This window comes from Slackia equolifaciens, assembly GCF_003725995.1.
Lineage (GTDB): Bacteria > Actinomycetota > Coriobacteriia > Coriobacteriales > Eggerthellaceae > Slackia > Slackia equolifaciens.
Genome location: NZ_QIBX01000006.1, coordinates 1 through 115,343, shown reverse-complemented (window position 1 = coordinate 115,343; position 115,343 = coordinate 1). Strand labels below are relative to the sequence as shown.

The following is a 115,343-nucleotide window of genomic DNA, read 5'->3' as shown; positions in this document are numbered from 1 at the left end:
CGCAAAAACGGAGACCTCATCCACCTTCGTCATCCTTCGCCGCCTATCGCGCTGAAGACGACTACGATAGGCGGCAACTGACGTGCAATCGCTCAGCTCCAACCCGATACCATACTGCGGCCACACGATATCGGCCCACCGCTCGCCCTCTCTCGTGGGAACCAGTTTGTTCAGAATCGCCCCCTCGAACCCCATGCCGCCAATGCGCGTAGGACCCGCGAGCAAAAGAACCATCGCCGTTTGAACAGGCGAAATAGATCCATCCTGAATGTATGACAGCACCTTGCGCGCCGATTTCACGCCATGCATTCCCGGCACCGACCGTGCGAGACGATACGCCTTTCGCACGGTGGTCAGGGGCTTTCGACATGCGAATTCCTCGCCCCACAGCGGACGGGACGCCTTTCCGCCTCTCGAAGAAACAGCCACCCCGCCATCTTTGGGCGTGCGGACCGCATAAAACCCGCAAAACTCATACGCTCGCAGCGCCAAATCGACCTCAGACGCCTGTGTGCCCATTTGCACGAGGCACAACTCGGGCAACGCGACGTAAAGGCGCTCGGATACCTTATACGCCGCAGGCTCCGGCAATTCGACGGAAACCCCGTGTTTGACCACGCCGCACTGGAACCTCTGATGCGTTCGCTCCCTGACCGCCACATGCACCGGCAGCGCAAGCATTCCGCTCAAACCCTCATCCTCGAGCGCCTCGAACACGTGCAACGCCGAAAAATCTCCGATAGACCCCGACTTAGGCAGCCTTGACGTATCGATTCCTCGCTCTCCGCACCCGCGATAGAACTCGAACGCCGACGAATGGCTGAGACAAACAGGCATGGCTCCTCCCCCGACGTACCGGCATGACAACCGGGCCGCCACGGCAAGAGCGAGCCGCCCGCGCCGTTTCATTGTGGGGCAACCGTCAAGGCGCCCGTTCGCCCACAGCCACCGCAAACAAACAGTTGGCGGTGGCTGGGAAACAACAGAAAACAAAGGCGCCTTATTTCGCAGGAATGCGTATCGCGAGGATACCCGCGAGGATGCCCGCGCCGTTGCCGCCCGCGCGACGTGCCTTAGCCCCAGAATTTCGCCGCCGGAACCCTCGCTTCACCGTTGCCACTCGCGCGAGGTGCCTTATTACGCAGGGATGCGCAAGGTGAATGTCGTCACGCCCGATTCGCTCGATGCCGAAAGGTCGCCACCGTGTGCGCGTGCGATTTCGCGGGCTATAGCGAGCCCCAGACCCGCTCCGCCCGCTTGCGTGCTGCGCGATGTATCCTCGCGATAGAACTTCTCAAAGATCGACTGCAGGTGGGCGGGGCTTATCTCGCGACCTTGATTCACCACATCGATCGTCAGCCATCGAGCCGACGTCGTGGCGGCGCAGAACGGCTCCGCAAACGCCGCGCCCGCAGGCGCACCCTGCGCAGTCGCATTCGTCGGCGATTCTTGCCCGGGCATTCCCAGATGCAACGAGCCCGCGCCCGACCGCGCACCGTCATCGATGCGCGCACGCACCTGCACCGTCGATCCCTCGTCGGCATAGCTCACCGCATTCTTGAGCAGGTTGTTCAGCACGCGTGACACCTTGCCTGGATCGGCGAAGGCGGCGAGCGGCGTTGCGGCATCCACCTCGATGGATATGCCGCGCGATTCCGCTATGGGAAAGAACTCGTCTGTCACCTGGCGACAGAGCATGCCGACATCGAACCGCTCGCGCTCGATGGGAATGGACTGCAGGTTGTAGCGCGTGATTTCGAAGAACTCCTCGAGCATGTCCTCGAGCCGCTGCGCGCGATCCAGCGCGATGCCCGCATAGCGCGCCCGTTGCTCGATGGGCATGTCGGGCGATTCCTGAAGCATGGTCAGATATCCCACCACCGACGTGAGCGGAGTGCGAATATCGTGGGCGAGATAGGCCACCAGCTCGTTTTTGCGTTGCTCAGCCGCACGGGCGGCCAGCTCGTTCGACTCGTTTTCACGGGCGATGGCCTCCAGGGCGCGCGAAGTGGGCTCCAGCTCACGCGGAAGGTCGGGCCGCGTATCGCGCTTGAGCAGCACGCCCTCCATGGCCCCGAACAGCGTGTCGAACGCATCAAGGGAGCGTCGTAGAAGCGCCCACATGATTATCACCACGCCCACAAGGAACGCCCCTACGGCAAGGGGAATCTTGAACGATTTCACCAGGTCGTACACGCTCATATCGCGATACTCGTAGTGTCCGTCAAGATAATAGGTGTCATAGTATCCGCCGAAGCCGTCGATGGGGGTTGTCGACTCCGTCATACCGTAGTAGGCCAAAGCCTCATTGCAAAGACGGTCGAATGCTGCGGAGTCGCTCTGCATGAGGAAACCGACGGCGTCCTCGATCGCACGGTGCGCCTCGTCGGACACATCGTAGAACACGTACAGCGTATCATCCGACGGCGTGCGGATTTCCGATCCGTTGTTCACCGGGTGGCTTTCGCGAACCTTATCGGCTATCGCGAGCGCCTCCTTCGAGGCATTCTCGCGCGGGCTGCCCTCTCCGTCGCTTGAGCCATACAGATCGGTCACATAGCCGACGATCGTGTCTTTCCTCGTAGCCTGAGCTGCCAGCTGGAACGCGCTCCAATCCGCCGTTCCGGCGTTTTCGGCGTCGACGTATTGGATGGGAGCGAACCGCGTCACCACCTCATCGGCGATGCGCGGAACCATGATCGCGTTGAAAGCGAACGCGAACAGGCAGAACGCCGCGGTCCATACGCCCAACAGAACAAACATGCGCCCCAGGAGCTTGCGACGCAGCAGCCGCTCCTGCTCTGTTCGGTACGAGGATCGAAATGCCGAAGGGGCGGGAGGTGCGCCGTATCCGCGATTCGCATCGAATCCGTCGTTTTCATGCTTCACGGCGAATGCGTTGCCGTTTTGACCGTTGTCGAACGCGTTCGTCGTACTGTTCATGCCAGTCCTTTCTCGCCGAGCCGTTCACTTTGCATTGTGACTTTGCGCCATGTTCCGACGGCGCCGTTTTCTCTATCGCGCGGTCCCCCTCATCGCGCCCCATAGCGCAACTCCGCCGAGGACATGCCCAAGCGAGTGCCGATGCCAGCTACCTGCGCTCGTTGGCCGCCTTCGCTATGCGATAGCCCATGCCCCACACCGTTTCCACGTAAAGGGTGGACGCATCGATTTCCGCGAGCTTTTTGCGCAGATGGCGAATATGGACCATCACGGTGTTCATGCCGGCAGGGTCGGCGGGCTCGCCCCATGCCAACTCGTAAAGATCGCCGGTTGATACGGGGGCTCCGCCCGCCTTAAGCAGCGCCTCAAGCAGGGAAAATTCCTTCGGCGTGAGCGAGAGCGGCACGTCAAGCAGCCACGCCTCGTGCGAATCGGGGTGCAGCTCGATGCCGCGCATGCTCAATCGCCCGTCGCTTTGCGGGGCCTGCTCCGCCCGATTGAAACGACGCAGACAGGCACGCACGCGCATCACCAGCTCGCGCGGCTTGAACGGCTTGGTCACGTAATCGTCTGCGCCCAGGGCGAACCCTAAGACCTTATCCACCTCTTCATCTTTAGCGGAGAGAAAAATGAGCGGGATATCGGAGAACTCTCGAATGCGTTTTCCCAGCTCAAAGCCATCCATACCAGGCATCATGATGTCCAGTATGGCGCAATCGGCCTCGCCTGCGCGCACCAGGGCGAGCGCGTCCTGTGCGCAATAGGTCGCCCGCGCGCAAAACCCCTCGCGCTCGAGAAGCCGAGCCACCAGATCGGCGATCTCATGCTCGTCGTCGCACACCACTACACAGCGCCGTTGTAACGCCTGAGGGGGCTGCATTCCCGCATCGTATGTCCTCTTGGACTCATCCATGGCGCCATCCTACCATGCCATCAAGAGGAGCCGCCCTTTCTTAAGGAAGACTTAATACGACCCGCCGCGCCCGAAAGACCCGCCGCGCCCGAGCTTCTTCGCATTTCCATTGGCGGCCCGCGCTCAGCAAGGCCGTTCGCCCGGCGGCCCTTCAGCAAATCTTAAGGAGCGTCCCCGTCTTGTCACGGTTTCTTGCAAGACTTTTAACCGGAAGCCCAGGTAGCCTAAGGGGCGTTCGACGTTGCCCAAGCGATAGGCCGACGCAAGGTTCGACGCGGTCCGGCCTCATTGAACCGGAGAAAAGCCGGTGCAACGGTCAGAAGATGCCATCGCAATGATGCGTAACAGCAGGACGATACGCGAAGGAGGGCTCATCTTCAACCGACAAGGCGGAGCGCGACGACGAACACATCTTTCGCGACAAGAAAGCAACGAGAGAGGGCAAGGAACCATCATGCGCTTCGAGGACTATCGGCGAGACCCGTCAATCTATCAGGCACGTCGCAAAACTCGTCGGCTCTTTGGCCAGCGCAGACGCGGCATGGATTCCATCGTTGCGCTAGGCATTGCCGTGGCTCTCGTCGCCGTAACATCATGCATAGCGTTTACCGCCATGCGCGCCGAAGCATACAATGCGGCAGACACCCCGACCGCAGGTGGTGCCTCGGGGGCGTTTTCGGGGCCTCTTTCTGCAGCACCCATAGCCCAAGATGGCACGAGCACACCAAAAAGCGAATGGCGTCAAGGAGAAGTTCCCACGCTGTTCCAAACCGACCCCGACTGGGCGCACGACTCCTATGCCGGATCCGACATCGCCACGTCGGGATGCGGACCCACCTGCCTGAGCATGGTTTATACGGCGATTACGGGTAAAACCGACATGGGTCCCGTGGAAATGGCTGCGTTTTCCGAGGCGAACGGCTACGTTCAAGACGGCATGACGGCCTGGGCGCTCATGAGCGACGGAGCGAGCGAACTGGGGCTCTCGGTCGAAGAGCTTCCTGCCAGCGAAAGCGTTCTTTCGGAATCGCTCGAAGAAGGACGACCCGTTATCGCGTCTATGATGCCAGGCGAATTCACCACTGTGGGCCATTTCATCGTCATCGTGGGCAAAGACTCGTCGGGCAAGCTCGTGGTGCGCGACCCCAACAGCGTCGAGCGCAGCATGCAGACATGGGACGCCCAGCTTGTGCTCGGCCAATGCGCGAACCTGTGGGCCTACTCGCGAGGATGAGCGCGATCGCACCTGGTACAATTCCCGTCAGGGAGGGAATTGTATGCAAGGTATCAACCGCGTTGGAGGAGCCAACGGCGTGAAAGCAATTGTGGGCTCGGGGTTTTACTGGGCCTGGTTCGATGCGCTGTTCATGAGCGCGTTGTTCGCGACGGGAGGGACGGACGGGCTCATGCCCGAATACGGCGCCATCGCCGCGTTTGCGCTCAGCCTGCCGGTGTTCGGATTGGTGCTGTGGCGCGGCGACGTGGTGGGAAAGCTCTTCGAGGGCCGACGCATGACCGTTGCCGTCGCCGTTGCGGGAACCATCGGGTCGCTGTTCTATACCGTAGCGGGCATGGCGAACAACTGGGGCGCATTCGCAGGGGGAGCCCTGCTATGCGGCCTGTTCATGGGCATGTACAACATGGCATGGGGCATGGTGTACTGCAAAGACGGCGCCAAAAGCGCAACCCCTTTGATAGCGGGCGCGTTCGCCATAGCACCTCTGCTTGATGCGCCCTTGCTTTTCATGATTCCCGAGGCACGCGCCGTGTTCTTTGCGCTGTTCCCCTTGGCATCGAGCGCCCTGTTCGTGGCCATGGGCCATTCCTTGACGCGCAAAACGAAACGCCGCGACGCCACCGCCAATGCGCAGACTTCTGAAGCCGCCTTCAGACCCCTTACCGACACCATGGATGTGGAATCGAGGCTCGATGAATCACTGGCGAAATCGCTTGGTCGCCCGCAAACAGAACCGGCCGCTTCTCCCCACGGAATGCAAGCCTTTCTTACGAACCACCTGGGCGTGTCAGCCATGCTCATAGGCGCAGTGGTGCTGGTGATGAGCGGGTTCGGATACTTGCAACACCTCCTCTCGTTTTCCACCCAGGCAGACGGAATCGGCGTTCAAGTGGCTCGCGGGGCGGCGGCCATTGTAATGTTTTGCCTTCTTGTCGCACGGCCCGAACGCTCGAGCGCCGTGTTTCGCGTCGGCTTTTTAATCATGGTGGCGGGCATCATGATGCTGCCATTCTTCTTTGGAACGGATACGTTCTTGGTGTCTGGCGCGGTGATCATTGCGGGTTATACCGCTTTCGACATGTTCATTTGGGTGGCGTTTTCGCATATTGCGCACACGCGTTCAAAATCTCCGGTAAAAACGGTGGCGTTTATTCGATTCGTCGCAAACGCCGCCACGGCTCTGGGTCTTGTATGCGGCGTTCTGCTCGTGGGGCAAGAAGAGGGTGCCAACCCGCTGGCTTTTTTTCAAGAAACCACCGTAGTTGGCTATCTTGTCGTAATTGCCATAGTCATGCTGCTTTCGAGCGAAGAGTCGGCAGAGCTTCTTCGCAGCGCCCGCCCTTCCCCGGCACAAAGCACCGGCATGGTGGGGGCAATGGGCGAAACGTCGGCAGAACGCATGGAGGCATGGCTAGACGGAATCGGCCTTACCGCCCGCGAAAAAGACGTAGCAGACCTACTCCTACAGGGACGCACCCAGCCTTGGATCGCCGAAGCCCTGGGTATCTCCGAAAACACCGTAGGCACCCATGTGCGCCACATTTATCAAAAAGCGGAGGTTCACGACCGCCAGCAGCTTCTTGACCTGGCCTTATCATCCATATCACCCGAATCACGTGAGCCTCAGAGCACCATCACGGGAGCTACCTGATTTAGTGAAATAGCGTTATTCATGCGTTGCGTGCATACGTGCAAAAAACCATCCTCCTAGATATGCGCTCAGTGCGCGTTCCTCGGAAAAGGGACCGAGGAAAAGACAAGAGGAGGGATACCTTATGGCTATGGAACTCGATCGTAGGAACTTCCTGAAGGGCGCTCTGGCGACCGGCGCCGTTGTGGCGGGAGGCGCTGCGCTCGCAGGCTGCAGCCCCAGCGGTTCTTCCGACAGCGGATCGACCGACACCACCACTGCGACTTCCGGCTCCACCGAGGGCACCGAGGTCAAGCATGCGTGGGAGGTTGCGCCCGAGCCCATCACCGACGTCGCCGAGACCAAGGAATACAACATCGTGATTGTCGGCGCCGGCCTGGCAGGCATCTCCACCGCCGAGGCCGCTGCACGTAACGGGGCAAAAGTTGCCGTTATCGAGCGCATGGGCGAAATCTCCATCCGCGGCGTCGACGTGGGCAACATCGGCAGCAACTTCCACAAGTCCAACGGGTTCGACATCGATTGGCACATTCCCGCACGCCAGCTCCACTTTGACTCCCGCCAAAAGACCAATTACGAGCTCATCTCCGTATGGGCGAGCCGCTCCGGTGAGGTCTTCGACTACCTGGAGAAGCTGGGCGAACCGCAAGGCATCTCTATGGTGCACGCACTTTCCGGTACGTCCAAGTACGACATGTGGAGCGAGCTCGACAGCCAGTGGCGCGTCTATCCCGACGCCGTTTCCTTTGTGCGCGGCGGTGAGACCTATGATGTGCGCGACGACGGCAAGTCGGTCAACTGGACGCTTGGCGAGATGCTGTACAACTCCGCCACCGAGAACGGCGCCGAATTCGTGTTCAACACCCATGCCGAACAGCTCGTGGGCGATGCGGAAGGCGGCGTAACGGGCGTCATCGTAACCGCTGAAGACGGATCCCATGTGCAGTACAACGGCGCCAAGGGCGTAGTGCTCGCCACCGGCGATATCGGCGGTAACCAGGAGATGATTGATGCTTTCGCGCCCATCGCCAACCGTGCCGATGCCAACACCTACACCCCCATGGGCGGCAACACCGGCGACGGAATCCTGATGGGCTGCTGGATTGGTGCCGGCCTGCAGAAGAGCACGGCCGCTCCGATGATTCACCAGTTCACCGCTGATTCTCTCGCGCTGAACCTGACTTCGTTCATCATGTGCTGGCTCGCCGTTGACAGCGAAGGCAAGCGCTATGGCGCCGAGATGCCTTTTGAGCCCATGCTGACCAATGCCCGCATGAACACCATCGGCAACGTGGCGTGGTCCATCTTTGACTCCGATTACGAGAAGTACGTCAAGCAGCAGCAACCCTCTCGTTACGAACGCTTCCTGGACGGCGTCGAGGATGTTATGGCCGAGTGGGAAGAGGCAGGCACGCTCATCAAGGCGGATACGTTGGACGAGCTCGCAGAAGCCATCGGCGTTCCCGCCGAGGCATTCAAGGCAACAGTCGAGCGTTACAACTCCATGGCCGAAGCCGGCGAGGACGTTGACTTCGCTGTTCCTGCTGAGTTCCTGGCACCCGTTCAGACCGCTCCGTTCTACGCCACCAAGAACGTCTGCAGCTTGCTGACTATCCCCTTCGGACTTCACTGCAACGCCGAGTCCCAGGTCATGACCGAGGACGATAAGGTTATCCCCGGACTGTATGCCGTTGGCAACGTTCAGGGCGACTTCTTCGGCGACGACTATCCGGTGCACTTCCCCGGCGTCAGCCACGGCCGCTGCGTGACTTTCGGCGAGCTGGTGGGCGAAGCCCTTGCCAAGGATACCGTCATCAGCGAGCTTGAGTTCGAATAACCAAAGCGCCTCGTTCGACCGGGTGCTACCTCCCTCCCAACGAATCCCGGCCGAATACCGCAGGAGCCGCCCCACGGGGCGGCTCCTTTTTGTTACATGGAGTAGTTCTTCCAGCTCCATTTCTCGCTACCGCACGCACCCCAAACCCCTACTTACGAGAGGAAGGACGCAATATCGGCATTCCTCCACAAACCCTTAGGTCTAAGGCGAAGAACGTCCGGCCCCTTCGTGATGGAATCTGCACTAGACGTCCAGCCAAGACTTGAACCTGACGCAGCGAAGACCACTTCTCCCTGCAGATTATCTCGAAAGGCTTCGCAGCATCGACCTGGGCTCTCGCCGAATACCCATTGCATCGGCTTCAAAATAGGTGAGGCAGAAAGCTCCGTTTCCGCCTCCTATCGAAATTCAGTTTACTTTGGCCAACCTCTTCGTTGCATGGCTTTGCGCAGGCACGGAAAAAAGGGAGGGGCAAGGGGATACACGCATGGGTACAGAGCTAAGCCTGCATGCACGAACTACGCACCAGAACTAGGCACCTGCTTCGTGCGATAAGCTTCCAATTTCGGACAATCTCGCACCACTCGACCGGAAAACAAGCTGTATTCAGCATCAGAAAAAAATGCGGCCGACCCCGCAAAACGGGATCGGCCACCACAATTAGCGAAAACCCAAGGGAGGGAAAGGCTTTCGCTTTCGTATGCAACAAAGCTGCCACCGCCTGGAGGGGCTGAACGATAGCAGTACCTTACTGCCTCAACTAAATCGCAAATGCGTCTAGATATCCAAACTGGGAATTTCCTCTTCGGCATTACCGCCAGCAGCGTTAATACCGGCAATGCGCCCAAAGGTCACGCAGCGGCCATGGCCAATTCCAGGAACGTACGTGGGGTAATCACCGGCGCCGAAAAATTCGCCTGCGGCAGAACCGCAAACATATAGACCTTCGATAGGATGGTCTTCGGCGTCAAGCACCTGAGCTTCGGTGTTGGTGCGCAGACCGCCGCACATGGTAAGCATGCTTGCAACAAGTTTACCAGCGTAGAACGGGGGGTCCTGGACTTTGCCCATGACCTCAGGACGCTTGCCGAAATCAAGATCCTTGCCCAAGTCGCACAGCTCGTTGTAACGATCGACCGTAGCGACCAGATTCTCCGCGGGAACGCCCATCTTTTCAGCAAGCTCTTCAAGCGAATCGGCAGTCACGGTAAGGCCGTCCGCGATTTCGCCTTCCAGTACCTTCTTCTGAGCTTCAAGATTGTACTCGCCACCCACGGGCTGGGTCAGCTGACCCCACTGCAAACCGCCGCCCAGACCGGCATCAATCTGCTCTTTAACCTGCTCGAGACCGTGAGAATCATAAATAGTCCATGCGTCTTTGTGGGTCTGCAGCGCCTTGGTCACGCTCTTAGACTGAGTGTTGACATCCTCGTTCTTGAAACGCTTGCCCTCCCAGTTGACATGCAGGAAGCCGTAGCTCGCCGCACCGAAATCGAGGTGCATAACGGCCGCATAAGGCTCGGATTTTTGCATAGCGCCGCCGATCCAAATGGCCTGTTTGTGCATGTCACCTGTATCGCAATCAGGCGGATTGTAGTAACGACCGTCCATAGCGTACACGGTCATGGGCGCATAGTACTGGAACATCTCGTTGTCGGCCGCGAAGTCGCCCGACGCGATAATGACAGACTTTGCATTAATCTGAACGTAATTACCGTCGGGATCGGTCACGATAGCGCCAGTAACGGGACCACCGTCTTCTCGAATCAATTGCTCGCTCTTGGTGCTCCAGCGAATCTCTCCGCCGTTTTCCGCAATCAGCTCATACAGCGCAGGAACCAGAACCGCATTGCCGTACACGTCGCCTACGCCAGACCCCTGGTAGAAAGTGAAGTTTACCGTCTCCTCATACTTATCTGCGAGGTAGAAAATGTGAGTAACGGGATACTCGGTGTAATCCGGCCCTTTGTAATATCCGTCCCACAAAAGAGCTTCGAGGTTCTTATCGCCGGTCACCAGGTCATACAGCCAGTCAAAGCAGGCGCCGCTCTTGCGTGCAAACTCCCACAGCAGAGGCTCTTTAACGCGGCCCTGTGCCCAATTAATCCAGCGACGCACTACGTGGTTGTAATCGGGCTCTTCAACCAGACCTTGTTCAGCGAGCTTTTGCTGGACCTTTGTGTGAAAGCCAGCGACATGCACACCACGCGCCACAACACATTCAGGATTCTTGTCGATGGTGATTACCTTGGCGCCCTTCTCCAACGCTGAGAGCGAGGCACAGCAACCAGCCAAGCCGGCGCCGATGACCAGAACGTCACATTCTTCAATGCTCGTAATCTGGTCAGAAGCAATGGGCTCTGGTGCTATTTCCCAGCTATGCATACCAGCGACATCGGGACCCGCAGAAGCTCCGCTCTCTGCAACAGGCATTCCGCCCTGAGAGCTGTCACCTGCAACGCTGGCCGCTGAATCGTCAACGGCCTTAGGCGCACAGCCTACGAGCCCGGCAGCAGTGGCGCCCGCAAGCGCAACACCTCCCACGCCGAGGAACGAACGACGGGAAATCCCCTTGTTGTTCTCCATGGTTACCCTCCTCATTGATGGCACAGAACCGAACGTCCCATTTTGTTGGGGTGATCGGATTCCACGCAGCCACTCGCTGCGCTCTTTGAACCCTACAGGTCGTTGCGAATGTTTTCTATCCCGTTGAGAGGGTTAAACACGCTGATGACGCATCTTTCCCCCCACCAGGGGGATGCCCTCGAAGCATTCACTTCACATCCATTCTTTCCTCGGATATATAATGAAAAGAGGGGAAGGCGGCAAAAAGCTCACGTATGTACCACTGCAATTGCCGCCTTGAGGAGGGACACGATGCATCGCACGCAAAGCGCTTGGCGCACGTCTGACGTGCTTGGCTTTTCGGCTCATTGGACATGGATCTGGTGCGTGTTTTGGAGCTCGCTTTTCTATCAGGAGGGTGAGCGGGCAAGTATCGCCAAGGCCGCAAAGCTGCTTTCCATAACAGAAGTGCCCTCTCTCGAACCTTTATGGCTCTTCTCGCTTTTAGCAAACGTCGTCACCATCGCGCTTCTTTTGCTCGTTGTCCGCACGCGAAATCCCCTCGCAAACATTCAATTTCTCGCTCAAATTGCAGGCGCCCTTTCGACACTGGGGACGCTTGCGCTGTCTCATATGTCCGCATTAGCCCCTGACGAACTTTTCGTAACCCTATACGTGCTGGGAGCAATCGCCACAGGCGTAGGCAGCGGCATCATCGTTGTCCTATGGAGCGAATCTATCTCATCGATGGGACCGCGTCGAATAATTCAATGCAGCGTCATGGCTTCAATCATCGGAGCAGGTGCCTACTTTATTATTCTCCAATTGCCCGTTCCAATCGCCCAGACCGTCGTTGCCATTCTTCCCTGTCTGAGCGTAGTATTCCTCATGCACTTTAGCCGCGATTTGCCCACACTCCCCGCCCACAACCGAAACATTCACGTGAAAACACTCCCCCCGTGGGGCATGATAGCCGTGGCAGCGTTTTTTGGTTTCTCGTTCGGCATCATGAAAGGAGCGATGGCGCCCATCGAGAATGATTGGATTGTTATTCGAGATTTATTAAATATTGCAGCAATTGTGGCTGGATCCATTGCGATTTATCTAACCATAAGCGTATATAAAATGGATTTTGACCACCTGACCTACCAGGTGGCACTTCCCCTGATGGCTGCAGGCTTCTTATTTCTATCGTTGCATGAACCCCTCAACGTCATAGGCACAGCGGTTCATCAATTGGGATATCAATACTTCTACATTGTCCTTTGGGCGTTGTGGCCAGTTTTGTCAGCCCGGAGCGCTACGCCTTCGGGATGGATGGCGTGCTGGGGCATGCTCGCCATCCAAGTGGGCCAGCTCTTTGGGTCAGTTATAGCTGTAGAAGCGGCAGCATTTTTTCAAGAAGAATCGAATATGGCGATGATGTCTGCACTACTCATATTTTGTATTCTCCTTGTTGCCCTTTTTGTATTGGGTCGTGGGTCTGCGGTTACGGGATGGGGGTCGATACGGCCTATAGACGAAAACGAGGAATCGCCCGTGGAGTCCGCCGTCATGAGAATCGCACAGCGCTGCCACCTTTCACCACGCGAAACAGAAGTGCTTTCGCTCTTGGCAAAGGGGCGCAATCGAGCCTATATACGCGAAGAGCTCACCATCGGAGACGAAACGGTAAAAAGCCATATCAAGAACATCTACCGCAAACTTGACGTTCATTCGCAACAACAGCTCATCGATCTTATTGAGGAAGAGGAAGGCTTGCAGACCACTGCGATGGAAATACCCAAAACGCTTGGCCACCACCCCGAACAAGCGGTGTAGCTTCGTCTAACGCACACGCTCTTTATCTATGAGCGCCATTACGTCAGCGCGGGAGTGCACGTCAAGCTTTTGATAGATGCTCTTGACGTGGAACTTCACGGTGTTTTCCGACACCACAAGCTCTTTAGCAATAGCGGAGACGGTGTGACCACGCCCTAGATACAGAAAAATCTCGCGTTCGCGAGGCGTCAGGTGCGCCCGTTCGCCTATGGCATCGCAGCATTCACGCATCACATCAAGCGCCGAGCGTCCACTCCCCTCGGTTTCCGCAGCCTCAACGTCCGACGCTTCATTTTCCCTTGCGGCTACAGCCATCGCGCCCCGGGCGTCCGACCGATTCGCCGCATCGCCCGCATGCTCGGCCGACTTGCCTTTGAAGCTTCGATCCTTGAACAAAAACATCGACACCATAGCCACCGCGTAGATGGACACTAGTGCCACAGCAGTTACCGTCACATCGCCCGGAGCAAGCGTCTTGCGCCCCACAAATCCAACGACGGCACCCACCATCTGCGCAATCACGATGCAGCCAGATCCGAGCGAAAACAACAGAGCGCTCGGCAGACGCAGCTCTCGAGCATTGTCGGCCAACATGCACCACAAAATAATACCCGCCACAAGGTAGCCCAACTGTGCACATGCGTTGGCCAGCCCACCGCCGTTTGTCCAGATAACAGGCAACAGTAAAAAACCCATAGCCGAAAGCGGCAATGCCACCTTGTATACCGAGGCCAAAGCGATGGGACGTTTCACCACTAGCGCCGGCACCAAAAGCGCGGCCATCACAACAAACTGCGTGATAAGCGACGTACCCTGGAACACATCCAACGGAATGGGGTGCCACAACGCCACCTGCAGCATGAATCCACTCATAAACGCCAGCACGCATGTGCCCAACACCGGACGCCACAACCGCGCGCTCGCCTCACGCACGGCGTCGCGAGTGATGCATTCCGTAGTTGCCGGGCGCATATCGATACAGGGTTTAGCAAGCGCCATCGAGGTGAAAAACACCACGCAGCATAAAGGCACGTATGTCGCAGAAGGGAGCAACGTGATAATGAAATATACCGGTAAGCTTGTGAGATTGGAGAACACCACATATAAATACGCCGCACGTATTCCTAGCATGCTCACAAAGCGCGCCCACACCAGACCGCCCACCGCTGCAGCAGCACCCAGCAATGCCCCCGACAAGCCCAGCCAGGGAAGCGTCGTGACCGCAGGAACATCAAGCACAAATTGCAGCAGCATCCCCATGACCAAAAAACCCGCCAGCCCCAATACGGAAGCCACAGCGATGAATCCCACCGGCCCTAAGCCGGGATGGCGCACCGACACCAATGCCGCGCCCACAAACGCCGCAAGACGCCCCGCCAGAGTCACAATGATAAACAGCGATATCGCCTGAGCACCCAGATCGCCGCCTGACGACAGCACCGTAGACGATTCAAACGCCATATAGCCGAATGCAAGATAAAGGGCGTAGCCGCCCAGAAAGCAGAAGTCGATCGGCCTGAGGCCTTCGACGTATTGCCTGATGCGATTCATTTCCCTCCCCTTTAAAACCCCTGACCAGCATAACACACACCCTTCTCAAAGACCCCTACCCGCTACGGGTAGGAATGTCGACGGCAAAAACCACCCGGCTCAAGGTGGCGCAAATATGAGCGCCGCAGAGTATGGTTTGCCTCGTTGGGGCGCCTCGCACATGCAGAGCGAAGCAGAGATTACCCCAGCACGCGGGATACGCCCGCACCGCCCCGCGCAATACGGGGAACCACAAGAGAGGAGAGGGAAATGACCAAACAAGACCTCAGCCGCCGCGCATTCTTGGGCCTTGGAGCCGCCGCAGCCGCCGTAGCCGGCGCCGGCTTGGCGGGATGCGCTCCCGCCGGTAAAGCCGATTCCGCAGAAGGAGCCACCAGCGGCAGTGGTGCCACAACGACCGGTGGAGATCCGCTGACCTTCCAGCCCTCCTTCATGACCGCCCCCGAGGTTCCCGCCGAGGTGGCCGAAGAGAAGGACTGCGATGTTGTAATCGTGGGCTACGGCCTAGCTGGCTCCGCCGCCGCCAAGGCAGCTGCCGAAGAGGGCGCCAAGGTCATCGTTATTGAGAAGCAGGACGAGAGCAACTTCACCGTAGTTTCCATGGCCGGCGACTTCGGCGTTGTGGGTTCCCAGATTCAGAAAGACTTGGGCATCGAATGGGCTCCGAAAGAGGACATCATCAACGAGCTCATGAAAGACATGGCTTATCGTCCCGATCCTGAGTTCTTGGGATACTGGTATGACCACTCAGGCGAGGACTTCGACTGGTTCATCGAGGGCGCCGATTATGAAGTGCTGCCCACCACCGCGGCCAATCAGAAGACCGACAAGCCCAACTACATCCGCCCCAAATGCTTCCCGCCACTTGAGGGCTACGACTGGCACGAGGAATACTACCCCTACTTCCACGGCACCATCACCACGAATCCCAACATGCAATGGGCATGTCAGGCCGCTCAGCAGGCTGCGATCGACACCGGTAACGTAGAAATCATGTTTGCTACCTGGGGCGAACAGCTCATCAAGGGCGACGATGGCGCCATCAGCGGCATCTATGTGCATGACATGGATGGCAAATACACCAAAATCAACTGCAAATCCGTGGTTGTGACCACCGGCGACTACGGAAACAACATGGAGATGCGTCAGTACTACATCCCCTGGGCTAATGAGTTCACCAGCTTCTACGGTACGATGGATGCTGCTGGAAACATCGGCAACACCGGCGATGGCCACCTGATGTGCATGTGGGCAGGCGCCAAGATGGAGCTTGGCCCGCACGCCCCTATGACGCACCACATGGGCGGTGCGCTGGGCGTCGACTCCTACCTGCAGCTGAACCTGCGCGGTGAGCGCTTCATGAACGAAGACGTGCCTGGCCAGAATATTGCTGATCAGTTGACTCGCCAGCCCGTCTCCGACAACGAAGAGGATCGCGCAGCTGGCGTGAAGTCGTGGCAGATCTTCGATTCCAAGTGGCCTGAGCAGATTAAGGACATGCCCGATGGCCATGGCTATGTGAATCACTACATCCCTGCCGACGAAGTTGACAAATATCCCACTGTGCTCGCTGGCTTTGGTTTGGGCTACACCACCGACGAGATGGTGGAGCAGGCCGTCACCGTCAAGGCCGACACCATTGACGATCTGATTGCCCAGATGGGTCTTCCCGCCGAGGCAGCAAAGGCGTCCATCGAACGCTACAACGAGCTGTGCCACAAGGGCGTAGACGAGGACTTCGGCAAAATGCCCAAGCGCATGTTCCCCGTGGAGAACCCGCCGTTCTATGCGTGCCAGTTCGCTAGCGCCGGCATGCTGGTTTTGGTGGGCGGCATCGACTGCGATATCAACATGCACGCGCTCGACAACAACGACAAGGTGATTCCCGGCCTCTACGTTGCCGGCAACACCATGGGCCGCAGGTTCTTGGTTGAATACCCCGTTGTGGTGGCGGGCATCAGCCTGGGCACCGCTATGAGCTTCGGCCGCTTGGCCGGCACGAACGCCGCCAAGGGCATCTAAGGGATTCCGGGGCGCACCGAGCGTTTTGTTCGGTGTGCCCCGGGCCGCCGGACCTGCGCGCGATGCTCGGCATGCTGCCCACCCGACGCGCAGATACTCCTTATCGAAGCCCCCTCTCAAGCCCGCTCGGTTCCCTCCCCCGAGCGGGCTTTTTGCATGCATCGAAAAACAAGCGCAAAAAGGGCGCGCCCGCCTTGAGCACGCCCTAGAGAATGTGCTATGCAGCGCGCCGAATGCGCAATTCGGCGGACGTTTCTAAAACACCGGAATGACTCCGACAATCGTGAGCGGTATGCTCGCTGCGCCCAGCAACGCGATGACGGCGCAGGCCACCTTCTCGCCCTTGGTGAGGCCCGCAGCGCCGCCCTCTTTGCGCGCCTTCAGGTAGAAATAGAACCCGGGGATGTAGCCCAAGCACGAAAGCAGCATCCACGTCCAGCCGGAAAGCAGCACGCTCGCCACCTGGAACGTCAGCGCGGCGGCCCCAAAGATGATGCTTTTGGCGCTCCCGTTTTTGATGCCCAGCTTGATCTGGTATGCGGCCGCAAGCGACCAGCTGGTGATGATGGTCACGGTGCACATGCTAATGGCAAACGTGTAGGCGTCGGCGGCGAAGTGGGCAACCACCAGCACAACCTGGGCGCATGCGCTCACAATGATCAACGCCATGCGCGGGGCGCCCTTCTTGTTCATCTTGTTCCAACTGGCCGGCAGCAAGTGGTCGCGCGACATGCCAGAGGACGTTTCGGCGGGAAGCATGGTGAACGACAGCCAGCACCCAAGCACCGCGACAATGATGGAAACGTTCAAAAATGTCCCGCCCCAGCCGGGCGCCATGTATTCGAACACGGTGGTGGTGGCGGGGCTCGGCGCCGCGATCAGCGCCTCGTAGGGCATTACGCCGTAGGGCAAAATGGACGCCCCAATGTAGAGCACCAGCAGCACCACCAAGCCGATGATGGTCGCGCGGCCCACGTCGCTTTTCTTGTTGGCGCGCGCGCTCATCACGCTCGCCCCCTCGATGCCTATGAACATCCACATCATGATGAGGATGCAGTTGATGACCTGCTGCGGGACATCGCCCAGGCTCACGCCGTTTTGCGCGATGACGGCCGCATTGCGCTCGAGCGTGCCCCAAAAGTCGGCAGTGAACACGCCGGCGTTGAAGCAGATGGCGGCGAACGCGATGAAGATGAAAATCGCCGCGATCTTAACCACCATGACGACGGAGTTCAGCAGCGCGGCGCTTTCAACGCCGTTGATGACCAGAAACGTGATGGCCCACAAAAACACCGAGACCGCCGCTATAGCGACCATATTGGGGCTGCCCGCCACGCCCGTGCTGAACACGCCGGGGATGGCGCCCGCCAGCACCTGGGCGATCATCGTGGCGAACCCCACGTTGCCAAGCCAGGCCGAAAGCCAATAGCCCCAGCCCGAGAGGAAGCCCGCAAAGGGGCCAAAGCCCTCCGAGGCGAACTCGTACAGCCCTTCGACATCGGGGCGCTTTGCGCCCAAATCGGCCAAAGAGAGAGCCAGGAATAAAAAGCCCAAGCCCACAACCACCCAGGCGATGAGCGCAGGTCCCGGTGCGGCAACGTTGGCAAGCTGTCCGGTGGTGGCAAATACGCCAGAGCCAATGCAGGAGCTCACTACAAACCCGATGAGCGCAAAAAGGCCCAAGCCATTCTTGTTTTCAGACATGATCCCCTCCTCGGGGTTAAACGCTTTGGAAGCTTCGAAAAAGGGCGGCCCGCCCGTATGCGAGGCCGCCCCCTGAGGTGCGTATGCGGTTGCAAAAGGCCGGAGGTCTGAGCGCTTTTACAACCGCCGCCGCAAGGCAACGAGAGCGCTTCGTTAAACCAGCAGTTCGCGCCAGGCCGGCATGCTCATGCAGCGCGGGCCGCCGCGGCCGCGAGAAAGCTCTGCACTGGGAATGACAACCAGGTCAAGGCCCTCTTTGTACAGATAGTCGTTGGTAACGTTGTTGCGCGCATACACCACGATCTTGCCGGGCTCAATGCACAGCGTGTTGGAACCGTCGTTCCACTGCTCGCGCTCGGCGGCAATACGGTCGCCCGCTCCGCACTGCAAGAGTTTCACCGAATGACCCATGTACTTCGCCAGGATACTTTCCAAATCGGAATCCATCTCCTTGATGCGAATGTCGCCCTTGCCATCGGGGGTGATCTCAAAGACGGTCAGCGGACCCAAGATGCCAGGGTGAATGGTGAACTTGTCGTAATCGACCTGCGTGAACACGGTGTCCAGATGCATGAACGCACGGCTTTTGGGAATATCGAACGCCAGAACGGTGTCGATGGTGGACGTCTCGTCGTTGAAGAGACTCTTCGCAATGGCATCGATGGCATCGGGCTGCGTGCGCTGCGAGATTCCAATGGCTAGCACGTGGTCGTTGATATTGAGGATATCGCCGCCCTCGATACGGAACGAAGAATCGCGGGTGTAGTAGCGCGGCGTGCCGGCAAAATCGGGGTGATACTTGAAAATATAGTCGCCGTAGATGGTTTCGCGGCGGCGCGTGACGCTATACATGCGATTCACCGAAACGCCGTTGCCGATCATGGCAAATGGGTCACGCGTGAAATACAGGTTAGGCATGGGGTCCACGATCATCTCGGTGGGACCGGATACCAGATCAACCAGCATATTGGAGCGGTCAATCTCAAATTCGGAAAGCGCCATGCCCTCCATAGTCTTATCGACCAGCGCCTGCGCATCGGCATAGTGCGAATCGAGGTACTCTTTGCACAGGCCGCGCCAGTACGGCGTATGGATGTCGGCTTCATCCAACCATTGGTCGATGAACTGCTCGCGCACCTGGCGATTGTCGCGAATCACATCGGCCATCAAGCGCTCGAGATAAAGAACCTCCACGCCGTTGTCGCGAAGCTTTTGCGCGAAGGCATCGTGCTCCTGCTGCGCCACTTCCAAATACGGAATATCATCGAACAGCAGACGCTCAAGAGAATCAGGGGTAAGGTTGAGCAGCTCGCGCCCAGGGCGGTGCAAAATCACCTTGCGCAGTTTGCCAATCTCGCTTTTGACTTGTACTCCGGCCATCGTTTCGCCCTCCTTCATTGGGGTTGCTAGGATCCTGTGCCGAACGTGTTTCCGATGCATCACGCATCGTCTTGCTGCCACGCACTTTGATCCCCAGCATCAAAACAACCAAGTCAAAAGCAGGTCTTACATTTGAAGGAAATTGCGGCTATCGTTGCGCCAAGAGGGTATAGGACCTGCATAAACCGCAGGTCAAAAAGATATTGTATAAAATCTTTACCAAAAAATGCAGAGTGGGGAGCCGCGCAAGCCCTACCCTTTCCAAAACTGCTGCACCAGCTCTTTGCGATTGGCGCAGCCTGTTTTCTTGAGGATATTGCTCATGTGCACCTTCACCGTGCTCAATGAGATGCCCAGCTGACTTGCAATGTTCTGGTTGTCTTTGCCGTGCACCACCAGGCCCACAATCTCGCTCTCGCGAGCGGTGAGGCCGAAGCGCTGCGCGAAGGCCGGCAGCCCCCGCTGAAATGCGCGCTCGGCCGATTCGTCATCCTCCGCAACGTCCATCCCACTGTTATAACGCAGACGCAGATACACGACCGACGAGCGAATTGCCGCAACCGCGAACATGACGAGCATCATGTTCTCGCAGAAATTGCGATCGGGATGGGTCCAGAGCACACCGGGAACGTCGGACGCGCCGAGCAGCATGAAGTAGGCATCCTCGGCGATGCTGAGCGTGGTAAGCACCAGCGCCGCAAGCCACATATAGCGAAACTTCCACAGGCGCGAGCGCAAAGGCCCATCTCCCTGCTGCACGAATTTGGCCAAGAGCACAACCAGAAGCGCGTAAAAGAACAGCGCCCGCTGGAGGTAGAACGCGAAACTGTCAAACGGCGTGTCGGCAAAAGCCACAAGCACAACCGCGCTCGCCACCACCCAGGCCACAGGCAGCCCAAGACGCATGAGCGGGCTTTTGGCGTTCAAGAAATAACAGATTGCCTGCACCATCATCAAAAACGTGCCAAACCCGGTGATCAGGCTTAAGGGGTTGCCCATGTCGGAGCTGTACTCCTGGCCCATACCAAAGTTGAAATCATTGAGGAACACCAACGTAATATCAAAGAAGTAGAACAAAAATGCCGCGCCCACATACAAAAACGCCCGGTTGCGCGACACCAGATATGTAGACACGCACGACGAAGCAGCGGTCAAGATAATCAGCATCACAGCCAGAGTGTAATAAAACAGCAGCGTTCCCATTGCTCACCTTTCGGCAGTACGAAAAACGCCGAGACCCGCTTGCTGTGGGTCTCGGCGCACGGTTAACGCAAGACGGACTATTCTATTTTAGCCCTACGTCCTCGGCATCGGCGTCGATGGCTTCCTCGAAGTACTCGCGCACCGGCTCGGGGCCGACGTGTTTGAGGTCGTCTTCGCCCACGTGCCAGCACTGCGTGGCGGGCAGCCCCGGAATATTCTCGGCCACGAACACGGGATTCTTGCCGACCTTGCGCTGGCGCGTGTAGTCATCCAGCGCCTTGAACGCCCATTTGCCCAGCAGGAAGATGGCAACCAGGTTCACCATCGCCATGAAAGCCATGGTAATGTCGGCGAAGTTCCAGGCAAGCGTGAAGTTGTTCAGGCAGCCCACCATGATGGCGGCGAGGCAGGTGAAACGGAACACGGTGAGCACGGTCTTGCTCTTGGTGATGAAGCGAATGTTTCCCTCGGCGTAGAAGTAGTTGCCGATCAGGCTAGAGAACGCGAAGCAGAAGATGGCAAACGTCACCACGTGGATACCCAGCTCGCCCACCGAGGAGTTGATGGCCATCTGCACCAGCGGCATGCCGTTGAGGTCGCCAAACGTGCCGCCCTGCTTCACGAAGAAAATAAGCACGATGAACGCGGAGCACGTGCACACGAGCATGGTGTCCAGATACACCGAAAGCGTCTGCACCAGGCCCTGCTTGCACGGGTGCGACACGCTCGCGGTTGCGGCGGCGTTAGGGGCGGAACCCATACCGGCCTCGTTGGAGAACAGACCGCGCTTGAGACCCAGCACCACTACCGAGCCAGCAAAGCCGCCGAAGATGGACTGGAAATCGAACGCGCTCTGGAAGATGTAGCCGAACGCCTCGGGCAGCAGGTTGATATTGGCGATGGTAATGCCAATGCCCAGCGCCAGATACGCCACGGCCATGATGGGCACCAGAATGGACGAGATGATGCTGATGCGCTTCGATCCGCCGAAAATAACGAACGCGGTCATCACCATGAGCACGATGCCCAACGCCACGGCGGTGCCGTTGGTGGCGTAATCGGGAATGTAGTATTCCAGCGCGCTCGCCATGTTGTACGCCTGCAAGCCGTTGAAACCGTAGGCATAGCAGATGATCAGCAACACGGCGAACACGATGCCCAGCCAGCGCTGACCCAGCGCCTGCTGGATGTAGTAAGCGGGGCCGCCGCGGAATTCGCCCTCTTTGCCGCGCACCTTCCAAATCTGCGCGAGCGTAGATTCCACGAAAGCCGAAGCCGCGCCCAAAAGGGCCATGAGCCACATCCAAAAGATGGCGCCCGGGCCGCCCGTTGCCACCGCTGTCGCGATGCCGGCAATGTTGCCCGTACCCACGCGCGATGCGGTGGACACCATCATCGCCTGGAACGACGAAATGGATTTCTCGCCCTCAACGTGGCGCTTCTCAGTCAGCTGGGTGAACATATCCTTGATGTAGCGAATCTGCACGAAACGCGTGCGCACCGTGAAATACACGGCACAGAACACCAGCAGGATTACCAGGATATAGGTGTAGAGAAAGTCGTCGAACTGCGTGGTGACATCGATCAGCCAGGCATTCATCTCTGCGCTCATCCAGGCCCCCTTTCCCGTGACATGCGCCGCAACGAGCCTGAACGGGCAGATCCTTTTGAATGAGGAAGAACGGCGCGATTGAAATACGATGCGCCGATTCTACCAGATGGAAACCGCTTTCTCCATAATGACCCGACGTCGAAGGCCGCGCAAAAAGCAAAGAGGCGCCCCGAGGGCACCTCTTGTTTACCTTTAGATTAACTGCCGGGCGCAATCAACGAAACGCGCTATTCCTCCTCTTGCTCCTCGACGGTCACCCAGAACTCCACCTGCCCAATGCGGCGGGCGTCCATCGAACGCACGATGAAGCGCACGGTGGTGGCGCCGTTGACGTACTCGGTCTTATCGCCCGCCTCGGGAATTCGATCGAACTCGTCGAGCAGCAGACCGCCCAACGTGTCGTACTCGGGGAAATCGTCGTCGTTCAGGCCCAGTTCATCAGCAAAATCGTCAATGGGGCACGCGCCGCTCGACAGATAATGCCCCTCGGCAACCTTCACCAAATCGTCGTTGCCGGCGCCATGGGAGTACTCGTCGTCGTAATCGCCCACGATCTCCTCGAACACGTCGCCCATAGTCACCAGGCCGCTCGTGCCGCCGTGCTCGTCCACCACGATAGCGATCTTGGTGTGCTCTTTTTTAAGCAGGCCCAAAAGCTTGGAAACCGTCAGGCCCTCAGGCACGGCGAACATGCGGCGAATGCGCAAGCAGTCCATGCCGGCATCGGCGGGCAGGTTGTACAGGTCCTTGATATGGACGAAGCCGATGATATCGTCCTTATCCTTGCGGCACACCGGGTAGCGCGTGAACTTGTGCTCGTCCACGATGCGCAGGTTCTCCTCCAACGAGTCCTCCATGCTCAGGCACACCATGTCAGGACGCGGGGTCATAATAGACTCGACATCCTTGTCGGCGATGTCGAAGATGTTATCCACGAATTCGTTCTGCTCGGAATCAATCAGACCGCTCTCGGTAGACTCATCGATGAGCAGGCGAATCTCTTCCTCGGTGTACACCTCGTGCTCGTTGGCAGGGTCATGGCCCAAGAGCTTCACCACACCATTGGTGATGGAGTTGAACAGCCACATGATGGGGTAGGTGATGCGGTAGAACCACATGAGCGGCGTGGCGGTGCGCAGAGCATACCTTTCGGTCGAGAAAATGGCCAACGACTTAGGAATGAGTTCGCCCACAACAACATGCAGCGTGGTCATGATAAAGTAGCCGATCGCAACACAGATGGCGGTTACAGCGGCAGCAGGCAGATGCAACGCCTCAAAGATTGGATGGAACAGCGCCGAAATGGCGGGCTCGCCCAACCAACCCAACGCCAGCGACGCCAGCGTGATGCCCAGCTGGCAGGCCGAAAGGTACGCGTTGATGTTGTCGGCAATGACCTTGGCGTTTTTGGCGCCGGGCTTTCCCTCCTCTACGGCCATATCGATCTGCGACCTGCGAACGCGCACCAGCGAGAACTCCGCTACCACGAAAAACGCATTCATCAGAAGGAACACTACGACAAGAATCAAGCTTATGCCAATGGGCATGGGTGAGACGTACTCCTTTCGGTCGACTATACTGGGGTCTCAAACCCGACCGCGCGGTTTTCCGTCCTGCCTTGCGGCTTAATCGCGCGAAGCATCCCGCTTCACGGCAACAGTGCCGACGGCGGCCCCAGGTTGGAATCCGGATGCGGACTACGCCGGCGCATCCTCGGAGGCCACGCTTTGCGCGCGCGGTCAATATAATCTGCCATGATACAGGAACAAGCCTTGTGCATATGCGGCAAACGCCCTTTTGGAGCAATCTGTTGACAAATGTTATCAATAGGCCCGACACGTGCAGCGGCTCCACATCGCCGTGGCAGCGCGGCGGACGCAGCGGACGACAGGACTACGTTAGTACGGCTCGTCCAGCGGGGCGTGAGCCTGCACGTCAAGCGAGAGGTCGGCGAACTTGCCCTGAGCAAAGCGGTCCCGTGCCACTTCGGCAATCATGGCCGCTTGATCGCCGCAGGCCGAAAGCGGCGGCATGGTCAAACGCACGCCGATCTTCTTGCACATGCGCTCGTAAGCCGCACGCAGCTCGGGATTGGCCGCCACGCCACCGCCCAGACAGAACTCTTTGGCACCCGTTTCGAGCAACGCAGTCTTAGCCTTGGCAACCTGCACATCCACCACGGCAGCCGTGAAGCTGGCAGCGATGTCGGGCATGTTGGGCTCGCGCCCTGCCTGCTGCTCTTTTTGAATGTAGGTAGTCACGGCGGTCTTAAGCCCCGAAAGGCTGAATCGCAAATCGCCCGAGTGCATGAGCGCGCGCGGAAAATCGATAGCCTTGGGATTGCCCTGCGCCGCAAGCTTGCTGATGATGGGGCCACCGGGATAGCCCAGGCCCAACGCCTTGGCCACCTTGTCGAATGCCTCGCCCACCGCGTCGTCGATGGTGGAGCCCAGGGTTTCATAGTCGCCCCAGTCGCGCACGTGTACAAGCATGGTATGGCCGCCACTCACAAGCGACACCACCATGGGAGGCTTGATGTCGGAGCGCGCAATGCGATTGGCATAGAGATGCCCCTCGAGGTGATTCACGGCGATAAGCGGCTTATCCGCGCCCCAAGCCGCGCCTTTGGCAAAGGCAACGCCCACCACGAGCGCCCCGACCAAACCGGGGGCATAGGTGACGGCGATGGCGTCCAGGTCGCGCCAGTGAAGTTGAGGCGCCCCAAGGCTGCGCGAGGCCGCATCCAGGCATTCGTCGCACACGCCGCAGATGGCCTCGATATGCTTGCGGCTCGCGATTTCGGGCACCACGCCGCCGAAACGCGCATGGAAATCAATCTGCGACGCCACTACGTCTGAAAGAATCGTGCCGTTGCCATCGATGATAGAAGCTGCCGTCTCGTCACACGAGCTTTCGATAGCGAGGATGAGCGGGCGGGCGAAAGCGGGGGATTCCGGAGCCGAAGGCATAGTGTGTAGTGCATCCTTCAGTGGTGCCGTCAGGGTTTCAAGCGCGCCGTCAACGTCACCGCCGAACGCGTTGCCCTCCCCCATGGTTACCGCAAGGTCCCCCGCCGCAACCTCGTCTACACGCAGCGTCATGCCTGCCACGTCGTGCTGGGCGACCGGCAAGGGACCCGTCATGATAACGGCGTCTTCGCGGTCGGAATAATAATGCGGGCGCACGCCAATGCGCGCAAGCCCCAGATTCTCGTAGAACGCCTGCGCACCCTCGTTGGAAAGACGCACTTCGAGCGTCATCTCGGTAGCGCCCAAATCGCGCGCGTCGGAGGCAACAAGCCCGATGAGCTCGCGAGCGATACCGCGACGGCGATACGTCGGATCGGTGGCAATCTTCAGAATCTGCACCTGGCCGTCGACGACCCATCCGCCGCAATAGCCCACAAGCTTCTTGCCGTCGTACGCCGCCCACCAGGTGCGATCCTTGCGGGGCAGCTCGTCAGCCACAAGCGTTGCGGCCCAGGCGTCGCTTCCCATGGTCTCGCTCTCCAGGCGTGCAACATCGCGCACGTGGGCAACATCGAGCGGGCGATAGGCAAGAGCAGCAGCCGCGCCCGAAGCCTCATCCTGCACACCGGTGTGCAGGTTTTTCGGTTCCGTCTTGGCAAGGCGAATACGCTCGTTTTCCTCAGCGTCGGACAGACGCGTATACACCGGAAGCAGCGTAGCGGGATTGCCATCGCCCATACGCGGAGCAAGCATCAAGCCGCGACCGGAAACCGACCACAACGCTTCAGGAGCAAGCTCACCCAGCTCCGTAAAGATATCGGCATATTTTGTCAGAGCATCACCCAGAATGATGAGCTGCCGCGTCATCGTGCCCGCATCCGCCTCACAATCCAGCGAGGCAAGCGCATCCTCCAGCCACTCTCCTGCCGCCACGGCTTTCACCACCGTGTCGTTAGTGAGTCGACGCACACCGGATTCATCCAGGTCAAACAAGGCCGGATACACTTCCTTGCGCATGGCATCGGCAGCCACCAATACGCGCCCGCGCACCCCATCGGCCCACGCGTTCCATGCAACGGCATCCAGCGTAGACGCACCGAAAAGTGGCAGTTCGAGCGCGGACGCCGCACCTTTGGCGGTCGCCATGCAAATGCGCACGCCGGTGAAGCTGCCGGGGCCGCGTCCGCACACGATAGCGGCGATGTCGCCCTTGGAAATACCCGCAGCCTCAAGCGCCGCATCCACCTCGGACAGAAGCACAGTGTTGCTCGCACGATGGGCAGCAACTTCATGCGTGTTCACAATGTCGACCGATGCCGACTTCAACGCGTCGACATTGCGAGAAGCCACCGCCTCGCTGTCGCGCAGCTTCCCTACGCCAATGGCAACGACCTCGTTAGCCGTATCGAATGCCAGAATATATTCACGTGCGTGTTCACCCATGAACATGCCCTTTCCTGCCCTTTGCGCTCATAACCTTTCAGATTGTACGGATTTCTCCGCGCAAAGCGCACGCATTCGGCCGAAAACCAGAATCCCGGCACGAGAATGGCCGGTTGTCCCCTTCCGGCTGCCAGAGCAACAAAGCTCATGGTTTGCGATATCTACGCTCACGGAATCATGTTTTACCCGGTGAGGGCTTGCCTTTTTAGCCAAGCGGCGTCGCATACACCTCGCGCAGGACGGGGCCGGTGGACTCGTCGAACTCCACCACGTGCCAGCACTCGGCGAGTTCCGCATCAGGGAAGCGCTCCAGCACGGCATTCTCCCAGGCGACAGGGAATACCGCCGACGGAACCTCTGAATCGAATGACACACGGTCTTCAATGGGAAGGTCGCTCAGAAATGCGGCACGATTATCCATAGCGTGCCGGACCTCGTCATTCAAAGATGCAACGCGCTTGTATGCTACGTGATCGAAATGTGCATCTTGCGGCACGGAGGCTTCCATGGTCGGTTGCGCGTCACCAGGCATCTCTCGTGACAACACGTCTGCCGCAAAAGCTTTCGCCTCAGCGAGTTCGACCGCCTCCGTCCCTTCTTTACTCGACAGCCAATCACGCACACGCAACGCATCCTCGCCAAACGCTTTTACGCACTTCAGGAAATAGTCCGCCTCGTCCATCGCAAGCCACGCGTGCGAACGCGCAAAACCGTCGTCTAACAAAAAGCCGCGATTTTGCTGAAACACTTGCCCCGTATTCTTGTTGTCGAGCGAACAATAATGCACACCCATGCGCAAGCCCCGCTCTTCGGAGAAACGCAGCAAATCCAGGCATGCCGCCTCGCTGTCCGCGATGGGCAGGCCGCCCGCATACCAGTAGTTGTAAAGCACCTTGTACGGTTTGCGACGCAGCTCGAACCCGCGGCGTTTGAATTCCTGCTCGTTATGTAGCGGGAAGCACAGCTCCAGCAAATTAATGCCGCGAATGCCCAGTTCGTCGAGGCGTAAGAGCAAATCGCGCATTTCCTGCTCCTCGCCCGGCATGACGGGCATCTCCACCATCACATCGGGAATGACGCGCACGGCAGCGGCCATGCGCTTGAACAGTTCCTCCTGGTCGCCATCAGTGTCCTGCGGTTTCACACTGAAGCGCAGCTCATCGAGGCCCGCTGCGGCAAGATCGTTCAAAAACACATCATCGAGCAAGTCGCCGCTCGTGTATATGCGCACATGAACCCCGGGATACAACTCTTTCGCGCAGCGCAAGAACTCGAGCACCTCGGGCTTGTGCAAACATGGCTCGCCGCCCGTAATCGCCAGACAGTCGAACTGCGCACCCTGAGCATGCGCCTGGCGCAGCTCCTCGGCAATATCGCGCGTATGGGTGCGGAAGAACTCGTAATCCTCCTGATTGGGGTTGAAGCAGAAATAGCAATGCTTGGTGCATTTGAGCGACACGAAAAACGTTGCCGTGCGCTCGCCCTTGCGGCACGCCAGACATGCCGGCGAAATCCAACCGCGCCACAAGCTCGCATCGCCGTTCTCACAGTGAAGGGGCTGGCGCACCTCGTCATGCGATTCATCAGCGCCTTGCCCGAAGGCGTTCACCTCGCACACAAGCTCAAGACGATGCGCGCGGGGACACGACTCAGCCGCCTCAAACGGCAGCCCAAACTGCGCCACCGACTCTTCGAAATCGGCACGCACCACATCATATGTCCCGCAGTATTCCGCCCTGTTCACGCTCTCCCCCATTGCTGTCGCACGCCTAACGCGCCTCGTAACGTTTTGGCCTATTCGTTCGCCACATCCACGCGTTCAGCGAATTTGTAGCCAACGCGCCACACGGTAAGCAGATATTTCGGCTGCGAGGGATTATCCTCTATCTTCTCGCGAATCTTGCGCATGAACACCGTGATACTGTTTTCGTCCACACTGCTATCGCGCCCCCAAATGTGCTCGTAAATCTGGTTACGCGTGAATACCTGACCGGGACTCGACGCCAACAGCGCCAGGATTTCGAACTCCTTCGCGGTCAAATCAACCGGTTCGCCACGCAGGCGCACTTCGTAGCGATTGAAGAATATCTCCAGTTCACCGGTCTTGTTGCTGCCTTCGCGGCTCACTGCCTTGGCAAACGCCAGGTCCGACTTGTGGCGGCGCAGGTGCGCCTCGATGCGCAGCAGCAGTTCATCGGGGCTGAACGGCTTGACCACGTAGTCGTCACCGCCGGCCTTGAAACCGATGCTCTTATCCACGATGTCGCCCTTGGCAGAGAGGAAGATGATGGGAATGCGGCGCCCCTGCCCGCGAATCTTCGTGCACACATCGAAGCCGTTCATGCCGGGCATCATCACATCCAGAAGCAGCAGGTCAGGATGCTCACTCGCAAGCATCTTCAGGCCGCTCTCGCCGTCATAGGCGGCGCAGTATCTATATCCGGCGTCCTCGATGATGCGGCGCATGAGCACGTGAACGCCCTTGTCGTCGTCAATCAGCATGACTTTGTACGGTTCCGCCATGCGAATCACCTCTCTTCTTCGCGAGACGCCTCTGCCCCAGTTGCCTCGCATGCGTCGCACGTCGGCTCAGGCGCAGAAGCTTCACCAAATTGCGTAGTCGCCAGGTCACTGGAGGCGCCCGTAACGTTTGTCGGATCCTCCGGCAGACGCACGGTAAACGTGCTACCTTGCCCCGGCTTGCTTTGGACGGCAATCGACCCGCCGTGCATCTCGGCGTACTCCTTGGCGAGCGCAAGGCCCAACCCTGTGCCATTGTATTTGCGTGATACGGAGGAATCCACCTGCACGAACTTCTCGAATATGCGCTGCTGGTCCTTCTCGGCGATGCCGATACCCGTGTCAATCACCTTGAGTACAACCTCGTGGGCAGCGGCATCGCGCTCCACCGCCAGATGCACGCTGCCGCCTTCCGGCGTGAACTTCATCGCGTTGCCGCAAAGATTCTCAAGCACGTGGCGAATCTTTTCGAAATCCCCTTGGATAAGTGGCACATCGGGATTGATGTCGCAGGTGAACTTCACGCCGTTGCGACGCGCGAGCGGCCCCACCACCGACTGGACCAGGCCCACCACGTCGCCCATATCCACGGTCTCAAGCGCAAGTTGCGTCTTGCCGGCATCCAGGCGGCTAATCTCCAGAATGTCGTTGATCATCGCGAGCAGCACGCGACCGTTCGCCTCAATCTCGCGGCTCGCCTCCGCTTCCTTCTCATCGACCGGATTGCCCTCGCGGTTGAGCAGCTCGGCGTACGCCAGAATCGAGGTAAGCGGCGTGCGCAGCTCGTGGCTCATCATGGCAAGGAAGTTCGATTTGTATTCGTTGTCGTTGCGCAGAAGCTCGTTCGCCTCTTCCAGCTGCACGCGCTGGCGCTCAAGAACCTCATTCGCGTGAGCAAGCTGCGCGGTGCGGTCGTCCACCTGGGCCTCAAGGCCTTCGTAGAGATCGGACAGCTCATGAGCCATGTCGTTGAATTCAGCCGCGAGCGTGTTCATCTCGGCAGATGACTCGGCACCGTCGAGCCGCACGTCCAAATCGCCCGTCTGGATGCGAGACACGCCTTGGCGAATCTTACCAAGGGGCTTCGTGACCAAGTGCGAGAGCGTCAAATACACGATGAGCAGGCACGCAACCAGCACCACGATGAAAAAGACCACGTTCTGCAGCACGCTATCTTGCTCGGCGGAAACATAGAGATCCATAGGGATGACGATGCTGATGGCGCCGCCGATATCGTCGATGGCCCATCCTTCTTTGGGGTGGCCGGTGATGTCAATCTCGCCCTTGGGTTCGCCGTGGCATTCCAGGCACGTGCGCTCGATTTTCATGGGAGCAAGATAACGAAACACCTGTTGACCGTCATATTCGGTCACGGCGCAATACTCGGTGAGCGATGGATCAGCGTGGAACGCATCGAGCGCAGCAGCTTCAAAATCGTCGGGCGTATCTTCGATGTTGCGCGGATCGAAATTGACGAAACGCGTCACATAACCCGATTCATTGGTGAAAAGCTGCGCGATAGAGCGACCCGCAATGGCACAATGAAGCCCCTGATAAGAACCTGTTTCAGAGAATGACGATGCCTCGAACCTATCCTGGTTTGCGCTCATGAAATCCCACACGGCGGTCATCTGCTGAGAAAGAACCAGGCCTTTCTCACGCAACTCGTTAAGGGTCTGCTGACGTTGGGAATACGAGGTCCACAACGAACTCGCCACTAAAGACACCACAAACAGCGCCACGATAAGCACGCCAAACTTAGTCTTGAGTTTGATTTTGCCCGCGTCCATAATTCCCCCGGCTTTAATCCCCACGCCCTGCGCTTACATCTGAGACGTTTCACGCTCGCTCAACTCAGCTTGCCCTTGCCAATCGTACCGATAAGCCACACTATCACAAGGCGGCAAAATCAAAGACGTGCCCGCACGACATTCGCGCGAGCACGTCAACCTTCACTACTGCAAGGAACCCGAAATCTCGACCAACGCCGCAGCATCAGCGGCACACAGTTCGCGAGCAAGCACGGCAAAACGCGGATAGAATTCGCCAAATTTTGGCGACTCCGTATTCAGCAAACGCTCCACGAACTGAGGCAGCCATACATTCAGATGCTGCGCGAGAAACATCGTCTGTTGGGAAAGCAGCAGACGCAGCTTTGCAGAATCGCCCGCATCGTATGCCGCTTGCGAATCCTTGGCGAGTGCCTCCATGAATCCAAGCTCGGTAGCGAGGTGGTCGTCTGCCTCATGGGGATACCCCGTGGCCTGGTAGCCGGCCTTGCGGTATGCGTCGCGCACCTCAAGTGTGCTCGGTTGGAACAGCAAATCCTCGCCCGCCACATACACCGATTCCCACGGCGGGGCAGGCAGCTTGCCGGGACCGATGAACAGCCTCGTATAGTCGGATTTCAACGCTTCGAGAGCATCGGGCGCCGATGCCGTGGATACCAAGACACGCTGCTCTTGCGCTGCGCGAGACCCTTCGCCTGCAAGAATCACACACTCCTCAGTTGCCTGATCAGATGCGACAGTTGCCAGCAACGCCTCGTCGGGCTCGGCAGCAAAAGCACGCCACAGATAGGTATATACAAAGCTTCGGTTTGCCAACGCAGCGGCAATTGCGTCGTCGTGTTTCATGGTGGACCTTTCAAAGACAGGCCGCGGCGAAGGGAGGGGATTCGCCGCGGCCGTCATACAACAGTATGGAGAGTTTACCTTACAGGAGAACCTCCACGAAGTCGTCCTCGAGAGCAGCGGGACGTGCATCGATAAGCGTGCACGGACTCGTCGTAGACGAATCCGGAAGGATAGCGATGTCCTTCAAAGCGTCGGGATGAGCGGCGGCAAGTTCATCGATAGGCCCAAACTCGAGTGCTCGCATCGGGCATGCCGCCACGCACGCAGGCTGTTCGCCATTGGCGCGAAGCTCGATGCAGGCATCACACTTGCGCACGACCTTCTCTTCCTCGAAGTACACCGGCACGCTATAGGGACACGCAGTCACGCACGCCTGGCAACCGTCGCACTTGGAGGTGTCGTACTGAACGGTGCCGCCATCTTCATCATCGATGTAGAGAGCACCGGTCGGGCAGTTTGCCACGCATGCCGGCATCTCGCAATGGTTGCACGTGCCGGCGTAATGATAGGATTTGACGCTTGGGTACGATCCCTCTTCAAAACTCAGAACATGCCTGAACAGATATCCAATTTCCAAATCGTTTTTATCCTTGCAAGCAACCTGGCAAGTCCGGCATCCGATGCATGCCGCCTGGTTGAAATAAAAACCCATTTTATCGGCCATGGTTTCCTTACCCCCAACTACAGCTCAATGATTCGACGAGGTTTGTCGCAATCCGGCACCAATTCGGTATCAATTTTTTCGACCTTGACAATCAACGTGTTGAATCCCGACGTACCTTGACCAGCGACATCGTTTCCGAACAATATGTTGTCCGATCCGCCATAGTCGATGCCATTTTCCTCATCGTAGTCCGACCAAGAACCATGCGTTAACCCGATGCATTCTGGAATAATACGATTCGTCACAACGGCAGTCCTTAGCGTCTTGCCGTATTTGCTCGTGAGCATAACGGTATCGCCGGATTCAATGCCCAAATCATTCGCATCGACAGTGTTAATCATCACCGGAGAAACAAAGGCCTCTTGAAGTTGAGCGATGTTTCCGAAAGTCGTATGGGAACGTCCCATATAATGCATCGTAACAACTTGGAACGGATAATCTCCCTTGGTACCCTTCTCGAAATCCGAATATGTATCCTCGTGCCCGTTAAGTGGCTGGATGAATGTCGGAATAGGCTTAATGTCAGAATTCTCATAGCCCATGCCATTGACCTTATCCGCCAAAGCCTTACTGTAGGCCTCGAGTTTTCCGCTCTCAGAATAAGGCCTCGGATTTGCCTCGGGGTCTTTTACGAAATCTTCAAAAGCGATGAACCCGTAGTTGTCGCCCTTGGAACGCTCTATCTGGTACACACCCGTTTCTTCCAACTGCGAAATAGGGATACGGCCTTCTTGCGGCTGTCCTTCAACACCCCAGCGATCAATGTCTTCCTGCGTAATCGTCAAAAGGAGCTCGTAATCACTGTCGGCATTTTGCGAACCATCATCGGTAAAGGGGTTAGCCATACCGGAGCTCGATACGCCAGTCTCCTTTGCGACAATAGTTCCCGCAGCCATATTAAACAGCTGCTGCTTTCGATCGTACGGATACAATTCTTCGGCGGAAATTCCAAGTTTTTCGCCAATTCCTTTAACGATGTCCTGATCGTCTTTGCTTTCATACAGTGAATCGACAATCTTCTGATACATGATGACCATCTCGCGATTGCCAGTCACCATGCCGCCTTCGCGCTCCCATTCCGTATTAACCGGAAGAACGATATCGGAGTATTTCGCATCGTTGGTAAAGAAGGTCGTAGCGGTTACTACAAAATCAACCTTGCGATGAGCTTCAACGCCTTGAAGGATTGCCTGCCTGCTTTGCAAGCGATTGCCGCCGCCGTGGAAAATCATATGAATATCCGCCGTGCGCACCTCACAGGGCTTCCATTCAATACCATCGTTGCTTTGACCGGTGTAGTTATACGGCTCGCCAAGGATCATTGACCAAGCTTGGGTGTCATTCACGTAATCATTTTCCGGATTGGGTATTTCCTCCAAGCCAGAACCGCCTGGCTTCACCAGCGAGGGGCCGTGATTGCCAAACGTCTGAGAGTCTACGCAGGTAGTCATGTGACCGGATTTGCCCATATGGCCCGTCATAGCGCCAATTATCATAAAAAGCTGCGGAAGATTGTCTGAGTTGTTGGTACGAGCGGGAGCCCATGAGGTTAACAAAGCAACCTTATTATCTTTGCCAATTTCTTTGGCAAGAGCCATGATTCGATCCGCGGAAGCGCCGCAATGTCTCGACGCCCATTCGGCATCTTTTGGCTGTCCGTCATAGGTACCGAGGACGTAGTCCATGAAATTATCTTTTTCGTCTACGCCTTCTGGCATGTGGTCGGCATCGAAACCAAGCACGGCCTTATCGAGAAAATCCCAATCAATCAAGGAGCCATTGTCGTCCTGCACGATAAGAGAGTGCGCCAAACCAAGCAAGAAAGCAGTATCGGAACCCGGATAGAGCGGAATCCAATCAGCATCGAGCAGCGAATACGTTTCATTGTAGACAGGGTCAATACCTACAAAGGTAGCTCCCGCATCATGCGCCGTTTTCAGAATGTTAATCGGCATTCCGAAAGCACTCCATGCCGGATTTACGCCCAACATGACGATCTTCTCGCAATTCTCGAAATCAAATCGATCATTACACGTCTCAAAACCACCTGCAGCAGAAAAGCCGCAATTTTGAGGAGAGAGCGAATAATTTCCGAAAGAGCACGTACCCCATCCATTAATGTATCCGCCAAAGAGTCCGAATAGACGACGATACTCAGTATTCATCGTCCAAGAGTCAAGATAGAATGCCCTGTTACCGTACTGGTCCTTAATTTTGTTCATCTCGTCGGCGACATACTGGAAAGCTTCATCCCAGCTAATCCGTTCCCAATCATCTTTTCCTCGAAGATCACCCTGGGGATTATCAGGACTCCAATTTTTTCTCTTCATGGGATATTTCAGACGATCATCCGCAAAGACCTGCTTGCGTTGAGAGCGCCCGCGCAAACAGCCGCGTTGCTGAGGATATTCTGGACTATCCTCGTGGGTGTCATCTGTTTTTTGACGAATAACAACTCCATCCTGAACAAGCGCTTTGTTCACGCAACGACCACCGCAATTATGCCAGCATGATGCGGTTTTCCATTCGCCGCTCACAAGATCGCGCTGCTCAGAACCTGCCGTCTCCTCGGCGGTCTCTTCGACGCTGTTCGGGGCGCAGCCGGCGATGCCTGCCACCGACAGAGCAGCCGCTGCAGCAGCGCTTGCCTTGACGAACCCTCTACGACTGATGCCGGAAGACTGAATTCGCTCGAGATAGCTCATATTTCCCCCTTCTGTATTCAGTTCCCCCTTGACGCCTGAGTGCGTCGCGACTTTCTCGTCGCCTCTGAACACAGTGTAAAAACCGCATGTATTAATACCAATACAGCGTATCTTGAGAGTTTCTTACTCGATTCTTTCTGAATTCTTAATTGTTTAGGCACTCGTTAAATACGGCAAAATCGTTAGTGCGAAGTGCTCTACAGCATCACTTCCACATAGTCGGGGTCGAGAGCAGAATTCTTAGCATCGATAATAGTGCAGGGATGAGTTTGCGTAGGCTCAGGCAAAATAGCTATTGTGCGTACGGCATCAGGGTGTTTCTCTTCGAGTTCAGCAATAGGACCGAATTCGAGCGCACGCATGGGGCATGCCGCCACGCAAGCAGGCTGCTCGCCGTTCGCCCGCAACTCGATACATGCATCGCACTTAATCGCCTGACCCAGCTCTTCATCATACGTCGGCACGCCATAAGGGCACGCCTGAACGCAATACTGGCACCCAATGCATTTTGAATAATCATGCTGCACGGTTCCATCCGCATCGTCTATGTACATAGACCCGTTAGGACACGCCGCCACACATGCGGGCGATTCGCAATGGTTACACGTTGAAGAATGATGGTATGCGCGAGCATTGGGATATTTCCCCACCTCAAAGTGCCGCACATGCCTGAACAGCAGACCAACACGAAGATCGTTCTTGTCTTTGCACGCGATCTGACATGTTTTGCAGCCAATGCATGCCGTCTGATTGAAGTAATAACCCATCTTTGCCATGCGTCCCCCTTTTGCCGCGGCAATTATAACGCGCCCTAGAAGACAGCACACAAAGAAGAAAGAGTGGCATCCCGAACCGCGCCATCAACCCCCAAAGCCAGCATGAACCGCACCATCGACGTTGCCTACACGCAATAATTCCGGCAAGAGAAATTGTACGAGAATCACCCCTGCATAAGCCACAGATCCGTTGCCTGACGCAGCGCTTGAGAACGCGAAATGCCGAGCGCGCGAGCTTTGGCATCCAACGCGATTATCTTGCTTTTAGGTTCTTTGTGGGAAACCGTTTCAGTCTCTTCTTCGTAAAGCGAAGGCCTACCGATTCTTGTGATTTTACCTTTAGGCCACTCACCTCGATCAGCAGCATCCGCCGCGGCCTCAAGCTCTTCAATTTCCTTTTCAGATAGGCCAAACCTCTCCATCAGTTCAGCCTTCGAAACCACAGACATTTCCTCCCCCTCTCGCTGAGGCCGAACTCCCTTTGCGCACGCGTGCTTAACGGAGTATTCGCGTGGTACACAATCAGACCGCATTCCCTGGCACGCGCTGACATCTCTATGGGTCGACTGGAAGCGTCAAACCCAATTGCTTTAATGTAGTACCCATCCCCCAAATCGGAATCGATACGAATGAAATCAATCGCATTTCGCCATGCGTGCCTAATTTGCCCTTCCGATAGACCATGACGCAATGCCCTGGGCAAAATTATCAAATCAGCGGTTAAAGGATTGCCTTCCCAGATGGCCATTTAAACCACCTGCCAGCAATTACTTTCGTATACGAAAAGTATACTCATCGTATTTAAAATAAGCAAATAGAAGTTTCTACCCCTTTTGACCACTCTTCGAAAGAAGCCGGGACCCAGGGACAGTCTCGCTGGAACCCGGCGTTGGGTTTCGATACAAGCAATCGCCTGTTTCATATGCCAGCCCCTTTCTCTCAACGAGAAAATCCTGGCATACAAACCTTGCCGCTCTTTGTTCTCGGCGTACCTTAAAACCTTGCTAAAATCTTGCCGATTCGCACTCTGCTTCTCGTCAAAATCTTCCCGGTTTTCGATTCGCCTTTGAACAGAATTTCGGAACCTGCTCCCGTTGCTCCTTGTCTTTTCGTGCACCATAACAAAGGAGCCGCACGAGGCGGCTCCCTGATGGTTGGAACTACGTTGTTGCTCAGCGGCCCTCACTTTGCCTGCCCGGCAACCCTTACTTCCCCAGACGCTTCTCCAGAGCATCGTTGATGGTCTTGAGCGCCTTGATGCGCGCATAATACTTGTTGCTGGACTCCAGGATGGTCCACGGCGCATATTCGGTCGAGGTCAAGCGGAACATGTCATTAATCGCGGAGGCGTACTGCGGCGCCTTATCGCGATTGCGCCAATCCTCCGACGTAATCTTCCACTGCTTCTCGGGCGTGTTCTCGCGCTCGATGAAGCGACGCAGCTGCTCGTCGCGGTCAACCGCCACCCAGAACTTGATCAGCAGCGCGCCCCACGCATTGAGCTCCTGCTCGAACTCGTTGATCTCATCGTACGCGCGACCCCACTCCTCGGGGCTGGCGAACCCTTCCACGCGCTCCACCAGCACGCGGCCGTACCAGCTGCGGTCGTAAATGCCCACATGGCCGGCACGCGGCAGACGCGTCCAGTAGCGCCACAGATGCGGATGCATCAGCTCGGGCTTGGTAGGTGCCGGGCTGGGGAAGATCGTGTACGCACGCGCATCGATCGCCTGCGCCACGCGCTTGATGCTGCCGCCCTTGCCGGCCGCGTCGTCGCCCTCGTACACCAGCATCAGCGGCACGCGCGCAAGATACATCTCGAGCTCAAGCTCGCCCAGACGTTTCTGTTCGCGCTTCAGCTCCTCTCGATACTCCTCTCGCGTAAGCGCCAGCGAGTAGTCGATATCCTCCAGTCGCGGCGGATGCTTAACCATGGTGAAGCGAGAATGGCGCGGTGCGAGCGCCGCGGCCTCCTCCGCCTGGCGCTTGGCCTCTTCCATCACGCGCGCGGTTTCCTCCTCGGAACGGTTGCGCGGATCGGTCGCGGCAAGCAGGCCGGCGCTGTTCTGCTGAGCCTTGAGCGCCGCCGCGGCAGCCGCAGGATCGGCGCCCTTTTCCAGTGCGCGCTCCATCGCATTAACGATGGTCTGGGCGATCACCAGGTTGGCGGTACGCTTGTCCTCGCCGTTGACGATGGTCCAGCGCGCGAAATCGTAGTCGGTCATGCGCAAAAGCTCGTCGTAGCGCTCATACGTCTCGTCGTAGTCCTTCAGATGCTTAAGATCGCGGTCGGTCACACGCCATGCGGTCGACGGATTGGAGCGCAGCTCGCGCAGGCGCTTCTTCTGCGCCTCCTTGGACACATGCACGAAGAACTTCACGATCACATAGCCATCGGCTGCAAGCTGGCGCTCGAACTCGCCGGCGGCGGCGCGATAGGTTTGCGTGAGGTCCTCTTTGTCGGTGTAGAGCAAACGACGGGCGGCCGCGGTGTACCAGCCGCGCTCGTAGATGGTCATCTCGCCGCGCATGCCCAGCGAATCCCAAAATTCCTGCATGAACGGCTGGAACCCGGTCACGCCGGTGCCCATGTCGCGGAAGCGCTTGGCCTCTTCCTCGTCGAAGTTGGAGAGCACATGCACATGCGTGGCACGGGCATCCAGGTTGTGGAGCAGATCGCCGATGCGGCTGCCTTTGCCGGCACCCTTCCAGCCCTCGAACAGAACCACGAGGCCCAGACCTTCAGAGCGAGCCTTTTGCTGCAGAACAACGAGCTTGGACAGCAGGGCGTCGTAAGCGGGCTTGTATTCCTCCTTGGGAGTTTTAACGGAAAGATCAACCTGTTCGAGCATGGAACTACCTGCTTTCTCTCGCGCGACGCTCCCCTCGATTGCCAACGGGAACGCGCGTCTCCCTCGGCGTGCGCCGCTTCCGTGATGCCGCCCAGCGCATTCAGCCGTGTGCCCGCCACGCGTGCGCCCATTCGAACGCACGTCAAATCGCGATTGAGCGTACCTTTCTATTTTACGCGAATTTTACGAACGCGTTCCCCTCGAATGACCCTTCACCTGGAATATGAAAGACGGCACGAGGCGGGCGAACGCATCGCGCAAAACCGTGTACGCGACCGCCGCCGTTCCGGCTCGCGTAACGTCGCGTTGCCACGCGCCCAATGCTTCAGGAAATACGGCCACTAACCGCTATAATGAAGATGTGGGCAAATTATGAGGAACGCGCCCATTTTCGACCACGCATCAAAGCGGCCGCGTCCGCTGCGCTCGGCACCTGGGCGTGCGGCTAGGCGGCTGCGTGCAGAACAGGAGGGATTTTTATGGCGGACACCATCGCTACCCCTAATGAAGGCGGCGAGACGAGCGGCCGCAAAGCTGCTGCAGATGTATCCGGTAAGCCGGAAAAGAAGGTCAAGAGCAAGGCCAAGACCCGCCCCGCTCACAAGCCGTACATGCAAAACCGAGAGCTTTCGTGGCTCGAGTTTAACAAGCGCGTGCTTGACCAGTCCACCGATCCCGCCGTACCCCTGCTTGAGCGCATGAAGTTCATCGCCATCTGGCGCTCCAATCTCGAAGAGTTCTTCATGGTGCGCGTGGGCAGCCTGCTCGACCTGGAGCTCGCCAAAGAGGTCGTTTACGACAGCAAAACAGGCATGACCCCGGCAGAGCAGCTCGATGCCGTGTATGCGCGCGTGCGCGAGCTGACCCCTAAGGCGTCGGAGGATTTCCGCATGGTGCGCCATCAGCTCGAAGCGGCCGGCATTCACCAGCTCTACCCCGACGAGCTCACCCCCGCCCAGCTTGAAGAGCTGGACGACTACATGGAGATGAACGTGTTGCCGCTCGTCTCCCCGCAGATCATCAACTCGCTGCACCCGTTCCCCCATCTGGAAAACGGCGCGCTCTATATAGCCGTGCGCTTGGACGACCAGGCCGAGCCCGAAAAGGCAAAAGCCCGCGCCAAGGCCGCCGAGAACGTGATCATGGGCATCATCCCCATGCCGCGCGACTGCAACCGCATCATTCCGCTGAAAGATCCCAACGGCGGCTACGCCTTCATCCTGCTCGAGCATGCGCTTGAGATGGCGGCCGATCATATCTTTGAGATGTACCCGGTAAAGCATGCCAACGTTATCCAGGTGACGCGCAATGCCGACCTCGACATGCACGAGGAATCCGACGAATACGATGAGGATTTCCGCAGCCACATGCAGCGCATCCTGAAGAAGCGCGGACGCCTTGCCCCCGTGCGCCTGGAAAGCGAGCGTCCGCTGTCCGATACCACCGAGCGCTTCCTGTGCAAGCGACTCGGGCTCAAGCGCAACCAGGTGTACTCCGTGGGAATGCCGCTTGACATGGGATATTCCTGGGGCCTGGCGGGGCTGGTTGGCTCCGAGCGCGCCGCAGCGCTCACCGATGAGCCGGCAAGCCCTCAGTGGCCCGATTGCCTGGTGCGTGGCGTGAGCGTCATCGACCAGGTGCAGCACAAGGATGTCATGCTCTCCTATCCCTACGAGTCCATGGATCCGTTCGTGCACCTGCTGCAAGAAGCCGCCGTTGACCCCGACGTCATCTCCATCAAGATCACGCTGTACCGCCTGGCAAGCCAGTCGCGCCTTGCCGAGGCGCTTATCACCGCCGCCGAAAACGGCAAGGAGGTCACAGCGCTGTTCGAGCTTCGCGCCCGCTTCGACGAGAGCAACAACATCGAGTGGTCGCAGCGCTTCGAGCAGGCTGGCTGCAACATCATCTACGGCTTCCGCGACTTCAAGGTGCACTCCAAGATCTGCGCCATCACGCGTCGCGGCAAAGACGGCCTGCAGTTCATCACGCAGCTGGGCACCGGCAACTACAACGAGAAGACGGCGAAGCTCTACACCGACCTGTCGATGATCACCTGCGATCCCAAGATCGGCATGGATGCCTCCAAGTTCTTCCGCAACATGCAGCTTGAAACCATCGCCGACGATTACAAGCGTCTGTGGGTGGCCCCGCTCATGATCAAGCAGAACATCTGCGCCGCCATCGACGAAGAGATCGCCAAGGCCCAAGCCGGAAAGCCCTGCGGCATCATGATGAAGACTAACTCGGTGACCGACAAAGACGTCATCGAGAAGCTTGCCGAGGCCAGCCGCGCCGGCGTGAAGGCAACGCTGCTCGTGCGCGGCATCTCGTGCCTGGTGCCCGGCGTGCCCGGCCATACTGAGAACATCCGCGTGGTGAGCGTGGTGGGCCGCGAGCTTGAGCATTCTCGCATCTACATGTTCGGCGCCGAAGACGACCCCGAGCGCAAGATTTACCTGTCGAGCGCCGACCTGATGACCCGCAACCTGGATAAGCGCGTGGAGATTGCCTGGCCGGTGAACGACCCCGACCTGCGCGCCAAGGTCGTGAAGTACTACAACACCATGCTCTCCGACACCGCGAAGCTGCGCGAGCTCAAGCCTAACGGCGCTTACACCGAGCTGTACCACTTCGTGCCACGCCGCCCCGACGGAAGCTTCGCCGCCAAGCCGTTCGACGCACAGGACCACCTGATCAAGGAGGCGTATATCGCCGCCGAGCGCGCCCCGCAGGCTCCCAGCCGCGATTTCATCATGCATGCCGTGAGCACGCAGATCGAAGCGCTTGACGAAGAGGCGCGCGAAGACGAGGCAGCGCTCGATTACGAACGCGTGCCCGCGCGTCGCGCAAGCGCCATCGATTCGGAGATGGAGTCCGAAAACGCCGGCTACCAGGGCAAAAACGATGACGAAGCCGCGAACACCGCCGATTACGACGGAGGTATGAGCGATCTGGACGAACCGGCAGATTCTGCCGCCGAGAAGAAGGAAGCGCCCGCCGCAGAGAGCAAGCCTGCGGTTTCCGCTCCCGAGGTCGCGCCCGTCAAGGCAGAGACGCCGGCAGCCCCCGCGGCTCCCGAGGCGCCTTCTGAGCCTGCGCCCGAGGCGAAGTCCGAGCCCAAGCCCACGGTAAGCCAACGCATCGAGGCCGCCGAAGCCGCCAAAGCCGAGGCCGCTGCTCCTGCCGAGCAGGCTCCTGCACCCGCAGCCGAACCCGCGCCCGCACCCGCCGAAGAGCCCAAGAAGAAGGGCTTCTTCGCCAGGCTGTTCGGCAAGTAGGCAATTAAGCGCCGCAACGTTTCGGCATATAAAAGTATCATAAGAAAAACGAGCGGATTATTTCAATCCGCTCGTTTTGTCTTGCGAGATGAACGATTCGAATGCGCCCGATTAATGCCTAGGCTCCCATCTGGGCAGTTTCTACAACCGTGAAACCATTCCAGGCATACAGGTTCTTGACGCCCTCATCGCCAAGAATCTTCTTGATGGTACAGATATGCAGATTATGGTCACCCACCTCAACTGTCTGGGTCAGGTCCACCACGAAAAGCGCCCTGCTGTCGGCAGGCACCTGAATATCGCTGCCTTCGAGATCCATCATCTCAATGCCGAACTGCTCCACCTTGTCGGTGTCGGCACCGGTGGAGGCGCCGCATGCCATGACGGCCTCCTTCAGACTTTCTCCGGGAACGGCAATGACGGCCTCCCCTGTTTCACGCACGCGCTCGCCGGTGTGCGACTGCTTGCCAGCGGCAAAGCCAATCATAGGCGGATCGAAAGATAGATACGAAACGAAGCACAACGGGGCAAGGTTGGTGCTGCCGTCCTCCCTCTTGGTGCACACCAACGTGAGCAAATTGGGAGAGGTCAGTGCAGTTGCTTCGAAGATATTGAGCTCTTTCATGGAGTCCTCCTTATGTCTGCGTTTCCCGCTGTTTTCATATGCGGTATAATAATCGTACCTGATATTATTAAATAATCTAGTACGCAATAAATATGTACTAGATACGTCAAACCGTACCAAGGGGCAAACGTTGAACAAATGCCGAGTCTCTTTGTCACATGACCTCGAAGGAGCATTGTATGGAGCCGAACATGAGCTACGAAGAGTTTGAAGAGCGGGTGAGTAGCGTCATTCTGACCGAGCAAGGCAATTGCCCGGTCATTTCAACCATCAAAATTCTCCAGGGCAAATGGAAACTGCAGGTTATCTACGAGCTGTGCATCAAATCGTCCCTGCGATTCAACGAACTCAAGCGGATGATGCCCGCCATCACCAACACCATGCTCTCTGGCACCTTACGAGAGCTCGAGGAAAACGGGCTGATAGACCGCGTGCAATACAACGAGATGCCCCTGCGCGTAGAATACTCGCTCACCGAGAAAGGGCGCGACTTGATGCCTGTGTTCTACGCGCTGGCACAATGGGGACTCAAGTATATCCCCTAACTCGCAACTAACACAATCTGGCTACCACCGTAGCCATCTCGACCATCGCGCTTCGGACTTGCATCGCCGGCACCCGAATTGCTGGCAATGTGTATCATTGTCCAAAGTCGTTGTCGTTTGCGACATCCGTGCCCTGCGCCATCGAATCAGACACACACAAGAAAGCCGCCCAAGGGGTAGAGGACGGCTTTCTGTGGTTTGGCTGCTTGCAGGAGGGGACACAGCCATATTGCTAGCTTCGACGTTATTGCAGCGAATCGATAGCCTCGTGGAGGATGCCCTCCGCCTTGTTCAAGAGCTCCATCTGGTACTCATAGTTATGAGCAGCCTCGCGACCTCCCAGACGAACTTCTTCGCTGGAGGTACCGCCCTGGAACAGATAGTACACGTTGGCCTGGTTGTACGCCTCCTTGGCCGCATCTAGTGTGGCTTCATCCACGCCGCCATTTGCTACGGCGTCAGAGAGCAGACCATACAGCGTATCGAGGTCGGTTTTGGTCTGGGTTGCCAGCTCGCTCACCTCGGACATCTTACCTTCGGCGAACTCCACCATCTCCTCAGTGTTCTCAATGCCTTGGCTCTCATGACATGCCATGCACTTCTCCAGCGCAACAGGGTTCTCAAGCGGCGACTGAGTCATGTTATGCCAGGTATACTCGCTGCCTTCCTCGGTGGTAGTTTCAGGCATGTGGCAGTCAGTACAGGTGAGGCCAGCCTTTTGATGCTTGCTGTCCTGGAACATCTCCAACGCGGTGCAAGCATCGGTAAGATAGAGCACCGTGTCGATGTTGGGATCAAGAGCGGGAACACCAACCATGCCAGCTCCAATATCGGTGCCCGTAATTTCGTTCTCGGAGAAGTACTCCTGCATGGCCTTCAGCATACTGTCGGGGTCGTAGCCATACTTATACTGATCGATACCCTCGTTGGCCTCTTCCATATAGGTCTGGCCGGGGAACATAGCATGGCATTGGCCGCATACCATATCCTCCTCAGGGAACAGCTCGGACGCGCTCGCCGACGTAACGGCACCGTACAGGTTTCCGCCTTCGACCTCGCCCTCACCAGGGTCGCCCACATGGCAGTTGGAGCAGTTGGACCACTCCATGTCCTCATACTCGGACGTGTTGTCGTAAAGAATGTCGTAGCCCACTTCATTGAAGTGTTTCTCGAACATTACGCGCGAATGGCACGACGCGCACGCCGCGGGGGCATCCTCCAGGCCGAATGCTGCGGTGGATGCTGCGTAGAAAGCGTCATAGGTCTTAGACATCTTTGCCTGTGCGAACGACTCGCCCTCTGCTGGATACATCGTAGTCCATTCCGCATTGGTCTTGTACACGCTTTCCTCTTCGGCAGCAGAGCTATCTGGCGCTGAAGGCGTTGTGGGTGCGCAACCGAAGCATCCCACAATAGCAGCGGTAGCCACCGCCACAACCGCAAGCGTGACGCCTGTCGCGCGCATCTTCCGTTCACTTGTTTTCGTCATGGGTCCCATCCCCCTTTCGATGGTCACGTGATATACCCCTCGCTTCAGCAGTGTAGGGCGTGCGCGAACCCATCGAAAGCGATGCTGCGAAATCGCAGCCTTAGTTTTGAACAGGGAAAACAGCTTCTTCTCCCGCTCTCCACTTTCACGTCTACTTTTCCCGTTCATCGGCGCGCATGCAATAGCCTCGCTGGCGCACTGTGAGGATATAGCACGGGTTGCCGGGGTCGTCCTCTATCTTTGACCTGACACGCCGCACGTAGGCCGAAATGCTGATAGAGGTGCCCACGTATTCCTCGCCCCAAATTTCTCGCACGAGATCGTCTTTACCGAACGTTTCATTCGGATGGCTGGCGAGAACCACTACGATGCGAGATTCCTTGGGCGTCAGATCAACCTTCTCGCCGCGAAGCAACACCTCTCCCGAGCGCAGATTCACGCGTAAATCGCCCGTGGAAAACACTTCGGGCGGACGCGATTTGAGCTCCTGCACAGCGGCGGTGATGATGCGCGATTTGGTATGCGATTCCTGGATGAGCTGATTGTTCTCGGCCATAGTTGGCCTCGCCACCCAACTGCGCAGAGCAAGGGCCAAAAGAATGCCCATAACGCCCATGAGCGCACAGAAAAACGCGGCGGTGCGTGCAAGGTCGTTTTTGGCTTGGGCGAATATCTCGTCCATGGGCATGACGATGCTCACCGCGCCCGCCACGTCGCCCTCAGACATGCCTTCCTTGAAATACCCCGCCACGTCTTTCTCGCCCGCCGGCTCACCATGGCATGAAAGGCAGCTGGAATCTATGGTGAGCTTAGTCACATACCTGAACACTGCGTTATCGCCCTCGCGCACCAACCCGTAATATTCTGCCGCGCTTGACCGCTCGAATTCGTCAAGCGCCTGCCGTTCGAAAGAGTCGGGCTCGTCTTCAGCATTGCGAGGGTTGATTCTTACGTATCGAATGCTGTATTCGGAATTGTTGGAGAAGCGCTCGGCGATGTCTTTCGCGGCCACCACGCAATACACGCCGCCCGAAAGAGGGTCACCGCTCATGCGTGTGAGAATAGGCTGCACCGAATCTATGTAGTCCCATGCGGCATCTATCTCGGTATTGAGCGTGCGGGCTTCGGCGAGGGCACGGCGCACGTTTTCCTCCCCCTTCACGTTGTACGACCACGCCAGAAAAAGGCACAGCGCAACCACGGCAATCACGGCGGCAAGCAGGTAGAACTTGACGAATCTCCCCCACACTCCGTTTTGGAAATACTTCATTCCCACCTCCTGCACATGATGCGCTCAAGCTTTTCGCCGCACGCTTAGCCTTTCCGCAACTTCCGAACCCCCGTGTTCTCGCTATCGCGCACCTCTTCATGATAGAAGTAGTTGATAACCGCCGGACTTCCAGGCTTGCTGCGGCCGTCGGGAAGATAGCCATCTAGCCAGGGCAGACCCTGCTCTTCGGCGAAGGCATGCAGCTGTGCCTCAAGATTGCGCCACCAGTCGCGATTGCCGCGTACGTAGATTTCATTATAGAGAGAAGCAAGCTGCGGGTATTTGTCGCGAATGTATGAAAGGATGTCGCGCTTGAACCCGCCACGCAGATTGAGATTTTCGAGCCACACGAAATCGCAACGGTCGCACGCCTGCTCGATGATTTCCTGAACATTGGTGATGCCGGGGAAAATTGGCGCTACGAAGCATACAGTTCTGATGCCCGCATCGTAGGCCTCCTTCATGGCCGCAAGGCGACGCTCGATGTTTACTGCCTGGTCCATGTCGTTTTTGAACGATTCGTCCAACGTGTTGATGGACCAGGAAATGGTAACGTCGCTCATGCTCGTCAGAAGGTCCAAGTCGCGTACCACGAGGTCGGATTTGGTGCAGATGGTGATTTTCGCATCGCTGTAACGCAGCTGCTCGAGCAGGTCGCGTGTTACGGCATAGCGCTCCTCCAACGGGTTATAGCCGTCAGTCACCGAGCCAATCACAATGCGCTGGCCTGCATATTTACGAGGATTCTTGATGCGCGGCCACCGCTTCACATCCACGAATGTGCCCCAGTCTTCGTCATGCCCCGTAAAGCGCTTCATAAAAGACGCGTAGCAATAGCGACATGCGTGCGGGCAGCCCACATAGGGGTTGGCCGAATACCCGCCCACGGGCAGGCTTGATCTGGTCAGAATGCTTTTGGCCTCCACCTCGCGCACGGCGATGTTCTCTATACCCATTGGCTTTCCTTTCGCTTTGGAATGGCTCGGCGGCATCGCGCTGACCACTGCTTTTAGGCGCTGCTACCGAACGATAGAGGCAGCTCTTGAATCATAGCCTCAGAACCCATGATTTTCTCAAGCTCCTCCTTCATGAATATCGGGGTGTTTGCGCACCTGACCTGATGGGCCACCTCGTTCACCCATGCAGGGTGGGCGGTGATTTTGCCACGGCGCCCGCCCGTTTCCGAACCCACAACCACCCATTCGAACCCGTTCGTGTCGAACGCGCCTAAAGATTCGTGCAGCGGCTCGAACGTGATGAAATAATGCTTGCACGCGGCCCGCCGTTTGAGCGATGCCAGCCTGCCAAGCTCGGATGCGCGCGTCACGGTTACGCCCACCCATACGTTGTCAAGGCTGCTGCTAAACGTAAGCCTATCAGGGCTTTTCGTGAGAAATAGATAGGTGTTTTCCGGGTTTTGCGCAATGCGGTCCAACGTCATGCGAACCCATTCGGACTTCCAATCAGCCAAATCGCTCATGCCTGTGAGCAAATATATGCCGGGGTTCCTGCGATCGAGCAGACGCAGCTTTCGCTCGAAAAACACCGGCTTGGAAAAATCTTCGGTCATATGGAAGCGGCGGCAATTGCGCCTTGCGTAGCAATATGGGCAGTTGTTCGTGCACCCTATAACTAGGTTGATGTTACGAATGAGCGTCTTGATGCAAACCGCCACGTACGCCTCCTCCGCCACGATGCGCTACGCATTTGGCAAGATCTTATCTCAGCAATGCGGCAAAACACAAGTACGCAGCTTTTCCGTATGAGGTATGAAAAAAGTATCTTTCGCAAGAGGTCATGAGCGACGCGGTGAATGCGCCGTCGTCGCACGATTCGACGTAGAAGAACATTTTGCTGTAAAGTCATAGAAGCACAGAAGGAAATCTTTATAAAACATCGTGTCGAAAAACTCAGTCGAGGCAATATAAATCTTCGCCACTGATCAGGTCATAGTGTTCGCTCTTGAAATCAAACCCAGCCGAACAAACAAATCCGATACGCGCATCGCCCCCCGATGCAAGGTGCCTCACCTGCTGTTCTTCCATCTGACATTCGGTCAGGCCCATAGGCGATTGATAGTATTTCGCCTCATAGAATGCATACGCCCCATTTTGCCGCAAGACGCAATCGAACTGCCCATTCTCATGGCTTTCGGGATCGTCGTACCAATAGGTACCCAAATCTTCGATGCCAGACATTTTACCGGCTTTTGCTAGCCGGGAAAAATACTGCATCACAATACCCTCGAACCTCAATGAAATGAATTGAGTTAACGACGGTGCCACAACATTCTCGTAAAATGCGTCTTCGCCAATGCGAGCTATTGCTCCCTCGTTGGCAAACAGATAGCAGAAATAAAATCGCATAAGGTTGTCTTTGATTGAGTAGAACGTCTTCTTTTTGTCATTCTTACGATTAATAGGACTCGTTTTTTCAATCGTTTCCATATCAAGCAGGTTATTGAGCTGCTTACCCAAAAGCCCAGCGTTATCGCCCCCGAGCGCGGAAGCAATATCGGAATAGCGTTTTTTCCCGTTGCCCAAAATTTGCAGAATACGAATGTCGAAACTCTTTCGAATTTCAGCAAGCATGATGTTTTCCACGTGGGAGCGCAACAGACTGTTCTGGGGAAGCAGTAGCCGCTTGACGCTCGACTCCAAAGACTCCCCAGGCGCCAACATGGACAACACATAAGGTGATCCCCCAAAAACCGCATAACGAGCTATTTTGTCATGCACGGAATCATGAGGATAGAAACGTCGCGCATCGTAATAATCCATCTCATGCAGATACACGATTCCCGTAAACCGTCCGAAAAGCGGGTTGTCCCGGTCAAGCAGCTCACGCATCACCGTGACATAGGAGCCGCATAGTACGATTTTCACATTTGTCGACAGCCGATCGATGACCGCTTGCATATAGGAATCCAGCTCGCCCTTCCGCAACGAATCTTTAAAATATTGATATTCATCGAGAATAAGAAGGATGCGTTTGTTCTGCGCTTCTAGGAAATCGAAAAAGTCAAATAGCGTTTGAACCGTGAAAGGCGGTAGGTCTAAAGCCTGAGAAGTGCTACGACACAGCAGCGAAAGATTGCCTTCAAACGTACTGCGAGCGCAAAGATGGCTGACTACCACCCCGTCGAAACTTTTTGCCGCTTCCGCAATAAGGGTCGATTTGCCCACGCGGCGTTTTCCATATACAAGCACTGCCGTGCGATTGTTGCTGGAAAATTGGTTGCAAAGTTCGTTAAGCTCTTTTTCTCGTCCCACAAACATAGAAGCCTCACCTTTTTACTGAATTATTTTTCAGTGAATTATAATTCAGTAAAAAGTGCAAGTCCATAAGGGCGAGGAAGCATATCCCATCCCTTGATTCATTTCGTCGAAGAGCCCTATGCCGACGAGAGAGTGGAATTCCAGCCAAAATCGTTCTGTATTCGCCAAAGTTTACTGAATTATTTTTCAGTGAATTATGATTCAGTAAATTTGGCCACGACAGGAGAGCCACTCCCCAGAGCAGGCATGTTTGCGCCGGTTTTCGGCCTTGCGATGGAGCGCGCGGTACATGCCCAGGCACTGCGTGAGCGCCTCGCCCTTGGAAACACCCGCCAGACGCACCTTGTGAGCGAACCGCAGCACCTCACCCATCTCAGGGCCCGGCTCGACCCCGGCGGCAATCAGGTCATCGCCTTTCACATACGGGCGGGCCATAAGCTCTTCGAAACATCGCAGATGCCCGGCGAGTCTATCTGCCACCGTTGAGAACGGTTCGCCGCCCGTGCTGCCCTCCCAGTCAGACTGCGCAAGAAGGCACAAATCGGCCGGACAGCAGCTCTCGTCGAATAGCTTGGTGAACGACTTCTGCTTTGCATTGGCGTTGAGAAGCGAACCGGGACGCATGTGCAGCTTGACCATATTCAGCACATACTGCTTGAGGCGCCTCTCATGGAACACACGGTCCATAAACGTCGCAGCCACTTCAACACCCTCGTTCTCGTGGCCGTACGACACGATTCGACCCGTCTCCAGCCTGAACGTAGTTTTAGGCTTGCCCATGTCATGGCAAAGCGCGGCGAGCATCAAGCCCAGTGGCCAGATTGCTTGTTCGCGTAGCGCGGCGGCGCAGTCGAGCACCATCATGGTGTGCTCGAACACGTCACCTTCGGGATGGAAGCATGGATTTTGCTCCACGCCGACAAGCGAATCGACTTCATCGAACCAGCCTTCGAGTTGACCCATCTCGCGCAGCGCCCGAAAATACACGGAAGGATGCGTTGCCTTGAGCAGCGCCTTTTTGGTTTCTTCCGCGATGCGTTCGTGAGGAAGATGCTCGAGCTGCATAGTGCGACACAGCTCGACGGTGGAAGCATCGATGCGCATGTCGAAACGCGCGGCGAACTGCGCCGCCCGCAACACGCGCAGAGGGTCTTCGCCGAATGTGCCCCCATCAACATGTTTAATCACGCCGGCGCGCAGATCGGCGAGCCCGCCGTAAGGGTCGGAAACATCACCCGTCAGCACATCCTCATACAGCGCATTCATGGTGAAATCGCGGCGGCGGGCAGCCTCTTTGATGCCCAGCGCAGGATTGACCTGCACTTCGAAGTCGCGATGCCCCTTGCCCACGCACACCTCGGTACGCGGAAGCGCCACATCGATATCGTTGCCGAACAGTTTGTAGATGCCGAAAGACTCGCCAACCCGCATCACGGTTCCGAATTCGCTCAGAATGCGCTCGAGCTCCTCCCGGCAAACCCCATGGACTTCGATGTCGAGGTCTTTGGTCTTGCGCCCCAAAATCGCATCGCGCACGCAGCCGCCCACGAAATACGCGCGCCCGCCCCGTGCCGCAACCGCCCGAGCGAACTCTCTCGCACACGTAATCTCGGGAGAGTCCAAGCGCTCGTATTTTCCTTCGACCGCAGTCGCCATACTCAAACCTCCGACCTATGCATGCATTCGCATTCCCCTTCGCATCATACGCAAATGCGCCTAGAACGCAAAAGGACGCGCCGCGGCGAAAAGCCACGGCGCTTGGCGGATGCGGTTCGCTGGCTTTAGGCAATCGTCCTACTTCGAAGCGGCCTCCCAAGGGTAGCCGCCTTCGGTTCCGCTACCAAAACCAAGATCGCCAAGGAAGTTGGCGATGACCGTGAGCGGCCAACCGGGATCGCCCCAAAGCCACACGCCTATGCCATAAATTGCGATAACAACAATGACGGGCAGCAAATCTTCAAGATCCATGGTCGCCTCCCTTCGGCGTTGCTTATCTGTTGGCTTTATTTTCTCATGAACTGGGAAAACAGCGCATGTTTGTTGCTGTTTTGTGCAAAATGATCCGCCCTTGTTATTGCGTCGAATAAAAGAGGCGGTTCTGGCCATCCACGAAAATCGCGACGGCGATTTCGGGGCGGCTTTTGGCAAACTCGATGCCGCCCTCAATGCCGAGCGCGCACAGTGTGGTGGAAAAGCCATCGCAATCAAAGCTCTTTGCCGCCACTACGGTGGCGCTTTCGACATCGGTCTGGATGGGCATGCCCGTACGCGGATCGAGAATGTGACAATAACGCTTGCCGTTAATCTCGAAGCAGCGTTCGTAAAGGCCGCTCGTCACCACTGAGCCATCCGTTAAATTCACGGCGCCGAGAATCTTGGATGTGTCCCGCGGATTGCGGATGCCAACAGCAAAGGGGCTGCCGTCGGGCTTACCGCCGCCCACCACCACGTTGCCTCCCAGGTTGATAATAAAATGCATCACGCCGCAGTCGCGCAAAAGCTCGCCGAGCCTATCGGCAATCCATCCCTTTGCCGTGCCGCCCACATCCACCATAGCGCCCGGCATGCCAAGCCGCGCTGTGCGGGCGCCCGGCTCGCCGCCAAGCTCAACGCGGCGCCAGTCAACAAGCCCCAATCGCTCCCGCAGTTCATCGGCATCCGCCATCACGCCGCGCTGGAAATCCCACAAACTGGTGAGGGCTCCCACCGTGATATCGAACCAACCAAGAGACTGCTCGCAATAGCGAAGGCTCCCTTGCAGCAATTCATACGTTTCATCCGCAATTGCCACGGCGGCGCCACCCGCCGCATTCAGCCGCGACACATCGCTATGCGGCAGCGTGCGCGAGAACAGACGCTCATAACGGCGACACGCCTCGACCGCCTGAGAAAATGCCGGGAACACCGCTCGCTCTTCTCCGTAGGCGCTCAAAGCCACCTCGGTGTTGAAGGCGTAGAACGTACATTGGTGCGGTCCCTGCGGATCTTTGCCGCGCAGGTAATCCACTTTATCTTCCAGGGGAATCGCATCGAGCATCGTGATGCCTTTCGTCAGTCTTCGCACAAGTATGAAGCACGCGCCGTCCATGGGCGCCGCAGAATACCGCTGCATATTATAGAAGAGGCGTCTTTCCGAGTGCCGACGGCGAGCAGCATCGCATGCGGCGTGGCGAGAATGGAGCCCGGAGTCTCGTACATTGGCTGCGGTCATATGAGGTCTGCTACCTCGCATGGCTCGTAGTCGAATGGGAGCTGTATCTCGCATGGCCTGCGGCCGCATGCGACCCGCCGGCCGCGCATGAGACCGCAGTCGCACATGGGCTCAGCGTGCGCAAGCCAAAGCCCCCTCCTTCTCAACGAAACCAACCATGAACAGCGCGTTGCATTCCAAAGCCGCGGCAATACGCCCTGATGCGTTTTGTTTATACTGGTCAATGGCCCATGGAGGGGGGGACTTTTATGGACAGCCGCGAAAAACAAACAATGCAGTCGCTCGAACGCGCCCTGGACGTACTTGAGGCGCTTTCAAGCTCCCATGGGGGAATTGGGGTATCGGAGCTTGCGGTCAAAACAGGCCTGAGCAAAACCACCACGCATCGCATTTTGCAGACCCTGGCAACCCGCGGATATGCCGAAAAAACTCTTTCCGGCGCTTACGAGTTAGGGCCGCAACCGTTCATCCTGATGAGTCGGCACATCAATTCGCTCGAGCTTCAGGTTGAAGCTCGCCCGTATTTGCTTGCGCTTGAGCACGCCCTGAAGCTTCCGGCTTACCTAGGAGTACTCGACGGCCCCTTCATTTCCATCATCGGCAAAGAATCCGAGAGCAAAGCGGATGAAGATTTCACCCGTGTAGGAAAACGCTATCCCGCCCACTGTTCGTCAATGGGAAAGGTGCTTCTGTCGTGCCTTTCGGCCGAAGAGCTTGAGGAGGCGCTTTTCGATTTTACATTTGAGCCCCATACGCCCAACACCATTACAAACCGCAGGGATTTCGTGCGCTATTTGCGCACCGTCAGACGAAACGGATGGGCGGCCGACTGCGAGGAATCGGAATTCGACCACCGATGCATTGCGGCCCCCATTTTCGATTTCAGCGGCGAGGCCGTTGCGGCGGTAGGCGTAAGCGGATCAAACGGCGACCTCCCCGAGGAAGACTTTGCCGCCGTGGCGCACAAGGTTATGCGTGCGGCGGCGGGCATTTCGCGACGCATGGGATACGTCGAGTGAGCCTTTGCACCATAGCTTCGTCAGCGAGCGGCGCCCGTTATGCAAAAACCGCCGGTGCGAGGAGGGACGCTGCCGGCGGTTTTGCCCTATATCGAACTGCTCAGTAGAATTAATTGTTTCAGCTATGCCGTAGTCGCCGCGTTCCTACCGGCAATGCGTCCCCAATTGAGCGCGCCCTGGAGGCAGGTGCCGGAGCCTGGGTAGTACGGCCCAATCCACCCTGCCGTGTCAACGCCGGCGCCGAACAGGTGCGGAATGGGGTTCCCATCGGTATCGAGAATTGCGGCATCGGTATTGATCAGGAGCCCGCCAATAGACCCAATGTTGGTGTTCTGGGTTTTCCAGGCGAAGTAAGGAGCCTCATCGAGCGGTGTCAGCTGGACAACGCGCCCGAAAGCGGCGTCTTCCCCAGCCTTGCACGCGGCATTCCACGATTCGACCGTAGCTTTGAGATTGGATGCGGGCATGCCCAGCGCCTTCGCAAGCTCGTCAAGCGAGTCGGCCTGCACCAGGCTCCCGTCATCAAGCGCCGCCTTACGAGCATCCGCGCCGTCCGATGCGTTATCAGACCAGGAGCATTTGGCGTCCGACGTCAGCATCTTGTTGTCCATGAGCATGTACGTGCACCCATCCATGCCGCCCTGGGCCATAGCGGCGTTGAACATCGCGCGGCAGTGGAAGGCGTACGTGGTATCCTCACGCACGAATCGGTTGCCGCGCATATCGATCAGGATATAGGGGATTTCGGGGTTCTGGTTGTTGGTGTAGCTCCAAGTTTGGAGTATTAGGTCGACAGCACCATGGAACGCCGTATCGGCGCCGTGCGCCATTCCAATGCGAATGCCGTCGCCTGTATTGGTTGCGGCAGTAGCAACGGCCTGCGTCTTGATATCCCAATACTGCTGCTGGTCATACTTGAATGCCATGTCTTCGTTGTGGTCAATTGACCCCATCGCCAGCACAACGCCTTTGTTTGCCTTGTAGTTCTTGCCGTCTTTGGTAGCAACGCCTACAACCGTGCCGCTTTCATCTTGGTAAATGTCAACCACTTCCGTATCGGTTTGCACCTCGCCTCCCTTTTCCTGCACGGCGGCAAGGGCATTGGTGGCCCACACCACGCCTCCGGTCTTCGTTTCGTCGGATGCGTCAGTAATCAGATGGATGCGATCACGCATGTATTCGTCTTTCATATAGGGCGTGGGATAGCATCCGAACACGTTCGAGAAAGTGATATTGAAGTTGTCGGCCATCCACTGCAGATTATCGGCCGCATTGTCAGCCATGCATTGCACAAGTTCCTCTTTGACAAGCCCCTCGCCGTCGGTCATCCAAAAATTCTTATGAAGCTCCGGGCTGTCATCGATCACGCCAGCGATTTCTTTTTGCCATGTGGTGCCACTTGCTTGAATGGCGCCTTCTGCAAGAGCGGTTGTTCCGCCCGTGGTGCCGGCCTTTTCAAGCACCAGCACGCTCGACGCCCCATTCTCAAGCGCAGAATACGCCGCAGTAAGCCCGCTGCCGCCGCCTCCGCACACAACGACATCGTATTCGCCATCCCACGAAGAAGGCACGCTCGATCCCGTGGATGCGGAAGAAGGGGCCTTCTCGCCCGCTTGGCTTGGAGAGCATCCTGCCAGCCCCGCGGCCGCTACCCCCGCCAGCCCCATTGCGGCAGCAGTCACAAACCCACGGCGTGACAGCCCCTTTTCCATAGTGGATTCCGACTTCATTGATTGCATCGCGGTCATGACGTCCCCCTAACCTTTGGGTCTTGAGCTTCGCGTCGGAACCAACGCACTGAGGAGAGCTTCGCCAAACCCCAGAACCGCAATATCTCTGCGGCTTGGCACGCCCCTCGCTTGCGTTCAAGCATCTGGCGCGTTACCCCGCCCGCCTCCCTGCGGGCTTGTATGACCCGAAGTTTAAAGAGCCGCAAGATGCCCCACAACGCCCCCAAACCGCCGTACGGCACGGGTGTTCCACGATGCGGAACAACGCAGAATCGCATGCGTTTTGCCGCCAAACAACAAAGCGGCGACCGAATGGCCGCCGCCTTGAATGGCGTTGTTCTATGGTTAATGCAAACGCATTACATCATGCCGCCGGCACCGGCACCCGCGAGGGCGGACAGATCCGGACCCTCCTTGGGAATCTCGTTGACGGTCGCCTCGGTGATGAGGATCAGGCCAGCCACGGAAACGGCAGCCTGCAGAGCGGTGCGGGTGACCTTCACTGGGTCAGACACGCCCATGGCAATCATGTCGCCAAACTCGCCGTTGGCGCAGTTCAGACCTTCGCCCTTCGCCATGCCCTTGACCTTCTCAACCACGACAGAGCCCTCGAAGCCAGCGTTCTGGGCGATGGTGCGCAGCGGCGCCTCCATGGCCTTGCGGATGATGGCAACGCCAACTTCCTCGTCATGGTTCGCGCACTCTACGCCATTCAGAGCGGGCAGCGCGTGCAGCAGAGCCACGCCGCCGCCAGCAACGATGCCCTCTTCGACAGCCGCGCGGGTTGCCTGCAGAGCGTCCTCGATACGGCTCTTCTTCTCCTTGAGCTCAGCCTCGGTGGCAGCGCCCACGCGCAGCACCGCGACACCGCCCTTGAGCTTGGCCAGGCGCTCATGCAGCTTCTCGCGATCGAACTCGGAGTCGGAATTCTCGATCTCGGCCTTGATCTGATCGATGCGGTCATCAATCGCCTTGCTGTCGCCAGCGCCATCGACGATGGTGGTGTCATCCTTGGTGACTTTGACGGTCTTAGCGGTGCCCAGCATGTCGATGGTGGCATCGGCCAGCGTCATGCCGAAGTCAGGCGTGACAACCTGAGCGCCGGTGACGATAGCGATATCCTCCAGCATGCGCTTGCGGCGATCGCCGAAGCCAGGGGCCTTCACGGCGACCACATTGAGGATGCCGCGCAGCTTGTTCAGCAGGATGGTGGCCAGGGCCTCGCCCTCGATGTCCTCAGCGATGATCAGCAGCGGGCGGCCGGAGCGGTTGATGCTCTCCAGCAGCGGCAGCAAATCCTGGATGGAGGTGATCTTCTGGTCGGTAATCAAGATGAAGGGATCCTTCAGCACGGCCTCCATGCGCTCCATGTCGGTGGCCATGTAGGGCGACACGTAGCCCTTGTCGAACTGCATGCCCTCAACGGTCTCGATGGACACACCGAAGGAGGTCTGGGAATCCTCGACGGAGATGACGCCCTCGGTGCCTACGATCTGCATAGCCTCGGCGATGTTGTTGCCGATGGACTCGTCACCAGCGGAAATGGTACCGACGGCAGCAATCTGCTCCTTGCCGGACACAGGGATGGCGTCGGCCTTGATCTGGGCGACGATGGCCTCGGTGGCCTTCTCGATGCCGCGACGCACGGCAAGCGGGTTGGCGCCGGCGGTCACGTTGCGCAGGCCCTCGTTCACGATGACATCGGTGAGCAGCGTGGCGGTGGTGGTGCCGTCGCCCGCGCCGTCGTTGGTCTTGGTGGCAGCCTCGCGCACCAGCTGGGCACCCATGTTCTCCACGGGATCCTCCAGCTCGATCTCCTTAGCGACAGTCACGCCGTCGTTGGTGATGGTGGGAGCGCCGTAGCTGCGCTCGAGGGCGACGTAACGGCCCTTGGGGCCAAGCGTCACCTTGACGGCGTCAGCAAGCTTGGAAACACCGGCGGCAAGACCGCTGCGGGCTTCAGACTGGAATTTGATTTCCTTAGCCATGTTCTTAAACTTCCTTTCGGAAACTAGCTTACTAAGTGAACACTGATTACAAATCAGCTCTTACTTGCGAATCGTCGTCGCTCCAGCCACGATTTGGAGCCGCGAGCGCTTCGCAATCGCAACGTTAGTCGGTGTAAACCGCAAACAGATCGTCGGCACGCAGGATGAGCACTTCCTCGCCCTCGACGGTGATTTCGGTTCCGCCGTACTTGCCGTACAGCACGCGGTCGCCCTCCTTGACCGGCATGGGAATCAGATTGCCGTCCTTGTCCAGCTTGCCCTCGCCCACAGCCAGCACGATGCCGCTCTGTGGCTTCTCTTTGCTGGTGGAGGCCAGGATGAGGCCCGACGCGGTGGTGGTTTCAGCTTCGTCGCGCTTGACGATAACGCGATCTCCCAAAGGCTTGAGATTCATGGAATGTCCTTTCCCTGTTGCCTTTTATTACCTTGCGGTCGTGCGCAACGAGCATCGCATTTAAAGACGCATGCGATTGTTCGTCGCGGCTTCTGAGTGCTAGCACTCAAACCCATCGAGTGCTAACAGTTGGCTATACTAGCACCCAGCCTTTGGGATTCAACCCCTTTTGCAGAAAATCTAAGTGCCGTTGACTAAATGTTGCGAAAGATGGAGAAACCTCCAGTGGAAGAACGAGGGTCGCTTTATTCTCCTGCAGGCGAAAGCGCTTCGAGCAGCGCCGTGCAGCCGCGGAGCACGTCGTCGTAAGTGGTGTCGAAATCGCGCGTATACCAGGGGTCGGCCACGTCGGATGCGGCATCGGTGGTCACGCCTTCGGGGAATTCGAGCAGCTTGCGCACCTTGTTCGCCGGGTCGCCGCCCAGCATGCGACGCATATTGCGGATGTTGGCGGAATCCATGCCCACAAACAGGTCGTACTTGTCATAGTCGTCCGCACGCAGCTGCACCGCACGTTTGCCGTCGCTGGAAATGCCGTGAGCACGCAGCACCTTTTTGGTGCCGGGATATACCGGCATGCCGATTTCCTCGGTACTGGTGGCCGAACTCGCAATGACGAACTCATCCGCGCGCCCCGCCTTCTCCACCAGATCCTTCATGACGAATTCTGCCATGGTTGATCTACAGATGTTGCCGTGGCACACAAACATGATTCTATGCATGGGTATATTCCTTTTCTAGCTCGCGCCCTATCAGCTCATTCGCGATCTCAAGCGCCTTGATGCGACGCTTGGCGAGCGTGATCTGCGACTTATAGCGTTCGGGATGGCCTTTCGATTCCAACGTGACAATCGTCGCACGCAGCTTATGGAGAATGGAATCGATTTGACGCTGGGCCTCTTTCAAATCGTCGACGTTGAATTCGCTCGCCTGAGACGCTGCTTTATCTATACATTCTTTTTGATTGGTAGTCTCCATTAGATACTTACTATCTCTTCACAACCACAGAGTTCCCAGAATGCCACCGCGCTGGCGGCCGCAACATTAAGGCTGTCCACGTGGTGCTTCATGGGAATGCGTACCGTGTAATCGCAGCCGGCGATGGTTTGCTGCGCCAGGCCATCGCCTTCGGTTCCGAAGACCAGCGCCAGACGGTTACATGCAGCAAGTTGCGACGCACCCAGGGGAATTGAGTCATCAGAAAGCGCCATGGCTGCCGTCTTGAAACCCAGCGCATGCAGGCGCTCAAGCCCTGCCGCCGGCCATTCGTGCACATTCTCGCCGATGCGCGTCCACGGCACCTGGAACACCGTGCCCATGCTCACGCGCACCGCACGACGATACAGCGGATCGCAGCACGTAGGCGTGACCAGCACCACATCCACACCCAACGCGGCGGCAGAGCGGAAAATAGCACCCACATTGGTGTGGTCGACAATACCCTCCAGCACGGCCACGCGCAGACGCACATCTTCCGGCACACAACCCATCGCGGCAGACTTTTCGCGCGCGATCTGATCGATGAGCTCCTCCGCACTCGGCAGCTGCGGACGGCGCATGGCGCACAGAATGCCTCGCGTAAGCGCGAAACCCGTGAGCTTTTTGAGCTCGTCTTCGGGCGCCACGAATATGGGCACCCCGTCGTCGGCCGCGCAAGTTCCTTCAGCATCACCTGCACCTTCAGCCGTACGGGTCACTTCAGCGTTGCCAGCTACCTTTGCCTCATCGCTTTCCTCAATGCTGCCGAATCCCGCGGCCGCCCCGGTCCTTTCGTTGGCCTTTGCCGCAACGCCCGCCGCTTCAATGCGCGTCACCACGTCGGCAGCCGCATCCAGCCAATGTGGCGTCATCAGAACCGACACGGGCACCATGCCGCCTTCGAGCGCACGTTCAATCACCTTGATGCTCTCGGCGATGAAGATTCCCTTCTCGGGCTCCAGCTTATTGCGCAACTGCGCCTCAGTCAGACGCGCATACGCATCCAAACGCGGGTCATCAAGCGAATCAATATGGATATAGGGCATCGAAGCCTCCTGCCTGCCATTGAATCAGCGGTGATAGACTGCGCCTGCCACGCAGGCACGCGCATGAATACCCCGTTGCATGAATGGGCGCCTTCTTTCTCACAATGTATCATGTTAGAAAATGTGAGCAAATGTGAGAAAAAGAAGATTCCACTAGAGCGTAGTCAGATCATAGTAGTGCGGGTAGATGTCTTCGTATTCGCCGTTGATATTGCGGAAGCCACCGGGAATGGCGCCCAAGCGTGTGAAGCCAATCTTCTCATAAAGGTGGAGCGCCGACGCATTGGACGCAACCACGGCGTTGAACTGCAGCACGCGGAAACCGCACGCCTTGGCGCGATGGAGAGAGTCGGTCACGAGCGCCGCGCCCACGTGTTTGCCGCGCGCCTCCCGCGCCACGGCATAACTCGCGTTGGCAATATGCCCGCAACGCCCGATATTGTTGGGGTGCAGGATGTAGAGGCCCAGGACCTCGCCATCTTGCACAGCCACAGCGGTCTCCGTCTGCGACGCAAAAAACTCCTCCGCCTCGGCGTCGCTGGCGAGCACGTCTTCTTGCGGGAACGCGCGCCCATCTATGACGACCTGATTCCAAATCTCGCGCATCGCGGGAACATCGGAAGATGTGAACAAACGAACCCCGATTGCCTGCGTATTTTGAGATGCCATGCTTTGCCCTCCATTGATAAAGGCGAGTCCGAAAGTCGACTCGCCCTTAGTAGTAAAAAGATACTTACTATTTTTTACGCTTATACATTCTGAAAGAATCCTAGTTCTTAAACGAATGAATAGGCGCGGGAATTCGTCCGCCACGGGTGACAAACGCCTCGCAGCTTGCCTGGTTCACCGGCATGATAGGTGCGTATCCCATGAGACCGCCGAAGTGGGCCATCTCGCCCACGCCCTTGCCCGCCACAGGGATGATGCGCACCGCGGTGGTCTTCTGGTTCACCATACCGATGGCGGCCTCGTCGGCAATGATGCCGCTGATGGTGGCAGCGCTCGTGTCACCCGGCACCGCGATCATGTCCAGGCCCACGCTGCAAACGCAGGTCATAGCCTCAAGCTTCTCAATGGTCAGGCACCCGTTAGCAGCCGCCTCGATCATGTTCTTGTCCTCGGACACGGGAATGAACGCGCCGGAAAGACCGCCCACGTAGGACGACGCCATGATGCCGCCCTTCTTCACCTGGTCGTTCAGCATGGCGAGCGCCGCCGTGGTGCCGGGCGCGCCCACCTGGGAAAGGCCAATCTTCTCCAGCACCTCGCCCACGGAGTCGCCCTCAGCCGGTGTGGGCGCCAGCGACAGGTCGATGATGCCGAACGGGATGCCCAGCCTACGACTTGCCTCCTGCGCCACCAGCTGGCCCACACGCGTAATTTTGAACGCGGTGCGCTTGATGGTCTCGCACAGGAACTCGAAATCCTTGCCCTTGGCCTCGTCCAGCGCGCGGCTCACCACGCCGGGGCCGGAAACGCCCACGTTAATCACGGCGTCGCCCTCGGTCACGCCGTGGAAGCCGCCGGCCATGAACGGATTGTCGTCGGGCACGTTGCAGAAGGCCACGAACTTCACGCAGCCATAGGAGTCGTTATCGGCGGTAGCAGCGGCGATATCCTTGACCACATGACCCAGAAGCTCGACGGCATTCATGTCGATGCCCGTCTTGGTGGAGCCCACGTTCACGCTGGAGCACACAATATCGGTCTCGGAAAGCGCCTGCGGCAGCGAGCGGATGAGCAGCTCCTCGGCCGGGGTCATAGCCTTGTTCACCAGCGCCGAATAGCCACCCAGCAGATCGACGCCCACCTCTTTGCCCGCGCGATCGAGAGCATGGGCAATTTTGACGAAATCCTCGCTCGTCTTGCACGCCGAGGCGCCCACCAGCGAAATAGGCGTCACGGTGATGCGCTTGTTCACGATGGGGATGCCGTAGTCACGTTCGATGGCATCACCCGTCACCACCAGGTCTTTCGCATAGGTGGTAATCTTGCGGTAAATATTGTCGCACAGCTCATCTACATCATTGCTCACACAGTCGAGCAGGCTGATGCCCATGGTGATGGTACGCACATCGAGCTTTTCCTGCTCGATCATCTTATTGGTCTCATGGACCTCCATAATGTTGATCATCGGAGGATACCTTTCATCGGAATGACATGCGCATGCGAGGGTTTCGCCGGGGAGGCGGAGAGGCCCCGGCGACACTCGGTGGCTCAAATTCGTCAAAAACGGGCCACCGGAGCAATGCGCATAGCGAGCAAAGCGAGCGGTAGCATTGCGGGTGCGCCGGGGACCTCTCCGCCTCCCCGGCGAAACCCTAAATGCGATGCATCTTTTCGAATATTTCAGACTTCTGGCAGCGAATGCGTACGCCAATCTGGTCGCCAAGCTGCTCGAGATCTTCCACCACGGCGTCGAAATCCTTGTCGGCCGCCGCAACGTCCACAATCATCATCATGTTGAAGAACCCATCGATGATGGTCTGCGAGATATCGAGCACGTTGACCTTGTGGTCGGCGAGATACGTGCACACGCGTGCAATGATGCCTACGGTGTCCTGCCCGACCACGGTGATGATCGCTTTATCCATGCGACGCTCCTTGTTAACGAGGAATTGAAACCGCTTTAGTCTAGCATAGCGGCGCGAAAACGCGGCGAATGACCTATAATGTGTCGTTTGTGCCGCCTTTCCGGCTTGCGCTTGTGCATGGCGCAACGCCAAACCGGAGCAGAAGCCGGAAAGACGATTCGCTTGAACGTCAGCAATAAGAGTTTCTGGAGTTATGGACATGAGCGACAATTCCTCCCCCGCTACGCAAGGCGGCGCTGGCCAGCCGCGCGAGAAGTTCGCCTCGCGCATCGGGTTCATCCTTATTTCCGCAGGCTGCGCCATCGGCCTGGGCAACGTGTGGCGTTTCCCCTATGTGACCGGCGAGTACGGCGGTGCGGCATTCGTGCTGTTGTACTTGGTGTTTTTGGCCATCCTGGGCTTGCCCATCCTGGTCATGGAGTTTGCCGTCGGCCGCGCCAGCCAGAAAAGCTGTGCGCGCAGCTTCGACATCCTGGAACCCAAAGGCACCAAGTGGCACTGGTATAAGTGGTTCGCGTTCGCGGGCAACTATATCCTCATGATGTTCTACACCACCGTGGCCGGCTGGATGGTGGCCTACGCGTTCAAGACCGCCGCCGGCGAGCTCAACGGCGTGGCGCCCGACGCCACCGGCGAGGTGTTCGCCGCCATGCAGGCCGATCCGCTGCAGATGTTCCTCTGGATGCTGCTCATCTGCGTCATTGGCTTCGGCATCTGCGGCATGGGCCTGCAGAAAGGCGTGGAGCGCATCACCAGCGTGATGATGGCATGCCTGTTCGTGGCGATCGTTATCCTGGCGGTCAATTCCGTGCTACTTCCCGGCTCTGGCGAGGGCCTGAGGTTCTACCTGATGCCCGACTTCGGCAAGATGATCGAGAACGGCTTCGGCGATGCGGTGTACGCCGCCATGGGCCAGGCATTCTTCACCTTGTCTATCGGCGCGTCCGGCATGGCCATCTTCGGCAGTTACATCGACCGCGACCGTCGCCTGACCGGCGAGGCCGTGAGCGTGGCAGGGCTTTCCACCATGATTTCGCTGCTTGCGGGCCTCATCATCTTCCCCGCGTGCTTCGCCTTTGGCGTGAACCCCGATTCCGGCCCCAACCTGGTGTTTGTCACGCTGCCCAGCGTGTTCAACCAGATGTGGCTGGGCCAGCTTTGGGGTGCGCTGTTCTTCGTATTCATGAGCTTCGCGGCGCTGTCCACCGTCATCGGCGTGTTCGAGAACATCATCGCGTTCACCATGGACCAGTGGAACGTGTCGCGCCGCCGCGCCGTTGCCATCAACGCCGTAGGCATCATCGTGCTGTCCATCCCCTGCATCCTGGGCTTCAACCTGTGGTCGGGCTTCCAGGTGCCGGGCATCGGCGACATCCAGAGCCTCGAGGACTTCATCGTGTCCAACAACATCCTGCCGCTGGGTGGCCTGTTCTACGTGATCTTCTGCACGAGCCGCTACGGCTGGGGCTGGAAGAACTTCATCAACGAGGCCGATGCCGGCAAGGGAATGAAGTTCGCCTCGTGGAGCTACGTGTGGATCAAGTACTGCATCCCCGTGCTGATGGTGGTCATCTTCGTGATGGGATACCTGCCTAAGTTCCAAATTTGGCTGGGACTGGCGTAACGCCATCGAAGCAAACATCCAGAACGCCAGGAAGCTGGCCCACATCCAAGCATGAACGAGGGAGCTTCGGCTCCCTCTTTTTACGCCATTTCCTCTTTCCTTGGACGACCCGGAGTCGGAGCGTCAGCCAGACGCGCTTCAATACTCGCGCACGTCACCCACGTGTTGCGCCCTTCGCGCCATCCATCCAAATGGCGGCTCGCAATCATGGCGGTCACTCTGCTCCGCGAGACCCCGAGCAACCGAGCCGCCTCAGTGGCGGAAACTTTTGCCACCTCGTCCAGACCAATTTCCACCGATACGATAACGCGAATTCCGCCATTGCGCGGCTCGTTCTCAAATGTGGGAGAGGGCAACGACATGCCGCGCATCATCGCATCACGCGACACCTCGCGCAGCACATCCGCCGCTGATTCGCATGCGTCTTGGACGTCTTCGCCCTGCGTTATGGCTTCTGGAAGATCAAACGATGCAATGATCCACTGTCGTTCCCCGCGCCACAGTTCGAATTCATAGGTACGTTGCATAACGGCCCCCGTTCCTTACGTTGCCGATGCTCATTTAAGACCTGCTTGCTTTTTCAGGCGATAAAACACCTCGTCCTCGATTTCCCTATGGCGCTTAATCAGAATGGTGACGCTCCCATTAGTAAACTTCTCGTGCTTGGTTCCTCCCACAGACCAGAAGCCCCTATCTTTAAAGTATTTCACCACATCTCGCCTTGAGGTCATCGCGGTTCATGCCTCCATTATAAAGTGACTTCACAATAAAGTCATCGCAAATCAGATGCCGAGCGACCGATTGAGCCACTTTGCTCGCGCATATCGGCAGCGCGCCCGTACGCCAATCGTAAAAGGTCCAGCAACGAAGCGTTGTGCCACAGCAACCGCAAAGCACTTTTATGTGATGTCACCCAGACGATACCATGAGGTTGCGCGAACTTATTTCCTTTGACAATGGCGTCATTCACGTTTTCGCCCGCGAAATAGTGCACCAACATGGCACAATGAGCGGTGATGTCTGTATGCCGACGTAAGGAACCAGCGTGAACATATCCATCATGGGCGATTCGATCTCCACTTACGAAGGATTCATCCCCGAAGGGCACGAGTTGTACTACACCGCCGAGAAGCGGGCAATCAACAATCTGGAATCGGTGCGCGACACCTGGTGGATGCAGGTAATCGAGGCGCTGGACGCTCAGCTGCTAGTGAACAACTCTTACTCGGGAAGCCAAGTGACGGGCGAGGAATTCCCCTGCGCAAGCGGCATCGATCGCACGAGCGCATTGGGAAAGACCGCCTGCGGAGCGCCGTCCAATCCGGACGCCGCAGCAACCATCAGCCCCGATATCATTCTGGTGTATATCGGCGTGAACGATTTCGGGTTCGCGGTGCCGTGCGACCGAAATTATGCCGAATCGCCCGAAGAGCCCACGTTCCGCGAGGCCTACGCCACCATGCTCCGTCGTATGCAGGCGAACTACCCTAGCGCTCACATCGTGTGCGGCACCGTGCTTAAACCTCGCAAGGCGTTTGACCCCACCTGGTCATTCGACGAGAAGTGGTCATATCTGACCCCTCTTGATGAATTCAACGAACGCATCCGCTTTGTGGCCGCCGAATGCGGAGCGGATGTCGCTGACCTTGCCGCAGCCGCAGGTGGTCCCGCCTACGACGTCGAAGACGACCTGCATCCCAACAAACAAGGCCATGCACAAATCGCCGCCCTATGGATCACTGAACTCAGACGCCTGGGAATCTTGGCAGAAAAAGAGAGTATGTAATCCGTTTCACGTACTTCGAAAAACTGCTACGAACACATCCGCAGACAGCAATCATGAGCCTCACGCGTCGGCGTACTGCTTGAAGTAGTCGAGGATCTCCTGACGCGAATGCAGCCCCGTCTTGGTGTAGATGCGGCCGATGTGGGTATGCGCCGTGGTCTGCGAAATATGCAGCTCTTCGGCCACGCGTTTCTGCGTCATACCGGACGCGTACAACGCCAGCACCTCAACCTCGCGCTCGGACAGCAGGAACTGCTCGCCCATCCTCTGCGCATGATGGCGCATGACGGCGCTCTGCACGTCGGCGACGGCCGAATCATTATCAAGACCCAGCAGACGCTCCAGCCTACTGGGCTTCGGCGCATTCATATCGCCCGTCCATTGCGTTTCGTGACGCGTGGCATCCTCCCACGTCACACCAGCAGCATTGCCATCGTGGCCGGGAACCGCCACAGCATTCAGAGGTTCACCTGCGTTATTCGCAGCGCTTTCGTCCACGGCATCGCCGTTGGCGGCGAGAGCCGCACCCCCTGCCAGCAAAGATCCGCGACGACCGCCAGCAATGGAATTAGCACCGCCGTAGCGCACCGCGAATTCTGCAACCTCGATAAGCTTGATGAACACCACCTGCGTGGCCACCAGCAGCATCAGGCTAATGACCGTACCCGTGAAATGGCTGTGCCCCATGGGCATCACGTTGAGCAGGACGAACCGGCCGATTGCTCGCGAGAACACCCACGTGCCCCAAATGGTGATGGCGTAATAGAACGGATCGCGCCAACCCGACGACATGAACGCGAGCACGATGTAATACGCGAACGCGCCCATGAGCGTATTGAGCAGCGTCGCCGTGATGGCGCCCACATCCAGATGCCCCGGAAACGCCGTGTACAGCACCAACGTGAACGCCGCCAAAAACTGCATGACCACCCAGATGCCCACCGTCATGACGCGCGTGCGCTGGCGCAGCGTCGCAACGACGAACGCCACGCACGCCGCTTCGGTCAGCAGGAAGCACGCGATGCGCGTGGGCATGCAAAACGGCACCGGATTGCCGTCGGGGAACCCGCGCAAAAAGCCGATAACCAGCGAAACGGCGACGATGCCCACGACGCACGCAGCAAGAAAGCGGCGGTTGGTAGCGCCTGTCGTCATGACGGCGAAATAGTCGTCTGCGCGCGTGGGCGTGGGAAGATCCGAGGCGTTGCCCCGATGCCGCGCCCAGTGGATGCAGCCAATCTGGGCTATCACCAGAGGCGCCACGGCAAGACAGCGCACCCCATCGGGAAGGAACACTGTCGCGAATACGGCGACCTCGCTCAGGAAAATCGCCGAGAACACGAGCACCGCCGCGGTGGACATACTCGCACCGCGTGCCCGACGCAGCCAATAGGCGATTGCCACCATGCCAGCCGCGCTCACAAGCGCGGAAAGCGTAAACCGCGAAGGGAACGTGCAATTGCCCGTTGCGCGAAGCATGCCCATGATCAACACGCCCGCGAATTCGAGCGCCACCGCCACATGCGCAATCACATTAATCAAACGCTTCTGAAACACGAAACGCGTTTTGAACAGAACCGCTGCCATCGCGAAAAAGAACACGAACACCAGCGCCATCGCGCCGTCGGTGAATACGCCTTCGTCGGTGTTGAGATAGCTGCCCGCCGCCGAAACCACAATGCCGGTGCGAGCGCACGCGAGACCTACGATTCCCGGAGCAAGCGAGGAATACTGCCGAAATGTTTCCGCGATGCGCATAGCCCCTTCGCCCATCAGGACGCCCCCTCTGAAAAAACACTGCGCACGCACTCGCCGGCACCTAAGCGCCGCCGATGTCCCATCGTGCGCGAAATAAAGCTTGTTAATGATAGCGCATGCCTCGCATATCGTGTCATCTGTTTGAGATGAAAGAGGAGATGACATTTCCGACCTGGGATTTTATGGGAAAAATTCATCCCAAGGAGAGGACAGACGACCACGCGTCATGCGCCATACTCGCGGTATCAAAGGGATTAACAGATGCCAAAGGGGGTCACGATGATGAACGATGCCATGACGTTCGCGACGTTCGCATGCTGCTTCGCCCCGGTCGAGCGCGACGAATGGAACGCCATCCGCGCCGATGCCTCGTGGTCCGATTTCCTCTCCGGCGCCCGCAGCCTCCTTCAGGACGAGAGGCCTCTGGGCGCAACGCTTCCCCCTATAGGACGCGCGCGCCGCGGCGAGCCCCTCTCCGACTTTCTCGCCGAAACGGAAGTGCGCGCCCTGTTCACCCCACCTACCCACGATGAGAAAACGTCGTTTTCTGCCCGGCATTTCACGGGCGGCTTGCCCCAATCGACGGTGCCCGTGGAGTCGCTCTACACCGCGTGGAGCAAGCCGGGCGACGGGCCGTTCGCGGGCCGCACGGGGCTCTACCTGGGAGATTCCGCCCTCTACATGCGCGACCTCATGCGCTCCATGGGCATCGCGATTCCCGATGAGTTCGCCTCCACGCCCGACCACCTGGCCATCGAGCTCGACCTCATCGCCACGATGCTGGAGGCGGGGATGGCCGCCGAAGCGCAGACCTTCTGCATCGAGCGCCTCGCCTGGCTCGGATCGTATCGCACGAAACTGATGGCGCTAGGCGACGAGGGGCTGTTCTATCTGGCGCTCGTCGATGCGCTTATCGGCATCCGCGCCCGCCAGGAGGCTCTGGCCAGCGCCTCAGCCGCATCGGCGTAACGCCGGCCGCGAGGCCCGAGGACGCACCACTCGCGGCAGAAAGCCGAATCGCACCGGCACACCGCGCGCTTCACGCAACGCGGGACACTTTTGGAATCAAGCACACGACCAAGCGCTGCGCTTTTTCACCTTGGCTTGACCGACGAGTAACCAAGAAGGGGGATACCATGTCGAAGCACGCAATAACCAGGCGAAGCTTTCTGGCCCGCAGCGGTGCCGCCGCGGCGCTTGCCGCAGGGGGCGGCTTTGTAAGCTTCAACGCCTGGGAGCAGGCGCACGCCGACGAGGCGGGAGGCGGCCAGGAAACCACCGCGCACTCGCTGTGCAACTCCTGTTCGTCCAAATGCGGATTCACGGGATACGTGACCGACGGCCGTCTGGGCAAGATGATCGGCGACCCTGACCATCCGTACTGCGAGGGCACCCTGTGCGCCCGCGGCTACGGCTACGCCGCCATCGCCTATTCCGAGGATCGCCTGACCGATCCGCTCAAGAAGAACGAAGCCGGCGAGTTCGAGGCCATCAGCTGGGAGCAGGCCTTCCAAGAGATCGGCGAAAAGCTCACCGCCATCATCGACGAGTCCGGCCCCGAGGCCATCTCGCTCGTCCACGACCCGCGCCCGTCCGGCAGCTTCTACTGCCCGCGCTTCATGACCGCCCTGGGCAGTCCCAACGTGTACACGCACGGCGCTTCCTGCAACCTGTCCAAGACCAGCGGCTTCATGCAGGCCATCGGCGCCGGCGACTACTCGAGCGACATCGAGAACGCCAAGATGGTGCTGTTCATCGGCCGCTCCTACGCCGACGGCATTCGTCCTTCCTCGGTGCATGCGATGATGAAGGGCCACGACAACGGCTGCCATGTGGTCATCGTGGACCCGCGCTGCAACAACTCCATCCACTTCGCCGACGAGTGGGTGCCCATCAAGCCCGGCACCGATCTCGCGCTCGTGCTCGCGATGGCGAACGTCCTGGTGAGCCAGGGCACCTACGCCAAGGAGTACGTCGAGGCCAACGCCATCGGCTATGAGGATTGGTTCGCCAAGCTGCCCCAGTACACGCCCGAATGGGCCGAGGGCATCACCGGCATCCCGGCCGACACCATCACGCGCCTGGCCAACGAGCTCTGGGAGGCGGCCCCCGCTTCGTCCATCGAGCAGAGCTGGCGCGCGGCATTCGGCTGCGCTTACCAGAACTCCGGCGAAACCGGCCGCGCGATCTGCCTGTTCAACACGCTGCTCGGCTGCTGGGGCGAAAAGGGCGGAGCCATCTTCTACGGCGGCGCCGCTGCTGGCCCGCTCGATCCGCAGAAGTTCCCCGCGCCTCCCGCGGTCGAGGGCAAGAAGGTGGGTTCTGACGAGTACCCGCTCGCAGCCGCCAGCATGGGCACCTGCCTCGCTGCAGCCGAAGCCGCCCTCGACGGTAAGATGCGCGCGATGATCACCTACCAGTCCAACATGGCCGCCGGCTACTCCAACCCGGCACACCTGGCCGAATGCTTCGACGCCATGGACCTGGTGGTCGCCATCGACGTGCAGATGAGCGAGACCTGCATGTGCGCCGACTACGTGCTGCCCGACACCAGCTACCTCGAGCGCCTGGAAGTGCCTGAGTTCGTGGGCGGCAAGGTGCCCGTGGTGAGCCTGCGCGACCGCGTAATCGAGAAGGTGCATCCCAGCACCAAGCCCGTCGACGAGATCTTCTCCGGTCTGGCCGAGGCGTGCGGCGTGGGTGAGTACTTCAACTTCACTATCGACGAGCTGGCCGACGCGCAGCTGCAGACGCTGGGTATCAGCCTGGCTGAGCTGCAGGAGAAGGGCACCATCACCTTCCCCGACATCAAGGTGGTCTACGGCCCCAAGACCGAGTGGGCCACCCCCACCGGCAAGATCCAGTTCACGAGCGATGCCTGCGCAGCGGCGGGTTTGCCCGCCTCCCCCGAGTGGCTTGAGCCGCGCGTGACGCCCGGCGACGGCGAGTTCCGCCTGATCGGCGGCAAGCAGGCCATCCACACGCACACCCAGACCGCCAACATCGAGCCGCTGATGGAAATCACCAAGAAGTACGGCCTCGACCGCATCTGGATGAACGCCGACGTGGCGGCGCAGATGGGTATCGAGGAGAACGACGAGGTGGAGGTTTCCTCCAGCGAGTTCACCGGCACGACCCGCATGCATGTGACCCAGCGCATCGAGCCCACGTCCATCTACCTACCCAGCCACTACGGATGCTCGTCGCCCGACCAGCGCACGGCATACGGCGTGGGCCTGCGCCAGATGGACTTCGTACCCTTCGGCATCGAGCCCGTATACGGCGGGGCGTGCACGCAGGAAGCCATCGTCACGGTTAAGAAGGTAGGTGCATGATGACCCGCTACGGAATGCTGATCAACACCCGCAAATGCATCGGCTGCTATGCGTGCCGTACGGCCTGCCAGCGTCAGAACGGCCTAGCCGCCGATATCGACTACATCCGCTACGAGGAGAAGGAAACCGGCAAGCTGCCCGTCGTGGGCATCGAGACCGTGCCCATCCAGTGCATGCACTGCGAGGATGCCCCGTGCGCCAAGGTGTGCCCCACCGGCGCGACGCATATCGAAGAGGGCGGCATCGTGCGCGTGGATGAGAGCCGCTGCATCGGTTGCAAGTACTGCATGACCGCCTGCCCCTATCAGGTGCGCGTGCACAACAAGGTCACCGGCGTGGCCGAGAAGTGCCGCCTGTGCACCGTGGGCGCGCTCGACGGCACCCCGATGTGCTCGTGCGTGGAGGCCTGCCTCACCGGCGCGCGCATCTTCGGCGACCTGGACGATCCTCAGAGCGAAATCTCGCGTGCGATTGTCGAGCTGAACGCGCAGCCGCTTGCGGGCGACCTGACGAAGTCCAAAATCTTCTACGTGAGGTGATGAAAGATGACGTACGAACCTATTTGGGGCTCCATCATCGCATGGTACCTGTTCCTCGCCGGCCTGGGCGCGGGCGCCTACATCACTTCGGCGTTCCTCGGCTGGCGCCATCCCGACGCGACCTCCATGCGCCGCACCGGACACATCGTGGCACCCATCGCGGTGGCTATCGGCCTGGTGCTGCTCATGATTGACGCCGAGGCGGGCCTGCACAACCCCATCCGCTTCTTCTATCTGCTCACCAACTGGGGTTCGGTCATGACCTGGGGCGTGGTGTTCCTGAGCCTGTTCATGGTGGTGGCCATCGTGGCCGTCGTGATGGACTTCATGAAGAAATCCATCCCCACCTGGCTTGACATCGTGGGCGTTGTCATCTCGCTGTGCGTGGCCGCCTACACCGGCGCGCTGCTGGGCGTGTGCCAGACCTACCCGCTGTGGAACAACGCGCTGCTGCCCGTGCTGTTCGTGGTGGGCGCCATGAGCGCCGGCGCCGCAAGCGTGCTGATGCTGGCCGTCATCCGCCATGCCGACGAGTTCAACCGCGTGGGCGTGCTCAAGAAGTTCCACTTCTGCCTGCCCATCATCGAGCTTCTGCTGGTGGCGTCGCTCCTGTTCATCACCGGGCAGACCAACTCCGCCGGCGCGGCAAGCGTGGCCAACCTGGTAAGCGGCGAGTGGGCGCTGTGGTTCTGGATCGGCCTGGTGGCCGTGGGCCTGGTGCTTCCCACCGTGCTCGAGCTGTGGCTCCTGTTCTTTAGCCCCAAAGAGTTCGAGGAAAGCCGCAAGGCGCACTGGATCAGCTTCGCCTCCGACATCAGCGTCCTGGTCGGCGGATTCATGCTTCGCTACCTGGTGGTCATGGCGGCCGTTCCCCTCACTATGGTGGTCGCACTGGCGTAACGCCTGGGAGCGCGCCGCCTAGGGACGCAAACCCGTACACGCTTCGGCAAAGCCCCGCCGCAATCGTGGCGCCCCGACAAAGCCCCGCCGTCACAACCATTGACGGCGGGGCTTTTGGCACTCAGGATGCATGTACAGATTATTTGCGCCGTTTTGCCAAAAATAGCGAGTTATGAACTCTTTTCGGCACCACTTTCATCCCGATGCTGTTTGGTGCAACAAGCTGACCTGGGATTTTGCAAAACAGACCTCTATAGAGGAAGGCTTGAGACCCCTTCTAGAGTTCATAACTCGACAAAATTGCCATTTAGCGGCAAAAAAGCGGTCATGGCCCCGCTGCCGCCTGCTCCAGCTTACAGGCCTTTCCCGCTCTAGGCCGCCTTCGCCCTGAGCGCGGGAACGGCACGACGAACGGCGCCCGCTAACGCAGCGCCGACCGAAATCTTAATAATGTCCAAAACGACAAACGGCGCGATTCCCACGAGGAAAGCAGCCAGGGGATCCAGCCCGGCAACCGCCATGAGCTGTGCCCATCCGCAGAGATAGGAAACGATGAGCAGGGCGAAGGCGGCAACCAGGTTGCGCGCAGCGCCCACGATCCGGGCAGCGCGAAGGGCGCTGAGAGAAAACGTCGGCGCGCCCGATGCAGAAGTCGCAGTGCCGCGAGCGCCCAATGCGCCCGACGCGGACGCCGAACCACCGCGAACGGACATCGCGCCCGCCGGAGCTTTCCATATCTTCAAAACGAGCACCGCGGCCACAGCACCCAGGCCAAATCCCACGATGAATCCGCCCGTGGGGCCCAAAAGCGAAGCCAGCCCGCCCTTCATGCCCGAGAATACCGGAGCGCCCAACGCGCCCAACGCAAGATAGCCGAACACGCTGACCAGCGCCTCGCGCGGCGGAAGCAGCAACACCACAAAGACCAGCATCATGGTTTGCAATGTGAACGGCACGGGGCCGAGGGGAACCGTGACCCAAGCGCTAACGGTAAGCAGCGCAATAGAAAGACCGCAGTATGCGATCGATTCGGCACGCATCAACGCGGCGGATTGTTTCATTGGAGCCACCATGCCTCTCTTGAATTGGCACCTATCAACCGGCCGATTCTAGCACGCGCCATCCGCCCGGCCACTATCGTGCGCCGCTTTACTAAAGCGCTCCCTTAAATCGGCACACTCCTCAAACAAAAATCTATTACGTTAGGATGACATTGCGGATGTGTGCTCATCCGTGCGCGCAGGCATTCCTTTCGGGCGGGCGTGGGCACGACCCGCGCCAGGCGCGACTCCCATGCCGCCTCGCCATTCCTTTCGGGCGGGCGTGGGCACGACGTCGATTGCGGATGCACGTCATCCGGGCGCGCATGCATGCGAGCCTCGCGCCGGCCGAGCAAGCAATCGCCCAACACAAAAGCCGCCCCGAAAGGCGGCTTTGAATGCTTGCCAATATGACGAGGATTTATTTTGCACAGAGGATTTATTTCACCTGCACAAGCGAGAACATATCCGCATCGGTAGCCTGGGCAATCACCTCGCGCGGATGCAAGAACTCAAGCTCCATCAGAAAGCCCAAGCCCGCCATGCGCGCGCCGAACTTCTCCACCAGCTTCACCTGGGCAACCGCCGTTCCGCCCGTGGCAACCAGGTCGTCCACCAGCAGCACCACGTCATCAGGGGTGAGGGCGTCCGCATGAATCTGCAGCTCATCAGTGCCGTATTCCAGCGCATAGGTTTCGCATACCACCTCGCGCGGCAGCTTGCCCGGCTTGCGCGCGGGCACAAAGCCAGCACCCAACTTGTATGCCACAGGAGCGCCCACCATGAAGCCGCGGGCCTCGGCGCCCACCACCTTGGTCACGCCGGCATCCTTGAAATGCTCGGCGATACGATCGACCGCGGCGGCAAGCCCCTGCGGATCGCCCAGGAGCGGAGTGATGTCCTTAAAGACAACGCCCGGCTCGGGGTAGTCGGGAATGTCGACAATCAGGCTTTCCAGGTCAAGCTGCGAATTGGACATGTCGGTTCCTTCCCGCGCGCCTTTCACCCGCCGCACGCTCCCCTGAGCACTGGACGGCCAAAACGCGCGCACAATAAGAAAGGGGGAACGCCGCATATGACGTTCCCCCTGCTGGCGCGGAGATGGTGCCCGAGGCGAGAGTCGAACTCGCACGTCAAAGACAACGGTTTTTGAGACCGCCGCGTCTGCCATTCCGCCACTCGGGCGCGAATGGGTATTATATATGAAGTACCGCCGGCGTGCCACAGGAAAACGCAGATTGCGACGAGCCCACATCATGGGGGCTGCCCGGATTTGTTCATCGGTCACACGCGATTCGAACTCTTTTGGCCCGGTGCGAGTAGAATGGGCGCATTCGCGCAACACAAGAGAAAGAGATGCCATGGCAAATACGCAGCTATCCCTGGCGAACAGCGATGAATTCCTCACCCAGGCCGACGCGTTTATCGAGGCGCATTGGGAGGAAATCGTCCATGAGATCGGCACGCTCGTCGCCGTGCCCAGCATCGTCGACTTCAATCGAGCCACGCCGGACGACCCTTCCGGCCCCGAAGCGCATGAGGGCCTGCGAGCCTCGGTTGACCTGGCACAACGACTGGGGTTCAAATCCTGGGACGATGCGGGCGAAATCGGCATCGCCGACCTGCCGGGAGAGTCCGACACGCAGCTTGCCATGATATGCCACGCCGACGTGGTGACCCCCGGCGTGGGCTGGACGAGCGACCCCTGGACCCTCGAGCGCCGCGAGGGCTTTCTCATCGGCCGCGGCGTAATCGACGACAAGGGCCCGCTGGTCATTTCGCTCTACTGCATGAAGTTCTTTAAAGACTGGTGCGAACGCACGGGCACGCGCCTGCCCTACACGCTGCGCATGCTCATGGGCACTAACGAGGAAACCGGCACCATGCGCGACGTGCGCTACTACCTCGAGCACTATCCCGCTCCGGCGTTCCTCTTCACGCCCGACAACGCCTTCCCCGCCTGCTACGGCGAAAAAGGCCAGTTCGACTGCGCCATCACGTCGCTTGAGATCCCCGACGGGCGCATCGTGGATTTCACCACGGGCAGCTCGTCCACCAATGCTGTGCCCAGCCAGGCCGCCCTCGTGGTGCACGCCGACGCCTCCAACCTGCCCACGGCAGAGGGCATCGAGATCGCCGATGCGGGCGATGGCTGCGCGCGCCTCGTGGCAACCGGACGCGGTGGCCATGCGTCACTGCCCGAAGGCACAGTGAACGCCATCGACATGCTGGTGAAATACGCACTTGCGAACAGCCTATGCAACCCCGCCGAAGAGGCCTACCTGCGCATGATCGGCCGCATCATGGACTCAACCGACGGCAGTTCGATCGGCGTCGATTCGCAGGACGAATACTTCGGCGGCCTCACGTGCATCGTAGGCACCATCCACCGCGAGCAGAACCGCATGTGCATCACCATCGACATCCGTTACCCCACCTCCACGACGGGCGAGGAGCTGCTGGCAAAGTTCCAAGCACTTGCCGCCGACGCAGACGCTTCTGTAGAGCTCACCGGCGGCCTGCCGCCCTTCCTCACCAAGCCCGACAGCCCCGCCATTCAGGCGCTGGCCTCGGCCTACCGCGAGGCAACAGGCTTCGACGGCGAGCCGTTCACCATCGGCGGCGGCACCTATGCGCGCGAATTCCCCTGCGCGGCGAGCTTCGGGCCGGAAGACCCGCATGACGTCTATCCCGATTGGGTGGGCCCCATGCATGGCGCCGACGAGGGAGTGAGCGAAGAGAGCCTCAAGCGTGCGATGCGCGTGTACATCCTCACCATCGCCCGCCTGATGGCGCTTGACCTGGCGAAACTGGGAGAGTAAACAGAATTGCAGAATTTAAAAACAACGCTTTCATCTGGATGACATGCCTTGCGGCATGCACCTTATCGGATATTTATGGGCACGTGCTCAATGCGCAAGTCATTTCGGCGCTCTCCGTTTCTGCTCCAATCGCTCGAGACGTCATCTATTTGGCAAGCAGAGCGATTCCCCTGCTTGCCATTGCGTTCATTGTTCCGCTTATCCTATCTCCCAAAACCGCAAAACGCCTTTCTGCCGCATCCGGCGTTTTGGCCGTGGCGGGATGCGCGCTCATGTTCACATCCCTGGCCATGCCCCAGGGCGCCACCACACTCATCACCTTTGCGTTCGCACTGCTCTGCATAGGCGGAACGTGGTACAACACGCTGCCCATTCTGATGCTCTGCAGGCTGACGAGCTTCGGAAACGTCGCCCTGTGCGCCTGCGTCGCTTACGCCGTTTCCGGCATTGTCTCCTCTGCCGTAGACACCTTCGGACTCGATATCCAATACGCTCTCCTGGGGCTTCTTCCCCTAGCCCAGCTCGCGCTTGCCAATTCGAGCCTGCATGACTATGCCGACCTGAACGCCCGATCCACACACATCCGAGAGCTTGAGCTTCAAAACGCGCACTCATTCGTATCCGTCACGAATCCCGCATTCATCTGCGTATTCATATTTCACTGCGTTTCGGGATTCGCTTTGGCGCTCAATTGCGTTTCGGGCGTTCCCGTGCACAGCATCTTGCCGAGCGTTCTTGTGGTTGCCTTCGTGGGCGCCGCCTTCCTCTGGTCGCGCGAACACGCAGCCGTCGATTCCATTGCCGGCATTGCAGCATTCTGCGTCATCTGCGGCTTTTTGACGGCCATCGTGTTCATCAACCAGGCACCCGTACTCGCCAGCAACATCGCGCTCACAACGGGAAGCGGCCTACTCTCCATACTGGAAACGCTCATCATGGTGTCTATGGGCAAGCGCAACCCGATTGGCGCGTTGCGCGTTATAGCCCTGGGGAAAACGTTTACCACCGCCGGAGCGCTCGTGGGTTCGGCGTCGGGGCATTTCATCAATGCCGCCACCGTATCCAATCAACTTGTGGCAACGTCTTCTATTGCGGTCATTCTGCTCATGTTCCTAATATTGAGCTACGTTTGGCTGCGGCGCTTCACGTTTGAGAAACTCATCTTCGAAGTGGAGCCCGTGCGCGCCGTAGAGCCGCTGCCCACCCCGCCTGACGAACTACAAAGCAAATGCGCCGTTGCCGCCGAGAAATATGGGCTTACGAAGCGCGAGGTGGAGATATGCCAGATGCTCGCCTCGGGCATGACCGGCAAAGACATCGAGCAGACGTGCGTCATTTCGTACAATACGGTGAAAACGCATGTCAAGCATATCTACACCAAGCTCGACATCCATTCACAGCAAGAGCTCATCGAGCTTATCGATAAGCTGTAGACGCATTGCGGCAACGCGCCGGCCCATCCCATCCCGCCGGCCCGTCCCATCCCGCCGTCCCGCTCCACCCCGCAGCCCTGCACGCCCCGCAGCCTCGCACCCCCCTTGCATAGAGCAAAAGGGAGACGCCCGCAGGGCGTCTCCCTTCAGGGAGGGGAAATATAGAGCTCAATGAGCAGGCAAGGAATTAGTCCAGGTCGCCTGCGATGCGGCGAACCGCATGACGGGCGAAGGTCATGGAGCGGCCGACCGCCATGCCGTGGGTCAGGTTGTAGTAACCGCCCGCGAACACCGAACCGCTGCAATCACCCGCGGCGTACAGGCCGGGAATCACGTCGGCGTCGGTGTTGAGCACCTGCATGTCGGTGTTGATGCGCAGGCCGTCGCTGGTGTCCAGCAGCGCGCCGCCCAGGGTCACGCCGTAGAACGGTGCGTTGCGCATCTGGGAGAGCAGGTAGGGCTCCTTGCCGAAATCGGGGTCTTCCTGCGCATCGTAGAGCTCGTTGTAGCGCTCGATGGTGGCAAGGAAGTTCTCCTTGTATTCGCCTTCGTAGCCCAGCTTGTCGGCCAGTTCGTCAAGCGTGTCGGCCTTGATGAGGGAGCCGTTGTCCAGCCAATCCTTCAGATACTCGTCCACCGATTTGCCCACCTGGTTAATCATCACGTTCGTGGTGAAAGAGCAGCCAAGGCCATGGAAGCGCTTGACGTCCTCCGCGAAGCCGGCATCCCACACCTCCACGTACACGCCGTTCGGCTGAGAGGCCGCAGCGTAAGGAGCCCAGTCGTAGTTGCCCGATTCGTTGAAGAAGCGCTCGCCGTGGAGGTTCATCTTCAGGAACGGCTGCGTGCCGGGGTTGAACTGCGCACCCGTGCTGGGGAACGCGGGCTCGCCCGCCTCGATGCTCTCCTGCGTATAGCCGCCCTTGGTTCCCGGAGGCACCGCGCCGCGGTCGAACACGAAGGCAGCGGCGTTGGGGTCTTTCATGGCACCCGCCCACATGGCGGCCTTGATGCCCATGCCGGTGTTGGCCGGCCAGTACACACCCAGCGTGACGCACTTGGCCAGAATGGGGTTGATGCCAGCAACCATCTCAGGGTTGGCGGCATAGCCGCCGGTGGTCAACAGCACGTTTTCGGCATCGATCTACACATAGCCGTCGCCGGTGCTGAAGATGGCGCCCTTCACCGCGCCCGACTCGTCCGTTACCAGCTTGGCGAGGTCATGGTTGTACGTGACCTGATAGCCCTTGTCGCCAATGTACTCCTCAAGCAGCTCGTTGCGAGCCATCTCGGCATGCTCCTCGCTGCAATCCTCGCGCGCCACGTAGTTCACCTGAATAGGCGGGACATACATGTCGATTCCCACGCCGCCGCGGCCGTCGCCCTGGTCGCCGTCGAAATTCACGTCATAGCCGAACTGATCCATGATCGAGCGCATCCACGTATGCATTTCAGCGGATTCGTCGATCCACACCCTCACCACGCGCATGTCGTTCATGCCGCAGAACGACTGACGCAGCACATTGTTGAGCTTGATGGTGTCGACTTCCTGGCCGCCTTCCAAGCACTCCTCGATGTTGACCGCGCCATACCAGCTGCGCGTCTTCGCCACCTGGCCAGCCTTCTCGGCGATGATGAAGTCGAGGCCGAGGTCAGCTGCCGTAGCCGCGGCGGTCATGCCCGCGTTGCCCGCGCCGATGATCAGCAGGCTGGTCTGCTTGGTTTCGACGATCTCGTCCTCGCCGATTTCAGGCGCCTCACCCAGCCAGGCGGGCGTCTGCGTCAGAAGCGAAACACTCTCGCTCTGCGCGGCTGCGCTCGAAGAGCCTCCCTCGCTTGCGGTCTGCGGAGAGCAGCCCGTCATGGCAACGGCCGCAACGCCGGCGGTGGCCAGCGCGCCCGTTAGGAAATTGCGTCGAGAAATCCCTTTTTCCATCGTTCCCTCCAATAGGATCCGTCTTTTCACCCGCCTCGCCTTGCGGCGGGTGGGCGACTTGCGCTTGTTCTGCGAAGCAAGGCGCATTCTAGGAGGGGCAGAAGGGGCGAATCATCACCCTTGCGGGGAGGATTCTTGATGCAAGCAATTTACCAGGCATTTTGCGAATATATCACCCTCGATTCCGGCGCATCACCCTTGGCATTTCGGGCATGAAACGGCCATCACCCTCGGCGTTCCGGACGCAAGCCAGCCATCATCTTCTGCGATGCCCCACAGTTTGCACAATGTCTCGCAGCGCGCACGCGGCGGCTCCACGTTGTCGGCCATCTTGCACCCCATACAGGAAGAGCCCCGCATGGGGGCTCTTCTCTGTGGGGCCGCGGCCGCCCCGGAATTGGAGGGGAGGGAGGGTAAGCGCCGCGTAAGATATATGAGGTTTGGACTATTCGCCCGAGCGAGACAAGGCGCTGCGTGCGGAAATGCGCCCGAACACCAGGCACTCCGCCACATTGCCGCCGCCTTCGTAGTAATGACCCCAAATGGAGCCGAACTCGCCGGCGGAATACAGGCCTGGAATGGGATTGCCGTCGTGGTCCAGAATGGAGCCGTCGGCCGCACGCACGGGGCCGCCGTCGGTGTTGAGGAACGAAGGCGCGCACAGCTGAGCGTAGAACGGAGCCTTCTTGACGGGAACCAGCGTGCTCTCGGGGCGGTGGAAGAAGATGTCCTTACCGTTGTCGCAGCATTCGTTCCACTGGTTCACCGTGGTCACCAGCTCCTCAACGGGCACTTCCATCTTTTCCGCCAGCTCTTCGATGCTGTTCGCCGCCAGCGCGAGCCCCTCTTCGTCGGGATGGCCCTTGGTGGTCTCGGGCGGAATGGCGCCCTGGGCAAGGCCGTCGGAGTCGAACACGAACCATGCCTTGGAAGGCAGCGGCAGATGGGGCCATTCGCCGCCGAATTGCATATGGCCGTGGCGCGAACCCACATGAACGCTCATGTCGGACATGTAGGGGTAGCGCTCGCGAACGTTGTAGCCGTCCCAGTCCATGTAGAAGCGGCGACCGTTGACGCCCACGGTGATGCCGAAGCCCTTGGGGGCCGGCTTGAAGATGGGCGGGTTGGTGTAGGCGGTGTTCTCAAGGTCGCGACCCGCAAGCCAGAAGCCGGCGCAGTTGTTCATGTGCCAGAACTCGGCGCCGATGCGCGCGCAAATGCGGTGGCCGTCGCCGGTGTTCATGCTGCCGGCGGCAGGCACGGCTGCACCCTGGCTCAGGTAGTTCTGCATCATCTCGGGGCTGTGCTCGAAGCCGCCCAGGCACATGACCACGCCGCGCTTGGCGCGAATGCGCTTGCCGTCCTCGCCGGCGACGACGCCCAGAATCTCTTTGGTCTCGGGGTCTTGCACCAAGTCCATCAGCGGCGTATCGGTACGGTAGTCGATGACGTCGGAATGCTCGTTCACCTTTTCCTGGAGGAACACGTGGACGTGGTTCGGCCCCTTGACCTCGACATCCTTATTCTTGCCCACCGCGAAATAGCCGAAAGCGTAGGAGTATTCGAGCTCGTGGTACTCGGCGTTCCACTCCTCTGCGGTATCGGCAGTCGCAGGCTCGGTGACGCTCATCTCGTCCACGTTGACGCCCAAATCGACCATCCAGTCGTAAATCTCAGAGCAGCCCTGCGCGTAGGCATCAAGCACGTCGTCGGGCGTGGTGCCGTGTGCTAGATTCTTCAGATATTTCGACATTGCCTCGGGGTCGCGCGTCCAGATGGCGTCGCCCTTGCAATACGGGCTGTTGCCGCTTGCCATGGGGCCCTTCTCGATAAGAAGGCAGGAAGCGCCCTGTCCCTCGGTCGCAACCGTCAAAGCCGAGGCGAGGCCTGCGATGCCGGCGCCCACAACGACGACGTCGAACTCTTCATCCCAGCCTTCGCCCGAATTCGACGAACCCGAAGAAGACTTTCCCGTTTGGGGCGCACAGCCCGCAAGCCCCATAGCGGCGGCGCCTGCAAGCGCCGCTCCCGCGACCTTCACAAACGACCGGCGCGATGTGGTCGATGTAGTCGCCTCGATGGCGGTTTTCTTGTCCATGTCCCTTGGTTCCTCCTTTGGATTTGATTGCCAATGAGGCCATAATGGACTCCCGGCAAACGGCCGCCAATCACCCAAAAGTCCTAAAATGCCTGATGGCGGCATCCCCAAAAAGGCGGATATTGCGAAACGGGGCCGCAAAATCCATAATGGCTGCAAAGGGATACGATGTCGGGCGCCTAAGCCCGCATATCTGGGGAGGACCTTTGCAACACATCCGCTCGTACCGAGCTGCCGCCTGCATTGCTCTAGGCTGGGGGCTCCTTGCCGTCTGGGCCGACCTGTACGGCCATATGCCGGCGCTCGCCATTCCGTATTCTGAGCTTTCCTCGTTCGGCAATATGCGCATATTCTGGCTGACGGGACTTCTGGCGATGTCGTGCATCATGGTGGCCTTCCCCCAACGCGTGAAGCAGCACGCCGGCGCCCTTCAGTTCGCCGCGCCGTTCATCGCATCGTTTTCCACGCTCGCGTTTGCGGCCTCGTTCCAGCAAAGCGTCCTTCCGCCCCAGGCGCTTGCGCTCACGGGAATCGTCGCCTCCGGGGCGTGCTACACCTGGTTCGCGTGCAGCTTTTGCCTGGTAATAGCCCGAACAACGTCTTTGCGCGCCGCCATCGCCACCGTAGCAGGCAGCCTGATAATAAAAATCTTCGTGTTCCACGCGCTTTCGCTTTTGGCGAGCGATTCGGCGGCCACCGTTGTTGCCATAGCGCTCCCCTTCGTTGTGGCGGCCCTTCTGAAAGCAGCGGAATCCCTCGGACGCAAAAATGCCGAGCAGCCGAATGCGGCCCTTGCCGACAGCGCGGAAGCACATGCTGCGAACGTAACCGCACAAAAGGGGCCGTGGGCCGGCATCATATCGCCCACGAGCGAGGGGGACTGGCCGTTTCCCCAGGTGGCAATCGCCGCCGTTGCCCTTGCCACCATGCGGGCTATCACGCCCCTGGGCTTCTTCGGCGACCCGCTGAACCTTTTCACCAACATCCCCGTTTCGCTCCTCGGAGCGCTTGGCGTATGCGTGATCACAGGCGCGCTTTCGGCAATCCTCTTCGCGAACAAGCGGCTCGGCGAGAAATCGGCTGATTTTCTACCCGGATTCCTCGTGCTCATATTCGCGTTTTTCGCCTCGGCGGGCATAAGCCCCAGCAACGCCGTCACCGCCGCAATACTGGAAATGTTCATCACCGCCGCCGAAGCGTTCGGACATGTGCTGTTCTGGTCTATCCTCGTGGTTTTCATCAGGCGCGGCGGCGTTGCGACATATCGATTCCTCGGGTGCGCCACGGGCATTTACAACGCCATATCGCTCATCTGGATCACGTTCTTCTTCGACCTGGGCATAGCCAACAACGCCGTCATTCTATGCGTGGTGTTCGCCATCCTCACGCTGGTGGTGTGGCTCGCCGACCGCCGCGGCGTGCAGCAACCGCAGCAAGCCGCCGCCGATGCCGGCTCTGAGCTTGTGGACCGGCGCGAAGAGCTGGCAAACCGCTATGCGCTTTCGCCGCGCGAGCGCGAGGTGTTCATGATGCTTGCGCAGGGGCGGTCGCGGGCGCACATCAGCAACGCCCTGGTGCTGTCGGAGGGAACCGTGAAGACCCACATCTCTCATATCTATGCCAAGCTGGGCGTATCCAACAAGCAGGAGATGCTCGACCTGCTTTTGGCGAACGAGGAGAACGGCGAAGATCGCGCTGCACAGCCGAAGGACGGCGATCGGTAGAACCGGAAACCGCCCGATGCAACGCGACGATCGCCCCTGTGGCTTGCTGCAATTTTCGAGCTGCACAACAGTTGGAGCAATTCCTGCGCTACATAAGGGTTGGCTGGCTTGACATAAAGCGCCCATCGCTCTCTGTGATGCGCGGCAATTCGCGGGCCGCATGGTTGATTGGTTCCGCACAGCCGTCTGAACGTTCATTTTTCGTTCTTGGCGGCTGGAAAACCTTAACACGCTTTTCGTGAAGTACAATGATGCAGTTCAATGAACCTTAATCTGACCGACGTTACGTTAGGAGCGCCCATGGCCCTCGCCCACCTTAACGCTTCAACCGCTCCGCGCGCCTTCGCCTTCCGCGTGCTTGCCGCGCTTGTCCTTGCCGCCCTGTGCGCGTTTGCGCTCTCTTCGTGCGGGCATGAGCCCGAAATAGCAACGCCTCCCGTAGATTACGGCCAGGAGCAGCAGAACAACACCGAGAAGAACACCGGGGCGCAAGACAACGCCGACGACGCGACCGCAGCAGACGACGAAGCTTCCGAGCAGGACGACACGTCGGCGGAGCACGATGCATCCGACGGCGCCGCAGCGCAAGCAACCCACGAAGGCCCCTTCGTGGTGCGCATCCTCAATGCCGGCGGTGCTGACGGCTTAGCCGGTGCCGCGCAGGAAACGCTGACAGGTGCCGGCATTGCGGGCGACAACTACCAGATTTCTACAGACAGCTATCTGGCCGCTGTCCTCCCCAGCACCATCGTATACGTGACTGGCGAAGGCGACGATGCCGCAGCCGTGCGCGCCGAGGCGGACAAGGTCGCCGCCGCGCTTGGGGGCGAAGTGCGCACGTTCAACGCCGCCGAAGTAGCCGAAGGCACCACCATGGACGGCCTCGACATCCTCGTCCTAGTAGGAGCAAACGCGATTTAGCCTCCGAAAGCATCAAACGGGTCTCGACGACGTTCATCGAGACCCGTTTGATGAGGTTCCTTCTGGCAAGAATCGCTAGTCCTCTGGCGCTTTGCGCTTGTCGGGATCACCGAATACGAGCTCGGCGGGCTTGGGCGCCACGAACGCGGGCTCCTCGGACTCGATGGCGGCCGCCGCTTGAGCATCGCCCGCAGCAGCGCGCTCGCGCAAATCGCTCAGCGCTTCGGCATCGGCCTGCTGCTGTTCGGCCGAACCCGCCACCTCGGCGCCGTCGATGGAAATATCTTTGGGCAGCACCAGGTTTGCGATCACGGCGACCAAGAACACACCGGCCACGCAGTTGTCGGCAAATACGCTGCGCACCAGCTCGGGGAAGATCACAAAGATGTCGGACACCTGGGTGAAACCGATGCCGATGGCGAGCGAGAGCGCCGTGATCAGGATATTGCGCTGGCTGAACCCGGCGCGGGCGATCATCTGGAAACCGCTCACTATAATGTTGCCGAACATCATGATGGTGCAGCCGCCCAGCACGGCCTCGGGCAGGCTGGAGAACACGGCGCTCACCACGGGCAGCAACGCCGCCAGCAGCATGATGACCGCGCCGGTCGCAATGGCCTTGCGATTGACCACCTTGGTCATGGCGATCAGGCCGATGTTCTGCGCGAACGACGTTACGGGCAGGCAGCCGAAGCAGCCCGAAAGCGCGCTTACGAAACCGTCGGCGGCAAGCGAACCCGAAAGCTCCTTCTCACGCACCTCGCGGCCCAGACCCACGATGGTCAGCGCCGAGGTGTCGCCGATGGTCTCGGTCGCGCTCACCAAAAAGATCACCGCCAGCGAGATGATGGCGCCCAGGTTGAATTCCGGCGTGAACGGCATGATGTGCGGCAGCGCGAACAGCTGCATGTTCTCGAACGCGCTCAGATCGACCGCGCCAGCAATAAGCGCCGCAATATAGCCAACCACCAGGCCAAACAGCACCGAAAGCTGCTTGGTTTTACCCTTTGCCAGAATCTGGAACGCCAAGCATGACACCAGCGCAATGGCGCCCAACGCCAGATTGCGCGGCGAACCGAAATCTTCAGCGCCGCTGCCGCCGCCAAAGCTGGTGGCGCCCACGGAAAGCAGCGAGAACCCGATGGACGTAACCACCACGGCAGCCACGATGGGCGAAATGATGCGACGCCAATACTTAGCGAACAGACCCAGTGTGCCCTCAAAGATGCCGCCCACAATAATGGCGCCAATGGCCGCGTTGTAGCCGTACTGCGCCGCGATCACGCACAGTACCGACACGAACGTGAACGAAATGCCCATAACGATGGGCAGACCGCTGCCCACGCGCCACACGGGAAACAGTTGGATGAGCGTGCCGATGCCGGCGATGAGCATGGCGCTTTGCACCAGCATGGCAGTCTGGCCCTCGCCCAAGCCCGCCGCACCCGCCACCACCACAATAGGCGCGAGGTTCGCCACGAACATCGCGAGCACGTGCTGCAGGCCATAGGGAATGGCGCGCAGCAAAGGGATATCGCCGTCGAGCTGGAACAGGCTTGCGTGGTTGAACTGCTTCTTTGCGCCCTTAGCGCCGCCCGCAGCCGCCACGGCTTACGCCTCGCCCTTCACGGCCGCGTCGAACGCCGCATCGGCGCTTGCGAGGTCATCGGCGTTTACCTCGACCACCTCGCCATACGTCGGCGCGTCGCCGCCCTGTGGACGGAACGTGATCTTGCCGGTCATGGGATCCATGCGGTCCACGATGGCGAGCGACTCCAGGCGGTACCCGCGCTCACGCAGGCTCTTGCCGCCGGGCTGGAAGCCCTTCTCCACCGCAATGCCAATGCCCTCGACGGTAGCGCCGGCTGCCTCCACGATCTCGATCAGACCGTTAAGAGCGCAGCCGTTGGCCAAGAAGTCGTCGATGATAAGCACATGGTCATCAGGCCCGATGAATTTCTTGGAGACGATGACATCGAACACCTTGCCGTGCGTGAAGCTCTGGATGCGCGTGCAGTACATTTCGCCATCGAGGTTGATGCTTTGCGCCTTCTTGGCGAACACCACCGGCACGCCGAAATGCTGAGCCGCGATACACGCGATGCCGATGCCGGATGCCTCGATGGTCAGGATTTTGTTGATAGGAGCGTCGGCGAACAGACGCTTGAATTCGGCGCCCATCTCATCAAGAAGCTTGATATCAATCTGGTGGTTCAGAAAGCTGTCCACCTTAAGCACGCCTTCGGCCTTGACCACGCCATCCTTTTGGATGCGCTCTTCGAGAAGCTTCACGATGTTCGCCTTTCTGCTCGGGGATAGTCAATCGCCCCGGCAAACTCACCCGAAGCGCTATAACCTCACAGTGTAGCGCAGTATGAAGCGTTACTTTGCAGAAAACGTCACGGTGATGATGGTTCCTATGGGGTCGTTGTCGGTGATGCTGATGCTGGCGCCGTGAACCTGGGCGGCGTGCTTGACAATGGCGAGCCCCAGGCCGCTTCCGCCTGTGTCTTTGGACCGGCTCTCCTCAACGCGGAAGAACCGCTCGAACACGCGCTCGCGCAGCTCGTGCGGAATGCCGCGGCCCGTATCGCTCACGCGCACCACCGCATGGCCGCCTTCGGAAGCCACCTCCACCACGGCACGACCGCCCTCGTGGTTGTAGCGCACCGCGTTCTCCGCAAGGTTGCGCACCATCTCCTCAAGGATGCGGGCATTGCCGCGCACCTTGATGGGCTCGTTATCCACGCGGCTCACTTGAACCACCAGGTCAACGCGCGAACGCTCGGCCAACGGGCGCAAACGCGCCACAGCGTTGTTTGCCACCGATTCAAGCGGCACTTCCTGCTGCATGTCAAGTTCCATCTGCCCCTCGCCCATCTCATCCAGATGCGTGAGCGCGATGATCTCTTCCACCATGCTCTTCATCTGCTGGGCTTCGTCATGGATGAGGCCGGCGAACCTGCGCACGTCGCGCGGCTTGGCGATGCCTTTGTCGATGATTTCGGCATACCCCGAGATAACGGTCAAGGGCGTTTTGAGCTCATGCGACACATTGGCCGTAAACATGCGGCGCTCGCTTGCCTGCGCATCCAAGCGGCGGTGCTGCGCATCCAAGCGGCGCAGCAAGGGCATAAGCTCCTCGGGGGCATCGCCTTCGATGGGATTGTTCAAATCGATTTTCTCCATGCGCGAGATAACGCGCCGGGCAATCGCGTATCCGATGAGGAACGAAACCACTACCGCCAGAAGCAGCACGAGCAAGCAAGGCAGCGCGATAGTGCCCATGACGCCCCAAATGCTCGACTGCGTAACGGAAAGACGAAGCACGGACCCATCGGCCAGCAAGACCGAGTGATACAGCGTTTCTTCGCCGAGCGTCTCGGAGTAGCGCCCGCTTTGGCCCTCGCCCGTTTGCATGGCCTCCACCACCTCGGGGCGCTGAGCGTGATTCTCCATCGACGACTCATCGGCAAGCGAGTCGTAAAGCACCGTGCCATCGGAGGAAATGAGCGTCATGCGCGTATCAGGCTCTATGGTGCTTTCGGTTTTCACCAACGCGATGGCATCGGTGCCCGTATAGCCTGAATCATTGATGACCTGGGCGTATCCCTCTGTTTCGGCAGCAAGGTCATCCACGGCGCGCTGGTCGAGCGTGAGATAGAACACCGCCGCATACAGGATGCAGCACACGATCACCAGCGCGGCAGAGGCGGCGGCCACCATGGATGCCACCGCACGAGAAAGATGCCACCTGCGACGCGACCCGCCGCCTGCGGCATCCTCCTTAGAAAGCGATCTGATACGAATGTCCATAGTGCCCGGTCCGCTTCGTAGGCGCCAGCTTACGCTTTAAGGCGATAGCCCACACCACGCACGGTTTCCACGAACGAAACCGCCTCGGGATCGGCCTCGCCGAGCTTCTTGCGCAGCGTTTGCACGTGCGCGTCAACCGTGCGCGTTTCGCCCGCCACGCCGTAGCCCCACACACGCTCGAGCAGCTTATCGCGCGACACCACAATGCCGCGATTCTCCATCAGATAGCGCAGCATCTCGAATTCCTTGTGTGTCAGACGCACCTCTTCGCCCGAAACCGTAACGCGATAGCTCGCCGGATCGAGAGAGATGGGGCCGGCGTCCAGCGTCTCACCCGTAGCAAGAGGCGCGGCGGTATCGGCGGCGTCGCGGGCGGCACGGCGCAACAGCGCATTCACGCGCGAAAGCAGCTCCATCATGCCGAACGGCTTTGCCAGATAATCATCGGCGCCCGCATCGAGCCCGGTCACCGTATCGTATTCGGTGGATTTGGCCGTGAGCATCATGATGGGCACGTCCTGCGTGCGCGGGTCTTTGCGCAAGCGCTTGAGCACGCTGATGCCGTCCTCATCGGGCAGCATCACGTCAAGCAGAAACAAATCGGGGATGGCCTGCGTGAGCGCGGCATCCATCTCTGCCGCTCGGGAGAACCCGCGAGTTTCATGCCCCGTCTGAGACAGCGTGTACAGCGTCAGATTGCGGATCTGTTCGTCGTCTTCAAGGTAGTAAATCATCCGAGCAGCTCTCCTTTGTATCGGCCCGTGATTGAATATTCTACCCATTCCGCGATGTTTTGGGCATGGTCGCCCACACGTTCAAGATATTTCGCCACCATAAGCGCCTCTACGAGGTTGGCCGCAGGATCGCTCTCTGCCTGGATGCCCTTGATGATGTCGCGCTTCACGCGCTCGAACATCTCGTTCACGCTGGCATCCTCGCCCACAACCTGGCTGGCACGCTCGCCGTCGCGCTTCACGAACGCCTCCGCGGCATCGTGCACCATGCCCGCCGCCTGGCGACCCATCTTTGCCAGGTGCTTGTTAAGCTTGGAATCGAAGGCCTCGCCCTCAAGCGTCAGCACGATCTCAGCGATATCGGCGGCCTGGTCGGCGATACGCTCCATGTCGCCCACCATCTTGAGCGCGGCGGACACGCGGCGAAGGTCGCCCGCCACCGGCTGCTGCGTCAAAAGCAGTTTCAGGCACAGGGCCTCGATCTCGCGCTCCTGGTGATCGATATCGTCGTCGCCCTCCATGATGGCACGGGCGCGCTCCTTGTCGCGCGACTCCAGCACCTCCACGGCGCCCACGACCGCCTCCTCCATCGAAGAGGCCATAACCAGCATCTGGGCCTCCAGCAGCGCGAGCTGGGAATCAAAAACGGTACGCATCATGTGACTTAGCCGAACCTTCCTGTGATGTAGTCCTCCGTGCGCTTTTCTTTGGGGTGGCTGAACAGCACCTGGGTCTCATCGAACTCCACCAGGTCGCCCAGCAGGAAGAACGCGCACATGTCAGACACGCGAGCAGCCTGCTGCATGTTGTGCGTCACCATGATGACGGTGTAGTCCTTCTTAAGCTCGGTTGCGAGCTCCTCGATACGACCGGTGGAAATCGGGTCCAAAGCGCTCGTGGCCTCGTCCATCAGCAGCACCTCGGGCTCGACTGCCAAAGCGCGCGCGATGCACAGGCGCTGCTGCTGGCCGCCGGAAAGCTGCAGGGCGCTCTTCTTCAGGCAGTCCTTGACTTCATCGAAGATGGCGGCCTTACGCAGCGCGGTTTCCACAATCTCGTCCAACGTGGCCTTGTCTTTGACCCCGTGGGTACGCGGGCCGAAGGCGATGTTGTCATACACGGTCATCGGGAACGGATTGGGCTTCTGGAACACCATGCCCACGCGCTTGCGCAAACGGTTCACATCGGTGCCGCGCGCGTACATATTCTCGCCGTCCAGGATGACTTCGCCCTCGATGCGGCAGCCCTCCACCAGGTCGTTCATGCGGTTGAGCGTGCGCAGCAGGGTGGATTTACCGCAGCCCGAAGGCCCGATATAGGCCGTGATCTTGTTCTCGGGCATATCCATATTGATGCTGTGCAGCGCATGAAAATCGCCGTAATACAAATCGAGATTCTTGACGGCGATCTTGGTTTTGGAAGGCGCCGCGGGGGCTTCTCCGGCCTCCTCCTTCAGCGCCGAGAGGTCGACGTCTACCATTTATTCCTCGTTTCTCGTAAGACGCTTGGCAACAAACGAAGCCAGCGCGTTGATGAGCAGCACGATAACCAGCAGCACCACAGCGGTGGCATAGGTGGCATCGATATGCAATCCTTCGGATGCCAGCACGTACATATGCACCGACATGGTGCGCACCGACCCGAACACCGAGTCAGGGATGGAGGCGACGGAGCCCGCAGTAAAGATGAGCGCGGCCGATTCGCCCACGATGCGCCCGATGGAGAGAATGATGCCGCCCAAAATGCCCGGCATAGCAGGCGGCAGCACCACGGAAAGCACGGTGCGCAAGCGGCCCGCGCCCAGACCGAAGCTGCCCTCGCGATAGGAATCGGGCACGGCGCGCAGCGCCTCCTCGGTGGTGCGCATCACGGTAGGCAGCACCATGATGGCGAGCGTCAAGCAGCCCGCCAGAAGCGAGAGGCCCCAGCCCAAGAACACCACGAAGAACAGCATGCCGAACAGGCCGTACACGATGGAGGGGATGCCCGCCAGCGTTTCGGCGGTCAGGCGCACGATCTTCACGAACTTGTTGCCGCGCGTGGTGTACTCCACCAAAAAGATTGCCGCCATAACGCCCAACGGCACGGCGATGACCAGCGTGAGCAGCACGGCCAGCAGCGTGTCGACGAGCGACGGGAACATAGAGACATTGTCCGAGTTGTACTCGAAAGCGAACAACTCCGGCCTCAGGTTGGGGATGCCCATGATCAGAATGTAGCCAACCACAATGAGCAGCACCGCGACGGTCAGGAAAATCGCCAGGTGCACAAGGGCATTCAGGATGATGGAAGACGTCTTGCGATGCGGCTTGCGCGGGGCGGCCACAGTTGCTTTAGCGGTATCGCTCATCGCTTAGACCTCCCATTCAGAACAGCAAACACGATATTGATGATCAAAACGAATACGAACAGCACCACTGCCGTGGCAATGAGAGCCTCGCGGTGCAGGTCGGCGGCATAGCCCATTTCAAGCACGATGTTGGTGGTAAGCGTGCGCACGCCGTCCAGGATGCTGTCGGGGATAACGGCCTGGTTGCCAGCGATCATGACTACGGCCATCGTTTCGCCGATGGCACGACCAACGCCCAGCACCACGCCTGCCATAATGCCCGAGGTCGCGGCCGGAACGAGCACGCGGAACACGCTGCGTTCGTGGTCGGCGCCCAAGGCGAGCGCGCCCTCGTAGTAGCTGTCGGGCACGGCGTCGATGGCATTGCGCGCCACCGTGATGATGGTAGGCAGAATCATGATGCCCAGGATGATGGATGCGGCGAGCAGGCTCATGCCCTGCACGTTGAACACCTCGCGAATGAGCGGCACCAAAACCACCAGGCCGAAGAAGCCGTAGATGACCGAGGGAATGCCGGCCAGAAGCTCAACGCCCGGAGTGAGGATGCGCTTGACGCGAGGGCTCGCGAAACGCGACAGGTAGACCGCGGCGAACAGGCCGATGGGAATGCCGATGATCAACGCGCCAATGGTGGCATAGACGCTGCCTATGATCATGGGCAGGATGCCGTACTGGTCGGCGGCGGGGCGCCACGTGGTGCCGCCCAGGAAATCGAGCACGCCGATTTCGCCGATGGCAGGAAGACCGCTTGCGAAGAGGAAGATGCAAATCAAAGCCACTGCGAGGATGGAGATCCCCGCAGCGGCCGTGAAAAGCACCTTCGCGATGGTTTCTTTGATGCTTTTCATAATAGTATGGGGCTTGTCGGGCGCGCGTTAGGCGAGCTCAGACCAGTCGGTGACGTTGCCCAGGAAGATCTCCTTGACCTGATCGGAGGTCAGAGCGGAGATGGGGTTGTCGTTGTTCACGATGATGGCGATGCCGTCCTGAGCGATAACGGTGGCGGAAACGCCCTGGCTGGTCTCAGAGTCCTTCAGCTCGCGGGAAGCCATGCCCAAATCGCACACGCCCTCGATGGCATTCTGCACGCCGGTGGAGGAGTCGGACTGGTTGACCTCGATGGTCACGTCGGGGTTGACGGCCATGTAGGCATCGGCGAGGGCCTCCATGACGGGGGTCACCGAAGAGGAGCCGGCAACGCTCACGGTGCCGGACAGGCTGTCGGAAGAGGGCTCATAGGCGCCATTCTCGGAAACGGAAACGTAGCCTTCCTCCTCGATGATTGCCTGGCCGTCAGAGCTCATGATGTAGTTCAGGAAATCCTGCGCGAGGTCGGACACCTCAGCGCCGGTCACCACGTTGAACGGACGGGAAACCTTGTAGGAACCGTCCTTCACGCCCTCGGCGGAGGGGGCAACGCCGTCAATCTCGACGCCCTTCACGGAATCGTCCATAGAGCCCAGCGAGATGTAGCCGATGGCGTTGGGGTCGCCAGCAACGGTGGTCATCATAACCGCGGTGGAGTTGGTGATGACGGCAGAGGTGGTGGTCAGGTCAACGTCGTTGTCATCCACAACGCCGAACAGCTCGGTGAAGGCGCCGCGAGTGCCGGAGCCGTCCTCGCGAGAGATGACGGAGATAGCGCCGGAGGGGCCTTCGGTGGTGCTTTCGGAAGAGCTGGAATCGGCGCTTCCGGAGTCGCTCGAGCCACCAGAGCAGCCGGCGAGCGCGAACATGCCGAACGCGCACACGGCAGCCAGAGCAAGCGCAAGCAGCTTGGTCTTCTTTGCTTTGATCATCAGTGAGAATCCTTTCGTCTCGGGTGTTCGTGCGCCCTCATCGAAGCTCCCTCCCTCGATTCGGTCCCTGCGCACAGGTCTTATGAAACACCGATCGAGACTTTACAAACCTCCATCTAAGCTCATGTCATGCGCGCGTCAAATTAAAGTAAAGTCGCGTGGCGGGCGTTTCGTGCGGCAGGCGTTTCATGCGGCCGCCGAGTCCAGCCACCTCTTCTGCGAGGCGGCCCTAGCATTCAATTGCGGCAGAGCGTTGGCGGTCGCGCGCGGGATGACGAACCCGCGCATTGAGAAAAGGTTGTATGTCATCCGACGCATTGAAGGCCACATCCAACGCATCTACGTGAAGATGGGCGTGCACAGCAAAAAAGAACTCACTGTTGTTCGAGTTGAGCGACAATCGGATTCCTCGGATTAAATCCCCAGTTCAAGCGCTGGTTTATTCCTAGGTTTATTCAAATAAACAAAAACTTCTCGTATGGTCGATGCGCCGACGCCGCCCGCAGTGCATCATGCGGCACGTCGCCAGCAATCGCACGAGCAGCGATGCCGACGGGCAGCCCGAAGAGACGCGAGCAAGACTTCAAGACACTCGCAGCACCGAGGCTTTGCACCATGCAGAGCAGCACGATGCAGATTTCGGGACCCCTCCTTCTCCCGTCGTGCCTCGCACCCCGCACGACAATTGATGGCGACAAATGCATACCTTATCAAGGAAGGGGAAATCATGACCGCAAACGTTACGCGTCGCGACCTGTTCAAATTCGGTGGAATTGCTGCAGCTGGTGCCTTGGGCGCCGGGGCACTTGCCGGCTGCGCGCCCACCACGGCGTCGAGCCCTGCCGAAGCGGGCTCATCCGAGAGCGCAGGCGACACTCCTGAGTTCCTCAAACAGCCCGAGCCCATCACCGAGTTCGCTGAGACCAAAGAATTTGACGTAGTGGTTGTAGGCGCCGGTGAATCCGGCCTTTCTGCCGCGCACACCGCCCAGGAGGCGGGCGCGCATGTGGCCGTTGTCCAGAACATCGGCACCGCTCAGACCACGGGCAACATGGGTGCCTCCGTCGATTTGGATAAAACCGACGAAGCAGGCGTCCAGGCAGCCGTCCAGTTCCTGATGGAGAAGAACGCCTACCGTTCCAATCGCAAACTGCTCGAAGCCTGGGCGCACAATTCTCACGAGGCAATCCACTGGTGGGCCGATACCGCAGCCGCACGCGGCGTGGAGTCCAAGCCTTTCGATTCCTCCAAGGAATACAACGGATACACTTTCTACCTCCATGCCAACACGTACAACCATATGGAAGGCGCCCACAATGACGCCGCCATGGTTATCGCAGAGCAACTTGCCGAAGACGGTGTCGAGTTCTTCTACAACAGCCCCGCTGTGCAAATTTACAAAGAGGACAACCGCGTAACGGGCGTTATCTGCCAGAACGAGGACGATTCCTACACACTGTACAAAGCCGCCAAGGGCGTCATTCTCGCCTCCGGCGACTGCTCCGGCAACGAAGAAATGCGCAACTACTACTGCCCCGATCTACGTGGATTCAAAACTATGTCCGAGTTCCGCGACGGGATGGGGATGGTAGCCGGCATCTGGGCGGGTGCCCAAATGACCCCGATCAACCACTCCAAGATGGTCCATGGCGGCGGTGTACTCACGCGCCTTCAGGTCCCCTTCCTCAACTTGGACATCCACGGCGAGCGCTTCATGAACGAGGTCCTGAGCTTTGCCTATCTGAACAATCTGATGCGCGACTACCTTGCTGAATATGATTATCAGAACTCCATGGCAGCCAAGTTCTTTACCATCATGCCCGCTAACTGGCTCGAAACTGCTGAAAAATGGGTAGAGGAAGACCCCTCCGAAGTGCAACTAGGCGTCGGAAATGGTGGAATTCCCGATGAGAGCCAGCTGATTAAAGCTGACAGCATCGAGGAGCTCGCTAGCGCAATCAACCAGTATATGGTGGACGAGTCCTGGGGCATCGACCCCATTGATGAAGCCACCATCGTCGCAAGCATTGAACATTACAACGAGCTGTGCGCCACTGGCATGGACACCGAGTTCGGCAAACGCGCGAAATATCTGGTGCCCATCGAGGAAGGACCGTTCTACGCCGTTCCCCGCGGCGCCAACAGCGTGCCCGCAATTCTGGGCGGCCTCATCGTCGACGAGAACCAGCAATGCCTGGATGCCGACGGCAACCCAATCGAGGGATTTTTCGCAGCGGGCAACGCTTCCGGCCAGTTCTACGGCGGCGTGGACTACCCCATGGACATCGAGGGCCTCTCCGTGGGACGCGCCATTACCTCTGGCTTCGTGACAGGCCGCTACGTGGCGAGCCTGTAGCCTCGAACCAATCCCTTCCAAGGCAACTCTCGCAAATTCCTTGCCGATGAGCCGGATTATCCCCTCCTTCTAGGCCATCGGCATGCTCTCTCCGTGAAACGTAGACGCGCTGACTTATGCAGTTGGCACGTCTACGTTGCGAGCGTAAAGCCCCTTTCCCAGGCCAGACTACACGCCCACACCCCATCCACCCACGCCGTCGAACGCGCCTTCCAGCCGAAATCATGAGCACAATGCATCTGGGCTATAATCGCTGCATGCACAAGTTTCGACATACTCTACCCAAGCCGCGCATCGACCACCTCGAGCAGATGGTTCCCTACATCTTCGCTCTTGGCTGCGCACGCGCATGGATGACCCTCATCTTTGCCGCACCGCGAGTCAACCTCGATTTGGGCTTCGATCCCCATATTGTCTTCGATTATTCATATGTAGTCACAGGCGTTGCCATAGCCCTACTGGCCAGGCGCCTGTCGCCCCTTCAAGAACAACCATGGAGCAAGCTGGTGGCCGCAGGGGGCATGATTGCAGCATCATTGTGCATCATTACATCTTCGATTTCGAATGAATACGCCTCTGCGCTTTCCATCGTGGGCGCCCTACTGGGCGGAATAGGCTTTTGCGTGTTTCTCCTACTTAATTCCGAAACGCTGTTTCCACTCAGCATCGTGCGCATTCTGCTTTATTTAGCTGCGTCCCGTTTTCTCGCGGTGCCTATCGTGTTTTTCTGCGAGGGTATGGATGGCATACGTTTTATGCTTGCTCTAATTATCCTGCCCCTCATTGCGACAGCATGCGTAGCTTTCTCCTACAACAACACTCCTGTTGCAGAGAGGCCTCCGCGCGTCTACCCTCGATTCGTTTTCCCCTGGAAACCGCTTGCGTTGTTCGCAGTGTTTTCCTTCGCCTACGGGATGCGCGAACAGCAAATCGCCTTTGGCGGCGGTATCCATTCATCTATTTCCACCGCCGTTATTATGGGAATAGTGTTCATCGCCGTGTATTTCTTCTCCGATAAATTCAGTTTCAGCGCGCTCTACCGCTCCCCCGTGTTCTTGCTGGCCTGCGGTTTGCTCCTCATTCCCGCCGAAGGCCTCCTGGGTACATACGTGTCTGGATACCTTATCTCCATGAGCGTCACGCTCATGAGCCTTTTGATTTCGTTGGTGTTTTACGATTTGGCCAAACGCATGGGCATCGCAATCATCGCGCTCATGGGCATGGAGCGTATCGACAAGCTCTTTATCGTGTGGGGCAACGATTGCGCCGACATACTTTCCGCTGTATCACCAAGCCATCTCGTCCAGGAAATCATCACTCTCGTCCTCATCCTCACGCTCATTCTCGCTTGCGCGCTCCTTTTGTATAAAAATGGATGGATAGACTGGGGCGGACACCTTGTCGATTCTGCCGACTTGACCGCTGAAGCCATGCATGAAGAAAAACTGCTCATTCGCTGCGATGAAATTTCCAAACAGTGCCGGCTCACGCCGCGCGAGGATGAAATTCTGCGGCTGCTCGCACGCGGCAAAACCTATCCCGAGATAGAAAAAGAGCTGTTCATCGCCTCGGGAACCCTCAAAGCGCACACTCACCACATCTACACCAAAACAGGCGTCAGCGGCAAAAAGGAACTCGCCGCGCTGTTCAAAACCCAGGAGCCAGAAGCGGAGTAAGACGAGGTGCAATATTAAATCGAACGATTCCCATTGCAAGATATGATAGCCGATGCAACATTAGGACCAATGCTACGCCATAAGCGATGCGCGCGATAGGCAGTGCGACGCGATAGACGACGCCAAAAGGACCACCCTGAATACAAATGCACGTCAACCTATCGATGCTCGTGCAACAAACGCCGATTTGCTGCAGTTTTCGAGAGGTGCCCCGAGTACACCGCCGTTGGGCCTCGCGTTTCCCCAGGTCACAGCCTTGTTCCGATTGGGCTACTTTGGGAGGCGCGAGAAAACTGCAGCAAATCGGCGTTCGTTTGCAGAACGACTTTTACTCGGTTGCGAAACGACGTTTGTGCGGCAGCAAATCGGCGTTCGTTTGCGGGGCATCGTTTCTGGTGCGGCAAATCGGAGTTTGTTTTCTCACGAAGGCGGAAAGACGCTGGGAAAGGGCGCCGCGGCGGCAACGAACAGCAGCTGGCCTTATTCGACAACCCCCTCCGCCGCCTCTACCACGTGCTTCATAAGAACGCTCGTGGTAACACCGCCGATGCCACGGGGCACGGGCGTGATAGCCCCCTCGTCGCCGAGTGCGTCACACGCCGCGTCAAAATCCGCATCGCCGCACATAACACCCGCCGCATCAAAATTGATGCCCACATCGAGCACCGTTTGCCCCGGTCGGAAGCACTTTGCCCCGTAAGCGCGGGCGCGGCCCGTCGCAAGCACCACGATGTCGGCGTCACGCATGGCCGCCGCCACGTCATCGGTACGGGAGTGGCACAGCGTGACCGTGGCGTGACGCTCCATCAGAAGCATGGCTACGGGACGGCCGATGACCAGGCTGCGCCCCACCACCGCAGCGCGCTTGCCCGCAACCTCAATACCGTAATGGTCGAGCACCTCGAGGCAAGCCGCCGCCGTGCAGGGGGCGAATCCGTTGCCGCGGCCCGAAAACACGCGGGCAAGCGACCCAAGCCCCGCCCCGTCCACATCCTTGCGAGAATCAAGCGCGTCGCAGGCGGCCTGTTCGTCAAGATGCGACGGGAGAGGGCGGAACATCAGGCACCCATGAATCGATTCGTCGTCGTTCACCTGCGCGATTGCATTCATGAGCTGCGTTTGAGACGCATCGGCGGGAAGCGTCACGCGACGCACGGCAATCCCCAAGGATTCAGCGCGCTTGAGCGCGGTGCGTTCATACGACATGTCGTCGGGGCGCTCACCCACGCGCACGATAGCAAGCGTCGGCACAGCGCCGCGCTCTGCAAGCGCAGCAACACGCGGACTTAATTCGGTGGCGATTGCGTCAATCACCGGTTTTCCCAGGAGAAGCTTTGGCATGGTCCCTCTTTCATGCTGGTGTGCATCAATTCATATCGCATACTTATACAGCCCCGGTTCTGATGCCACCCCGGTTCGCGCCGCATGCTGATGCGACCCCAATTCGTATCGAATGCTGATACCGTCCCAGTCCACGCCAATCGCTCATTCAATCCAATATGAGTTGAATACCGATAGCCCCAGACTGTACCTGACAAAGTTTCTGCCACAAATCGCAAGAATAGTATCTTTTGCGAGATGTCGTGCTGCAAATTGCATGAATAGTATCCCCGAAAAGCAGCACGGACCAGTCTTACGCACCATCAAGCAAGATAGAATCAGCATAATGCCTGTTCGGAAGTCGACAATAACAGCATCGCACTCCGAACCCGCCGTTTCAACAATACTATTCTTGCGATTTGTAGCACAGAAGGCGCCGGACAATACTATTCGTGCATTTTGTAGCTTTCAGCTATACACTTTGCGGCTCTTGGCCTATAGGTTGCGTTTTTCGGCTAAGCGCTTTGAGCTTAGGCTTTGGATGGCATCGGCTCTGGGCCATGCGCTTGCAGACTCTGGCGATGTCAAGCTATGCGGCATAAAAAGGTGGCAGCTCGAAAGCCGCCACCAAACACCTCATATTATCTGCCGCTTATCTCATGGCGCACGTAGTCGTAAAGCACGTCGGCTTGGTATGAGAACGATTTGACCAAATCTTTCGCCTCGCGCTCGAACGCCTCGGCCGTCGGCGCGTCATCCATCATGGCCGTGTTCACGTATACGTTGAGCGCAGCGGCCTCCATGGCACCCTTCGCAAGAGCGGCAGACGCCCCCACGTCAGACAAGGCCAAACGTGACGCATTGTGGGCCAAAAAATCATCCAGCTCGATCACCTTCGCACACACGCGCATGATCTGCAGCGGAATCTCGCAGGCATCCACCAGTGCCTTTTGACCGGCAGCATGGCGCAGCTGCTGCTGCGCGGTCGTCGCCTTGGGCATCTTCCACGTGCGAGCCAAAGCAGAAAACGCCTTGGCGTCATCCTCCACAAGCCGCAGCAGCGTTTCTCGGCACGCTTTGAGCTGCAAGAGCACGCCCTTAAGGTCGCCTTGAATGGCGGCATACTTCTGCTTTCCCAGCGTAAGATTGCCCACCATGGAGCCGAGCGCAGCGGCCAGTGCGCCGGCATAGGCGCTCGCCCCACCGCCCCCGGGCGTGGGAGCGGCGGAGGCAACCGCCTCGATAAACTTTTTATCGGGCACCATCGCCCCTTTCTAGCCAATGCCGGCAGCAGCGGCAACAACATCAACAACCAGGCGTTCTGCGCGATGCGCATTGCTATTCTGTGCGCGATGCTCATCGCTATTCTGCGCACATCGCACATTGCCAAGAAGTCAGCAAAAAGCGCTCCGACGCCTCGGACGAGCGCGCCGGCAGAGACGTGGCATGGCGTGCTCCGCATGCAATCCCCGTCGGCGCAGCAAGTCGAAAGCTCCCGAGCGCTTCGCAATCTTGCAGTGCCTCATGCGAATGTCGCGCCAGCCGGCAAGATGGCGCAATCGTCTAGAAAAGCCCTGTGATCTTGCCGGTCTCGTCCACATCGATGTGCACGGCGGCGGGATCTTTGCCCAAGCCAGGCATGGTCATGATGTCGCCCGTGAGCGCCACCACGAAGCCCGCGCCCGCCGACACCTTGACGTTGCGCACCGTGATGCGGAACCCGCGCGGCGCGCCCAGAAGCTTGGGATCGTCCGAGAAGCTGTACTGGGTCTTTGCCATGCACACCGGCATGCCGCCAAAGCCCAGGTCCTCGAGCTGCGCCAGCTGCTTCTTGGCGTTTGGCGTAAAGTCAACGCCGTCGGCATGATAGACGCGCGTGGCGATGGCCTCGATCTTCTCGGCCAGGCTCGCATCGTCGGGGTAGCAGAACTCAAACGTGGAAGCGCTGCGACCCTCGGCATCACCCTGCTCGCACAGGCGCACCACTTCCTCGGCGAGCGCCATACCGCCCTCGCCGCCGCGCGCCGCGACCTCGGAGCGAACGGCATCCACGCCCAGCTCGCGGCACTTGCGCTCAACAAGTTCGAGCTCGGCGTCGGTATCGTGCGGGAAGCGGTTGATGGCAACCACGCAGGGCAGCTTGTATACGTTGGTGATGTTGTCCACGTGCTGCAGCAGATTGGGCAATCCGGCCTCAAGCGCCTCGAGGTTTTCCTCGGTGACCTTGGCCTTGGGCACACCGCCATGGTTCTTGAGCGCACGCACCGTGGCAACAACCACAACCGCATCGGGCTTAAGCCCCGCCAAGCGGCACTTGATATCCAGGAATTTCTCCGCGCCCAGGTCGGCACCGAAGCCCGCCTCGGTCACGCAGTAGTCGCCCAACGCCATGGCCATGCGCGTGGCCATGATGGAGTTGCAGCCGTGCGCGATGTTGGCAAAGGGGCCGCCGTGCACAAAGGCCGGCGTGCCTTCGAGCGTCTGCACCAAGTTGGGCTTGAGCGCGTCTTTGAGCAGCGCGCACATGGCGCCCTGAGCATGAAGCTGGCCGGCGGTAATGGGCTGATCATCGCGCGTATAGCCCACCACGATGCGAGCCAGGCGCTCTTTGAGGTCGGAGATGCTCGTGGCCAGACAGAAGATGGCCATGATCTCAGACGCCACGGTGATGTCGAAGCCGTCTTCGCGCGGCACGCCATGGGCCTTGCCGCCCAGGCCGCACACGATGTTGCGCAGCTGGCGGTCGTTCATATCCACGCAGCGCTTCCAGGTGATCTTGCGCACATCAAAGCCGAGCGCGTTGCCCTGCTGAATATGGTTGTCGATCATTGCGGCCAGAAGGTTGTTGGCCGCGCCGATGGCATGGAAATCGCCCGTAAAGTGCAGATTGATGTCCTCCATGGGAATGACCTGGGCGTACCCGCCGCCCGCAGCGCCGCCCTTGATGCCAAAGACGGGTCCCAGGCTGGGTTCGCGCAGCGCTGCCACCACGTTCTTGCCGATTTTGCGCAAGCCATCGGCCAGGCCCACCGTGGTGGTGGTTTTGCCCTCGCCGGCTGGCGTGGGATTGATGGCCGTCACCAGAATCAGCTTGCCGGGCTCGTGCGGATGATCGTTCAGCAGGTTGTAGTCGACCTTAGCCTTATAGTTGCCGTACATCTCCAAATACTCCTGCGGCACGCCGGCGCGCTCGGCAATCTTGGAGATATGCTCGGGGGTTACGGACTGGGCAATTTCAATGTCGCTCAACACTTCGGGCCCTTCCTTCCTTGGGTGACGGCGGCGTTCAGTCGCGCGCCCGGCCCGCAGTAACGGCGAGGCACGCAAAAGACGCACAGTGATCGGGATTGACCCATTGTACCCGTCGGCGCATCGGTCGCCAGGCTGCCCTCGCGTTTCCTTGACAAGCGGCACGAAAACCCCGGATGCGGCAGCATCGTTGCGCGCCCGGCCCCGGCAACAACTCCGCCGGCAAATAGCGAAACGCCTTTAGCCGCCCTCCGGCAACAGCGCGCTCCAGCACGCCCGCGCCCCATCGTCGGCGCGCGCCGCCCTTGGCGCGCCCGGCCCCGGCAACAGCGAGTCAACCTCAGTTGCTCGCGGTCGATTGCGGGCGCCGTGGTCCATCCCCGGCAACAGCGAGTCAACCGTTTTGAGGAAGAGCCCGATTCCGGCATAAGACGCAGGGTCGCGTGCTATGATGCAGAAAAACAGGCGCACGTCGCCTTGCTCGCATGCCCTTGGCCTGCCTGACGCGTCGCCACGCCACCGCCCTATCCAACCCGAAGGGCACGCCATGAATGAAGAAGCTGAGTCCATCCTCATCGTCGACGACGAGCAATCCATCACCGATTTCGTATCGTACAGCCTTATGAAAGAAGGCTTTCGCGTGGACGTAGCGTCCAACGGCGAAGATGCGCTCGCGCTTGCCATGCGCAAGAAATATGACCTGTTCGTGCTCGACATCATGCTGCCCGGCATGGACGGCTACGAGCTGTGCCGCCGCATTCGCGCCCGCACCACGGCACCCGTGCTGTTCCTTTCCGCACGAGACACCGAGCTGGATAAGGTCGTAGGCCTCGAAATCGGCGGCGATGACTATCTTGCCAAGCCCTTCGGCGTGCGCGAGCTCATCGCCCGCGTGCGCGCGCTGCTGCGTCGCGGCACCATGGATTCCGTCTCCAACTCCGGCGCGCTTACCGCGGCGGGCATCACGCTCGACGAGGACCGCCACACGGCGGTTGGCCCGAATGGCTCCATCGACCTGACTCCGCGCGAGTTCGAGCTGCTTGCGGCGCTCATGAAGGACGCGGGCAAGGTGGTCACACGCGAGGAGCTGCTGCGCGAGGCGTGGGGCTGGGAGTACATCACCGAGACGAAGACCGTCGATACGCACATCAAGCGCCTGCGCGACAAGCTCTCGGCGGCAGGCTTCGACGCCGGCGTGATCGAAACAGTGCGCGGCTACGGCTACCGCCTGCGCGCATAGCGGGGAGCCAAGCATGACGCCTGACGCGCATACGCACAATCGGCCTACTCCCCAGCGCGCTTTTTGCGCTTGCGGGCGAGACGGGGGGAGCACGGCGCACGCCCAACACGGGCAAGCGATAGGACGGGCCGTTCGTTGAAGCGCCTTCAGACATATTTCGCCATTCTGACAGCCATATTCGCGGTTGCGGGCGCCGTGGTGGCGCTCATGGCCGTCGCGCTGTTCAATACGGGAAACCCCCTGGTCATAGCTTGGATTCTGCTGACCGGCGGCACGTTCGTGTTCATCATCTCGCTCATCATCGGGCACTACATGGCCGAACCCTTGGTCAACCTCCATCGCAAGGCGCGGGCGGTGTTCGAAGGCGATGCCACGGTGGATATCAAACCCGAAGGCAAGCTGTACGAGGCTGACCTTCTGGCGGAAGATTTTGCCGCTTTGGGCGAGCAGAACAAAACCAAGATGTCCGACCTCGCGGTGCAGCAGAAGCGCCAGACCCAGTTCATAAGCGACGTGGCCCATGAGCTGCGCACGCCGCTCACCGCCATTCGCGGCAACGCCGAAACCATGATGGACCCCGATATGCCGCCCGCACTGCGCGAGCGATTCTGCCACACCATCATCAGCGAATCCGAGCGCCTCACGCGCATGGCAAACGACCTTCTCACGCTTCAGCATGTGGAAGAAGGCACCGACCAAACCAGCTGGCGCCGCGTGAAGCTACACGACGTAGTGACCGATGTGGCCGACGCGCTCGAGCCGCTCATCGAGGAGCGCGGCGGCACGCTTACCGTAACGGGCGAGGCGCCCGATGTGCTGGGGAACGCGGATCGCCTTCAGCAGGTGGTCTACAACCTGGTGGCTAACGCGTCCCGCTTTATCGGCGAAGGCGGGCACGTAATCATCCGACTCGAGGGCCTGGCCGACCGATCGGTCATCAGCGTGCTCGACGATGGCCCCGGATTTGGCAATATCGACCCCAAACTGCTGTTCACGCGCTTCTTCCGCGGCGACAACTCGCGCGCCCGCAACACCGGCGGAACGGGTCTGGGCCTCGCTATCGCTAAGAGCATCGTCGAGGCGCACGACGGCACCATTGAGGCGCTCAACCGCGCCGAAGGCGGCGCTTGCTTCATCGTGACGCTTCCCAGCATCCACGAGCATATTCACTAACGAATGCGAAGGCACGGCGGGCATTTGAACGCGCCGCAACTGAGCGCGCCTAAAGAGAATCGCGGCCGACAAGGCGTGACGGGAGCGGGCGGCACGCCCTTCCCGCTCTCGACATGACCCCCCCCCCGCAACAAAGAGCGCTGCCAACGAGAGCCAGGGCGCTTTTGCCCATCGCTTGAGAGTCCTCCTGCAACGAAGGGCGGTTTGCTGCAGTTTTTTGGCATCGCGCGAAATAGCCCGGATTTTCCTTCTCCATTTTCCCAGGTCACACGGCCGTCCATTTTTTGCTACTTTTGACACATGGGAAAAACTGCAGCAAATCGCCCTTCGTTGCATTTGACGCACTTATTTCTCCGGCCACACCAATCTCGTTGGCCGTATTAACCCCTTGTCGCGCTCTTTTCGCTCACCGCAGCTTCCCTTGCTACGCTCATCCCTTTACCGCACCCGCTTCCTCCGGCAAATCCTTCTCTACTTTTGTGGCGTTCTTTGTGGCATTCGTTTCGTACGAATCAAGATTACTTGGAATCATGCGATAGCGCACTGGGCCCGCCCTTTTTACAATAGGCACGCGTCGCGTCACACGAAGCGCAAAAGGTGGAATACGACGCAGGGCATCAAGACCGGAAAAGAGGAGGCGCCGTGGGCGAATCGGGTTATCGCGCGTTTTTCCACACGAAGCATGTTCCGCAGCTCGCGCTTTCCATGGTGCTGGCGCGTTTGCCTGTGGGCGTTGTCACCATCGTGCTGGTGCTTTTCGTGAGCACACGATACGGCGCCACCATCGCGGGCCTCTGTACCGCCGGATTCACTATTGGCATGGCGTGCTTGGCGCCCGTGTTCGGCAAATTCGTGGACAAAGGATACGGTCCCGTCACGCTGCGCATCCTCGCCGTGGTGGAAATGGTGAGCGTGCTGGCGCTTGTGGCGCTGGTGCTCGCGCAAACGCACTTTATGCTGGCGGTGGTTGCTTCATTCTGCTGCGGCGCGTTCATGCCGCCCATCGCCGGCGTCACACGTTCGCTCTGGCCCAGCATGCTGGAGATGGAAATGATCGCCACCGCGTATAACTTCGAGGTGCTGGTCATCGACGTGCTCTATGTGACGGGTCCGCTGCTTGCCAGCGTGTTCGTGGCAATTGGCGCACCTGAAGCGGGACTGATCGCAACCACCGCCGGATCGCTCGTGGGCACGTTCGTACTCGCGTCGCTCGAGCCGGTCAAGAATCACGCGCAACGCAATCGCGCTCGTCGCGCCCAGATGGCCGGAACGCCCGACACGAGCACAGAAGGCAACGGGGGAGCGAATAAAGCAGCCGAGCCAACCAGGGTCCCGCTGCTCACTCTTGCCGTGATCCTGCTGCTCCTAGCCGCCCTCATGCGGCTCATGTTCAGCGGCTGGCTGGAAACCATCATTCCCCTGTTCTACAGCGATGCCGGCCAGGCGGCGCTCGGAAGCATCGCGATTTCCGCATGGTCGGTGGGCTCGGTGCTAGGTGTGGTGCTGTTCCATCGGTTCCAGCCCAATCCGCGCACGATTGCGCCCGTCAAGCAGATGGCGCTGTTCACCGGCGTGTTCATGGTGGTGTCGCTTTTATCGGGACTCGGCGTAAACGGGTTTGCCGTCATGTGCGTGCTGATGCTGCTCGTAGGCGCATTCGGCGCGCCGGTTGACAATCTCCACTACCAGCTGGCAAGCACCCTGGCGCCCCAAGAACGGCAGGCGGAGATGTTCTCGTGGCTCAACACGGCATCAAACGTAGGCATTGCCGGCGGAGCGTTTTTCGCGGGATTGTGCGCCGATTACGTGGATTACGGCATTGCGTTCTTCCTGCCCTCGAGCTGCCTGGTGCTCTCGTTCGCATTCACGGCGATACTGGTGGCGGTGTGCAGCGGTCATACGCCTCGCATGATTCGCAGGCGCGGCGCCTCTCACGCATAGGAGAGTTTCCCATGCGTGCACAACCCGACAAGGACGGAGACGGCCAGGTTCATATGCGAAGGTGATTCCCATGCGTGCACAACCCGACGGATGCCGCGCGGCGCCCCGCAGGCACGAGGAAGGCACACGCCCAGTATCCGTCGCGCGTCAGATGGGTAAAACGACATCTGGTGCGCACGAGCGCAACGCAAGGGGCGCCTCGCAAGCACAGAGAGTCCCAAGCGTGTAGAGCTCGATGGATGCCGCGCGGCACCTTGCAAGCATAAGAGCGGCACCGCGCATGAGCGCGCCGCAAGCGGCATCCACTTTGCATGGCCGCCATCGCGATTTCGCGCGCGAAACGCCGCTCCGCCGTGTCATAATTGGCTTTCATACGTGAACGCCAAGAGCAATAATCGACCCCAGCAAAGGACCCTACATCATGGTTACCATTGAGAAACTCAAAGGAAACTTCGCAAGTCGCGCAGGAAAGCTCTATCGCGCTTCTTTCGAGGAGTGGGAGCGCATCCCCTTTTTCGCGCTGCGGGCACGTTCCGCATCGAAAGAGGTTGACTTGCTGGCGTTTTGCGAGAACGGCGAATTCTGCGGCTTTGCCTGCCTCACGCTGAACGATAAGGCTGCATACATCCAGTATCTGGCCGTGGAGGAGTCGATGCGCGGACGCGGTTTGGGCGGAGAGATGCTCGATGCGCTCGTAAACCACTACGAAGGCAAGAGCGTCGCGCTCGATATCCACGCAGTACGCCCGGGCACCGACGGCTCGAAGCTACGCGCGCATCATCGCAAGCTGTACACGGAGCACGAATACAAGGCCTCGGGATACGGCTATCGAGACGGTGGCGTGGTGTACGAGATCTTGGTGCATGGCGAAAAGCTGGAGCGCACGGATTACATGAAGCTCATCAACAAGCTCGCCTTTGGCCTGACCCAGATCAGCGTGCGCAAGATGGATGAGTTGAAGTAAAGCGAAGCGATCGCGCAAAAAATGGAGCACACCATGGCAGGGCACGCACCTGCCGCAGAAGTCCTCTAATTGTATATCGATACAAAATGCCAGTGTATTCAGGGGGTTCCAAGCAGTTGCTTGGAACCCCCTGTTTCGTACGCAGGTGCATTTCTTGGCGCTTCTGCTCCGCTTAACGACCCTCACCCGAACGGACACCTTCTTGATGTGCCCGCTTTTCTTGCATTACGTAATGCATTGATATATAGTAAGCAAAACGAGCGAAGGAGGGATCTATGGCGCAAGCATCCACTCTCAATATTCGATTGCTCGATTCGCTCAAAACGCATGGAAATCAAGTGCTTGAGCGCGAAGGCATTTCCGCGTCCGAGGCGGTTCGCAAGCTCTACGAATATCTTGAACGCGAGCAAAAAATGCCCGATTGCCTCATGCAAAAGGCGGAGCAAGATAAATACGAACTACGGCGTCGCGCGCTTAAGGAATTTGCCGGATGCGCTCCCCTGCCTGAAGGTTTTGGCGCAGATGACGTGCGCGAAGAGCGCTTGGCGAGAAAGGGGCTCCTGTAATGAGAGTCTGCTTCGATACCAACGTCGTCATAGACATCGCAGGCAAAACCGATTGGTTTTTGGATTCGTACGCATCATACGACATCGCCCTCATGCGCAAGTTCGACACGTATATTACAGCGGCGTCCACAACCGATATCGTGTACGTGCTCCATAGGCGCGGTATGAGCACGAAGGAATCAAATGCGCAGCTTCCTTCGCTTTTTTTCATGTTCGATGTCCTGGATGTAACTGAGTCCGATTGTCGTCAGGCATACGAAAACGAAATGAAGGACTGCGAGGATGCTCTTGTGGCCGAATGCTGCGCGCGCAACAATGTAGACATCATCGTCACGCGCAACAAGAAGGATTTCGCGCATTCACCCGTTCCCGCGCTTACGCCGCGGGAGTTCATTGAGGCATACAAGCCGGAAAACGTCAGCTACGACATGGTTGACTTTGTTTAAGGCCCGCTAGCCGCGGCGACGCCAACGCGTAAGTCGGCGTTCGGCGATGTCGAAGATCTCATAGAGGATTACACCCAACACGGCCATGGCGATAATGCCGGCAAACATCTTGGGATAAGCGAGCAGAGCCCACGCGTCCACGATGAAGTAGCCCAGTCCCGTTGACCCCGCCAGGCTTTCTGCGAAGAACAGAATGGCAACCGCCGTGCCGCTGGAAATGCGCAACGCCGTGAAAAGCTCCGGCAGCGTGGCGGGAACAATAACGTGGCGATACACGTCAAGGCGCCCCGCGCCCAACGAACGCATCGACATAACGGCCTGTTCGGGCACGCTTTGCGCCGCATCGCGCACCGTAACCAGCACCTGGAAGAAAATGGTGATGGCAATGAGCGTAATCTTAGGCGCATCGGCCAGACCCATCAGCACGATAAGCACCGGCAGCAAGACCACCTTGGGCAGCGGATAAAGAAAATACAGCACAGGCGCAAACACGGCGTCCACCTTTGGCGAGCGTCCGCAAGCAAGCCCCAGAGGAATGGCAAGCACCGTGCCGATGAACATGGCGACCACCACGCGGTACAGGCTCACCAAAAACGCCGGCCACAAATCGCCCGCATACTGCACCACCATAGGAAACGCCTCGGCAGGGCCGGGCAACGCGGGATTGTCCACCAGCATGGCCGTTACCTGCCAGCCCGCGAGAATAAACACGATGGCCAACGCATACCCGATCAGCTTGCGCGCGATTCCCTCCTTACGCATGGAGCACCTCCTCGCCCGCCCGCAGCACCTCGCGCAGCTCGCGGCAGCGCTCGAAAAACAGCGGATCGTCGCGCCAGTCGTCTGCCTGCATCTCGGAGTTGTACAGCGTAAACGCGATGCGTCCCGGGCGCGGCGTCATCACCACCACGCGCTGGCCCAAAAATACCGCCTCCTCGATGGAGTGCGTGACCAGCACCTGGGCATAGCCGCCTTCGCGCCACGTGCGTTTTAGCATGTTCTGCATCTCTTCGCGAAGAAGCGCGTCGAGCGCGGAGAGAGGCTCGTCCATCAGCAGCAAGTCAATATCGCACGCGAGCGCCCTGGCCATGGCCAAACGCTGCCGCATGCCACCCGAAAGCTCGGCGGGATACGCTTTGGCGAAATCGGAAAGCCCCACTCGAGCCAGAGCGTCCGCAACGCGCTCGCGACGCTCGCGCTTGGACACACGACGCACCTGCAAACCAAGCCCCACGTTTTGCTCGACCGTTTTCCACGGCATCAGACCGAAATCCTGCAGGATAAGCCCGGTTTCAAGCCGCGGGCGCGTGACGATAGCGCCGTCCACAAACGCGCCGCCCTGGGTTGGCTTGAGCAACCCGCACGCAATCAGAAGGCTCGTGGACTTGCCGCAGCCGGAAGGACCCAGAATAGCGACGGATTCTCCCGGGGCAACCTGCAGGCTCAAAGGCCCCAAAGCCCTCGTCTTGCCGCGCGCGCCGTCATAGGTTTGCGACACATTGCTCAATTCGAGCTTCGGAGGCACCGAAAAGCTTGCGCTCGCACCAGAGCCTGCGCCCTCAGTCGCAGGCACGCGAGTCCCGGCGATCGTTGACTCAGCCGTAGCCATCCCTTCCCTTCCTTGCGCTGTCTTACGCCGCCCTAGGCGGATACTCGCCCGACGCCTTTTGATCGGCGATACGGCGGTTGATCTTGCGCATCTCCACAATGAGAAAGACGAGCACGGTAAAGATGGCCAAGAAGTCCGAGGCCGGCACCGCGAAGTACACCGCGTCGAGCGAGTCTATCATCGGCAGAATGTGAGGCAGCGTTTCGGGGAAGATCAACGTCAACGGAATCAGGAACAGAATCTGGCGCGTAAGCGACAGGATGATGCTCTTTGCCGGCTGACCCGTAGCCTGGAAGTAGTTGGAGCCCACGATCTGGAAGCCGATGATGGGCAGGAAGATCAGATTCACGCGCAGGGCGAATGCGGCGAGCGCCACCAGCTCCGCATCGTTGATGCCGAAGAAATTGATGACCTGCGGAGCAAAAATGAGGATGAGCACCCACATGACCGTGCCCAGAATGGTAGCTCCGATGATGCCCACGCGCAGGGTGGTTTTCACGCGTTCCCACAGACGTGCACCGTAGTTGAAGCCCAAAAGCGGCTGCACGGCAATGGAAACACCGATCAGCGGCAGGATGGTGAACATGGCCACGCGCCCGACAACGCCGATGGCGGCAAGCGCATTATCGGCGCCGATGGGATCCATGGCGCCATATTTGGCAAGCGCGTAGTTGGTGACCACCATAGAAACGGCGGAGCCGATCTGGATAGCGAACGATGCAGTGCCCAGCGAGATGATGCTGCGGCACAGCTTGCCCTTGAGCGGCAGGTACTTGCGGCGCAGGCGGATGGGCACGTTGGGGGTCTTGGTGAAGTACCAGATGACGGTGCAGCAGCTGATGAACATGCCGCACACCGTTGCCCACGCGCTACCGGCCACGCCCATGCCCATGCCCAGCACGAAAATGGCATTGAACACGGTGCAGCCCACGGCGCCGATGAGCATGGTCATGAACGCGCGGTTGGGCGCGCCCGCGGTACGGATGAAGTTGTTGAGGCCCATGCCCACGATCTGGAACACGCAACCCAGGCTGATGATCTGGATGAATTCGCGCGCATACGGACGCACGTTATCGGTGGCGGAAGAAAGTGTCATGAGCGGCTCGATGAACACCGGAACATGAGCAAGCACCGCGAGCGAAAGCGAGACGATGATGCCAAGAACGGCGGTGTTGCCGAGGATGTTCTCCGCCTCATCGTGGCGACCTTCGCCCAAACGCAGGGCGCACAGCGCGTTGCCGCCGGCGCCAATAAGCATGGACAGCGCCATGAACACCGTCATGATAGGGCCGGCGACGGTTACGGCAGTCAGGCCGATTTCGCCCGCCCCGTGACCCAAAAACACCGAGTCAATCAGCTGATACGCGCCGTTGACCAGCATGCCCAAAATAGCCGGAATGGCAAATTCGACCACGAGCCTGGGGATATTGCCCGTGCCCATGCGGGTCACGCGCTCGTTTTCCCTTTTGGGGGCGTCAGAGGAAGCGGATGCTTCCTGGGTCTTTTTCGTGATGTCTGCGCTCATGCTCTCGCCGCCTCTCTTGCCGTGAAGTACCGTGCGCTTGCTGCATTCGGATATGTACGTTGAAAAGGCCGCGAATGCGGCCCAGTAGGTATCGTCGATAGAGCGACTACGAAAATCGTATTGTAAAGAGGAACAATGCGAAGAGCAAACCTTTTGGAAAGGGAACGAGGCGCAAGGCGCCCCGCTTCCATAAGTTCTCCAAGAGATAGGGGTTTGCGGCACGCGCCCTTCCCTCGGCAGAATTGCGCAAGCTCATGCGCTCCGGCAAGGTGCGATCCGGTGCGACGCTACTCCAAGGATTCCAGCTCGTGCGCCATGGATACGAGCAGCGCATCCAGAAGCGCATCAAGATACTCCCCACTCGGCGTACCCAGGCGGCCCTGCGCCAAATCCACCAGGTAAGCAGGCACATTGCGGCCATCTGTCTCGATGGGGCGATCGGGATGGAACACGTTCACGCCGCAGCCAACCACCACGCAGCCATCACGTGCCTCCAGCGAGATGCCGCAAACCTTGCCCGCATCGCACACCACGTCGTTGGGGTGCTTCACGTGGATGGTGTCGGCAAGGCAGGGTGCGGCGGCATCGGTCGCATTGGGCGTCGCGGAACCGGTCAGCTTTCGCATGCCTTGGACGATCGAGCCCACGATTCCCCCGCTGTTCGCCGCGTGCGCATCGCCAGAAGCCGCATCCTCGCCCGGCACAGGCTCGACCCAAAACGCCGTGGGATCGACCCCGCATTCCATGCGCGCCACGCGGCATACGGCGCGCGCGATAGCGGGGCTGATCAGGGGCCATTTGCTCTGCGGAATCCCCGGGCGCAGCAGCAGCGAAAAATACAGACCGCCTTCGGGGCTCACCCATACGCGCCCCCACTGCCCGCGCCCCTGCCTCTGCGAGCGCGCCACAACAACGGCGCCCTCGGCGGCACCTTGAGAGGCGAGCTCCCACACATCGTCATTCGTGGAAGCAGTCAGGTCTCTGCGTAGGATGGAAAAATGCATTACAGAAGCCCCGTCACCTTGCCCAGCAGCAGCTCGAAGCTCACGCCACGGTTCTTGAAGTCGGGCTGCTTGGCGGAAACGATCATGGCATCGTGCGTCAGATCGCCCGCAAACGTTGCCGCCTCGGCAAGCGAACGGCCCGCCATCACAGCCGCCAGCAGCGCGCTCGCGTAAAGGTCGCCCGTGCCATGCAGCATGTAGGGCAGATACTCATTCTTGGCCTCGAAGAACTCGCAATCGCGGCCTGCCACGAAGTTGCGAATCATGCCGTCGCCGCGCTGGATGCCCTTGAGCACCACGTTCTTGGCGCCCTTGTCTAGCAGCGCACGCACGATGCGCTCGGCCTCGGCGTCATCGATGTCCACGCCGCCCCATTCGTCTCCGATAGGCTCGCCCAAAATAATGGCCGCCTCGGTAAGGTTGGGAGTCAGAATGTCGGCATCGGCCGCAAGGTCGGCCATAGCCTGGCACAATTCGGGCGTATACGTGGGATACACCTTGCCATGATCGGCCATGACGGGATCGACCACGCGCAACGCATGGGGGTATGTCTCGTAGATGCCGCGAATGATGTCCACCTGCTCGGGCGCGCCGAGAAATCCCGAATATACGGCGTCGATATCCACCCCGATGCCCTTCCAGGCGTTGAGGTAATCAGGCAGGATGGCAGTGGTGTCGTGCATGTACCAGCCGGGGAAAGCCGTATGGCTGGAGAACAAGCCCGTGGGCACCGGGCACACGTCGCAACCCGCCGCAGAGAGCACGGGGATGGCTACGCCCAACGAGCATTTACCGTAGCCGCACAGATCGTGCACGGCAGCGACGCGCGGAATATAATCGCCCTCGCGCTTATAGAGAACCGTTTCAGTAGCGTTTGCCATAATGCATGCTCCTTACCTGCATTCGCGTTTTGGAGATGCGACGAGCGGCCCGGCGGTCGCATGAACGCGAGAGCCAGCGGCCTGACGCCCGCGCCTGCATGGCGCGTTCTCGTCGGAACGGCGGCAGACTCGAACCGATACGCCGGCCCGCGCCCGCATGGCGCGTTCGCCATTCCCACAGGCAGCCGAGCGGCATTGCGCATGGCGCCCTACTCCGACGACATCCCCAAAGTGCTGCGAAGCCGGCCATTCGACCGGCTTCCCTTTTTAGTGCATCGCCCATATTACGCGGCGCACGTTTCTCGCGCGTGAACGCGCTCCAAAATCACGCAATGAGCATGCGGGTGCGCTCCGATGCGAGCGATCGCCCATGTTCAAAATGAGTACGCTAGCCTAAGAAAAGGTCAGATGTTTTCCCTCTTCCGCGCATTGCGCCAGATACAAATTAATAAGCGTCTGGTATGGCACGCCCGTGCGCGCGCTTTCACTCTTGAAATAATCGATTACGTCGATATCGAGATTCATGGTCACCGGCTTGCGAAGCTTTTTCGCGTAAGGATTTGCGCGAGCCCCTTCAAAATCATATTCAGGTTTCATGGCGATACCTCCAGTATTGCATCGACTCACGCTTGGTTACCTTGCGGGCGGAAATGATTCTTATGGTTTCTCCGTTCGACTTGAAACAATGGCAGACCGCCAAAACCCTCAGCAGTCGACTTAAGCATATAGACCGTCAAGCGGAACAAGCCTCACAAAGCTATCGCCTTTAGCAAACTGAACAAGGCGCGGGTCAAAGCCAGCATGTGAAAACAGCACGTAGTGCTTTTCAATCGCGGGCAAAACGGCAGCCTTCTCAACAAGATTCCAATACGCTTTGAGCCCGACAGGCTCGCTCGAGAGCTCAACCGCGCCCACAATCATGCAGGTACCGGCCTCGTCAATGCCTGTCACGTCTATCCACGTGCCAGAATCCCACCAAGCGCCCACGTTGCTGCAAACGAAAGGCATACGGCTAGCCGAGCTTTCGCGACACAGCCAATCGGCACACATGAGTCTCATGGGCTCGGCAGCAAATCGCCAGAGGCTTGGCGCGATTCTTCGCTCCCATACTCCCCTTGCGTCGCCCATCTCCAAATCCGAAAGGTTTGGAAACGCGAATGTATACCAAAAGCGCAGAAGTCTATCGAAGATACGGTACCTGCCGCGGCCGCCACCGCAGATGGAGCCCTGCTGCAACCCGACGTTTACAGGAAATTCGCGCTCGACAATTCCAGCACTGACGAGGTTTTTCAAATACACGCTCGCCTTCGCCGTGCTCAAGGACGAGGCGCGCGCAATCTCGCTCACCCGCGTTGAGCCGTGCGCTATCGCACATAGAATGCTGTTGTAGCGGGCAGGCTCACGGAATTCGCGATGGGCAATGCATTCCGCTTCGTCGTAGAGCGCCGACCCTTTGCGCAGGACGTTGCGAATAACGTTATCAGCCAGCGAAATTTCAGGGTCGCATTGTGTAAGATGGCGCGGCATTCCGCCGAAAATCGCATACGCAAGCGTCTTCTCTTCCGGCGAGTAATGTGGAAAGAATTCCGCTACCTCCCAATAGGGCAATAAATTAAGCCTGATGGCATCGGTGACGAGCCCGCCCAATGCGCCGCCCCCAGCCAGCAGCTCCCGCTCAACGAAGCCCGAATCCGAATCGCAGAGGATGAGCATCGCATCGCTGGACGAGGCAGATTCCCATGCCGCGCGAAGGGCCTCCAAAGTCGACGCGTCCTGGCGCGCAACGCGTGAAAACTCGTCAAGAACGATTACGGGTTTGCCCTTAGCGGAAGAACCATCTTTGCGGGCGTGCGCATTGTGAAGTTGCATGACCGCATCGAACTCGCTGGAAGCGCTTTCGCCGAATGCGACCTTGAAAGCGGCTTTCCATTCGTTCCCCTGAGAGCAGGCGCATTCGAATGCCGCGGAAATCGATCCGTCGTTGCCCTGCTCCAGCCGATTGAGAAAAGACTCCAGCTGCACAGCGCCCGATGCCTCAGGAGCACACCAGCATATATAGTTCTTGTCTTTGCAAAACTCGTGCACGAGCGCCGTCTTTCCAACGCCGCGAGAGCCATACAGCACCACGAGCCGGTGACGTGCTTTCATGGCACGATTCAAGGCCTCAAGCCCGCTCCATCGACCCGTAAATACGCCTTCCACCGCCCTTGCCACGCCCTCTCGAAAAATCAAAGCGCCCGCCACACCTCCGTGCGAACGCTCCGCACTTCGCACCTTGTCATGCGACACCCGCACACCCCGCCCC

At 59.0% G+C, this 115,343-nt stretch carries 88 protein-coding genes, 1 tRNA gene and 1 pseudogene (1 of these 90 running past the window's edge); 26 read left to right on the top strand and 64 right to left on the bottom strand.

Annotation, left to right across the window (positions count from 1 at the left end):
* The 3 genes from DMP06_RS05130 to DMP06_RS05120 all read right to left on the bottom strand — a co-directional run.
* Positions 1-837, bottom strand: the 5' portion of a protein-coding gene (locus DMP06_RS05130) for a hypothetical protein (protein WP_123208664.1). The gene continues 150 nt to the left of window position 1, outside the view; the window shows 837 of its 987 coding nt (coding positions 1-837); its start codon is at positions 835-837; its stop codon lies beyond the left edge, outside the window.
* A 300-nt stretch (positions 838-1,137) separates the two neighbouring features.
* On the bottom strand, positions 1,138-2,943 hold the full coding sequence (locus DMP06_RS05125) for a sensor histidine kinase (RefSeq protein ID WP_123208663.1): 1,806 nt from the start codon (positions 2,941-2,943) through the stop codon (positions 1,138-1,140).
* Positions 2,944-3,091: 148 nt separating this feature from the next.
* Positions 3,092-3,856: a response regulator transcription factor gene (locus DMP06_RS05120; RefSeq protein WP_245962391.1), complete on the bottom strand. Its 765-nt coding sequence runs from the start codon at positions 3,854-3,856 to the stop codon at positions 3,092-3,094.
* 454 nt (positions 3,857-4,310) lie between these two features.
* Between DMP06_RS05120 and DMP06_RS05115 the strand changes: the two genes are divergently transcribed.
* From DMP06_RS05115 to DMP06_RS05105, 3 genes are all read left to right on the top strand, one after another.
* Positions 4,311-5,090: a C39 family peptidase gene (locus DMP06_RS05115; RefSeq protein ID WP_245962390.1), complete on the top strand. Its 780-nt coding sequence runs from the start codon at positions 4,311-4,313 to the stop codon at positions 5,088-5,090.
* A gap of 43 nt (positions 5,091-5,133) precedes the next feature.
* Positions 5,134-6,744, top strand: coding sequence for a response regulator transcription factor (locus DMP06_RS05110; RefSeq protein ID WP_123208662.1), 1,611 nt, complete (start codon positions 5,134-5,136; stop codon positions 6,742-6,744).
* 124 nt (positions 6,745-6,868) lie between these two features.
* Positions 6,869-8,581, top strand: coding sequence for an FAD-dependent oxidoreductase (locus DMP06_RS05105; RefSeq protein ID WP_245962389.1), 1,713 nt, complete (start codon positions 6,869-6,871; stop codon positions 8,579-8,581).
* Positions 8,582-9,358: 777 nt separating this feature from the next.
* Here DMP06_RS05105 and DMP06_RS05100 read toward each other — a convergent pair.
* Entirely contained in the window at positions 9,359-11,167 is a 1,809-nt protein-coding gene (locus DMP06_RS05100) for an FAD-dependent oxidoreductase (RefSeq protein ID WP_123208661.1), read from the bottom strand.
* 291 nt (positions 11,168-11,458) lie between these two features.
* Here DMP06_RS05100 and DMP06_RS05095 point away from each other — a divergent pair, with 291 nt between their 5' ends.
* Positions 11,459-12,967, top strand: a complete 1,509-nt coding sequence (locus DMP06_RS05095; RefSeq protein ID WP_123208660.1) for a helix-turn-helix transcriptional regulator — start codon at positions 11,459-11,461, stop codon at positions 12,965-12,967.
* A gap of 6 nt (positions 12,968-12,973) precedes the next feature.
* On the opposite strand, the gene DMP06_RS05090 is transcribed toward DMP06_RS05095, so the two are convergent.
* A complete protein-coding gene (locus tag DMP06_RS05090; protein WP_123208659.1) occupies positions 12,974-14,518 on the bottom strand; it encodes a helix-turn-helix transcriptional regulator in 1,545 nt (514 codons plus the stop codon).
* A 249-nt stretch (positions 14,519-14,767) separates the two neighbouring features.
* Between DMP06_RS05090 and DMP06_RS05085 the strand changes: the two genes are divergently transcribed.
* Positions 14,768-16,540, top strand: coding sequence for an FAD-binding protein (locus DMP06_RS05085; protein WP_123208658.1), 1,773 nt, complete (start codon positions 14,768-14,770; stop codon positions 16,538-16,540).
* Between the two features lie 255 nt (positions 16,541-16,795).
* Here DMP06_RS05085 and DMP06_RS05080 read toward each other — a convergent pair whose 3' ends face one another.
* From DMP06_RS05080 to DMP06_RS05010, 15 genes are all read right to left on the bottom strand, one after another.
* Entirely contained in the window at positions 16,796-18,244 is a 1,449-nt protein-coding gene (locus DMP06_RS05080) for an amino acid permease (RefSeq protein ID WP_123208657.1), read from the bottom strand.
* A 153-nt stretch (positions 18,245-18,397) separates the two neighbouring features.
* Positions 18,398-19,624: an arginine deiminase gene (gene arcA, locus DMP06_RS05075; RefSeq protein ID WP_123208678.1), complete on the bottom strand. Its 1,227-nt coding sequence runs from the start codon at positions 19,622-19,624 to the stop codon at positions 18,398-18,400.
* Positions 19,625-19,876: 252 nt separating this feature from the next.
* Positions 19,877-20,827, bottom strand: coding sequence for a helix-turn-helix transcriptional regulator (locus DMP06_RS05070; protein WP_123208656.1), 951 nt, complete (start codon positions 20,825-20,827; stop codon positions 19,877-19,879).
* An 82-nt stretch (positions 20,828-20,909) separates the two neighbouring features.
* Complete coding sequence (locus tag DMP06_RS05065; protein WP_220092538.1) at positions 20,910-22,439, bottom strand: alanine/glycine:cation symporter family protein; 1,530 nt, start codon at positions 22,437-22,439, stop codon at positions 20,910-20,912.
* 227 nt (positions 22,440-22,666) lie between these two features.
* Complete coding sequence (locus DMP06_RS05060; protein ID WP_123208655.1) at positions 22,667-23,986, bottom strand: hemolysin family protein; 1,320 nt, start codon at positions 23,984-23,986, stop codon at positions 22,667-22,669.
* Positions 23,987-24,337: 351 nt separating this feature from the next.
* Positions 24,338-26,851: a tRNA (adenosine(37)-N6)-threonylcarbamoyltransferase complex transferase subunit TsaD gene (gene tsaD / locus DMP06_RS05055; protein ID WP_123208676.1), complete on the bottom strand. Its 2,514-nt coding sequence runs from the start codon at positions 26,849-26,851 to the stop codon at positions 24,338-24,340.
* A 205-nt stretch (positions 26,852-27,056) separates the two neighbouring features.
* Positions 27,057-28,595 carry a radical SAM protein gene (locus tag DMP06_RS05050; protein WP_245962388.1) on the bottom strand — a complete coding sequence of 513 codons (1,539 nt, stop codon included), beginning with the start codon at positions 28,593-28,595 and terminating at the stop codon, positions 27,057-27,059.
* Between the two features lie 50 nt (positions 28,596-28,645).
* Positions 28,646-29,374 carry a response regulator transcription factor gene (locus tag DMP06_RS05045; protein WP_245962387.1) on the bottom strand — a complete coding sequence of 243 codons (729 nt, stop codon included), beginning with the start codon at positions 29,372-29,374 and terminating at the stop codon, positions 28,646-28,648.
* A 5-nt stretch (positions 29,375-29,379) separates the two neighbouring features.
* Entirely contained in the window at positions 29,380-31,161 is a 1,782-nt protein-coding gene (locus DMP06_RS05040) for an ATP-binding protein (RefSeq protein ID WP_123208653.1), read from the bottom strand.
* A 165-nt stretch (positions 31,162-31,326) separates the two neighbouring features.
* A complete protein-coding gene (locus tag DMP06_RS05035; RefSeq protein ID WP_123208652.1) occupies positions 31,327-32,007 on the bottom strand; it encodes a TorD/DmsD family molecular chaperone in 681 nt (226 codons plus the stop codon).
* A 79-nt stretch (positions 32,008-32,086) separates the two neighbouring features.
* Entirely contained in the window at positions 32,087-32,671 is a 585-nt protein-coding gene (locus DMP06_RS05030; protein WP_123208651.1) for a 4Fe-4S dicluster domain-containing protein, read from the bottom strand.
* Between the two features lie 17 nt (positions 32,672-32,688).
* Complete coding sequence (locus DMP06_RS05025) at positions 32,689-35,376, bottom strand: molybdopterin-dependent oxidoreductase (RefSeq protein WP_123208650.1); 2,688 nt, start codon at positions 35,374-35,376, stop codon at positions 32,689-32,691.
* Positions 35,377-35,573: 197 nt separating this feature from the next.
* Positions 35,574-36,152 carry a 4Fe-4S dicluster domain-containing protein gene (locus DMP06_RS05020; protein WP_123208649.1) on the bottom strand — a complete coding sequence of 193 codons (579 nt, stop codon included), beginning with the start codon at positions 36,150-36,152 and terminating at the stop codon, positions 35,574-35,576.
* A 164-nt stretch (positions 36,153-36,316) separates the two neighbouring features.
* Complete coding sequence (locus DMP06_RS05015) at positions 36,317-36,601, bottom strand: hypothetical protein (RefSeq protein WP_123208648.1); 285 nt, start codon at positions 36,599-36,601, stop codon at positions 36,317-36,319.
* Between the two features lie 756 nt (positions 36,602-37,357).
* Positions 37,358-39,004 (bottom strand): polyphosphate--AMP phosphotransferase, encoded by a 1,647-nt coding sequence (locus tag DMP06_RS05010; protein ID WP_123208647.1) that lies wholly within the window; start codon positions 39,002-39,004, stop codon positions 37,358-37,360.
* Positions 39,005-39,483: 479 nt separating this feature from the next.
* Here DMP06_RS05010 and ppk1 point away from each other — a divergent pair, with 479 nt between their 5' ends.
* Positions 39,484-42,285, top strand: coding sequence for a polyphosphate kinase 1 (gene ppk1, locus DMP06_RS05005; protein WP_123208646.1), 2,802 nt, complete (start codon positions 39,484-39,486; stop codon positions 42,283-42,285).
* A 118-nt stretch (positions 42,286-42,403) separates the two neighbouring features.
* Here ppk1 and DMP06_RS05000 read toward each other — a convergent pair whose 3' ends face one another.
* Positions 42,404-42,910, bottom strand: a complete 507-nt coding sequence (locus tag DMP06_RS05000; protein ID WP_123208645.1) for a flavin reductase family protein — start codon at positions 42,908-42,910, stop codon at positions 42,404-42,406.
* Positions 42,911-43,089: 179 nt separating this feature from the next.
* On the opposite strand from DMP06_RS05000, the gene DMP06_RS04995 reads away from it, so the two are divergent.
* Entirely contained in the window at positions 43,090-43,455 is a 366-nt protein-coding gene (locus DMP06_RS04995) for a winged helix-turn-helix transcriptional regulator (RefSeq protein ID WP_123208644.1), read from the top strand.
* A gap of 244 nt (positions 43,456-43,699) precedes the next feature.
* Here DMP06_RS04995 and DMP06_RS04990 read toward each other — a convergent pair whose 3' ends face one another.
* The 8 genes from DMP06_RS04990 to DMP06_RS04960 form a co-directional block, all read right to left on the bottom strand.
* A complete protein-coding gene (locus DMP06_RS04990) occupies positions 43,700-44,944 on the bottom strand; it encodes an ammonia-forming cytochrome c nitrite reductase subunit c552 (RefSeq protein ID WP_161957824.1) in 1,245 nt (414 codons plus the stop codon).
* 151 nt (positions 44,945-45,095) lie between these two features.
* On the bottom strand, positions 45,096-46,214 hold the full coding sequence (locus DMP06_RS04985; protein ID WP_148042494.1) for a c-type heme family protein: 1,119 nt from the start codon (positions 46,212-46,214) through the stop codon (positions 45,096-45,098).
* Between the two features lie 44 nt (positions 46,215-46,258).
* A complete protein-coding gene (locus tag DMP06_RS04980) occupies positions 46,259-47,170 on the bottom strand; it encodes a radical SAM mobile pair protein B (protein ID WP_123208641.1) in 912 nt (303 codons plus the stop codon).
* A 53-nt stretch (positions 47,171-47,223) separates the two neighbouring features.
* Positions 47,224-47,889, bottom strand: a complete 666-nt coding sequence (locus DMP06_RS04975) for a DUF5131 family protein (RefSeq protein WP_123208674.1) — start codon at positions 47,887-47,889, stop codon at positions 47,224-47,226.
* Between the two features lie 235 nt (positions 47,890-48,124).
* Entirely contained in the window at positions 48,125-49,492 is a 1,368-nt protein-coding gene (locus tag DMP06_RS04970) for an AAA family ATPase (protein ID WP_123208640.1), read from the bottom strand.
* A gap of 201 nt (positions 49,493-49,693) precedes the next feature.
* Complete coding sequence (locus DMP06_RS04965) at positions 49,694-51,148, bottom strand: CCA tRNA nucleotidyltransferase (protein WP_123208639.1); 1,455 nt, start codon at positions 51,146-51,148, stop codon at positions 49,694-49,696.
* 138 nt (positions 51,149-51,286) lie between these two features.
* Entirely contained in the window at positions 51,287-51,460 is a 174-nt protein-coding gene (locus tag DMP06_RS11405) for a hypothetical protein (protein WP_161957823.1), read from the bottom strand.
* Between the two features lie 103 nt (positions 51,461-51,563).
* Positions 51,564-52,529: an FAD:protein FMN transferase gene (locus DMP06_RS04960; protein ID WP_123208673.1), complete on the bottom strand. Its 966-nt coding sequence runs from the start codon at positions 52,527-52,529 to the stop codon at positions 51,564-51,566.
* 422 nt (positions 52,530-52,951) lie between these two features.
* On the opposite strand from DMP06_RS04960, the gene DMP06_RS04955 reads away from it, so the two are divergent.
* Positions 52,952-53,722, top strand: coding sequence for an IclR family transcriptional regulator (locus DMP06_RS04955; protein ID WP_161957822.1), 771 nt, complete (start codon positions 52,952-52,954; stop codon positions 53,720-53,722).
* A 122-nt stretch (positions 53,723-53,844) separates the two neighbouring features.
* Here the strand turns inward: DMP06_RS04955 and DMP06_RS04950 are convergent, their stop codons facing one another.
* The 9 genes from DMP06_RS04950 to DMP06_RS04910 form a co-directional block, all read right to left on the bottom strand.
* Entirely contained in the window at positions 53,845-55,470 is a 1,626-nt protein-coding gene (locus DMP06_RS04950) for an FAD-dependent oxidoreductase (protein WP_123208637.1), read from the bottom strand.
* Positions 55,471-55,811: 341 nt separating this feature from the next.
* Positions 55,812-57,440 (bottom strand): chaperonin GroEL, encoded by a 1,629-nt coding sequence (gene groL / locus DMP06_RS04945; RefSeq protein ID WP_123208636.1) that lies wholly within the window; start codon positions 57,438-57,440, stop codon positions 55,812-55,814.
* Between the two features lie 124 nt (positions 57,441-57,564).
* Positions 57,565-57,855, bottom strand: a complete 291-nt coding sequence (locus DMP06_RS04940) for a co-chaperone GroES (protein WP_123208635.1) — start codon at positions 57,853-57,855, stop codon at positions 57,565-57,567.
* A gap of 245 nt (positions 57,856-58,100) precedes the next feature.
* Positions 58,101-58,577, bottom strand: a complete 477-nt coding sequence (locus DMP06_RS04935; RefSeq protein WP_123208634.1) for a low molecular weight protein-tyrosine-phosphatase — start codon at positions 58,575-58,577, stop codon at positions 58,101-58,103.
* Complete coding sequence (locus DMP06_RS04930; protein ID WP_123208633.1) at positions 58,570-58,833, bottom strand: hypothetical protein; 264 nt, start codon at positions 58,831-58,833, stop codon at positions 58,570-58,572. The genes DMP06_RS04935 and DMP06_RS04930 overlap by 8 nt, the downstream gene beginning before the upstream one ends.
* Positions 58,833-59,879 carry a TrmH family RNA methyltransferase gene (locus tag DMP06_RS04925; protein WP_123208632.1) on the bottom strand — a complete coding sequence of 349 codons (1,047 nt, stop codon included), beginning with the start codon at positions 59,877-59,879 and terminating at the stop codon, positions 58,833-58,835. Before DMP06_RS04925 ends, DMP06_RS04930 begins: the two co-directional genes overlap by 1 nt.
* A gap of 153 nt (positions 59,880-60,032) precedes the next feature.
* Positions 60,033-60,548 carry a GNAT family N-acetyltransferase gene (locus DMP06_RS04920; protein WP_123208631.1) on the bottom strand — a complete coding sequence of 172 codons (516 nt, stop codon included), beginning with the start codon at positions 60,546-60,548 and terminating at the stop codon, positions 60,033-60,035.
* A 100-nt stretch (positions 60,549-60,648) separates the two neighbouring features.
* Positions 60,649-62,013 (bottom strand): PFL family protein, encoded by a 1,365-nt coding sequence (locus tag DMP06_RS04915; protein ID WP_123208630.1) that lies wholly within the window; start codon positions 62,011-62,013, stop codon positions 60,649-60,651.
* Between the two features lie 187 nt (positions 62,014-62,200).
* Positions 62,201-62,473 (bottom strand): ACT domain-containing protein, encoded by a 273-nt coding sequence (locus DMP06_RS04910; protein WP_123208629.1) that lies wholly within the window; start codon positions 62,471-62,473, stop codon positions 62,201-62,203.
* A gap of 193 nt (positions 62,474-62,666) precedes the next feature.
* On the opposite strand from DMP06_RS04910, the gene DMP06_RS04905 reads away from it, so the two are divergent.
* Positions 62,667-64,097, top strand: coding sequence for a sodium-dependent transporter (locus DMP06_RS04905; protein ID WP_123208628.1), 1,431 nt, complete (start codon positions 62,667-62,669; stop codon positions 64,095-64,097).
* 80 nt (positions 64,098-64,177) lie between these two features.
* Here DMP06_RS04905 and DMP06_RS04900 read toward each other — a convergent pair whose 3' ends face one another.
* Positions 64,178-64,624 (bottom strand): MerR family transcriptional regulator, encoded by a 447-nt coding sequence (locus DMP06_RS04900; RefSeq protein WP_123208627.1) that lies wholly within the window; start codon positions 64,622-64,624, stop codon positions 64,178-64,180.
* A gap of 518 nt (positions 64,625-65,142) precedes the next feature.
* Between DMP06_RS04900 and DMP06_RS04890 the strand changes: the two genes are divergently transcribed.
* Positions 65,143-65,883, top strand: coding sequence for an SGNH/GDSL hydrolase family protein (locus DMP06_RS04890; protein WP_123208625.1), 741 nt, complete (start codon positions 65,143-65,145; stop codon positions 65,881-65,883).
* A 60-nt stretch (positions 65,884-65,943) separates the two neighbouring features.
* On the opposite strand, the gene DMP06_RS04885 is transcribed toward DMP06_RS04890, so the two are convergent.
* A complete protein-coding gene (locus DMP06_RS04885; protein WP_245962386.1) occupies positions 65,944-67,656 on the bottom strand; it encodes a response regulator transcription factor in 1,713 nt (570 codons plus the stop codon).
* 246 nt (positions 67,657-67,902) lie between these two features.
* Here DMP06_RS04885 and DMP06_RS04880 point away from each other — a divergent pair, with 246 nt between their 5' ends.
* From DMP06_RS04880 to nrfD, 4 genes are all read left to right on the top strand, one after another.
* Entirely contained in the window at positions 67,903-68,610 is a 708-nt protein-coding gene (locus DMP06_RS04880) for a molecular chaperone TorD family protein (RefSeq protein ID WP_245962385.1), read from the top strand.
* Between the two features lie 167 nt (positions 68,611-68,777).
* Positions 68,778-70,976, top strand: a complete 2,199-nt coding sequence (locus DMP06_RS04875) for a molybdopterin-containing oxidoreductase family protein (RefSeq protein WP_123208623.1) — start codon at positions 68,778-68,780, stop codon at positions 70,974-70,976.
* Positions 70,976-71,515: a 4Fe-4S dicluster domain-containing protein gene (locus DMP06_RS04870; RefSeq protein WP_123208671.1), complete on the top strand. Its 540-nt coding sequence runs from the start codon at positions 70,976-70,978 to the stop codon at positions 71,513-71,515. Before DMP06_RS04875 ends, DMP06_RS04870 begins: the two co-directional genes overlap by 1 nt.
* A gap of 6 nt (positions 71,516-71,521) precedes the next feature.
* Positions 71,522-72,415 (top strand): NrfD/PsrC family molybdoenzyme membrane anchor subunit, encoded by an 894-nt coding sequence (gene nrfD, locus DMP06_RS04865; protein ID WP_123208622.1) that lies wholly within the window; start codon positions 71,522-71,524, stop codon positions 72,413-72,415.
* Positions 72,416-72,786: 371 nt separating this feature from the next.
* On the opposite strand, the gene DMP06_RS04860 is transcribed toward nrfD, so the two are convergent.
* The 3 genes from DMP06_RS04860 to DMP06_RS04850 all read right to left on the bottom strand — a co-directional run bounded on the left by DMP06_RS04860 (position 72,787) and on the right by DMP06_RS04850 (position 74,640).
* On the bottom strand, positions 72,787-73,476 hold the full coding sequence (locus DMP06_RS04860) for a biotin transporter BioY (protein ID WP_181443020.1): 690 nt from the start codon (positions 73,474-73,476) through the stop codon (positions 72,787-72,789).
* Positions 73,477-73,894: 418 nt separating this feature from the next.
* Complete coding sequence (locus tag DMP06_RS04855; protein ID WP_123208621.1) at positions 73,895-74,434, bottom strand: adenine phosphoribosyltransferase; 540 nt, start codon at positions 74,432-74,434, stop codon at positions 73,895-73,897.
* 123 nt (positions 74,435-74,557) lie between these two features.
* Positions 74,558-74,640, bottom strand: a tRNA-Leu gene (locus tag DMP06_RS04850).
* Between the two features lie 176 nt (positions 74,641-74,816).
* On the opposite strand from DMP06_RS04850, the gene DMP06_RS04845 reads away from it, so the two are divergent.
* Both DMP06_RS04845 and DMP06_RS04840 read left to right on the top strand, forming a co-directional pair.
* Positions 74,817-76,277 (top strand): Sapep family Mn(2+)-dependent dipeptidase, encoded by a 1,461-nt coding sequence (locus DMP06_RS04845; RefSeq protein WP_123208620.1) that lies wholly within the window; start codon positions 74,817-74,819, stop codon positions 76,275-76,277.
* A gap of 149 nt (positions 76,278-76,426) precedes the next feature.
* Positions 76,427-77,710 carry a helix-turn-helix transcriptional regulator gene (locus DMP06_RS04840; RefSeq protein ID WP_161957821.1) on the top strand — a complete coding sequence of 428 codons (1,284 nt, stop codon included), beginning with the start codon at positions 76,427-76,429 and terminating at the stop codon, positions 77,708-77,710.
* A 187-nt stretch (positions 77,711-77,897) separates the two neighbouring features.
* Here DMP06_RS04840 and DMP06_RS04835 read toward each other — a convergent pair.
* Positions 77,898-79,646, bottom strand: a pseudogene (locus DMP06_RS04835) (FAD-binding protein).
* A 445-nt stretch (positions 79,647-80,091) separates the two neighbouring features.
* Positions 80,092-81,744, bottom strand: coding sequence for an FAD-dependent oxidoreductase (locus DMP06_RS04830; RefSeq protein ID WP_123208618.1), 1,653 nt, complete (start codon positions 81,742-81,744; stop codon positions 80,092-80,094).
* Positions 81,745-81,950: 206 nt separating this feature from the next.
* On the opposite strand from DMP06_RS04830, the gene DMP06_RS04825 reads away from it, so the two are divergent.
* Both DMP06_RS04825 and DMP06_RS04820 read left to right on the top strand, forming a co-directional pair.
* On the top strand, positions 81,951-83,468 hold the full coding sequence (locus DMP06_RS04825) for a helix-turn-helix transcriptional regulator (protein ID WP_161957820.1): 1,518 nt from the start codon (positions 81,951-81,953) through the stop codon (positions 83,466-83,468).
* 261 nt (positions 83,469-83,729) lie between these two features.
* On the top strand, positions 83,730-84,389 hold the full coding sequence (locus DMP06_RS04820; protein WP_123208616.1) for a LytR C-terminal domain-containing protein: 660 nt from the start codon (positions 83,730-83,732) through the stop codon (positions 84,387-84,389).
* Positions 84,390-84,464: 75 nt separating this feature from the next.
* On the opposite strand, the gene DMP06_RS04815 is transcribed toward DMP06_RS04820, so the two are convergent.
* The 9 genes from DMP06_RS04815 to DMP06_RS04775 form a co-directional block, all read right to left on the bottom strand.
* Positions 84,465-85,997: a uracil-xanthine permease family protein gene (locus DMP06_RS04815; protein ID WP_123208615.1), complete on the bottom strand. Its 1,533-nt coding sequence runs from the start codon at positions 85,995-85,997 to the stop codon at positions 84,465-84,467.
* 3 nt (positions 85,998-86,000) lie between these two features.
* Positions 86,001-86,681 carry a xanthine phosphoribosyltransferase gene (locus DMP06_RS04810; RefSeq protein WP_123208614.1) on the bottom strand — a complete coding sequence of 227 codons (681 nt, stop codon included), beginning with the start codon at positions 86,679-86,681 and terminating at the stop codon, positions 86,001-86,003.
* Between the two features lie 90 nt (positions 86,682-86,771).
* Complete coding sequence (locus DMP06_RS04805; RefSeq protein WP_123208613.1) at positions 86,772-88,205, bottom strand: sensor histidine kinase; 1,434 nt, start codon at positions 88,203-88,205, stop codon at positions 86,772-86,774.
* Between the two features lie 29 nt (positions 88,206-88,234).
* The gene (locus DMP06_RS04800) at positions 88,235-88,939 is read right to left on the bottom strand and encodes a winged helix-turn-helix domain-containing protein (RefSeq protein WP_123208612.1); all 705 of its coding nucleotides are present in this window, start codon (positions 88,937-88,939) and stop codon (positions 88,235-88,237) included.
* Positions 88,936-89,598, bottom strand: coding sequence for a phosphate signaling complex protein PhoU (phoU, locus tag DMP06_RS04795; protein WP_220092537.1), 663 nt, complete (start codon positions 89,596-89,598; stop codon positions 88,936-88,938). The genes DMP06_RS04800 and phoU overlap by 4 nt, the downstream gene beginning before the upstream one ends.
* Positions 89,599-89,603: 5 nt before the next feature.
* A complete protein-coding gene (gene pstB, locus DMP06_RS04790) occupies positions 89,604-90,419 on the bottom strand; it encodes a phosphate ABC transporter ATP-binding protein PstB (RefSeq protein ID WP_123208611.1) in 816 nt (271 codons plus the stop codon).
* Complete coding sequence (gene pstA / locus DMP06_RS04785) at positions 90,420-91,289, bottom strand: phosphate ABC transporter permease PstA (RefSeq protein ID WP_123208610.1); 870 nt, start codon at positions 91,287-91,289, stop codon at positions 90,420-90,422. It abuts the gene before it with no gap.
* Entirely contained in the window at positions 91,286-92,137 is an 852-nt protein-coding gene (gene pstC / locus DMP06_RS04780; RefSeq protein WP_123208609.1) for a phosphate ABC transporter permease subunit PstC, read from the bottom strand. Before pstC ends, pstA begins: the two co-directional genes overlap by 4 nt.
* Positions 92,138-92,164: 27 nt before the next feature.
* A complete protein-coding gene (locus DMP06_RS04775; RefSeq protein WP_123208608.1) occupies positions 92,165-93,088 on the bottom strand; it encodes a substrate-binding domain-containing protein in 924 nt (307 codons plus the stop codon).
* Between the two features lie 727 nt (positions 93,089-93,815).
* Between DMP06_RS04775 and DMP06_RS04765 the strand changes: the two genes are divergently transcribed.
* Positions 93,816-95,444: an FAD-dependent oxidoreductase gene (locus DMP06_RS04765; protein ID WP_161957819.1), complete on the top strand. Its 1,629-nt coding sequence runs from the start codon at positions 93,816-93,818 to the stop codon at positions 95,442-95,444.
* Positions 95,445-95,668: 224 nt separating this feature from the next.
* The gene (locus tag DMP06_RS04760; protein WP_161957818.1) at positions 95,669-97,120 is read left to right on the top strand and encodes a helix-turn-helix transcriptional regulator; all 1,452 of its coding nucleotides are present in this window, start codon (positions 95,669-95,671) and stop codon (positions 97,118-97,120) included.
* Between the two features lie 480 nt (positions 97,121-97,600).
* On the opposite strand, the gene DMP06_RS04755 is transcribed toward DMP06_RS04760, so the two are convergent.
* From DMP06_RS04755 to DMP06_RS04745, 3 genes are all read right to left on the bottom strand, one after another.
* Positions 97,601-98,461: a bifunctional 5,10-methylenetetrahydrofolate dehydrogenase/5,10-methenyltetrahydrofolate cyclohydrolase gene (locus DMP06_RS04755; protein WP_123208604.1), complete on the bottom strand. Its 861-nt coding sequence runs from the start codon at positions 98,459-98,461 to the stop codon at positions 97,601-97,603.
* 620 nt (positions 98,462-99,081) lie between these two features.
* Complete coding sequence (locus DMP06_RS04750; RefSeq protein WP_245962384.1) at positions 99,082-99,705, bottom strand: cyclodeaminase/cyclohydrolase family protein; 624 nt, start codon at positions 99,703-99,705, stop codon at positions 99,082-99,084.
* 298 nt (positions 99,706-100,003) lie between these two features.
* Complete coding sequence (locus DMP06_RS04745; RefSeq protein WP_123208603.1) at positions 100,004-101,692, bottom strand: formate--tetrahydrofolate ligase; 1,689 nt, start codon at positions 101,690-101,692, stop codon at positions 100,004-100,006.
* A gap of 544 nt (positions 101,693-102,236) precedes the next feature.
* Here DMP06_RS04745 and DMP06_RS04735 point away from each other — a divergent pair.
* The 6 genes from DMP06_RS04735 to DMP06_RS04710 all read left to right on the top strand — a co-directional run bounded on the left by DMP06_RS04735 (position 102,237) and on the right by DMP06_RS04710 (position 108,019).
* A complete protein-coding gene (locus DMP06_RS04735) occupies positions 102,237-102,929 on the top strand; it encodes a response regulator transcription factor (protein ID WP_123208601.1) in 693 nt (230 codons plus the stop codon).
* 135 nt (positions 102,930-103,064) lie between these two features.
* Positions 103,065-104,102 carry a sensor histidine kinase gene (locus DMP06_RS04730; RefSeq protein WP_245962383.1) on the top strand — a complete coding sequence of 346 codons (1,038 nt, stop codon included), beginning with the start codon at positions 103,065-103,067 and terminating at the stop codon, positions 104,100-104,102.
* Positions 104,103-104,744: 642 nt separating this feature from the next.
* Positions 104,745-106,043, top strand: a complete 1,299-nt coding sequence (locus DMP06_RS04725; RefSeq protein WP_123208600.1) for an MFS transporter — start codon at positions 104,745-104,747, stop codon at positions 106,041-106,043.
* 421 nt (positions 106,044-106,464) lie between these two features.
* Entirely contained in the window at positions 106,465-107,007 is a 543-nt protein-coding gene (locus DMP06_RS04720) for a GNAT family N-acetyltransferase (RefSeq protein WP_123208599.1), read from the top strand.
* 275 nt (positions 107,008-107,282) lie between these two features.
* On the top strand, positions 107,283-107,573 hold the full coding sequence (locus DMP06_RS04715) for a type II toxin-antitoxin system RelB/DinJ family antitoxin (RefSeq protein ID WP_123208598.1): 291 nt from the start codon (positions 107,283-107,285) through the stop codon (positions 107,571-107,573).
* A complete protein-coding gene (locus DMP06_RS04710; protein ID WP_123208597.1) occupies positions 107,573-108,019 on the top strand; it encodes a PIN domain-containing protein in 447 nt (148 codons plus the stop codon). The genes DMP06_RS04715 and DMP06_RS04710 overlap by 1 nt, the downstream gene beginning before the upstream one ends.
* A 6-nt stretch (positions 108,020-108,025) precedes the next feature.
* On the opposite strand, the gene DMP06_RS04705 is transcribed toward DMP06_RS04710, so the two are convergent.
* The 7 genes from DMP06_RS04705 to DMP06_RS04670 all read right to left on the bottom strand — a co-directional run.
* Complete coding sequence (locus tag DMP06_RS04705) at positions 108,026-108,781, bottom strand: ABC transporter permease (protein ID WP_123208596.1); 756 nt, start codon at positions 108,779-108,781, stop codon at positions 108,026-108,028.
* On the bottom strand, positions 108,774-109,628 hold the full coding sequence (locus tag DMP06_RS04700) for an ABC transporter ATP-binding protein (RefSeq protein WP_123208595.1): 855 nt from the start codon (positions 109,626-109,628) through the stop codon (positions 108,774-108,776). The genes DMP06_RS04705 and DMP06_RS04700 overlap by 8 nt, the downstream gene beginning before the upstream one ends.
* Positions 109,629-109,650: 22 nt before the next feature.
* Entirely contained in the window at positions 109,651-111,153 is a 1,503-nt protein-coding gene (locus DMP06_RS04695) for an MATE family efflux transporter (RefSeq protein ID WP_245962382.1), read from the bottom strand.
* Positions 111,154-111,440: 287 nt separating this feature from the next.
* Positions 111,441-112,157 carry a biotin--[acetyl-CoA-carboxylase] ligase gene (locus tag DMP06_RS11565; protein ID WP_220092536.1) on the bottom strand — a complete coding sequence of 239 codons (717 nt, stop codon included), beginning with the start codon at positions 112,155-112,157 and terminating at the stop codon, positions 111,441-111,443.
* On the bottom strand, positions 112,157-113,038 hold the full coding sequence (locus DMP06_RS04685) for a PfkB family carbohydrate kinase (RefSeq protein WP_123208594.1): 882 nt from the start codon (positions 113,036-113,038) through the stop codon (positions 112,157-112,159). The genes DMP06_RS11565 and DMP06_RS04685 overlap by 1 nt, the downstream gene beginning before the upstream one ends.
* A 393-nt stretch (positions 113,039-113,431) precedes the next feature.
* Complete coding sequence (locus DMP06_RS04680; RefSeq protein WP_245962381.1) at positions 113,432-113,665, bottom strand: BrnA antitoxin family protein; 234 nt, start codon at positions 113,663-113,665, stop codon at positions 113,432-113,434.
* 90 nt (positions 113,666-113,755) lie between these two features.
* Positions 113,756-115,343 (bottom strand): ATP-binding protein (locus DMP06_RS04670; protein WP_148042493.1); only part of this gene is annotated, 1,588 nt, incomplete at its 5' end.

Coding starts and splice junctions, on each gene's coding strand:
- DMP06_RS05125 (WP_123208663.1), bottom strand. CDS start 2,943: ATGAACAGTACGACGAACGCGTTCGACAACGGTCAAAACGGCAACGCA.
- DMP06_RS05120 (WP_245962391.1), bottom strand. CDS start 3,856: ATGGATGAGTCCAAGAGGACATACGATGCGGGAATGCAGCCCCCTCAG.
- DMP06_RS05115 (WP_245962390.1), top strand. CDS start 4,311: ATGCGCTTCGAGGACTATCGGCGAGACCCGTCAATCTATCAGGCACGT.
- DMP06_RS05110 (WP_123208662.1), top strand. CDS start 5,134: ATGCAAGGTATCAACCGCGTTGGAGGAGCCAACGGCGTGAAAGCAATT.
- DMP06_RS05105 (WP_245962389.1), top strand. CDS start 6,869: ATGGCTATGGAACTCGATCGTAGGAACTTCCTGAAGGGCGCTCTGGCG.
- DMP06_RS05100 (WP_123208661.1), bottom strand. CDS start 11,167: ATGGAGAACAACAAGGGGATTTCCCGTCGTTCGTTCCTCGGCGTGGGA.
- DMP06_RS05095 (WP_123208660.1), top strand. CDS start 11,459: ATGCATCGCACGCAAAGCGCTTGGCGCACGTCTGACGTGCTTGGCTTT.
- DMP06_RS05090 (WP_123208659.1), bottom strand. CDS start 14,518: ATGAATCGCATCAGGCAATACGTCGAAGGCCTCAGGCCGATCGACTTC.
- DMP06_RS05085 (WP_123208658.1), top strand. CDS start 14,768: ATGACCAAACAAGACCTCAGCCGCCGCGCATTCTTGGGCCTTGGAGCC.
- DMP06_RS05080 (WP_123208657.1), bottom strand. CDS start 18,244: ATGTCTGAAAACAAGAATGGCTTGGGCCTTTTTGCGCTCATCGGGTTT.
- arcA (WP_123208678.1), bottom strand. CDS start 19,624: ATGGCCGGAGTACAAGTCAAAAGCGAGATTGGCAAACTGCGCAAGGTG.
- DMP06_RS05070 (WP_123208656.1), bottom strand. CDS start 20,827: ATGGGAACGCTGCTGTTTTATTACACTCTGGCTGTGATGCTGATTATC.
- DMP06_RS05065 (WP_220092538.1), bottom strand. CDS start 22,439: ATGAGCGCAGAGATGAATGCCTGGCTGATCGATGTCACCACGCAGTTC.
- DMP06_RS05060 (WP_123208655.1), bottom strand. CDS start 23,986: ATGCCCATTGGCATAAGCTTGATTCTTGTCGTAGTGTTCCTTCTGATG.
- tsaD (WP_123208676.1), bottom strand. CDS start 26,851: ATGGGTGAACACGCACGTGAATATATTCTGGCATTCGATACGGCTAAC.
- DMP06_RS05045 (WP_245962387.1), bottom strand. CDS start 29,374: ATGGCGGAACCGTACAAAGTCATGCTGATTGACGACGACAAGGGCGTT.
- DMP06_RS05040 (WP_123208653.1), bottom strand. CDS start 31,161: ATGGACGCGGGCAAAATCAAACTCAAGACTAAGTTTGGCGTGCTTATC.
- DMP06_RS05035 (WP_123208652.1), bottom strand. CDS start 32,007: ATGAAACACGACGACGCAATTGCCGCTGCGTTGGCAAACCGAAGCTTT.
- DMP06_RS05030 (WP_123208651.1), bottom strand. CDS start 32,671: ATGGCCGATAAAATGGGTTTTTATTTCAACCAGGCGGCATGCATCGGA.
- DMP06_RS05025 (WP_123208650.1), bottom strand. CDS start 35,376: ATGAGCTATCTCGAGCGAATTCAGTCTTCCGGCATCAGTCGTAGAGGG.
- DMP06_RS05020 (WP_123208649.1), bottom strand. CDS start 36,152: ATGGCAAAGATGGGTTATTACTTCAATCAGACGGCATGCATTGGCTGC.
- DMP06_RS05015 (WP_123208648.1), bottom strand. CDS start 36,601: ATGTCTGTGGTTTCGAAGGCTGAACTGATGGAGAGGTTTGGCCTATCT.
- DMP06_RS05010 (WP_123208647.1), bottom strand. CDS start 39,004: ATGCTCGAACAGGTTGATCTTTCCGTTAAAACTCCCAAGGAGGAATAC.
- ppk1 (WP_123208646.1), top strand. CDS start 39,484: ATGGCGGACACCATCGCTACCCCTAATGAAGGCGGCGAGACGAGCGGC.
- DMP06_RS05000 (WP_123208645.1), bottom strand. CDS start 42,910: ATGAAAGAGCTCAATATCTTCGAAGCAACTGCACTGACCTCTCCCAAT.
- DMP06_RS04995 (WP_123208644.1), top strand. CDS start 43,090: ATGGAGCCGAACATGAGCTACGAAGAGTTTGAAGAGCGGGTGAGTAGC.
- DMP06_RS04990 (WP_161957824.1), bottom strand. CDS start 44,944: ATGACGAAAACAAGTGAACGGAAGATGCGCGCGACAGGCGTCACGCTT.
- DMP06_RS04985 (WP_148042494.1), bottom strand. CDS start 46,214: ATGAAGTATTTCCAAAACGGAGTGTGGGGGAGATTCGTCAAGTTCTAC.
- DMP06_RS04980 (WP_123208641.1), bottom strand. CDS start 47,170: ATGGGTATAGAGAACATCGCCGTGCGCGAGGTGGAGGCCAAAAGCATT.
- DMP06_RS04970 (WP_123208640.1), bottom strand. CDS start 49,492: ATGTTTGTGGGACGAGAAAAAGAGCTTAACGAACTTTGCAACCAATTT.
- DMP06_RS04965 (WP_123208639.1), bottom strand. CDS start 51,148: ATGGCGACTGCGGTCGAAGGAAAATACGAGCGCTTGGACTCTCCCGAG.
- DMP06_RS11405 (WP_161957823.1), bottom strand. CDS start 51,460: ATGGATCTTGAAGATTTGCTGCCCGTCATTGTTGTTATCGCAATTTAT.
- DMP06_RS04960 (WP_123208673.1), bottom strand. CDS start 52,529: ATGCTCGATGCGATTCCCCTGGAAGATAAAGTGGATTACCTGCGCGGC.
- DMP06_RS04955 (WP_161957822.1), top strand. CDS start 52,952: ATGGACAGCCGCGAAAAACAAACAATGCAGTCGCTCGAACGCGCCCTG.
- DMP06_RS04950 (WP_123208637.1), bottom strand. CDS start 55,470: ATGACCGCGATGCAATCAATGAAGTCGGAATCCACTATGGAAAAGGGG.
- groL (WP_123208636.1), bottom strand. CDS start 57,440: ATGGCTAAGGAAATCAAATTCCAGTCTGAAGCCCGCAGCGGTCTTGCC.
- DMP06_RS04940 (WP_123208635.1), bottom strand. CDS start 57,855: ATGAATCTCAAGCCTTTGGGAGATCGCGTTATCGTCAAGCGCGACGAA.
- DMP06_RS04935 (WP_123208634.1), bottom strand. CDS start 58,577: ATGCATAGAATCATGTTTGTGTGCCACGGCAACATCTGTAGATCAACC.
- DMP06_RS04930 (WP_123208633.1), bottom strand. CDS start 58,833: ATGGAGACTACCAATCAAAAAGAATGTATAGATAAAGCAGCGTCTCAG.
- DMP06_RS04925 (WP_123208632.1), bottom strand. CDS start 59,879: ATGCCCTATATCCATATTGATTCGCTTGATGACCCGCGTTTGGATGCG.
- DMP06_RS04920 (WP_123208631.1), bottom strand. CDS start 60,548: ATGGCATCTCAAAATACGCAGGCAATCGGGGTTCGTTTGTTCACATCT.
- DMP06_RS04915 (WP_123208630.1), bottom strand. CDS start 62,013: ATGATCAACATTATGGAGGTCCATGAGACCAATAAGATGATCGAGCAG.
- DMP06_RS04910 (WP_123208629.1), bottom strand. CDS start 62,473: ATGGATAAAGCGATCATCACCGTGGTCGGGCAGGACACCGTAGGCATC.
- DMP06_RS04905 (WP_123208628.1), top strand. CDS start 62,667: ATGGACATGAGCGACAATTCCTCCCCCGCTACGCAAGGCGGCGCTGGC.
- DMP06_RS04900 (WP_123208627.1), bottom strand. CDS start 64,624: ATGCAACGTACCTATGAATTCGAACTGTGGCGCGGGGAACGACAGTGG.
- DMP06_RS04885 (WP_245962386.1), bottom strand. CDS start 67,656: ATGGGCGAAGGGGCTATGCGCATCGCGGAAACATTTCGGCAGTATTCC.
- DMP06_RS04880 (WP_245962385.1), top strand. CDS start 67,903: ATGCCAAAGGGGGTCACGATGATGAACGATGCCATGACGTTCGCGACG.
- DMP06_RS04875 (WP_123208623.1), top strand. CDS start 68,778: ATGTCGAAGCACGCAATAACCAGGCGAAGCTTTCTGGCCCGCAGCGGT.
- DMP06_RS04870 (WP_123208671.1), top strand. CDS start 70,976: ATGACCCGCTACGGAATGCTGATCAACACCCGCAAATGCATCGGCTGC.
- nrfD (WP_123208622.1), top strand. CDS start 71,522: ATGACGTACGAACCTATTTGGGGCTCCATCATCGCATGGTACCTGTTC.
- DMP06_RS04860 (WP_181443020.1), bottom strand. CDS start 73,476: ATGAAACAATCCGCCGCGTTGATGCGTGCCGAATCGATCGCATACTGC.
- DMP06_RS04855 (WP_123208621.1), bottom strand. CDS start 74,434: ATGTCCAATTCGCAGCTTGACCTGGAAAGCCTGATTGTCGACATTCCC.
- DMP06_RS04845 (WP_123208620.1), top strand. CDS start 74,817: ATGGCAAATACGCAGCTATCCCTGGCGAACAGCGATGAATTCCTCACC.
- DMP06_RS04830 (WP_123208618.1), bottom strand. CDS start 81,744: ATGGACAAGAAAACCGCCATCGAGGCGACTACATCGACCACATCGCGC.
- DMP06_RS04820 (WP_123208616.1), top strand. CDS start 83,730: ATGAACCTTAATCTGACCGACGTTACGTTAGGAGCGCCCATGGCCCTC.
- DMP06_RS04805 (WP_123208613.1), bottom strand. CDS start 88,205: ATGGACATTCGTATCAGATCGCTTTCTAAGGAGGATGCCGCAGGCGGC.
- DMP06_RS04800 (WP_123208612.1), bottom strand. CDS start 88,939: ATGATTTACTACCTTGAAGACGACGAACAGATCCGCAATCTGACGCTG.
- phoU (WP_220092537.1), bottom strand. CDS start 89,598: ATGATGCGTACCGTTTTTGATTCCCAGCTCGCGCTGCTGGAGGCCCAG.
- pstB (WP_123208611.1), bottom strand. CDS start 90,419: ATGGTAGACGTCGACCTCTCGGCGCTGAAGGAGGAGGCCGGAGAAGCC.
- pstA (WP_123208610.1), bottom strand. CDS start 91,289: ATGAGCGATACCGCTAAAGCAACTGTGGCCGCCCCGCGCAAGCCGCAT.
- pstC (WP_123208609.1), bottom strand. CDS start 92,137: ATGAAAAGCATCAAAGAAACCATCGCGAAGGTGCTTTTCACGGCCGCT.
- DMP06_RS04775 (WP_123208608.1), bottom strand. CDS start 93,088: ATGATCAAAGCAAAGAAGACCAAGCTGCTTGCGCTTGCTCTGGCTGCC.
- DMP06_RS04765 (WP_161957819.1), top strand. CDS start 93,816: ATGACCGCAAACGTTACGCGTCGCGACCTGTTCAAATTCGGTGGAATT.
- DMP06_RS04760 (WP_161957818.1), top strand. CDS start 95,669: ATGAGCACAATGCATCTGGGCTATAATCGCTGCATGCACAAGTTTCGA.
- DMP06_RS04755 (WP_123208604.1), bottom strand. CDS start 98,461: ATGCCAAAGCTTCTCCTGGGAAAACCGGTGATTGACGCAATCGCCACC.
- DMP06_RS04750 (WP_245962384.1), bottom strand. CDS start 99,705: ATGGTGCCCGATAAAAAGTTTATCGAGGCGGTTGCCTCCGCCGCTCCC.
- DMP06_RS04735 (WP_123208601.1), top strand. CDS start 102,237: ATGAATGAAGAAGCTGAGTCCATCCTCATCGTCGACGACGAGCAATCC.
- DMP06_RS04720 (WP_123208599.1), top strand. CDS start 106,465: ATGGTTACCATTGAGAAACTCAAAGGAAACTTCGCAAGTCGCGCAGGA.
- DMP06_RS04715 (WP_123208598.1), top strand. CDS start 107,283: ATGGCGCAAGCATCCACTCTCAATATTCGATTGCTCGATTCGCTCAAA.
- DMP06_RS04710 (WP_123208597.1), top strand. CDS start 107,573: ATGAGAGTCTGCTTCGATACCAACGTCGTCATAGACATCGCAGGCAAA.
- DMP06_RS04705 (WP_123208596.1), bottom strand. CDS start 108,781: ATGCGTAAGGAGGGAATCGCGCGCAAGCTGATCGGGTATGCGTTGGCC.
- DMP06_RS04700 (WP_123208595.1), bottom strand. CDS start 109,628: ATGGCTACGGCTGAGTCAACGATCGCCGGGACTCGCGTGCCTGCGACT.
- DMP06_RS04695 (WP_245962382.1), bottom strand. CDS start 111,153: ATGAGCGCAGACATCACGAAAAAGACCCAGGAAGCATCCGCTTCCTCT.
- DMP06_RS11565 (WP_220092536.1), bottom strand. CDS start 112,157: ATGCATTTTTCCATCCTACGCAGAGACCTGACTGCTTCCACGAATGAC.
- DMP06_RS04685 (WP_123208594.1), bottom strand. CDS start 113,038: ATGGCAAACGCTACTGAAACGGTTCTCTATAAGCGCGAGGGCGATTAT.